The organism is Pseudomonas sp. D3, from assembly GCF_029320995.1.
Classification (GTDB): Bacteria; Pseudomonadota; Gammaproteobacteria; order Pseudomonadales; family Pseudomonadaceae; genus Aquipseudomonas; species Aquipseudomonas paraveronii.
The window spans coordinates 4,690,004-4,805,346 of the sequence record NZ_CP119772.1 but is presented as its reverse complement, the minus strand read 5'-3'; the positions used below and the strand labels follow the sequence as shown (position 1 = coordinate 4,805,346).

Sequence of the window (115,343 nt, the reverse complement as noted above, 5' to 3'; positions counted from 1 at the left end):
GCGCGATATTTGCCAACTGGCTGCGTACATCCGTGAGTTTCTCGGCATTCGCCGCACACACGATCAGCGCGCCGACACGGTCGCTATACAGGCCGAAGTTCTTCGAGCAGGAGCTGGTGATCAGCACTTCCGGCAGCTCGGCCGCGAACAGCCGCACCGCCCAGGCGTCCTGCTCCAGGCCGTCGCCAAAGCCCTGGTAGGCGAAGTCGATCAGCGGCAGCAGGTGGCGCTCGCGCACGATCTGCAAGACCTGGCGCCAGTCCTCTTGGGACAGGTCGAAACCGGTCGGGTTATGGCAGCAGGCGTGCAGCAGCACCACGTCGCGCTCGGGCACCGTGGACAAGGTCGCCAGCATTGCGCCCACATCCAGCCGATTGTCCGCGCCGACGTAAGGGTAGTGACTGACCTTGATCCCGGCCTTGGCGAAGATGCTTTCGTGGATCGGCCAGGTTGGGTTGCTCAGCCATACGCCGCGGCCGGGCAGGCTGTGGGCGATAAAGTCGGCGCTCAGGCGCAGGGCTCCGGTGCCGCCTGGGGTCTGGGTCGCGCCGGCGCGGTGTTCACGCAGCAGCGCGGACTCGGCGCCGAGCACCAGCTCGCTGATCAACCTGCCGAACGCGGCGTCGCCGTGGCCGCCAATGTAGGTCTTGGTGGTTTGCCGTTCCACCAGGCGCTGCTCGGCTCGCTTCACCGAAGGGGGAATCGGTGTCAGCCCTTGGTCGTCCTTATACACGCCCACGCCGAGGTCGAACTTGTTCGGGTTGGCATCCTGGGCATACAGGTCCATCAGCCCGAGGATCGGGTCGCCGGGCACGCGGCCAATCGCATCAAAATGCATTACTTGCGGCCCTCGGCACCCTTGGCCACTTCGTCGGTGCGCGCGGCCATGATGAAGTCGTTGCGGTGCAGGCCTTTGATGGAGTGGCTCCACCAGGTCACCGTGACCTTGCCCCACTCGGTGAGCAGGCCTGGGTGGTGGCCTTCAGCTTCGGAGATTGCACCCATGGCGTTGGTAAAGGCCAGGGCGAACCTGAAGTTCTTGAACAGGAAAACCTTCTCTAACTGCATGACGCCATCGCGCACTTCAATGTTCCAGTCGGGGATCTGTTTGAGCAGCACCGGTAGTTCTTCATCGTTGACTTGCGGGGCATCGGCGCGGCAGGCTTCACAGTGGGCTTGGTTCAAGGTCGTCATGGGGGGGTGTCCTGAATTCGAGTGTTTGGAAAACGGTCGTCAGTGGCGTCACCCTAAAGCAACGCGGGACCAGGGAACAGATTCACCTGGCGTCAAAACCTACGGTTCACGCGGCTTTGGGCTTGGGTGCGAAGAGCGGTGTGTGCAGACCCAGCTGCATCCCACGCTCGACCATGCCCATGATGTCTTCCTGCGCTACGTCGAACAGGCGCTTGAGCTCGGGCAAGACAAAATATAGCGGTTGCAGGATGTCGATGCGATACGGCGTGCGCATCGCCTCCAGCGGATCGAAGGCTTGATGTTTGGGCTCGGACGACAGGCTGTACACCGTCTCCTTGGGCGACGACAAAATACCGCCACCATAGATGCGCCGACCGGCGGGCGTGTCCACCAGGCCAAATTCGATGGTCATCCAATACAGGCGCGCCAGGTACACCCGCTGCTCCTTGGTGGCCGCGAGGCCGAGCTTGCCGTAGGTGTGGGTGAATTCGGCGAACCAGGGATTGGTCAGCAGCGGGCAGTGGCCGAAGATTTCGTGGAAAATATCTGGCTCTTGCAGGTAGTCCAATTCTTCGTGGGTGCGAATAAAAGTCGCCACCGGAAACTGCTTGTTGGCGAGTAATTCGAAGAACGTCTGGAAGGGAATCAGCGCTGGCACGCGGGTGACTTGCCAGCCGGTGGTCTCGGCCAGCACCGTGTTGATTTCGCTCAGTTGCGGGATGCGATCCAGGGGCAGGCCGAGCTTGTCGATGCCGTCCAGGTATTCCTGGCAGGCGCGGCCCTCGATCACTTTCAACTGGCGCGTGATCAGGGTGTTCCACACCGCATGTTCTTCCGGCGGGTAGTGGATAAAACCTTGCGCATCGGGCTCGCGGGCCACGTAGTGCGTCTGCTTCATACGGCTCTCCTGCTAGGCATTCGTTCTTGTTATGTCCTGCGATGTACGTATTGATAACCCGGCTGGAGCGAGATTCCATCCGCCTGCGCGAGGAGGTTGTAGGAAAATTTACTGCTATTCGTAAAGTATTCGTTACGGATGGGCCGCTAATCGATGTGTTGGGCTGTAAAAAGGTCGCCAGGTGTCACATAATCTTGACGATTATCTGCGCCCAGCGACAAAAAGACGCGGCGCCTACTCTTCTTCGGGCCTTTTCATGCGTATCAAAGTGCATTGCCAGAACCGCATCGGCATCCTGCGGGACATTCTCAACCTGTTGGTGGAGTACGGCGTCAACGTCGCCAAGGGCGAGGTCGGCGGTGAGCATGGCAACGCCATTTACCTGTTTTGCCCGAACCTGGTGAACATGCAATTCCAGGCGTTGCGCCCAAAGTTCGAGGCGATTGCCGGGGTGTTTGGTGTAAAGCGTGTAGGGCTGATGCCCAGCGAGCGTCGGCATATGGAGCTCAATGCGCTGCTCGGTGCCCTGGAGTTTCCAGTGCTGTCCATCGACATGGGCGGCTCGATCGTCGCCGCCAACCGTGCGGCCGCGCAGTTGCTCGGGGTGCGGGTGGACGAGGTGCCGGGCATTCCGCTGTCGCGCTACGCCGAGGATTTCGATTTGCCGGAGCTGGTGCGCGCGAGCAAATCGCGGATCAATGGCCTGCGGGTCAAGGTCAAGGGTGACGTGTTCCTGGCGGACATCGCGCCGCTGCAATCGGCCGAACACGACGACAGCGAAGCCATGGCCGGCGCGGTGTTGACCCTGCACCGTGCCGACCGCGTCGGTGAGCGTATTTATAATGTGCGCAAGCAGGAACTGCGTGGCTTCGACAGTATCTTCCAGAGTTCCAAGGTCATGGCTGCCGTGGTTCGTGAAGCGCGGCGCATGGCGCCATTGGATGCGCCGCTATTAATAGAGGGCGAAACCGGCACCGGCAAGGAGCTGCTTGCCCGCGCCTGTCACCTGGCCAGCCCCCGTGGCCAATCACCGTTGATGGCCCTCAATTGTGCCGGCCTGCCGGAGTCGATGGCCGAGACCGAACTGTTTGGCTACGGCCCCGGCGCTTTTGAAGGGGCGCGGGCCGAAGGCAAGCTGGGGCTGCTGGAGCTGACAGCGGGCGGTACGTTGTTTCTTGATGGCGTCGGGGAAATGAGCGCACGGTTGCAGGTGAAGTTGCTGCGCTTCCTGCAGGACGGTTGCTTTCGCCGAGTCGGCAGTGATGAAGAGGTGTACCTGGATGTGCGGGTGATTTGCGCAACCCAGGTGGACCTTTCGGAACTCTGCGCGCGGGGTGAATTCCGCCAGGACCTTTATCACCGCCTGAACGTGCTGTCGCTGCATATCCCGCCTCTGCGCGAATGCCTCGATGGTCTGGGGCCACTGGTGGAACACTTTCTCGACCAAGCCAGCCGACAGATCGGCTGCCCGTTGCCCAAACTGGCCCCGGCCGCTATGGATCGGCTCAGCCATTACCACTGGCCGGGCAATGTACGGCAGTTGGAAAACGTGTTGTTTCAGGCGGTGTCGTTGTGTGAGGGCGGGACGGTCAAGGCTGAACACATTCGCCTGCCGGACTACGGCGTGCGTCAGCCCCTTGGCGATTTTTCCCTGGAAGGCGGCCTGGAAGCCATCGTCGGTCGTTTTGAAAGGGCCGTGCTGGAAAGTCTGTATGCCGAACATCCCAGCAGTCGGCAGTTGGGTAAGCGCTTGGGCGTTTCCCATACAACGATTGCGAACAAGTTGCGGGACTATGGCATGAGCAAGGAAAGTGCTGGCAAGCGTCCTGAACACGGCACTTGAAAGGCGCTATGTTCAGGTTGTTCTGCGGTGGCAGGCAGCGTTAAAACACCAGGAAACCCCTGTCCGGGCCTATGACGATGGAGCTACCCGTCTCCTTCTCTATCCAGGCCAGATTGGCTTCTTGATCCGGATGGGTGGGGTAGAGTATGCCCAGGTTGTAGTTCTTGTCTTTCGGCAGTCCCTCAAGGCTCTTAGTAATGTCAGGGGACAGCGCTCCGTACTTTCCGGATCTCAGTGCGTCGGTTGATATCCCTTCATTGGTACTTTTGGGGTTGAGGATTGACAGGTCGATGTGTTCGAGCAACGCCGAGCCATGGGGTGGAAATAATCTACCCTCTTTGCGACTTTCGATTTCGATGGCGGCGCCACCTTTTTGCGGAACCCAAAATACGCCGCCACTCATCCTTTCATTCTCTTCTTTAGAGATTGAGACGATTCGGTAATCCTGGTTTTTATCCAGTTTTTCCAGTTCTTTGAGTGCGCTGCGCGACAAGGGGCCGAACTTACCGCTGCGCACATCGTTAGCGGACACGCCAAAGTCGGCTTCAAAGGTCCTGGTCGGGAGGCTCTGCAGCAGTTTTTGTAGTGCGAAGACCGTTGGATTGACGTCACAGCATGGCGTTTCCCAATCCCTGTTTTTCGCGTAATTGTTTGGGTTTAACTCTGGGCGTGTCTCCAGCGGACGTCGTTGTTTCGAAGGCCGGGTGTTTAACGACTCGACTATGTTGAGAAGGTTGTTATAAAGAAATTGTATTTGCCAGTTTGTTGCTGCTTGCATAGAAGGAGTGTTGCAAGTGCCAGACATTTAAATACCCTTAAGTGCGAATAAGTTGATAAGGCGCGAATGATCGTAAAGTAGTCGTGACTGCTTTGCGATGGAGCGAAGTTACGAGAGCTGTATTTAATCGCCAAGCGGGTTTTGATCAGTAAATGTAAAAGGCTATCGGAGTATTCTTGTTTGGGGTTGGGTTTGTCTGGTTGTTATAAAAAACAAGAGAACTACATATGTGCTCACTCATTTGCGGTGCCGTCAGGTAGGCGGCTTTTTTGGGGTTTGTAATGGGTGGACAATAAAACTTCGCGCCAGTCGTTTCGAGATGACCGGGGAGGAGGGCAAGTGCCCAGTGGCTTGCCAAGTGTTTCAGCGGTTCGGCTTCATCCGCGACCATCCAATGCCGTCGCGCTTGAGTGCTTGGAAAACACCCGTAGGACTCCAACCTTTGCCGTCAGCGGCATAACTCCGCCGTTTTTTCGACTCCTCCTGGGCCGGTCTTTTTCGACGCCTTGCCGCAAACCCTTGCCCCGCCTGGACTTTCTGCGCTTTTAGAAAGTTGGTTCGCAAATTGCTTAAGTCTTATCAGTACAGCGGTGGGCGGCAAGCGTCCGTCAGAAAGAGGATAAAGCGTGGACAAGTACCTTTACGTGGCAATGACCGGCGCCAGCCAGAATGCTCTGGCGCAGAAGGCCCATGCCAACAATCTGGCGAACATTTCCACCAACGGCTTCCAGCGCGATCTGGAGCAGGCGCGCTCGATACCGGTGTTCGGCGACAGCTTTCCGGCGCGGGCCTTTGCCCTGACCGAGCGGCCCGCCACCGATTTCTCTCCGGGCGCCATGATCGAAACGGGTCGTGACCTCGATGTGGCGGTCGGCGGCGACGGCTGGATGGCCGTGCAAACCCCAGATGGCAGCGAAGCCTACGTGCGCAGCGCCAGCATGAATGTTGATGCGCTCGGCGTGCTGCGGGCCGGCAATGGTATGCCGATCATGGGCAACGGTGGCCCGATCGCCGTGCCGCCGCAGCAGCAGATTGAAGTGGGCGCCGACGGCACCGTCAGCATTCGCGCGATGGGTGAAGGCCCACGGGTGATGGCTGAAGTGGATCGGATCAAGCTGGTCAAGCCCGACGTCAAGAACATGACCAAAGGCCTGGACGGCACCATCCACACCAAGGACGGCCAGCCGGCCCAGGTCGATGCGAGCGTCAAGCTGACCTCGGGTTTCCTGCAGGCGAGCAACGTCAATGCGGTGGAAGAAATGACTGCGGTGCTGGCGCTTTCCAAGCAGTTCGAGCTGCACATCAAGATGATGAACAGCGCTAAAGAAGACGACCAGGCCATGACGCGCGTTTTGGCAATGAGCTGATTGCGGTTTCACTGAATACTAATTTTGCGGCGCAGCGCCAACAAACAGGCGCACGAAGGAGAACAGCATGCTTCCGGCTCTATGGGTTGCCAAAACAGGTCTGTCTGCCCAGGACACCAACCTGACCACTATTTCCAACAACCTGGCGAACGTTTCGACCACGGGCTTCAAACGTGATCGCGCCGAGTTCCAGGACTTGCTCTATCAGATCAAGCGCCAGCCAGGTGCCCAGTCGACCCAGGACAGCGAACTGCCGTCGGGCCTGCAATTGGGTACCGGTGTGCAGATCGTCGGCACCCAGAAAAATTTCACGGCCGGTAACCTGCAGCAAACCGGTCAGCCTCTGGACATGGCGATCAACGGCAAAGGGTTCTTCCAGATCCTGCAACCAGACGGGACTACGTCCTACAGTCGAGATGGTACTTTCCACCTGGACTCCAACGGCCAAATCGTCACGGCCAACGGTTTTGCCTTGCAGCCGGCCATCGTCGTGCCTGCCAATGCCCAGACCTTCACCGTCGGCAACGATGGCACCGTGTCCATCACCGTGGCTGGCAACCCGGCGTCGCAAGTGATCGGCAACGTGCAAACCGCCGACTTCATCAACCCGGCCGGCCTGCAAGCCATAGGTGGCAACCTATTCCTGGAAACCGCCTCCAGTGGTGCACCGCAAATCGGCACCCCTGGCCTGAACGGCTTCGGCACCACGCTGCAAAGCACCCTGGAAACTTCCAACGTCAGCACCGTGGAAGAGATGGTCAACATGATCACCACTCAGCGCGCCTACGAGATGAATTCCAAGGTGATTTCCACCGCCGACCAGATGCTTTCGTTCGTTACGCAGAATCTGTAATCAAGTCTATGGGGCGCTCCTTAGGGCGCCTGCAACACCGTGAGGTTAGGGTCATGAATCGCTATGTTTCCGTTCTGGCATTAAGTGGGATTGCCGTGCTCGCGGGCTGTGTCGCCCCGACGCCAAAACCCAATGACCCGTACTACGCGCCGGTGTTGCCGCGCACGCCGTTGCCGGCGGCGGCCAATAACGGCTCGATCTACCAGGCCGGTTTCGAACAGAACCTGTACGGCGACCGCAAGGCGTTCCGGGTCGGTGACATCATCACCATCACCCTCAACGAGAAAACCACGGCCAGCAAGAACGCCAACTCCCAAGTGGACAAGACCAGCAAGAACAGTGTTGGCCTGACCTCGTTGTTCGGCGCCGTGCCGAACACCAACAACCCCTTGGGCAGTGGTGACTTGAGCTTGAGCGCAGGCTACAGCGGTGACCGTGCCACCAACGGCAAGAGCTCTGCTGGACAGAACAACAGCCTGACCGGTTCGATCACCGTGACGGTGGCCGATGTATTGCCCAACGGCATCATCGCCGTGCGCGGTGAGAAGTGGATGACCCTCAACAGCGGTGACGAACTGGTGCGCATCGCCGGCATGGTCCGTGCCGACGACATTGCCACCGACAACACCGTATCGTCGACGCGCATTGCCGATGCACGCATTACCTACTCGGGTACGGGTTCGTTTGCTGATGCGAGTCAGCCGGGCTGGTTCGACCGTTTCTTCCTTAGCCCGCTGTTCCCTTTCTAGGTGGCCACTTTGAAATTCAAACAGCTGATGGCGGCGGCACTGTTGCTGTCCCTGAGCGCAGTCGCCCAGGCCGAACGCCTGAAAGACATCGCCAGCATTTCCGGCGTGCGTTCCAACCAGTTGATCGGTTATGGCCTGGTGGTCGGGCTCAACGGTACGGGTGACCAGACCACCCAGACCCCGTTCACCCTACAGACCTTCAACAACATGCTCTCGCAGTTCGGCATCAAGGTGCCGGCGGGTTCAGGCACCGCGCAGCTGAAAAACGTCGCGGCCGTGTCGATCAGCGCCGACTTGCCGGCATTCTCCAAGCCGGGTCAGGTAGTGGACATCACTGTGTCGTCCATCGGTAACTCGAAAAGCCTGCGCGGCGGCACCCTGTTGATGACGCCGCTCAAAGGTATCGACGGCAACGTCTACGCCATCGCCCAGGGCAACCTGGTGGTGGGCGGGTTTGACGCCGAAGGCCGCGACGGCTCGAAGATTACGGTGAACGTGCCGTCGGCCGGTCGTATCCCCGGCGGCGCCACGGTTGAACGCACCGTGCCCAGCGGCTTCAACCAGGGCAACAGCCTGACCCTGAACCTCAACCGTTCCGACTTCACCACCGCCAAGCGTGTGGTCGACAAGATCAACGACATGCTCGGCCCTGGCGTCGCCCAGGCTATCGACGGCGGCTCGGTCCGGGTTACCGCGCCGCTGGACCCAAGCCAGCGCGTGGATTACCTGTCGATCCTGGAAAACCTTGAGGTCGACCCCGGCCAGGCGGTGGCCAAGGTCATTATCAACTCGCGCACCGGCACTATCGTCATCGGCCAGAACGTCAAGGTGTCGCCGGCCGCGGTGACCCACGGCAGCCTGACCGTGACCATTACCGAAGACCCGATCGTCAGCCAGCCTGGGCCGTTGTCCAATGGCCAGACCGCCGTGGTACCGCGCTCGCGGGTGAATGCCCAGCAAGAAGCCAAGCCGATGTTCAAGTTCGGCCCCGGCACCACCCTGGACGAGATTGTCCGCGCGGTGAACCAGGTGGGCGCAGCGCCCGGCGACTTGATGGCGATCCTCGAAGCATTGAAACAGGCCGGCGCCTTGCAAGCCGACCTGATCGTGATTTGAGGCCATGGCCATGGATATGCGCAAGAGCGGGATCAGCAGCACGGCGGACTCGGGGTCTTATTCCGACTTGAACCGGCTTAATCAGCTCAAGGTCGGCGCCGACAAGAACAGCGATGGCAACATGCGCAAAGTGGCGCAGGAGTTCGAGTCGCTGTTCCTGAGCGAGATGCTCAAGTCCATGCGCTCGGCCACCGAGGCCCTGGGCAAGGACAACCCGCTGAACACCCCGGCTGCCAAGCAGTACCAGGAAATGTACGACCAGCAACTGGCCGTCTCGATGTCCCGCGAGGGCGGTGGTATCGGCCTGGCCGACGTGCTGATGCGCCAGATGCAGAAGAACAAGCCGGTGGACGCCCAGGCGGCCACCTTGCAGGGGCCGGCGGCGGCTGAACCGGTGAAGAAAGTCGATGTGCCGACTGAAATCGCCGCCGGCACCCAGGCGACCGGGCCATTGGGCCGCTCCAATGGCCAGCGACCGCTGTGGGCCTACCGCGTGGCCGTCGCCGAAGGCGCCAGCGCTCACACCAACGACGTGGCGCTGATGAACCAGCGCCGTATCGCCTTGCCGAGCAAGCTGACCGATCGACTGCTCGCCGGCATCGTGCCAACTGCGCCGGTCGCTATCGATGCCAACCGCGCGCCACTGCGTAACAGCGCCTTCGATGACAACGTGATCAACAGCAGCGCACACAGTTCTGCCGTGCCCAGCGGCCGCATGCAGGTCTACGGCCGCGCCGTGGCCCAGCCGCCGTTGGCACCAGCGAAGAAAGCCTTCAGCTCCCAAGATGAATTTGTCGCCACCATGTTGCCGATGGCCAAGGCCGCAGCGGCGCGTATCGGTGTCGATCCGAAGTACCTGGTGGCCCAGGCCGCCCTGGAAACCGGTTGGGGTAAATCGGTGATGCGCGCCGAGGATGGCAGCAGCAGCCACAACCTGTTCGGTATCAAGGCCGGCCAGAGCTGGCAGGGCGGCCAGGCCCGCGCGATCACCAGCGAGTTTCGCGATGGGGCAATGGTCAAGGAAACGGCGCAGTTCCGTTCCTACGATTCCTACCAGGACAGCTTCCATGACCTGGTGACGTTGTTGCAAAGCAATGATCGCTATAAAGAAGTTGTGAAATCAGCCGACAACCCGGAACAGTTTGCGCGCGAGTTGCAAAAAGCCGGTTATGCAACCGATCCGGATTACGCCAGCAAGATTTCGCAGATTGCCAAAACGATGAACAGCTACCAGAACTACGCTGCCGCGGGCGCGACCACTCATTTATAAGGTCTGAATCATGAGTTTGCTCAATATCGGGATGTCGGGGTTAAACGCCGCTCAAGGATCGTTGTCAGTCCTGAGTAACAACATTGCCAACGTCAACACCCCGGGATACTCGCGCCAGCAGACCACGCAGAATGCCAGCGTCAGTAACCAGTACGGCGGCGTGTATATCGGCAGTGGCACCACCCTTGGTGATGTGCGCCGTATTTATAACGATTTTCTGGGGGCCGCCTACCAGAAGAGCACCTCGCTCAACAGCGATGCCACCGCTTACGCGGGCCAGGCCTCTGCGATCGACAAGACCCTGTCGGACAAGTCCACCGGCATGTCCTCGGCGCTCAGCTCGTTTTTTGCCTCCCTACAGACCGCTGCGGCAACGCCCAGCGATGTGTCCGCGCGCCAACTGCTGGTGACCAGCGCCCAGACCCTGAGTAACCGCTTCAACTCGATTTCCTCACAGCTGACCCAGCAGAGCGAAGGCATCAACAGTCAGTTGAGCACCATGAGTGACCAGGTCAACAAGCTGACCTCCTCGATTGCCTCGCTGAACAACCAGATATCACAGGTCCAGGGTTCGTCGAACAGTACGCCGAACAATCTGCTGGATGCGCGCGATGAAGCGGTTCGCTCGCTCAACGAGCTGATCGGTGTCACCGCGACTGAGAAGAACGGCCAGTACAGCATCAACACCGGAACGGGGCAGTCGCTGGTCGAGGGCAGTACCTCCAATACGATTTCCGCCGTGCCCAGCAGCACCGACAATAGCCAGTACACCATCCAGCTCAAAATGGGCAGCACGTCGATGGACATCGGTTCTGTGGTGACCGGCGGCAGCATCGGCGGCCTGTTGCGCTATCGCAGTGATGTGCTGACGCCGGCGATCAACGACCTGGGGCGCATCGCCCTTGCGACCGCCGACAGCGTGAACAGCCAGTTGGGCCAGGGCCTGGATCTCAACAGCGATTTCGGTTCTTCGCTGTTCAGCGATATCAACAGCGCAACGGCCATTGCCCAGCGTAGCCAGGGGGCTGCGGGTAACAGCGCAGGGTCGGGCAACTTGAACGTGACGATTGCCGACAGCAGCAAGCTGTCGACCTTCGACTACAAGGTCACCTTCACCAGCGGCAACCAGTACAACGTGGTGCGCTCCGACGGTAAAGCCATGGGCGCGTTCGACACCACCACCACGCCGCCGCCGGTGATTGACGGGTTCACACTGGCGTTGGATGGCAATGGGCCGGTTGCTGCTGGGGATAGCTTCAAAGTCCGCCCGACGGCGACGGGCGCCAGCAACATCGGCGTCGGCGTCACAGACCCCAACAAACTGGCTTTTGCAGGGCCATTGGCCGGTAATGCAAGCAAGACCAACACCGGCACTGGCACATTTACAGCACCGACTTTGACGGTGCCGATAGACATCAATGGCGGCGCCACTACTGCTCAGTTGCGCACCGGGATCGAGAATTCGATGCCGGTGAAGATGGTGTTCGGCAAGCCAGCGGCGGACGGCACCCAGCCCTACACGCTCAGCGATGCCCAGGGCAACTCGATCGGCACCGGCAGCATTATCCCGGGCCAGGACAATAAGATCACCGCCAATGTGCCGATGCGCGATGCCACTGGCGCGTTGATTCCAGGCAAGAGCTTTAGTTTCGATACCACCGTGGCGGGTGCGCCTGCCAACGGCGACAGCACCACCTTTTCGTTCAACAGTGGCGCGACCTCCGATGGTCGCAACGCGCAGCAGTTGCTGGGTTTGCAGACCAAGGCGACGGTCGGTGCGGTGGATGGCAATGCGGGCGTGAGCCTGGTCAGCGCCAACAGCCGTCTGGTGTCTCAGGTCGGTTCCAAGGCCGCCCAGGCCAACACCGACAGCACCGCCACTGGCGCCCTACTGACGGCAAATAAGGCGGCTAGCAACTCTGCGTCCCAGGTCAACCTGGACGAGGAGGCGAGCGACATGATCAAGTTTCAGCAGTACTACACCGCGTCGTCGCAAATCATCAAGGCCGCGCAAGAAACCTTCAGCACACTGATTAACGCCCTTTAAAGGAGTCTGGAACGATGCGTATCTCTACACAGCAGTATTTCGACACCAGCTCCAGCAAGTATCAGGACAACTATTCGGGTGTGGTGAAGGCCCAGGACCAGGCGAGTTCCGGTGTCCGCGTACAAACGGCCTCCGATGACCCGGTGGCCGCTGCGCAATTGCTGATGCTGCAACAGCAAAAAGACATGCTGGGGCAGTACAACGGCAATATCACCACTCTGCAGAACTCGTTGACCAACGAAGAGAGCGTCCTGTCGAGCATCAATACGGTGATGCAAACCGCCAGCGGCTTGGCGTTGCAGGCCGGTAACCTCAAACTGAATGATGATGATCGCAAGGCGATCTCCAGTCAGGTGGGGGCGTTGGAGGATCAGGTATTGGGCCTGCTCAACACCAAGGACTCCAGCGGCAACTACATGTTCTCCGGGGCCAAGACCGATACACCGCCCTACAGTCGCAATAACGATGGCACCTACACCTACCAGGGTGATGAGACGCCTCTGAGCCTGCAGGTTTCGAGCAACCTGACGGTTGCTGCAGGGGATACGGGCAAGACCTTGCTGGAGAGTTCGTCCAATACCGGTCGCACCCAGACCACACTGTTGCCGCCGTCGGTCAACGACGGCACGGTTGCGATTTCGGCAGGGCTGGTCACTTCCGGCGCGGCTTACACCAAGAGTTTTGCCGATGGTCAGCCTTATAAGCTGACTTTCGCCAGCAGCACCCAATACAGTGTGACCGACAATGCCGGTAACGATGTCACGTCCGAGATCACCGGTAACGGCACATTTGACGCGACCAAGGAGGGCGCTTCCAGTGTCAACCTGCGTGGGGTGAAGTTTGATATCAGCCTGAACCTTGGGTCGGATGTGGCGCCGGGGGCTGCCTCTGATGCGTTGGTGGTGGGCAAGGCGTTTACCCTGGAAAGCAAGCCGGATACATTCAGCCTTTCGCGGACCGCGAGCAATGCATCCACGGCGCAGCTGACCGGCGGTCAGGTTACGGATCAGGCGGCCTACGCCAGCACCTTCCCCAACTCGGGGGCGGTGGTCAAGTTCACCAGCGGCAACGCCTATGAGGTGTACGCCCAGCCGTACACGGCCAACAGCAAGACGATCGCCACAGGTACCATGGCCACGGGCGCGACGTCGATCACCGCTGCCGGTGTGACCTTTGGTGTGAGTGGTACGCCGGGGGCGGGGGATCAGTTCTCCGTCGGTGCCACCAGCAACAAGAATATGAATGCTCTGGATACCCTGGGCGCATTGCGCAAGGCCCTGCTAGTTCCTGTCGATGGCAACCAGGTCGCCAAGAACACGCTCAAGGATGTGTTGAATACCACTATCGGCAACTTGTCCAATGCCTCGGCGCAGATCGACCAGGTACGTGGCTCCATTGGCGCGCGCCAGAACGCCCTGGATATTCAGGGCCAGGAAAATACCAGCCTGGGTTTGGCCAACACCTCCACCATGTCGTCGCTGGCGAACGTCGATATGGGGCAGGCCGCCATTGACCTGACACTGCAGCAGACCATGCTGCAGGCCTCGCAGCAGGCCTTCGTGAGAATCTCTCAGTTGAGCCTGTTCAGCAAGATGTAATTTCAGCGGCTGCAAACCTGCGGTTCACCCTGGAAGCGAGGTGGGCCGTTGTCGTTTCTGGCGGCGGGAATGTTGCAGGGTTTTGCACAAAGCGCACAAAATTGAGTGACCTGTGAGTCATAAAGCGCATCTTCACTGTATCGTGTGAAAAGGATAAGTCGCCTGCGGGTCTTTGCGTGGCGGCTTTCAGCGAAATTTTTACGGGGTTATCCCCTTTATTTTCAGCGCTCCCGGCATAGTCCGAGGGGTGTTATCCAGCTATTTAGTATTGGGAAGCCACAATGATTGGCATAAAAAGTATCGCCAGTTACGTGCCGGCAGACGGGATCGATAACTACGCCCAGGGTGCCAAATTCGCCAAGGATGAAGAATTCATCATCGGCAAGATCGGTTCGGCGTTCCTGCCGCGTAAGGATGCCGCGCAGGAAACCTCCGACCTGTGCGTCGAGGCGGTCAATGCCTTGTTTGCTGCCAACCCTCAGTTGTCGCGCGAATCCATTGACGCACTGGTCGTCGTGACCCAGAACGGCGATGAGGAGGGTTTGCCTCACACGGCCGCTATCGTTCAGGACAAATTGGGCCTGCCGACCCATGTGGCTGCGTTTGATCTCTCCCTGGGCTGCTCCGGCTATGTCTACGGCATCTATGTGATGAAGGGCTTCATGGAAGCGACCGGCCTGAAAAACGGCCTGCTGATCACCGCCGACCCGTATTCGAAGATTGTCGACCCGGACGACCGCAACACCACCATGCTCTTCGGCGATGCCGCCACCGCCACCTGGATGGGGGAAGACCCCGAGTGGTTGCTGGGCAAGTCGAAGTTCGGTACCGACGGTTCCGGCGCGCCACACTTGAAGGTCAGTGATGGCGTGTTTTTCATGAATGGTCGCCAGGTGTTCAACTTCGCCTTGCTCAAGGTGCCGGCGCATTTGCACGAGCTGCTCAACGAATCGGGCCTCAAGGCCGACGACATCGACGCCTTCTGCATTCACCAGGGCAGTGCGGCGATTGTTGATGCCGTGGCCCGGCGTTTCGAAGATGCACCTGTGGAGAAGTTCATCAAGGACATGGTCGAAACCGGCAACACCGTGTCTTCGAGCATTCCGTTGCTGCTGGAAAAACGCATGAATGACCCCGACTGGAAGCGCGTTGCAATCAGTGGGTTTGGTGTGGGCCTGTCGTGGGGTTCGGCGATTCTCTATCGCCCGTGATCCTCTGATGGTGCGGCACAAAAAACGCCCAGGCTCAAAAAGCCTGGGCGTTTTTTATTTGGCGCCAGAAAGCCCAGTATTTACGGGGCGGCAGGCGATCGTAAATGCTTGAATTCCAAAGGGTGGCCCCGTGCTAGTAAAAAAAATCAAAAAAATCCTCAAGCAACCTGCATTCACGACGATAACTATTACGAAGGTTCTCTAGGCCACACCCGGCGGTTGCCAGGGCCGGAAGCCGCAGTACACCACCCACGAGGATTTCGTCATGGCATTAACAGTAAACACCAACATTGCTTCGCTGAACGTTCAGAAAAACCTGAACAATGCTTCCACTGCCCTGCAAACTTCCATGCAGCGCCTGTCCTCCGGCCTGCGTATCAACAGCGCCAAAGACGACGCCGCCGGCCTGCAAATCTCCAACCGTCTGACCAGCCAAATCAACGGCCTGGGCGTTGCGATCAAAAACGCCAACGACGGTAGCTCGATTGCTCAGACCGCTGAAGGCGCGATGCAGCAGTCCACCAACATTCTGCAAAGCATGCGTACCCTGGCTCTGCAATCCGCCAACGGCTCGCCAAGCCCTGAAGACCGTAAGTCGAACCAGGCTCAATACTCTGCTCTGACTGCTGAATTGACCCGTATCGCGACCACCACCACCTTCGGTGGCAAGAACCTGCTCGACGGTTCTTTCGGTACTACTTCGTTCCAGGTCGGCGCCAACGCCAACCAGACTATCGACATGTCCATCGGTAACGTTGCAGCCAACAACATTGGTTCGCAGCAACTGAAAACCCAGGCCCTGACGCCTTCCGCAACCGGTATCGCCGGTGGCGCGATCACCGTTACCGGTGGTGGCCAGTCTGCAACCGTTACCCTGGCAGCTGGCGCTTCCGCCAAGCAGATCGCTGCTCAAATGAACGGCGCTGTCGGCGGCCTGGCTGCTACCGCCAGCACCGAAGCTCAGTTCACCGTGAACGCGGCTACCATTGGTGCGGCTACTCCTCCGAACGCTAACTTCACCCTGCAAGTGGGCAGCGGTACAGCCGTTCAGTTCACTGGCGTGACCAAAACGTCCGACCTGGCTGACCAACTGAAGTCCAACGCTGCCAAGCTGGGCATCAGCGTTAACTACGATTCGTCGACCGACGCTCTGTCGGTCAAGTCCGACACCGGTGAGAACCTGACCTTCAACGCTGGTGACGGCGGTGCTGCTGGTATCTCGGTTGCAACCAAAGACGGCACCGGTACCTACGGTACTGCTACTGCACTGGCCGCCACCGCGATCATTGCTACCGGTGCTGTTTCGCTGAACTCCTCCAGCAGCTACGCGCTGAACGGCGCGGGTGTAGCCGGTGTGTTCGCTGCCGGTGTTGCTACCGCTGCCAACTCCACCAAAACCACCGTCAACAACACCGACGTTACTACCGCTGCCAACGCGCAAAACGCGATCGACGTGATCACCCAGGCGATCTCGGACATCGACTCCCAGCGTGCCGGTCTCGGTGCTGTACAAAACCGTTTCGACAACACCGTTGCCAACCTGACTAGCATCGCCGACAACTCCACTGCCGCTCGCGGCCAGATCCAGGACGTTGACTACGCTGCTGAAACTGCTCAGTTGACCAAGCAACAAACCCTGCAACAGGCGTCCACTGCGATCCTGTCCCAGGCCAACCAACTGCCTTCTGCTGTACTGAAGCTGCTTCAGTAATAGCCATCGGTAGATGACTGACGGAAGGGCGCGTTTACGTGCCCTTTTGTCTTTTGCGTGATGAGGAGATTGGACATGGACATGAGCGTCAAGTTGAACCTGTCTTATCCAGCAGCGGCGCCGCAGAGTGCTCCTGCCCCAAAGAGCAGCGGCTCGCAGCAAACCAAGGTTGATCCTACGGTTGCCACGGTCGAACCCAAGCAGGACTCGAAGCCGTCCGACCTTGAACAGGCGGTGACGGATATTCGCAAATTCGTCCAGGCTACCCAGCGTAACCTGGATTTTTCCATTGATGACTCCACCCATGAGGTGGTGGTCAAGGTCATTGCGACCGAAACCGGCGAGGTCATTCGTCAGATCCCTTCGGAAATGGCATTGAAACTCGCACAAAGCCTTCACGACCCCAGCAACGTGTTGTTTAACGCCAAAGTCTGAGCTGGCATGAATTTTGTTGCTGTAGCTGCTTGAGGCGTCGTCCGTCAAGAAAGCGCCAGCCCCGATCAGGAGATAGAGTCATGGGTGATATCACGGTAAGCGGCCCGGTTACGGGTATCAACACTGAGTCGATCGTGACAGCTTTGGTGAACGCGGAACAAGCACCCAAGCAGTCGCAGATCAACAAGCAATCGCAGACGTCGACCGCCCAGTTGTCCTCGATCGGCAAGATTCAAGCGGCGCTGGATGCTTTCCGCGGTGCCATGGACAACATGACCAAGGACGCCAGTATCGGCGGCATGACGGCTACCGCCTCGGATGCCAGCATTTCCACCGTCACCCTGGGGGCCGGCGCCTCCACCGGGACTTACTCGCTGATAGTCAGCCAGTTGGCGACGGCCTCTAAGGTCGCTAGCCAGACTTACGCGGGCGGTGCGTCGACGGTCATCAACTCGACCGCCTCAGCGACCAGCCTGACGCTCTCCCAATCGGGTAAGAATTATTCGGTCAATGTGCCCGCGGGCGCGACGTTGCAGCAAGTGCGCGACTCGATCAACTCGCAATACACGAGCGCAGGCTTGAGTGCCAACATCCTGACCGACTCCACGGGCTCTCGCCTGGTCATGACGTCGACCAATACCGGGGCCGGCACGGATATTACCATTGGCGGCGACTCCGGCCTGCAAGTTGGCACCTCGGTGTTGGGGGGTGCGCCGCAGAATGCGAAATACACCATTGACGGTACCGCGCAGGAATCCCAGAGCAACAACCTGACTGACGCGATCAGTGGCGTGAGTATCAAGTTGACGGGCGTATCGGCAATGCCTGCTAGCGGCAAAACCGACGCCGACCGGGTAGCGTCGACCATTTCGGTCACACGTAGTACCGACACGCTCAAGAGCTCGGTCAAGGGGTTTGTGGATACCTATAACGCCTTGGTAACCGCGATGAACACTGAGACGGCAGTCACCACCAACGCTAATGGCACTACCACGGGCTCTGCGCTGACGGGCGATGCCACCATGCGCAATCTGCAGTCGGCTTTGCGTAGTCAGTTGAACGCATTGTCGGGTTCGGGAACGTTGAAGTCCCTGGCTCAGTTTGGTGTGAATACTGACCAGGCAAGCGGCAAGCTGAGCATTGACGATAAAATGTTCAGTGCGGCGGTCTTGGCTAACCCTACCGACATCGGCGGCATCTTCAACGGCGATAATGGCCTGCTGGCGCGTATGAAATCGGCGACTGACAGCTATGCGCTAAGCAATACCGGTATCCTCGCCACGCGTTCAACTACGCTGTCGAGCAACCTCAAAGATCTGCAGACTCAGCAGGACACCCTGACGGCGCGCATGGCCGCGCTGAAGACGAGCCTTACCGCCAAATACACGACGATGAACAATCTGGTTGCGCAGCTCACCTCTCAACGAACAAGCGTCATGACCACGCTCGATTCGCTGAACAGTACGAAGAGCAGTTGATCCTCAATGAGGCCGCACGGCGAGGTGATGACCTTTGTCGGGCGTGGCCTGCGCCAGACCGCCGGCTTAAAGTTTTTTGCGATACCGTCGACATAATTACCAGAGCCATTCTTTTTAGTGTTGCCTGTCACGAGGTAGAAAAATGAATCCCATGAGAGCCCTTCGCCAATATCAGAAGGTCAATTCCCATGCCCAGGTCTCCGAGGCCAGCCCACACCGTTTGGTCCAGATGCTGATGGAAGGCGCTTTGGATCGCATGGCTCAGGCCAAGGGCGCCATGGCTCGTGGTGATATCGCGCAAAAAGGCCTGTTGCTGGGCAAGGCGATCGACATCTTGATCGGCTTGCGTGATGGCCTTAACCCGGAAAAAACTGACGACCCGGCGGCGTTGCAGCAACTGGATAACCTGTACGCCTATATGACCACGCGCCTGCTGGAAGCAAACAGCAAGAGCGATGTCGCCATGATCGACGAAGTAGCCGGCCTGATGATTACGCTCAAGGAAGGCTGGGACGGTATTGCAACACTGTAGGCCTTTGGGCCTGAGGAAGATGTCATGAGCCACGCCCTGCAACGGATTGACGAAACCCGCGAAGCTTTGGTCGACGCATTGGCTGAACGTAATTGGGACGCTATCGGCGAACTGGATATGGGCTGCCGTGCGGTGATTGATGAGGCGCTCAATAATGCGCCGGTGGACGAGGATGCCCTGCGGGAAAAGCTCGAGAGCTTGTTGGCGGTCTATCAGCAGTTGCTTGAGGTGACGACTGGCGAGCGCCAGGCGATTTTCGAAGAGATGTCGCAGATCAACCGAGCGGAAAATGCGTCAAAGGTTTACCATCTGTTCGGTTGACCGGGCGCAGTTAATCCGAACGGCGCGTCATATATTTGACTGTGCCAGCATTTTTGACTTAACTAGTGCTGTTTTCAGATTTCAGACGTCTAGTAAGGTAAGAAGTCTTACAGGCATCTAGATAGCCCACACTCTGGGCGGAGCGTTTTACTAGGGAAGTTGCTATTGCATGTGGCGTGAAACCAAAATTCTGCTGATTGATGACGATAGCGTCCGCCGCCGCGATTTAGCGGTGATTTTGAATTTTCTCGGCGAAGAAAATCTTCCCTGCGGTAGCCACGATTGGCAGCAGGCGGTCAGCTCGTTGTCGTCGAGCCGTGAAATCCTTTGTGTGCTGATTGGGACGGTAAACGCTCCTGGCGCAGTTCTGGGCTTGTTAAAGACACTGTCAACCTGGGATGAGTTCCTTCCGGTGTTGCTGATGGGCGATATTTCTTCGCTCGACCTGCCGGAAGACCAGCGCCGCCGCGTGTTGTCCACCCTGGAAATGCCGCCCAGCTACAGCAAATTGCTCGACTCCCTGCACCGCGCCCAGGTCTATCGCGAAATGTACGACCAGGCCCGTGAGCGTGGTCGCCACCGTGAGCCCAACCTGTTCCGCAGCCTCGTCGGCACCAGCCGGGCGATTCAGCACGTGCGCCAGATGATGCAGCAAGTGGCCGATACCGACGCCAGTGTGCTGATCCTCGGCGAGTCGGGCACCGGCAAGGAAGTGGTCGCGCGCAACCTGCACTATCACTCCAAGCGCCGCGACGGGCCGTTTGTGCCGGTCAACTGCGGGGCGATCCCGGCAGAGCTGCTGGAAAGCGAATTGTTCGGCCACGAGAAGGGCGCCTTTACCGGGGCGATCACCAGCCGTGCCGGGCGTTTCGAGCTGGCCAACGGCGGCACCCTGTTCCTCGACGAAATCGGCGACATGCCGCTGCCAATGCAGGTCAAGCTGCTGCGCGTGCTGCAGGAACGCACCTTTGAGCGCGTGGGCAGCAACAAAACCCAGAGCGTCGACGTGCGCATCATTGCGGCGACCCACAAGAACCTCGAAAGCATGATCGAGGTCGGCAGCTTCCGCGAAGACCTCTATTACCGCCTCAACGTGTTCCCGATCGAGATGGCTCCGCTGCGTGAGCGCGTAGAAGACATCCCGCTGCTGATGAACGAACTGATCTCACGCATGGAGCACGAAAAGCGCGGCTCGATTCGCTTCAATTCGGCGGCGATCATGTCCCTGTGCCGCCACGCCTGGCCGGGCAACGTCCGCGAGCTGGCCAACCTGGTGGAGCGCATGGCGATCATGCATCCCTACGGTGTGATCGGCGTGGTCGAGCTGCCGAAGAAATTCCGCTACGTCGACGAAGAAGACGAGCATCTGGTGGACAGCCTGCGCAGTGACATGGAAGAGCGGATCGCCATCAACGGCCATACCCCGGACTTCGGTGCCAACGCCATGCTGCCGCCGGAAGGGCTTGACCTCAAAGACTACCTCGGCAACCTCGAACAAGGGCTGATCCAGCAAGCCCTGGACGACGCCAACGGCATCGTCGCCCGTGCGGCCGAGCGCTTGCGCATCCGTCGAACCACCCTGGTGGAGAAGATGCGCAAGTACGGGATGAGTCGTCGAGACGGTGATGAACAGGCAGATGATTGACGCCTGTTTTTCAAGCCACTGTTTTATAGGTGGTTTTTTTTAGGCACGGGTATTGCTACAGCCCTCGCAACGTTCCGTTTAACTGACGGTCAGCCAAGCGAGAGAGCATGATGCCCCACGCCGCCCAACTATCTTCGGCCCCTGAGCTCCAGGGGCCGGTCCCGACCGCCGAACAGCTCAGCCGACATGGCCTTGAGCAGGCGTTCTCGCTGTTCAGCCAGATGTCCAGCCAACTGAATGACTCCTATAGCCTGTTGGAAGCGCGGGTCTCCGAGCTCAAGGGCGAACTGGCAGTGGTCAGTGCGCAGCGCATGGAAGAGCTGGCCGAGAAAGAGCGCCTGGCCAACCGTCTGCAGAACCTCCTCGACCTGTTGCCCGGCGGCGTGATCGTCATCGACGACCAGGGCCGCGTGCGCGAAGCCAACCCGGCCGCCTGCGACCTGCTCGGGCTGCCGTTGGAGGGCGAGCTATGGCGCCATGTCATCACCCGCTGCTTCGCACCGCGTGACGATGACGGCCATGAAATCTCCCTCAAGGATGGGCGCCGCCTGTCTATCGCCACGCGCTCCCTGGATGCCGAGCCCGGCCAACTGGTGCTGCTCAACGACCTGACTGAAACCCGTCACCTGCAAGACCAACTGGCGCGCCATGAACGCTTGTCGTCGTTGGGAAGGATGGTCGCTTCTTTGGCGCATCAGATCCGCACGCCGTTGTCGGCGGCGTTGATCTACGCCAGTCATTTGACTGATGAGCAATTGCCCGCCGAAACCCAGCAGCGTTTTGCCGGACGACTCAAGGAGCGTTTGCATGAGTTGGAGCACCAGGTGCGCGACATGCTGGTGTTTGCCCGCGGAGAATTGCCGCTGACCGACCGCCTCACCCCGTCCGGCCTGATGCAGGCCCTGCAAGCGGCGGCCGCCACCCACGTCCAGGGCGCCAATGTGCGCTGGCAGTGCGACAGCCACCAAGGCGAGTTGTTGTGCAACCGCGACACGCTGGTGGGCGCGCTGCTCAACCTGATCGAAAACGCGACCCAGGCCAGCGGCCCCGGCGCGCAGCTCAAGGTGCATGTGTACGCCCGCGCACAAACCCTGCGCCTGTGCATCAGCGACAGCGGTAGCGGCATCGAGCCGGGGGTGCTGCAACGCCTCGGCGAACCGTTTTTTACCACTAAGACCAACGGTACGGGCCTGGGCCTGACGGTGGTCAAGGCAGTGGCACGTGCCCATCAGGGAGAATTGCAACTGCGTTCCCGCTTGGGGCGTGGCACCTGTGCATTGATGACCTTGCCGCTGTTTTCATGCGCGGCAAGCGCGGAGTAAAAAGGCTATGGCTATCAAGGTTTTGTTGGTGGAAGACGATCGTGCCCTACGTGAGGCATTGGCTGACACGCTGTTGCTGGCGGGCCATGACTATCGTGCGGTCGGTTCCGCCGAGGAAGCCTTGGAGGCGGTGGAGCAAGAGCCCTTCAGCCTGGTGGTCAGCGACGTGAACATGCCAGGCATGGACGGTCACCAGTTGCTCGGCCTGCTGCGTGCGCGACAGCCGCAACTGCCGGTGTTGCTGATGACCGCTCATGGCGCCGTCGAGCGCGCGGTGGACGCCATGCGCCAGGGTGCGGCGGATTATCTGGTCAAGCCCTTCGAGCCCAAGGCGTTGATCGAACTGGTGGCGCGGCATGCCCTGGGAGTGATTCCGGCCGGTGAAGGCGACGGCCCGATTGCCTTCGAACCCTCCAGCGCACAATTGCTGGAACTCGCGGCCCGCGTGGCGCGCAGTGACTCAACCGTGTTGATTTCCGGCGAGTCGGGCACCGGCAAGGAAGTGTTGGCGCGCTATATCCACCAGCAATCGGGCCGCGCCCAGCAGCCCTTTATCGCGATCAATTGCGCGGCGATCCCCGACAACATGCTCGAAGCCACGCTGTTCGGCCACGAAAAGGGCTCGTTCACCGGCGCCATCGCGGCCCAGGCGGGCAAGTTCGAACAGGCCGACGGCGGCACCATCCTGCTTGACGAAATTTCGGAAATGCCCCTGGGCCTACAAGCCAAGCTGCTGCGGGTGCTGCAAGAGCGTGAAGTGGAGCGGGTCGGTGCGCGCAAGCCGATCCAGCTGGATATCCGCGTGGTCGCCACCACCAACCGCGACCTGGCCGGCGAAGTGGCGGCGGGGCGCTTTCGGGAAGACTTGTTCTACCGTCTCTCGGTATTCCCCCTGGCCTGGCGCCCACTGCGCGAGCGCCCGGCGGACATCATCCCGCTGGCCGAGCGTCTGCTGAACAACCACGTCAAAAAAATGAAGCACGCCCAGGCGCGGCTGTCGGTCGAAGCCCAGGCCTGCCTGATCAGCTACGCGTGGCCCGGCAACGTGCGGGAGCTGGACAACGCGATTCAGCGTGCATTGATTTTGCAACAGGGCGGCTTGATCCAGCCCCAGGACTTCTGCCTGGCCATGGGCAGTGGCGCCGCGCCGTTACCGAGCCTGGCGCCCGTGCCGCTGGTCGCTGAAGCCGAGTCTGCAGGGGCTCTGGGCGACGACCTGCGCCGCCGCGAATTCCAGATGATCATCGACACCCTGCGCGCCGAACGCGGCCGCCGCAAAGAAGCGGCCGAGCGCCTGGGCATCAGCCCGCGCACCTTGCGCTACAAGCTGGCGCAGATGCGCGACGCTGGGATGGACGTGGAAGGCTACCTTTTCGCCACCTGATCGGTAACAAGGTCGACAAGTTTTGTCGCCTTTTCTTACAAGTTGCTACAGAGCTGGCACCCTTGTTGCTACCACCCCTAGTAACTGCTGCGTAGTGTCAAAAAAATGCGGGTCGTCGGAGAGAGAAGGTCATGAGCCAGGGTATTGAGTTCAATCGGTTGATGTTGGATATGCGCTCCATGCAAATGGATGCCATGGCTCAACCGAAATCCGTCGCGCCAGCGCCGGAATTGGGCCAAAGCAGTTTCGCCGACATGCTCGGCCAGGCAGTCAACAAAGTCAGTGACACTCAGCAAGCCTCCAACCAGTTGGCGACCGCGTTCGAGATCGGCAAGAGCGGCGTGGACCTGACCGACGTGATGGTCGCTTCGCAGAAAGCCACTGTGTCCTTTCAAGCCTTGACCCAGGTGCGCAACAAACTGGTTCAGGCTTATCAAGACATCATGCAGATGCCGGTTTAAGGGCGAGATTTAAGTCATGGCAGAAGCAGTCGTGGACAACGTACCCGCCAAGGCAGACGGCAAGCCGCCGCTGTTTGGCCTGTCGTTCCTGGAAAACCTCTCGGAAATGACCATGCTGCGTCAGGTGGGCCTGATGGTCGGCCTGGCTGCCAGCGTGGCGATTGGTTTTGCCGTGGTGCTGTGGTCGCAGCAACCCGATTACCGGCCGCTGTACGGCAGCCTGGCCGGTATGGATTCCAAGCAGATCATGGAAACCCTGGCCGCCGCCGACATTGCCTACACCGTGGAGCCCAACTCCGGGGCGCTGCTGGTCAAGGCCGATGATGTCGCCCGTGCCCGCATGAAGCTGGCCGCCGCCGGCGTGACCCCGTCCGACAGCAATATCGGTTTTGAGATCCTCGACAAGGACCAGGGCCTGGGCACCAGCCAGTTCATGGAAGCGACCCGCTACCGTCGTGGCCTGGAAGGCGAACTGGCGCGGACCATCTCCAGCCTCAACAACGTCAAGGGCGCCCGTGTTCACCTGGCGATTCCGAAGAGCTCGGTGTTTGTGCGTGATGAGCGCAAGCCAAGTGCCTCGGTATTGGTCGAACTGTTTTCCGGCCGCTCCCTGGAGCCAGGCCAAGTGTTGGCGATCATCAACCTGGTGGCCACCAGCGTTCCCGAATTGAGCAAGTCGCAAATCACCGTAGTCGACCAGAAGGGCAACCTGCTGTCCGATATGGCGGAAAACTCTTCGCTGACCCAGGCCGGCAAGCAGTTCGACTACAGCCGCCGCATGGAAAGCATGCTCACCCAGCGTGTCCACAACATCCTGCAACCGGTGCTGGGTAACGATCGCTACAAGGCTGAAGTGTCCGCCGACGTGGATTTCAGCGCCGTCGAATCGACCTCCGAGCAGTTCAACCCGGACCAGCCGGCCCTGCGCAGCGAGCAATCGACCAGCGAACAACGCACCGCCAGCAGCGGCCCACAAGGTGTGCCGGGTGCCCTGAGCAATCAGCCGCCAGCCCCGGCTTCAGCCCCGCAGACCACCGGCGGTGCCGCCGCGACCGCTGGCGCCATTGCCGCTGGCCAGCCACTGCTGGACGCCAACGGTCAGCAGATCATGGACCCGGCCACCGGCCAGCCGATGCTCGCTCCCTACCCGGCGGACAAGCGTAACCAGTCGACCAAGAACTTCGAACTCGACCGTTCCATCAGCCACACCAAGCAGCAACAGGGCCGGATCAATCGCCTGTCGGTGTCGGTGGTGGTCGATGACCAGGTCAAGATCGCCGCCGCTGATGGCGCCGTCACCCGCGCGCCGTGGAGCGCCGACGAATTGGCACGCTTCACTCGCCTGGTGCAGGATGCCGTCGGTTTCGACGCCAGCCGTGGTGACAGCGTCAGCGTGATCAACATGCCGTTCTCCGCCGAGCGTGGCGAAGTCATCGCTGAAGCGGCGTTCTACACCCAGCCGTGGTTCTGGGACATCGTCAAGCAAGTGCTGGGCGTGTTGTTCATCGTAGTGCTGGTGTTCGGCGTGCTGCGTCCGGTGCTCAACAACATCACCGGCAATGGTAAGAAACAACTGGCAACCTTCGCTGGCAGCGATGTCGAGTTGGGTGGCATGGGCGGCCTGGATGGCGAACTGGCCAACGACCGCGTCAGCCTCGGCGGCCCGCAAAGCATCCTGTTGCCAAGCCCGAGCGAAGGCTATGACGCTCAGTTGAACGCAATCAAGAGTCTGGTGGCAGAAGACCCGGGCCGTGTGGCCCAGGTCGTGAAAGAGTGGATTAACGCAGATGAGTGATAGTCGAGCCGCTGTTGCCAAGCTCACCAAGGTCGACAAAGCCGCAGTCCTGCTGCTGTCCCTGGGTGAAACCGACGCCGCACAAGTGCTGCGCCACATGGGGCCCAAAGAGGTCCAGCGCGTGGGCGTGGCCATGGCGCAGATGCGCAACGTTCACCGAGAGCAGGTCGAACAGGTGATGAGCGAGTTCGTCGAGATCGTCGGCGACCAGACCAGCCTGGGCGTCGGCTCCGACAGCTACATCCGCAAGATGCTCACCTCGGCCCTCGGCGAAGACAAGGCCAACGGCCTGATCGACCGCATCCTGTTGGGCGGCAACACCAGCGGCCTCGACAGCCTGAAATGGATGGAGCCGCGCGCCGTCGCCGACGTGATCCGCTACGAGCACCCGCAGATCCAGGCGATCGTGGTGGCGTACCTCGACCCCGACCAGGCCGGCGAAGTGCTCGGCCACTTCGACCATAAAGTGCGCCTGGACATCATCCTGCGCGTGTCGTCGTTGAACACCGTGCAGCCGGCGGCCCTGAAAGAACTCAACACGATTCTCGAGAAGCAGTTCTCGGGCAACTCGAATGCTTCGCGTACCACCTTGGGCGGTATCAAGCGCGCAGCCGACATCATGAACTTCCTCGACAGCTCGGTCGAAGGCCAGTTGATGGACTCGATCCGCGAGATCGACGACACCCTGTCCGGCCAGATCGAAGACCTCATGTTCGTGTTCAACAACCTCTCCGATGTCGACGACCGTGGCATCCAGGCGCTGTTGCGCGAAGTCTCCTCTGACGTGCTGGTACTGGCCCTCAAGGGTTCGGACGAAGGCGTCAAGGAAAAGATCTTCAAGAACATGTCCAAGCGCGCCTCCGAACTGTTGCGCGACGACCTGGAAGCCAAAGGCCCGGTACGCGTCAGCGACGTGGAAACCGCGCAGAAGGAAATCCTCACGATTGCCCGCCGTATGGCCGAAGCCGGAGAAATCGTTCTCGGTGGGAAGGGCGGCGAAGAAATGATCTAAGGCGCCTCGCATGTCGAACAAAGATGAAGCGCCCAGCGACCTGATTCGCGCGCGGGACGTGGGCGGGTTCGACATCTGGTCGTTGCCCAGCTTCGATCCGCATGTGCCGGAGCCCGAACCTGAGCCTGTGGAAGAACTGCCGGCGGAAATGGAAGAAGTGCCGCTGGAAGAAGTCCAGCCGCTGACCCTGGAAGAGTTGGAAAGCATTCGCCAGGAGGCCTACAACGAAGGCTTCGCCGCTGGCGAAAAAGATGGTTTTCGCAGCACCACGCTCAAGGTTCGCCAGGAAGCCGAGGCTGCCTTGAACGTCAAGCTGGCCAGCCTGGAACGCCTGATGGGCAGCCTGTTCGAGCCCATCGCCGAGCAGGATTCGCAGATCGAAAAAGCCATGGTCGGGTTGGTCGAGCACATCGCCCGCCAGGTGATCCAGCGTGAGCTGGTGCTGGACTCCAGTCAGATCGAAAGCGTCATGCGTGAAGCCCTCAAGCTGCTGCCCCTGGGTGTCGGCAATGTGCGGCTGCACATCAACCCGCAGGATTTCGAACAGGTCAAAGCCCTGCGCGAGCGCCATGAAGAAACCTGGCGCATCGTCGAAGATGCCGCGCTGCAGCCCGGTGGTTGCCGCGTCGAGACCGAATACAGCCGCATCGACGCCACGGTGGAAACGCGCATCAGCCAGATCATGGCCCAGTTGCTGGACCAGGTGCACGAGCAGGTCCTGAACCCGGCCGAACCTGACATGAGCGTGGACCTGGACGCCCCCGATGCGCCTTGATCGCACCAGTTTCGCCAAGCGTCTGAGCGGGTATGCCGAGGCCACCAAGTTGCCCGGCCAGCCGATCCTCGAAGGGCGCTTGCTGCGCATGGTTGGCCTGACCCTCGAAGCCGAAGGCCTGCGCGCCGCCATGGGCAGCCGCTGCCTGGTGATCAACGACGACAGTTACCACCCGGTGCAGGTCGAAGCCGAGGTGATGGGCTTTTCCGGCAGCAAGATTTTCCTGATGCCGGTTGGCAGCCTGGCGGGCATCGCCCCCGGCGCCCGCGTGGTGCCGCTGGCCGATACCGGCCGCCTGCCCATGGGCATGAGCATGCTCGGTCGCGTGCTGGACGGTGCCGGTCGTGCGCTGGACGGCAAGGGCGGCATGAAAGCCGAAGACTGGGTGCCGATGGATGGCCCCACCATCAACCCGCTCAAGCGCAACCCCATCAGCCAGCCGCTTGACGTGGGCATTCGCAGCATCAACGGTTTATTGACGGTCGGTCGCGGCCAGCGCCTCGGCCTGTTTGCCGGTACCGGCGTGGGTAAGTCGGTGTTGCTGGGCATGATGACCCGTTTTACCGAGGCCGACATCATCGTGGTGGGGCTGATCGGCGAACGGGGCCGGGAAGTGAAGGAGTTCATCGAGCACAGCCTCGGTGAAGAAGGCCTCAAGCGTTCCGTCGTCGTTGCGTCCCCGGCCGACGATGCGCCGCTGATGCGTTTACGCGCCGCCATGTACTGCACGCGCATCGCCGAATATTTTCGCGACAAGGGCAAGAACGTCCTGTTGCTGATGGACTCCCTCACGCGTTTCGCCCAGGCCCAGCGGGAAATCGCCCTGGCCATCGGCGAGCCGCCGGCCACCAAGGGCTATCCGCCGTCGGTGTTCGCCAAGTTGCCCAAGCTGGTGGAGCGCGCCGGTAATGCCGAGGCGGGGGGTGGGTCGATCACCGCGTTTTACACTGTGTTGTCTGAAGGCGATGACCAGCAAGACCCGATCGCCGACTCGGCGCGGGGCGTGCTCGACGGTCACATCGTGCTGTCGCGGCGCCTGGCGGAGGAGGGGCACTACCCGGCCATCGACATCGAAGCGTCCATCAGCCGGGTGATGCCGTCGGTGGTCACCCCGGAGCACATGGCCCGTGCCCAGCAGTTCAAGCAGTTGTGGTCGCGCTACCAGCAAAGTCGCGACCTGATCAGCGTTGGCGCCTATGTGGCCGGCGGCGATCGTGAGACTGACCTGGCGATTGCCCTGCAACCGCAATTGGTCACCTACCTGCGCCAAGGCCTCAACGACAACATCAGCATGGGCGAAAGCGAAGCGCACCTGCAGTCCATCTTCGCCCCCGCGCCAGGCGGCTAAGCCATGGCCAGCAACCGCTCCTCACGCTTGGCCCCGGTGGTGGACATGGCCGAAAAGGCCGAAAAAACCGCCGTCCAGCGCCTGGGTTACTTCCAGGGCCAGGTGCGCCTGGCGGAAAGTAAGCTCGGCGACCTGGAGCGCTTTCGCGGCGAGTACCAGCAGCAGTGGATCGAGCGCGGCACGAAAGGCGTGTCCGGCCAGTGGCTGATGGGCTACCAGGGCTTTCTCAACCAGCTTGAAACCGCTGTCGGCCAGCAGCGCCAGAGCCTGGCCTGGCACCAGAACAACCTCGACAAGGCCCGCGAAAGCTGGCAGCAGGCGTATGCCCGGGTCGAAGGGTTGCGCAAGCTGGTGCAGCGCTATATCGATGAGGCGCGGGCGCTTGAGGATAAGCGCGAGCAAAAACTGCTCGATGAGTTGTCCCAGCGCCTGCCGCGCCAGAATCCCTACTAGCGCCAAGCTCCGGACTCAATGTGGGAGGGAGCAAGCCCCCTCCCACATTTGCTTCGCTGTGTTGCCCACATCCGGTTAGCCTGCTACACCTTGTATCTAGACCCATGACAAGGAAGCAGTCACATGTCAGTCGAGTCAGAAGTATCCCTGGATGGGAAGAAGTTGACGATCGCAATCAAGGGCCGGTTCGATTTCGGCAGCCACCAGCTCTTTCGTGACGCCTACGAGCGTTTCTACAAGGTGCCAGACGTATACATCGTCGACCTGAAAGAAACCACCTACATGGACAGCTCCGCCCTGGGCATGCTCCTGCTGCTGCGCGATCATGCCGGGGGAGATAACTCGGAAATCCAGGTGATCAACAGCAGTTCCGACGTGCGCAAGATCCTCGCGATTTCCAATTTCGACAAACTGTTCGACATCAATTGAGCGCGCTGGCTCCGGTCCTCGAACCGCTGACCATCCTGATCGCCGAAGACAGCGCCGCCGACCTGCTGTTGCTGTCGACCATCGTCCGGCGCCAGGGCCACCAGGTGCTCACCGCCAGCAACGGCGCACAAGCCGTCGAGCTGTTTGCCCGCGAACGTCCACAACTGGTGCTGATGGACGCCCTGATGCCGGTGATGGATGGCTTTGAGGCCGCGCGGCGGATCAAGCAACTGGCGGGTGAGGCCCTGGTGCCGATCATCTTCCTCACCTCCCTGCGCCAAAGCGAAGCCCTGGCCCAGTGCCTGGATGCCGGTGGCGATGACTTCTTGCCCAAGCCCTATAACCCGCTGATTCTCGCGGCCAAAATCAATGCGATGGATCGCCTGCGTCGCCTGCAGGCCACGGTGTTGCAGCAGCGTGACCTGATCGCCAAGCACCATGACTACCTGCTGCATGAGCAGCGCGTGGCCAAGGCGGTGTTCGACAAGGTCGCCCATTCGGGTTGCATCAACGCGGCGCCGAACATTCGCTACCTGCAATCGCCCTATGCGCTGTTCAACGGCGACTTGTTGTTGGCAGCCTACACGCCGGCGGGTGACATGCATGTGCTGCTCGGCGACTTCACCGGGCACGGCCTGCCAGCGGCGGTCGGCGCCATGCCGTTGGCCGAAGTGTTCTATGGCATGACGGCCAAGGGCTACGGGTTGACGCAGATCCTGCGGGAGATGAACGCCAAGCTCAAACGCATCCTGCCGGTGGACATGTTCTGCTGCGCGACGCTGTTGTGCCTGAGTGCGCAACGGCGTGCGGTGGAAGTCTGGAATGGCGGCATGCCCGAGGGCTATGTGCATGAAGTCGCCACGGGTAAGCGCACGCCGCTGATATCACGGCACTTGCCGTTGGGCGTGCTGTCGGCGCAGGCGTTCGATGATCGCACCGAAGTCTGGCCGATGGCCCTGGGCGACCGCGTATTTCTGCTCTCCGATGGCGTGCTGGATACCGCCGATGCCAACGAACAATTGTTCGGCGCCGAGCGCTTGCAGCAGGTGTTTGCCGCCAATCGTGAGCCCGACCGCTTGTTCGAGGATATCGAGCAGGCCCTGGCGGCGTTTCGCGGTGAGGCGCGGGATGACGTGAGCATGCTCGAAATTACCCTGCAGGCCGGCCAGTCGATGCGTGCGACGGGGCCGATGTATGCCGACAGTGGCCAGTCGTGCCCGTTGGATTGGTCGGTGAGTTTCGAGTTTCGCGCCGAGACCCTCAAACGCTACAACCCGTTGCCCTATCTGTTGCAACTGCTGCTGGAGATCCACGGCTTGCGCGAGCAGAGCGGGGCGCTCTACAGCGTGATGGCCGAACTGTATTCCAACGCCCTGGAGCATGGCGTGCTGGGCCTGGACTCGCGGCTCAAGCGCAATGCTGAAGGTTTTGCGCAGTATTACCGCCAGCGCAATGAGCGGTTGGTGCAACTCAACAGCGGTTATGTGCGCGTGCATGTGCAGGTAGAGCCCACCGCTACGGGCGGCAGGATGACCTTGCGCATCGAAGACAGCGGCCCCGGGTTCGATGTGGAACAGGTACTGGCTCGCCCGCTGGATCTCGACCGTCTGTCTGGTCGCGGCTTGGGCCTGGTGCGTCAACTGAGTAGCGATGTACGCTGGTCCGACGGCGGGCGCAGTGTCTGCGTGGAGTTTTGCTGGGAGGCTCTGGCATAATCCGCCGATTCTTGATCAAGGAGCGAACAAGTGGTTGAGGTTCATCTGGACCCGGACGTGTTATCGGGTTTGCAGGAAGTCATGGAAGGCGAGTACCCCAAATTGCTCGATACCTTTCTCGATGATTCGCAAAAGCGCGTCGAAGCGCTGCGCAAGGCTCGCGACGATGCCAAGGCGTTGGCGCGCATCGCCCATAGTTTCAAGGGCAGCAGTGGTAACCTCGGTGCAGTGCGGTTGGCGCACTTGTGCCAGCGCTTGGAGGTTGAGTCTGTCGAGGCTGCGGCGGACCTGGGGGCCTTGGTCGATCAGATCGACCATGAGTTTGCGCTGGTCAAGCCGCTGTATGAGTCGGAGCGCCAGCGCTTCCAGCTTTAATTTCAGGCCCCACACCGCTTTTCCGCAGAGCTGGCCCGACTCTTGCTCTATCTCCTGATACTGCATCCCCGATTCCCATGCAGTGGAGACCTTACCTATGCCAGTCGCCCCTAATTCGCTCCTTCAGGCTGCCCCTGCGGCCAAGCCTCAAGCGCCTGCAGCCAATCCACCGGCGGCGGCCGCGGAGCCGCGGGACAAGGGCCCTGGCTTTGCTCAGGTGTTCGCCAGCCAAGGTTCGAAGCCCTCGGCCAAGGCCGACGACAACTCGGCCAAGCCCGCGCGCGACAAGCCTGCTGACGCGAGTGCCAAGCCTGTTGCTGGCAACGATAAGCCTGTCGCGAACAACGATAAACCTGCCGCGAACAACGATAAGCCTGCCGCCGGTACGCCAGCGGTTGCCGATAGCGGCAAACCCTTGCCAGCCGACCCGCCGGCCAAACCCGCCGACAGCGCCAGCAGTGATCAAACCCCGCCAGCCGACCCAGCCCTGGCGCAGCAGCCGGCGGTAGACCCAGTGGTTGCCCCGGTGGTTGATCCGGCCCTGATTGTCACGGTCACGCCGGTTGCTGTGCCAGTGCCGGTGCCGGTGGAAACGCCAGCCCCGGCTGCCGCCGCCAAGGATGACAAGGCCCAGCCGGTGGTCACGGCACCGCTGGCAGCGACCGATGTGGCCAAGCCGGCCTTCGATCCCACGGCAGACCCTCTGGACGCGATGCCGGCGGTACGCCTGGCGATGGAGCAGGGCGGTCATGTGTCGGCCAGCAGTCAGGCCCCGCAGAGCGCCGCGCCGCCGTCCCAGGACCAGCCGACCGCTGCTCAGAACTTCGCCACGGGCCTGGCTAACATGGTGGACCAGCAAGCCAGCAAGGACAGCACCGACCAGGGCGGCGACAAAGCCTTTGGCGGGTTGATCGAAGGCGGCCTCAAGGATTTGAAGAGCGCCAGCAGCGACACGCGTGTCGATGACTTCGCCAACCGCCTGGCCGCACTGACCCAGGCCGCCACGCCGAAAACCGCCAACGCTTTGCCGCCGGTGACCAACGCACCGCTGGCCATGCATCAGAGCGGCTGGACCGAGGAAGTCGTCAACCGCGTGATGTACCTGTCCAGCGCCAACCTCAAGTCGGCAGAAATCCAGCTACAGCCGGCCGAACTCGGGCGCCTGGATATCAAGGTCAACATGACGGCCGACCAGCAGGCCCAAGTCACCTTCATGAGTGGTCACGCGGTGGTGCGTGAAGCACTGGAAACCCAGTCCGGCCGTTTGCGCGAGATGTTTGCCCAGCAGGGCATGGGGCAGGTCGACGTGAATGTGTCCGATCAGTCCCGTGGCTGGCAGGGCCAGGGCCAACAGCAACAGAACCAGAACCAGGCGAACGGTGTCAGTGGCCGTGGTGGTCGGGGTGACAGCGGCGACGTTGCCGATCATGCCGAAGTGGCCGCGGCCGTCGCGCCGGTGACGGCCACCGTGATTGGCTCCAGCGCCGTTGACTATTACGCCTGATCCTAAGCCTGGCACCGGCTCAAGTGTGGGAGGGGGCTTGCTCCCGATGGCGGTGTATCAGCCAATGAATCTATTGACTGACACACCGCTATCGGGAGCAAGCCCCCTCCTACATTCGATTCGCGGTGATCTCTCTTCCCCGATTGCCAGACAACTCTGGCATAACACTTGCTCTTGCCTTTCCGTAGATCTATGAATCCCCAAATAGTGACGGATTATTGGCATGGCGAAGAGCGAAGACGCAGCACAAGCACCCGCAGGTAAGGGCAAGGGCAAGCTCAAGCTTATCCTGTTGATTGTCCTGGGCCTGGTCCTGGCGATTGGCGCGTCCGTGGGCGGCACTTGGTACATCATGCACAGCAGTGCGAGCAAACCGGCGCCCGCCGCCGAAACTGCCAGTAACGTCAAGCAACCGGCAATCTTCGAGCCGATGCTTCCGGCCTTTGTCGCCAACTTCAATCAGAACGGTCGTCAACGCTACCTGCAGGTGAGCATCACCTTGCTGGCGCGCAACCAGGCGGACCTTGAGGCCCTCAAGGTGCATATGCCGGTGATCCGCAATAACCTGGTGATGTTGTTTTCCGCGCAAAGTTTCGACAGCCTGGCTACGCCGGTGGGCCAGGAAATGTTGCGCCAGAAGGTCACTGCCAGCGTGCAGGAAGTGGCCCAGAAAGAGCTCGGCAAAGTGGTGGTCGAGCAGGCGCTCTTCACTAATTTCGTATTGCAGTAGGATCACGACATGGCCGTGCAAGACCTGCTGTCCCAGGATGAAATCGATGCGCTGCTGCATGGCGTGGACGATGGTCTGGTACAGACCGAAATGGCTGCTGAGCCCGGCAGCGTCAAAAGTTATGACCTGACCAGCCAGGATCGCATCGTCCGTGGACGCATGCCGACCCTGGAAATGATCAATGAGCGTTTCGCCCGTTACACCCGCATCAGCATGTTCAACATGCTGCGCCGCTCGGCAGATGTGGCGGTGGGCGGCGTGCAGGTGATGAAGTTCGGCGAATATGTACACTCGCTGTACGTGCCTACCAGCCTCAATCTGGTCAAGATCAAGCCATTGCGCGGTACTGCGTTGTTCATCCTCGACGCCAAACTGGTGTTCAAACTGGTGGACAACTTCTTCGGTGGCGACGGCCGTCACGCCAAGATCGAAGGCCGCGAGTTCACCCCTACTGAACTGCGCGTGGTGCGTATGGTGCTGGAGCAGGCCTTCATCGACTTGAAGGAAGCCTGGCAGGCGATCATGGAGGTCAATTTCGAGTACATCAACTCGGAAGTGAACCCGGCCATGGCCAACATCGTTGGCCCCAGCGAAGCCGTTGTGGTGTCTACCTTCCACATCGAACTCGATGGCGGTGGCGGCGACCTGCACGTGACCATGCCGTACTCGATGATCGAGCCCGTGCGCGAAATGCTCGACGCCGGCTTCCAGTCCGACCTCGACGACCAGGACGAACGCTGGGTCAAGGCCCTGCGCGAAGACCTGCTGGACGTCGACGTGCCCCTGACCGCCACCGTGGCCCGTCGCCAACTGCGCCTGCGGGATATTTTGCACATGCAGCCGGGCGACGTGATTCCCGTCGAGTTGCCGGAAGAACTGATCATGCGCGCCAGCGGCGTACCGTCGTTCAAGGTCAAGCTTGGTTCGCACAAGGGCAAACTGGCACTGCAAGTGGTGGAGTCGATCAGCCGGCGCTGAGTCACCCGTATTGATGCACCCCTATTTATTTATGAATGTTTGCTCCGCCGAGGACATGTAATGGCTACCGAACACGAAAACACTTCCGCCGAAGACCAGGCCCTGGCCGACGAATGGGCTGCGGCCCTGGAAGAAACCGGCGATGTTGGCCAGGACGATATCGACGCGCTGCTGGCGGCCGATGCCTCCACCGCACCGGCCAGTAACCGCATGCCCATGGAAGAATTCGGCAGCGTGCCGAAGAATAACAACCCGGTGACCCTCGACGGCCCGAACCTGGACGTGATTCTCGACATCCCGGTGTCGATCTCCATGGAAGTCGGCAGCACCGACATCAACATCCGCAACCTGCTGCAGCTCAACCAGGGCTCGGTGATCGAGCTGGATCGCCTGGCCGGTGAGCCGTTGGACGTACTGGTCAACGGCACGCTGATCGCCCATGGCGAGGTAGTGGTGGTCAACGAAAAGTTCGGCATTCGCCTGACCGACGTGATCAGCCCGAGCGAACGCATCAAGAAGCTGCGCTGACATGAAGTATTCGATGGCGGGACTGTTTTTGGCGCTGCCATTGAGCGCCCTCGCGGCCGAGCCGGTCGCGCAAGCGGCCGCCGCCCCCGTGGTGAGCAGCGGCATCGGTGGCCAACTGACCCAGTTGGTGCTGGGCCTGTTGCTCGTGGTCGGGCTGATTTTTGTGCTGGCCTGGCTAATGCGTCGTGTGCAGAACATTGGTCCTGGCAACGCCCAGGTCATCGAGATGATCGGTTCGCGCGCCCTCGGCCCGCGTGATCGGCTGGTGCTGGTGCAGGTGGGCGAGGAACAGATCCTGCTGGGCCTCACCCCCGGCCGCATCACCCCGCTGCACGTGCTCAAGACGCCGGTCAACGTCGCCCCGACCCAGGCCGCCACGCCAGAATTCGCCCAGCGCCTGATGGAGTTGCTGGGCAAGGATCAGAAGGATAAGAAGTAATGCGCGTTTTATTGACGCTCATGCTGTGGCTGGCCGCGCCATTGGCGTTCGCCGCCGACCCGTTGTCGATCCCGGCGATTACCCTGGGCACCAACGCGGCCGGGGCCCAGGAGTATTCGGTCAGCCTGCAGATCCTGTTGATCATGACGGCGCTGAGTTTTATCCCGGCGTTTGTCATGCTGATGACCAGCTTCACCCGGATCATCATTGTGTTCTCGATCCTGCGTCAGGCCCTGGGCCTGCAACAGACGCCATCGAACCAGATCCTCACCGGCATGGCGCTGTTCTTGACGATGTTCATCATGGCGCCGGTATTCGACAAGGTGAACCAGCAAGCCCTGCAGCCTTACCTTGCGGAAAAGCTCACGGCGCAAGACGCCATCGACAAGGCCCAAGGCCCGATCAAGGACTTCATGCTGTCGCAGACCCGCTCCAGCGACCTTGAACTGTTTGTGCGTCTGTCCAAGCGCACCGACATCGCCACCCCGGATCAGGCGCCGCTGACGATCCTGGTGCCGGCGTTTGTTACCTCGGAATTGAAGACGGCGTTCCAGATCGGTTTCATGATCTTTATCCCGTTCCTGATCATCGACCTGGTGGTGGCGAGCGTGCTGATGGCCATGGGGATGATGATGCTGTCGCCGCTGATCATCTCGTTGCCGTTCAAGATCATGCTGTTTGTGCTGGTGGACGGCTGGGCGCTGATTATCGGCACGTTGGCCAGCAGTTTCGGCGGAGTGTAGGGCCATGACCCCAGAAGTTGCCGTCGACCTGTTCCGTGAAGCGTTGTGGCTGACCACCATGATGGTCGCCGTGCTGGTGGTGCCGAGCCTGTTGGTCGGCCTGCTGGTGGCGATGTTCCAGGCCGCGACCCAGATCAATGAACAAACCCTGAGCTTCCTGCCGCGCCTGCTGGTGATGCTGATCACCCTGATCGTCGCCGGCCCGTGGCTGGTGCAGACCTTCATGGAATACATCCTGCAGTTGTACGGCAGTATTCCGCAGTTGATCGGCTGACCGCATGCAATCGCTGCTGGCGTTGACCGACACCCAGATCAGTACCTGGGTGGCTTCGTTTATCTTGCCGCTGTTCCGGGTCACGGCGGTGCTGATGAGCATGCCGGTGTTCGGCACTACCCTGGTGCCGCGCCGCATCCGCCTGTATTTCGCGGTGGCGATCACCGTGGCCCTGATGCCGGGCTTGCCGCCGATGCCGCCCGTCAACGCGCTGGACCTCAGTGCGCTGATGCTGATTGCCGAGCAGATCCTCATCGGCTCGCTGCTGGGTTTCTCCCTGCAGCTATTCTTCCAGGCCTTCGTGATTGCCGGGCAAATCATCTCGATCCAGATGGGCATGGGCTTCGCGTCCATGGTCGACCCCACCAACGGCGTGTCGGCAGCGGTGATCGGGCAGTTCCTGACTATGCTGGTGACCTTGCTGTTCCTGGCCATGAACGGCCACCTGGTGGTGTTCGAGGTGCTGACCGAAAGTTTCACCACCTTGCCGGTCGGCTCGGGGCTGGTGGTCAATCACTTCTGGGAGCTGGTGGGGCGCCTCAGTTGGGTGTTGGGCGCTTCGCTGTTGCTGGTGCTGCCGGCGATCACTGCGCTGTTGGTGGTCAACATTGCCTTTGGCGTGATGACCCGCGCGGCGCCGCAACTGAATATCTTCTCTATCGGTTTCCCGTTGACCCTGGTGTTGGGCATGGGGATTTTCTGGATCGGCATGGCCGACATACTCAATCAGTATCAACCGCTGGCGACCGACGCCTTGCAGTTCTTACGTGATCTGGCACGGGCGCGCTGAGCCATGGCCGAGAGCGAGAGTGGTCAGGACAAAACAGAAGACCCCACGGATAAGCGTAAAAAGGACTCCAGGGAAAAGGGCGAGATTGCCCGCTCCAAAGAGCTCAACACCGTTGCGACAATGATGGCCGGTGCTGGCGCCTTGCTGATCTACGGCGGCGGCCTGGCGCTCGACCTGATGGAGTTGATGAAGCTCAACTTCACCTTGCCCCGTGAAGTGCTGCTCAGCCCCGGCGCCATGGGGCAGTACCTGCTGCATTCGGGGAAAATCGCGATCCTGGCGGTGCAGCCGATTTTGATCACTTTGTTGCTGGCGGCGCTGATCGGCCCCGTCGCCCTTGGCGGCTGGCTATTCGCTGCGAGCAGCATGGCGCCCAAATTCAGCCGCATGAACCCTGCCGCCGGGCTCAAGCGGATGTTTTCCACCAAGGCCCTGATGGAACTGCTCAAGGCCCTGGCCAAGTTCATCCTGATTTTGTTCGTGGCGCTGGTGGTATTGACCTCCGACATCGACGACTTGCTGCGCATCGCCCATGAACCGGTGGAGTCAGCGATCATCCACAGCGTGCAAGTGGTGGGCTGGAGCGCGTTGTGGATGGCCGCCGGGTTGATCCTGATCGCCGCCGTGGATGCGCCGATCCAGTTGTGGGAAAGCCACAAAAAACTGCTGATGACCAAGCAGGAAGTGCGCGACGAACACAAGGACCAGGAAGGCCGCCCCGAGGTCAAGCAACGCATTCGCCAACTGCAGCGCGAAATGTCTCAGCGCAAGATGATGGCTTCGGTGCCCGACGCCGACGTGGTGATCACCAACCCGACCCACTACGCCGTGGCCCTCAAGTACGACCCGGAGAAGGGCGGCGCGCCGATGCTGCTGGCCAAGGGCAGCGACTTCACCGCCCTGAAGATCCGCGAAATCGCCGTGGCCAATGGCATCCTGCTGCTGGAATCGCCGGAGCTGGCGCGGTCGATCTTCTACTCCACTGACCTCGACCAGGAAATCCCTGCCGGGCTGTACCTGGCGGTGGCGCAGGTGTTGGCGTATGTCTATCAGATTCGCCAGTACCGTGCGGGCAAAGGCAAGCGGCCTGATCCGCTTAAAGACCTGCCGATTCCGCCGGACTTGCGTCGCGATTCCTGACGGGTCGTTCAAATTGGCACCGTGCCATTCGTCGTAAAACCTTCCTGGCCTGTCAACTTTGACAGTAGCCAGCATCGCCTGCTCGCGGTTCTATTACCTCGCGTACTGCGCAACAAGATGCAGGGAGTGGGGCGATGCAGCTATTCACAGGCAGGGTCAAATCTTATGACCAACAGACCGGATTGGGTTCTATTGCGCTGGACAGTGGGGCAGAAGATGTATCGGTAGAACTATGCAGCTCGGATAGACCCCTGCTGTCGGAGGGGCAGAAAGTGGAGTTTTGGATGATCCATCGACCGACTGGCATCTATGCATGCGACATTCGACTGATCTGACGACACCTGTGTAAGTCCTTAATTGAAGTGTACGGAGAACGGCAATGGCAACAGGCACTGTGAAATGGTTTAACGCGGAGAAGGGGTTTGGGTTTATTAGCCAGGATGGCGGCGGCGATGTGTTCGTCCATTTTTCCGCCATCCAGGCCGAGGGTTTCAAGTCTCTTGAAGAGGGCCAGAAAGTGGAGTTTCTCGTCGAAAAAGGGCCTAAGGGCGATCAGGCTGCGAGCGTGAAAATCCTCTCTAAATAGAGCCGGCTGGTTGATCGTTCCCGCGCTGAATGTCGGAACGATCCGCCATCAGGTCGTTGAGTGTTCCCTTGCGCCCTTGCGTCGAACTCTTTCCAGCTCAAACGAAAAGTCATTGAGCAATGCATTGGCTGAGGTTGACCAGCAGGTCTTCGGTCATTTGAATCAGTTGATCCCCTACCTGCTCATTCGTCAGTCAGTCCTCGCCATAAGGGATCTGCGACCTCAAGCAAAAGTTGGAAGGCTTCTTGCAATACCGCCTTCAGGACGCCCTCTAGCGTCAAAACTTTGCTTCAAGGAACGCGAGGAATACCGGTGGTAGATCGCTCTCAAATGCTCAACACGGCCCGTGGCACCCTGACTGATTTGTCGCGGGGCAATCTGGGTGTGCCGTTGTTGTTGCTGGTGATGCTGGCAATGATGATGTTGCCAATACCGCCGTTCCTGCTCGACGTGTTCTTCACCTTCAACATTGCCTTGTCCGTCGTCGTGTTGCTGGTCTGCGTCTATGCCCTGCGGCCGCTCGACTTTGCGGTCTTTCCGACCATCCTGCTAATCGCCACGCTGCTGCGGTTGGCGCTGAACGTGGCGTCCACGCGGGTGGTGATGCTCAACGGCCAGGACGGTCACGCCGCCGCCGGTAAGGTGATCCAGGCCTTCGGTGAGGTGGTGATCGGCGGTAACTACGTGGTCGGTATCGTGGTGTTCGCGATCCTGATGATCATCAACTTCGTGGTGGTGACCAAGGGCGCCGGGCGGATTTCCGAGGTGAGCGCGCGCTTTACCCTCGACGCCATGCCCGGCAAACAGATGGCTATCGACGCCGACCTCAACGCCGGCCTGATCGACCAGAACCAGGCCAAGACGCGCCGCCTGGAAGTGGCTCAGGAAGCCGAGTTCTACGGTTCCATGGACGGTGCCAGCAAATTCGTGCGCGGTGATGCCATCGCCGGCCTGTTGATTCTGTTCATCAACCTGATTGGCGGCATGGCGGTCGGGATCTTCCAGCACGGCATGAGCTTTGGCGATGCGGGCAAGGTCTACGCCCTGCTGACTATCGGTGACGGTTTAGTGGCGCAATTGCCATCACTGTTGTTATCCACAGCAGCGGCGATCATGGTGACCCGTGCATCGGGCTCCGAAGACATGGGCAAGCAGATCAGCCGGCAGATGTTTGCCTCGCCCAAGGCCCTGGCCGTGGCGGCGGGCATCATGGCTATCATGGGGCTTGTGCCCGGCATGCCCCACGTCTCGTTCTTGAGCATGGCGGCCATGGCCGGCGGTGGCGCCTACCTGTTCTGGAAAAAGCAGAACGTGATCAAAGTGAAGGCCCAGCAAGAGATCGCGCGCCAGCAGGAGTTGCTGCCGTCGCCGGCCCGCGCCCAGGAAACCAAGGAGTTGGGCTGGGACGATGTGACCCCGATCGACATGATCGGCCTGGAAGTCGGCTACCGCCTGATTCCGTTGGTAGACCGCAACCAGGGCGGCCAATTGCTCGCGCGGATCAAGGGTGTGCGCAAGAAGTTGTCCCAGGACCTGGGCTTCCTGATGCCCACCGTGCATATCCGCGACAACCTCGACCTGGCCCCCAGCGCGTACCGCCTGACCCTGATGGGCGTGATCCTCGCCGAAGCGGAGATCTACCCCGACCGCGAGCTGGCGATCAACCCCGGCCAGGTGTTCGGCACACTGAACGGTATAACCGCCAAAGATCCGGCTTTTGGCCTGGAAGCGGTATGGATCGAAGTCAGCCAGCGTAGCCAGGCGCAGTCCCTCGGTTACACCGTGGTGGACGCCAGTACGGTTGTCGCCACGCACCTCAACCAGATTCTGTACAAGCACTCCCACGAGCTGATCGGCCACGAAGAAGTCCAGCAATTAATGGGTTTGCTGGCCAAGGCGTCGCCAAAACTCGCCGAAGAACTGGTGCCGGGCGTGCTGTCGCTGTCGCAATTGCTCAAAGTGCTGCAGGCGCTGCTGTCCGAACAAGTGCCGGTGCGCGACATTCGCAGCATCGCCGAGGCCATCGCCAACAATGCCGCCAAGAGTCAAGATACCGCCGCCCTGGTGGCTGCGGTGCGCGTCGGATTGTCCCGCGCTATCGTGCAAAGCATTGTAGGGGTTGAGTCTGAGCTACCTGTGATCACCTTGGAGCCAAGGTTGGAACAAATATTGCTCAATAGTATTCAGAAGGCAGGACAAGGCCAGGAAGAGGGCGTTCTGCTGGAGCCAAGCATGGCTGAAAAACTGCAGCGTTCGTTGATCGACGCCGCACAGCGCCAGGAAATGCAGGGCCAACCGGTGATTCTGTTGGTGGCAGGTCCGGTCCGAGCGATGTTGTCGCGGTTTGGACGCCTGGCAGTGCCGAATTTGCACGTTTTGGCTTATCAGGAAATCCCTGACAACAAGCAAGTGACTATCGTCGCGACAGTAGGGCCCAACGGCTGAGGTAGTGGGTTATGCAAGTAAAGCGTTTTTTCGCCGCCGATATGCGTCAGGCCATGAAACTGGTACGTGACGAGCTGGGCGCCGACGCTGCGATTATCGGTAACCGTCGTATTGCCGGCGGTGTCGAGCTGACGGCTGCCCTGGATTACACCCCTTCGGCGCTGGCCCCGCGCGTCCCGAACATGGAGCTTGAAGACGAGCTGCGCAAGACTGCCTCGCGCATTGTCTCGGCCCAGGCCGAACTGAGCATGCGTGGCGACAGCGATGCGACCACCAATCGCCAGTTGTTCGCCGGCCTGCCGCTGACCGCCGCCGAGCCGTTGATCGAGCCGACGTTCATCGAGCCGCCGCGTCCTGCCGCGCCAGCTCCGGCCGCCGCAGTCGACCAGCGTGTGTTCGATTCGATGCGCTTTGAACTCAACGGCCTGCGCGAACTGCTGGAAGTGCAGCTTGGTTCGCTGGCGTGGACCCAACTGCAAGGCAGCAAACCGCAACAGGCCAACCTGTGGCGTCGCCTGCAACGCATCGGTCTGTCCGGCCCGTTGTCCCGCGACCTGCTGGCGCTGACCACCGAAATCGAAGAACCTCGCCAGGCCTGGCGCATGTTGCTGGCCCACCTGGCGCGGATGATCGTGACCCCGGAACTCGAACCCCTGGAAGAGGGTGGCGTGATCGCCATGGTCGGCCCTGCCGGCATGGGCAAGACCACCACCCTGGCCAAGCTGGCCGCGCGTTACGTGCTCAAGTACGGCGCCCAGAATATCGCGCTGGTGAGCATGGACAGCTACCGCATCGGTGCCCAGGAGCAACTCAAGACCCTGGGCCGTATCCTCAATGTGTCGGTGACCCACGTTGACCCGGGCCAGTCCCTGGCCAACGCCCTCGATCCGTTGCTGCGCAAGCGTGTGGTGTTGATCGATACCGCCGGCCTGCAAGCCAGCGACCCGGCGTTGCGCATGCAACTGGAAAGCCTGGCCGGGCGTGGTATCAAGTCAAAAAATTACCTGGTGCTTGCAACCACCAGCCAAAAACAAGTTCTTACCGCTGCGTACCATAGCTACAAGCGCTGTGGCCTGGCCGGATGCATCCTCACCAAGCTCGATGAAACCGCGAGCCTGGGCGAGGTGTTGAGCCTGGCGATCAGTCATGAACTTCCGGTCGCCTACCTGACCGACGGGCCGCGGATTCCAGATGATTTGCATCTGCCGCGCCGTCATCAGTTGGTCAGCCGTGCCGTCAGCGTGCAAATGCAAGAAGAGCCTAGCGAGGAAGCGATGGCCGATATGTTCGCCGACCTTTACCACAACCCGGCAAAACGGGTGGGTTGAGGGCAGCATGAACACCCTGAATTGTATCTACATCGATGGTCTGCAGCGATTCACGCGGCCAACCCATGTAGCCTGCGTCTAAGCAAGACAAGGTAAAGAAATAAAATGGGCAGCATGCATCCCGTACAGGTGATCGCGGTGACCGGCGGCAAAGGTGGCGTCGGGAAAACTAACGTGTCAGTGAATTTGTCCCTGGCGCTGGCAGAGCTTGGCCGTCGTGTCATGCTGCTGGATGCTGACCTGGGATTGGCGAACGTTGACGTTTTGCTGGGGCTCACGCCCAAACATACCCTCGCCGATGTGATCGAGGGCCGCTGCGAGCTGCGCGATGTGCTGCTGCAGGGCCCTGGAGGCATCCGCATCGTGCCGGCCGCCTCGGGCACTCAGAGCATGGTCCACCTGAGCCCGGCGCAGCATGCCGGCCTGATTCAGGCGTTCAGCGATATCGGCGACAACCTCGACGTGCTGGTGATCGACACCGCCGCCGGGATCGGCGAGTCCGTGGTCAGCTTCGTGCGCGCCGCGCAAGAAGTCCTGCTGGTGGTCTGCGATGAACCCACCTCGATCACCGACGCCTACGCCCTGATCAAACTACTGAATCGTGACTACGGCATGAACCGCTTCCGCGTGCTGGCCAATATGGCCCAGAGCCCGCAGGAAGGGCGCAACCTGTTCGCCAAGTTGACCAAGGTCACAGATCGCTTTCTCGATGTCGCCTTACAATACGTCGGCGCAGTTCCCTATGACGAGTGTGTACGCAAGGCTGTGCAAAAGCAGCGTGCAGTCTACGAAGCGTTCCCTCGTTCGAAATGCGCCTTGGCGTTCAAGGCTATTGCTCAGAAGGTCGATACCTGGCCATTGCCCGCCAACCCACGGGGGCATCTGGAGTTTTTCGTCGAGCGATTGGTGCATCAGACGAGCGCAGGACCGGTGCTATGACAGCCAGCGGCTATAACCTTTACAAGAAATCGGCACGTGACAGCCAAGGTGAATTGATCGAGCGCTATGCGCCCCTGGTCAAGCGCATCGCTTATCACTTGCTGGCACGCCTGCCCGCCAGCGTCCAGGTCGAAGACTTGATCCAGGCCGGCATGATCGGCCTGCTCGAAGTGTCGACCAAATACGACGCGAGCAAAGGTGCGAGTTTCGAGACGTATGCGGGTATCCGTATCCGTGGCGCGATGCTCGATGAAGTGCGTAAAGGGGATTGGGCGCCGCGTTCGGTACACCGCAATACGCGCATGGTCAGTGACGCAATTCGCGCAATTGAAGCAAAAACCGGTCGCGACGCTAAAGATCACGAGGTTGCGGCCGAACTCCAATTGAGTCTCGACGATTATTACGGGATTTTGAACGATACCTTGGGCAGCCGCCTGTTCAGTTTCGACGACCTGTTGCAGGACGGCGAACACGAAGGGCTGCACGAGGATGGCGCGAGTACTCATCTCGAGCCGTCGCGTGACCTGGAAGATGAACGCTTTCAGGGTGCGCTGGCGGACGCGATTGCCAATTTGCCGGAGCGTGAGCGACTGGTGTTGGCGCTGTACTACGACGAAGAGCTGAACCTCAAGGAAATCGGTGAGGTCCTGGGGGTCAGCGAATCGCGTGTCAGCCAACTGCACAGCCAGTGCGCAGCCCGCTTGCGGGGACGCCTGGGAGAATGGCGCGCGCGCTGACAGGCAGTGTGGGGACACTGCAAACACTACCGTGAGGGCCCTGGTCTTCGCGGGTGAGTTTCGTGGTGCCCTGGGCAGTCCTTTTTGTGTAACGCCTGTTGATTGAAATGGCGCGTCCAGGTGCTGGGCGCGTTTAAGACTGCTTGGAGGTCGAATTGGACAAGAACATGAAAATCCTCATCGTTGATGACTTCTCAACGATGCGGCGGATCATAAAAAACCTGTTGCGTGACCTTGGGTTCACCAACACGGTCGAGGCGGATGACGGCCTTACGGCGATTCCGATCCTCAACAGCGGGAGCATCGACTTTCTGGTAACCGACTGGAACATGCCCGGCATGACCGGTATCGACTTGCTACGTCATGTGCGCGCCGATGAAAAACTGCGCAGTCTTCCCGTGTTGATGGTGACCGCCGAAGCCAAGCGAGAGCAGATCATCGAAGCCGCCCAAGCCGGGGTCAACGGCTACGTGGTCAAGCCATTCACTGCGCTGGCCTTGAAAGAGAAGATCGAAAAAATCTTCGAACGCATCGGTCATTGATGCTGCCACGGGGGAGCTATGGAGCATAAAGAAACGTCACAGGGGGACTTTGAGTCGACCCTGAAAAAGCATGCTCACCAGCTCGTCGAGAGCCTTGAAAAAGGCCATTTCGGCGACGCGGTGCAGTTAATCCATGAGCTTAACCAGACCCGTGACCGCGGCCTGTATCAGGAAGTGGGCAAGCTCACACGCGAGCTGCACAGTGCGATCGTCAACTTTCAGATTGACCCGCACATGCCCCAGGCCGAAGAGATTTCGCAAATTACCGATGCTACTGAACGCCTGTCCTATGTGGTCAGGCTGACTGAAGCGGCGGCCAACCGCACCATGGATCTGGTGGAAAACGCCACGCCTCTGGTCAACGGCATGGCCAATGAAGCCCAGGCGCTCAGCGTTGACTGGGGCCGTTTCATGCGTCGGGAAGTGGGGGCTGAGGAATTTCGTGAGTTGGCCCGTCGGGTTGAAGGTTTCCTGTCGCGCAGCGAACAGGACAACCACACGGTTTCCAGCAACCTCAATGACATTCTGCTCGCCCAGGATTACCAGGACCTCACCGGTCAGGTGATCAAGCGCGTGACCCAATTGGTCACCGAAGTGGAAAGCAACTTGCTCAAATTGGTGCTTATGGCAGGCCAAGTTGATCGTTTTGCCGGCATCGAACATGACCGCGAAGCGATCCTCTCGGAAAAAGATCCACAAAAACATCTCGCCAAGGGTGAAGGTCCGCAGATTCATGCCGATAAACGTGAAGACGTTATGTCAGGTCAGGATGACGTAGATGACCTGTTATCCAGTTTAGGCTTCTAAGGAGCACACCCATGAGCTTCGGCGCCGATGAAGAAATCCTTCAGGATTTCCTTGTAGAGGCCGGCGAAATTTTAGAGCAACTGTCCGAACAACTGGTCGAGCTGGAAAGCCGACCGGATGATGCGAACCTGCTCAATGCAATTTTTCGCGGTTTTCACACTGTAAAAGGGGGCGCCGGCTTCCTCCAGCTCCATGAGCTGGTGGAGTGCTGCCACATCGCCGAGAACGTGTTCGACATCCTGCGCAAGGGTGAGCGTCACGTTGATTCGGAGCTGATGGACGTGATTCTCGAAGCACTGGATGCGGTCAACGGCATGTTCAGCGAAGTCCGCGAACGTGCCCCGATCACCGCCGCCACTCCGGAACTGCTGGCCGCCCTGGCGCGCCTGGCGGAACCTGCCGACACCTCGGCCGCGCCGGTGGTGGAAGCGGCTCCGGAGCCTGTGGTCGAAGCCGAAGCGGATGTCACCGACAGCGAGTTCGAGCAACTGCTCGACTCCCTCAATGCGGTCAAGGCCGAAGCCGAAGCGCCGCAAGCGGTCGCCGCAGTCGCCGCGCCGACCAGCGAAGACATTACCGACGCAGAATTCGAATCCCTGCTCGATCAGTTGCACGGCAAAGGCCAGTTCGCCGCCGACGCCGTTGCACCCACGGCTGCGCCGCAAGCACCGGCTGCCACCGCCGGCACCGACATTACCGACGACGAATTCGAAGCCTTGCTCGACCAGTTGCATGGCAAGGGCGCCTTTGCTGCCGATGCCCTGCCGGAAGTCGCTGCGACTGCCGCCGCACCTGCTGCCAGTGCCGCACCTGCCGGCGACGGGCTGATTTCCGATCACGAATTCGAAGCGTTGCTCGACGAATTGCACGGCAAGGGCAAGTTCACCGAAGTGGCCCCGGCCGCAGCGGCGACGGCAGCTCCGGTAGCCGCCAAACCAGCGCCGGCCAAAGCCGCAGCACCTGCTGCTGCCGCCAAGCCAGCGCCGGCCCCAGCTGCTGCTCCCGCCCCCGCGCGAGCCCCGGCCGCCGCCGTGGCCGACAAGCCTGCCAGTGAAGCCGAAACCACCGTGCGCGTGGATACCGCGCGCCTGGACGACATCATGAACATGGTCGGCGAATTGGTGCTGGTGCGTAACCGCCTGGTACGCCTGGGCCTGAGCAGCGGCGACGAAGCCATGCAGAAGGCCGTGTCGAACCTCGATGTGGTCACCGCCGACCTGCAGACCGCAGTGATGAAGACGCGGATGCAGCCGATCAAGAAAGTCTTCGGCCGCTTCCCGCGCCTGGTTCGCGACCTGGCACGTCAGCTCAAGAAAGAGATCAACCTGGAACTGGTGGGTGAAGAAACCGACCTCGACAAAAACCTTGTCGAGGCCCTGGCCGACCCGCTGGTCCACTTGGTGCGCAACGCCGTCGACCACGGCGTAGAAACCCCGGAAGAACGCGAAGCCTCGGGCAAGTCCCGTGGCGGCAAGGTGATTCTGGCGGCGGAACAAGAGGGCGACCATATCCTGCTGTCGATCACCGATGACGGCAAAGGCATGGACCCGGCGATCCTGCGGGGTATCGCGGTCAAGCGTGGCGTGATGGACAAAGACGCCGCCGACCGCCTGACCGACACCGAGTGCTACAACCTGATCTTCGCCCCGGGCTTCTCGACCAAGACCGAGATTTCCGACGTGTCGGGCCGTGGCGTGGGCATGGATGTGGTGAAAACCAAGATCAGCCAGCTCAACGGTTCGATCAATATCTACTCGACCAAGGGCCTGGGCTCGAAGATCGTCATCAAGGTGCCGTTGACCCTGGCGATCATGCCGACCCTGATGGTGATGCTGGGCAACCAGGCCTTCGCCTTCCCGCTGGTCAACGTTAACGAAATCTTCCACCTCGACCTGTCGCGCACCAACGTGGTGGACGGCCAGGAAGTGGTGATCGTGCGCGACAAGGCGTTGCCACTGTTCTACCTCAAGCGCTGGCTGGTCGCCTCGGCTGCCCATGAAGAGCAGCGCGAAGGCCATGTGGTGATTCTCTCCGTGGGCACCCAGCGCATCGGCTTTGTCGTCGATCAACTGGTGGGCCAGGAAGAGGTCGTCATCAAGCCTTTGGGCAAAATGCTGCAGGGAACCCCGGGCATGTCGGGTGCGACCATCACCGGTGACGGTCGCATCGCATTGATTCTCGATGTTCCGAGCATGCTCAAGCGTTACGCCGCACGGCGTATTTGATTCTGGTGGGGCAGGGCGGTATTGCCCGCCCCGCCTAACGGAGTGTTTATGGTAGTCAAGGTCCTGGTGGTGGACGATTCGGGTTTCTTCCGCCGCCGCGTCTCGGAAATTCTTTCCGCCGATCCAACGATCCAGGTGGTCGGTACGGCCACCAACGGCAAAGAGGCGATTGATCAAGCCATAGCGTTGAAGCCGGACGTGATCACCATGGACTACGAGATGCCGATGATGGATGGCATCACCGCAGTCCGGCACATCATGCAGCGCTGCCCGACCCCGGTATTGATGTTCTCCTCGCTGACGCATGAAGGCGCCCGGGTCACCCTGGATGCGTTGGACGCCGGCGCAGTGGACTTCCTGCCGAAGAATTTCGAAGACATCTCGCGCAACCCCGAGAAGGTCAAGCAGATGCTGTGCGAGAAGGTCCACAGCATTTCGCGCAGCAACCGTCGCAGCCTGTTCAGCGCCCCGGCGCCCGCGCCGGTCGCCGCCCCGGCCGCACCCACCAGCACCGCGTTTGGTCGCCCGGCTCCGGCGCCTGTGGCCCGGCCTGCCGTAGCACCTGCGCGCACGCCTGCGCCGAGCGCCCATTCGCCGGCGCCGAAACGCAAGGCGTATAAACTGGTCGCCATCGGCACCTCGACCGGCGGCCCGGTCGCCCTGCAACGGGTATTGACCCAACTGCCGGCCAACTTCCCGGCGCCAATCGTGCTGATCCAGCACATGCCCGCCGCGTTCACCAAGGCCTTTGCCGAGCGCCTGGACAAGCTGTGCCGCATCAGCGTCAAGGAAGCCGAGGATGGCGACATTCTGCGTCCAGGCCTGGCGCTGCTGGCCCCTGGGGGCAAGCAGATGATGGTCGATGGCCGTGGTGCGATCAAAATCCTGCCAGGCGATGAGCGCCTCAACTACAAACCTTGCGTGGATATCACCTTCGGTTCGGCAGCCAAGTCCTACGGTGACAAAGTTCTGGCGGTGGTGCTCACCGGCATGGGCGCCGACGGTCGTGAAGGCGCGCGCCTGCTCAAACAGGGCGGCAGTGCGATCTGGGCCCAGGACGAAGCCAGTTGCGTGATCTATGGCATGCCGATGGCTATCGTCAAGGCTGACCTGGCCGACGCCGTCTACAGCCTGGACGATATCGGCAAGCATTTGGTGGAGGCCTGCCTCTGATGGATGTACTGAGCCTGATCGGCATCACCATGGCGTTTGTCGCGATCATCGGCGGCAACTACCTCGAAGGCGGGCACCTCGGTGCCTTGGCCAACGGCCCGGCGGCGCTGATCGTGATCGGCGGCACCGTGGGCGCGGCGTTGCTGCAATCGCCCATGAGTTCGTTCAAACGCGCCATGCAAATCCTGATCTGGATCATTTTCCCGCCGCGTGTCGACCTGGCCGGTGGCATCGACCGCGTGGTCAACTGGAGCCTCACCGCACGCAAGGAAGGCCTGCTGGGCCTGGAAGGCGTGGCCGACGCCGAGCCCGACAGCTACGCGCGCAAAGGCCTGCAATTGCTGGTGGACGGCGCCGAGCCGGAGGCGATTCGCAGCATCCTGGAAGTGGATTTCTATACCCAGGAAAGCCGCGATATTAATGCCGCCAAAGTGTTTGAAAGCATGGGCGGCTACGCGCCGACCATCGGCATCATCGGTGCAGTGATGGGCCTGATCCACGTGATGGGCAACCTGGCCGATCCGTCGCAACTGGGTAGCGGCATTGCGGTGGCGTTTGTCGCCACCATCTACGGTGTGGCGAGTGCCAACCTGGTGCTGTTGCCGGTCGCCAGCAAGCTCAAGTCGATTGCCACGCGCCAGTCGCGTTACCGTGAAATGCTGCTCGAAGGCATCCTGTCGATTGCCGAGGGCGAGAACCCGCGCTCCATCGAATTGAAGCTCCAGGGCTTCATGGACTGATGGGAGGTATTGGTTGTGAGCCGTCGCCGTCGCGAGCCTGAAGAACACGTCAACCATGAACGCTGGCTGGTGTCCTACGCGGACTTCATCACCTTGCTGTTCGCGTTTTTCGTGGTGATGTACTCCATCTCGTCGATCAACGAAGGCAAGTACAAAGTCATTTCCCAAGCCCTGATCGGTGTGTTCAACGACGCCGACCACTCGCTCAAGCCGATCCCTATCGGCGAAGAGCGGCCCAAGACCGTGACTCCGGCCAAGCCGCTGGTCGACGATAGCGATGAAACCTCCGCCGGCATGGGTGGCACCGGCGACCCGCTGAAAAGCATCGCCAACGATATCAGCGCCGCGTTTGGCGACCTGATCAGCTCCAACCAGATGACCGTGCGCGGCAATGAGTTGTGGGTGGAGATCGAGCTCAATTCGAGCCTGCTGTTTGCCAGCGCCGATGCCATGCCCAGCGACCAGGCGTTCACCATCATCGACAAGGTGGCGGCGATCCTCAAACCGTTTGAAAACCCGATCCACGTGGAAGGCTTTACCGACAATTTCCCGATCAATACCGCGCAGTACCCGACCAACTGGGAGCTGTCGTCGGCCCGGGCGGCCAGCATCGTGCGTATGCTCGCGATGCAGGGTGTGAACCCCAGTCGCCTGGCGTCGGTCGGCTACGGCGAGTTCCAGCCGGTGGCCAATAACGCTACGGTAGAAGGCCGCGCCCGCAACCGCCGGGTGGTGCTGGTGGTCTCGCGCAACCTGGATGTACGCCGCAGCCTGACCGGCACCGGCACGGCAAATGCGAGCCCGGACGCAGCATTGAAGCGGGCTGGCACACAAACTGCACCGGCCTCTGCAAAGCCGCCGGTACGGCAAAGCTCCGTCAATTCTCCGTCACCGGCTCAATAACTTATGCACTGTCTCGGTCGCGCCTGTGCCCACCGGGAGGAATCAACCGAATGAGAGTCTGGGCAGTTGCCAATCAAAAAGGTGGAGTCGGCAAGACCACCACCTCCATCGCCTTAGCCGGCTTGCTGGCTGATGCGGGCAAGCGCGTGGTCGTGGTCGACCTGGACCCCCACGGCTCGATGACCAGCTATTTCGGCTACGACCCGGACGCGCTGGAGCACAGCAGCTATGACCTGTTCCTGCACAAGGGCAACGTGCCGAGCGATCTGCCCGGGCAACTGCTGCTGCCCACCAGTAATGAAAGCATTTCCCTGCTGCCGTCGAGTACCGCCCTGGCCACCCTTGAGCGCCAGTCGCCGGGGCAGAGCGGCCTGGGCCTGGTGATCGCCAAGACCCTGGCGCAACTATGGCAGGACTTCGACTACGCCATCATCGACAGCCCGCCGTTGCTCGGTGTGCTGATGGTCAACGCCTTGGCGGCCAGCCAGCAATTGGTGATCCCGGTACAGACCGAGCACCTGGCGGTCAAAGGCCTGGAGCGTATGGTCAGCACCCTGGCGATGATCAATCGCTCACGCAAACAGGCGCTGCCGTTCAGCATCGTGCCGACGTTGTTCGACCGCCGCACCCAGGCGTCCCTCGGCACCTTGCGCGTACTGCGCGATGCCTACCCGGACACCATCTGGGAAGGCTACATTCCGGTGGACACGCGTCTGCGCGACGCCAGCCGTGCGGGCCTGACCCCTTCGCAGTTCGACGGTAAAAGTCGCGGCGTGCTGGCGTACCGCGCGCTGCTCAAGCACCTGCTGTCGCAACAACTTGTGGCGCAGGTGGCGTGATGAACCGTCCCGTCGAACTCAAGGTCAAGACCCGGCCGCAACTGGCACTGGAATCCTACCTGGATGCCTTGCTGCAGGAAGCGACCGCCGAAGACCTGCCGGAACCGATCCTGGCTCTTGAACCCGTCGTCGAAGCGCCAAGCACACTGGATGAATTCCAGTTGGCGGTGCTGGAAGAACAGGCGCGGGATGCGCAGGTTGTGGTACCGACGATTGCACCTGTTGTGGTTGCGCCTGTGGTGGTCGAACCGGTGGTTGAAATTCACATGCCGCCGAGTATCACACCGCCGCCGGTCACCGGTGACGGCCGTCCGGCGTGGGCCGCAGAGCCGTTCGAATGCCTGCTGTTTGACGTCGCCGGGTTGACCCTGGCAGTGCCGCTGGTGTGCCTGGGCTCGATCTACTCGCTGGAAGGTCAGGAGTTGACGCCGCTGTTCGGGCAACCGGAGTGGTTCCTCGGCATCCTGCCCAGCCAGGCCGGCAACCTCAAGGTGCTGGACACCGCGCGCTGGGTGATGCCCGATCGCTACCGCGATGACTTCCGTCAGGGCTTGCAATACGTGATCTCGGTGCAGGGCTACGAGTGGGGGCTGGCAGTGCATCAAGTCAGCCGCTCGTTGCGCCTGGACCCGAATGAAATCAAATGGCGCAGCCACCGGGGCCAGCGCCCCTGGTTGGCGGGCACCGTGATCGAACACATGTGCGCGTTGCTCGACGTCGCCGAACTGGCCGAGCTGATCGCCAGCGGCGCGGTCAAGTCGATGCCGGGCCAGCAACGCAGTTAATTGAACAAGATCGGCCGCACGGTTGTGCGGCCACAGCGAAGAAGCACACACGCCGTGTCCAACGGCATTTGAAGGGGTCAGGGGTATGAATAAGTCAGCGTCCGCACAAGGTTTGGATGATCCGATCCTGCAATGGGTTACCTTCAAACTGGACAACGAGTCCTACGGCATCAACGTCATGCGCGTGCAGGAAGTGCTGCGCTACACCGAAATCGCTCCGGTTCCGGGTGCGCCAAGCTACGTGCTGGGCATCATCAACCTGCGCGGCAACGTGGTGACGGTGATCGACACCCGCCAGCGTTTCGGCCTGATACCGACCGAAGTCAACGACAACACCCGTATCGTCATCATCGAGGCCGACAAGCAAGTGGTCGGGATCATGGTCGACAGCGTGGCCGAAGTGGTTTACCTGCGCCAATCGGAAGTGGAAACCGCGCCGAACGTGGGTAACGAAGAGTCGGCCAAGTTCATCCAGGGCGTCTGCAACAAGAACGGCGAACTGCTGATTCTGGTCGAGCTGGACAAGATGATGAGCGAAGAAGAATGGTCGGATCTGGAGAGCATCTGATTGTTCCTTGAAGCAGCGGTGATCGTCCTGGCCCTGTTATGGGCCGGGACATTGGCGTTTTTGCTGCGCTCAGTGCGCCAGCAACGCGAGTGGGTGGCGCAACAGGCCGAACGCGACGCCGTGCGTGATCGGCGCGTGGTCGAGTTGGCCAAGCGCGTTGATCACTTCCAGCAAAGTGCCGTGCGGGTCGGGGATGAGGTGCATGAATTGCGCGCGATCCTCGCACCCATGCCGGATAAGTTGGAGCAGTTGGAACAGCGTGATCCAGCGAACCTGTCTTTTGCCCAGGCGGCGAAGCTGGTGGGCATGGGCGCGACCGTGGATGAACTGACGCAGTCGTGTGGTTTGACCCAGGCTGAGGCGCAGTTGATGAGCAAGTTGCACAAAAGCTGATTGCGGTCTGGCAGGTTTATACCTATCCAACGGTAGGTGCTGGGTGTTGCCCGCTGCCAATTAAATTCCAAACCCGATGGCTTTTTTCATCTCCTCAAAGGTCAACATCCTTCAAGTACCTTTGACCCCAGGAGAGTTCCCCCATGACCGCCCACAAAGCCCTGTTGATCCTCCACGGCAAGCAAGCCCTCAACGAGGAGGTGCGCGCCGCCGTGCTGGCTCGGCGTGAGCAGGGCTGGGAGCTGGCGGTGCGGGTGACGTGGGAGGGCGGCGACGCACAGCGGTTGGTCAAAGAGGCCCTCGACGGCGGGTACACGCGCATCATTGCCGGCGGTGGTGACGGCACCTTGCGTGATGTGGCCGAGGCGATGGCCCAGGCCGAGACCGACGCCAGCCTGGTGCTGATGCCTTTGGGCACCGCCAATGATTTTGCGCGCGCCGCCGGTGTACCGCTGCAGCCCGACCAGGCCCTGGCGCTGCTGGACGTGCCGGCCAGGGCGATCGACCTCGGTCGCGTCGGTGGGCAAGTCTTCCTCAACATGGCGACCGGTGGCTTTGGCAGCCAGGTCACCGCCAACACCTCCGAAGAACTGAAGAAAGTGCTGGGTGGCGCGGCCTATTTGTTTACCGGTTTGTCGCGCTTCAGCGAGTTGAAGGCGGCGTATGGCGAGTTGGAAGGCCCGGGTTTCCATTGGAAAGGCGAGCTGCTCGCGCTGGGTATCGGCAACGGCCGCCAGGCAGGCGGTGGGCATGTGCTGTGCCCTGGCGCACTGGTGGACGATGGGTTGCTGGATATCAGCATTTTGCCGGCGCCCCAGGAAGTGGTCGGCACCCTGCGTGAACTGATGAACAATGGCTGGGGCCTGGACACCATGTTTGTCCGCGCGCGCCTGCCGTGGGTCAAGATCAAGGTCGCGCAAGGCTTGTACATCAACCTGGATGGCGAACCGCTGGAAGGCGATGATTTGCACTTCGAGATCGTGCCCAAGGCCCTGCGCGTGCACTTGCCGCCGGGCTCGCCCCTAGTCGTCCAGGCTGATGATCTGCTCGCGCACGGCAAATAACACCAGGCCCGCCACATCAAAAATTTGCAGGCGCTTCATGATTTGCGAGCGGTGGGCTTCTACGGTCTTGATGCTTAGCCCCAGGCCGTGGGCGATTTCCCGGGTGGATTTGCCGCGCACGATCAGGCGCAGGATTTCCAGCTGGCGAGCGGTGAGATTATGGTTGTGGGCGACCGGGGAGGCCGGGGCCTGGTTGCGTACCAGCGCCTGTTTGATCACGGTGTGGGCAATCGCCGGGCTCAGGTAGCGCTCGTCGTTGCTCAGCGCCAGCAGTGCTTGCTCCAGCTCGTTGGCGGTGGTGTCCTTGAGCAGGTAACCGTGGGCGCCGGACTCCAGCGCACGCATGATCAGCTCTGGGTCGGTGTGCATCGACAGGATCAGCACCTTGCTCTTGGGATAGGCCGTCTTGAGTTGACGCAACGCATCCAGGCCGCCAGTGTGTTTCATCGACAGGTCCAGCAGTACGATATCCGGCAATAGGGCGCTGAATGTTTCCAGCACCTGTGCGCCATCGCTGGCTTCGCCAATCACGGTGTAGCCGGGAATATCCTGGACCAGTGCGCGTACGCCGGCCCTGATCAGTGCGTGGTCATCCACCAGGAGTAAAGTGCGGGTCACTCGATAACCTTCGGGGAACTGGCCCGTTCGAGGGCGCGCGGCGCCCAGGGGAAAAGCGCGTCGATCCGTGTGCCTTTGCCTGGCTGGCTGCTGACGGACAACGAGCCCCCCAGTTGATCAATCCGCTCGGACATGCCGGCCATGCCCCGTTGGCCTTCCAGGCCTGGGTTGATGGCGGGCGAAAAACCCAGGCCGTCATCACTGATAAACAGCGACAGGCCCTGGGGTAGGCGCTGCAGGCGTACCAGCAGGTTTTGCGCCTGGGCATGGCGCAGCATGTTGGTCACCGCTTCCTGGGTGATGCGAAAAGCGGCCACGGCCATTTCTTCGGGGATGCCGGTCAGCCGTTGCTGGCATTCCAGGCTCCAGTGAATCGGGGTGTTTTCCAGGGTCTTGAGCAGGTGCGCGCGCAGGCTGGCTTCCAGGCCCAGGCTGGCCAACTGGCGAGGGTTGAGAATGGCGGATACGTCGCGCACCTTGGCCAGCGTCTCGTTCAGGGTGTTGCACAGCACCGTGCATTGGCCCTGCAGGTCTTCCGGCAGGCGGCGCTTGAGCCATTCGCTTTGTAGCTTGGCGGCGGTGAGCAATTGGCCGATATCGTCGTGCAGCTCACGGCTGAGGCGGTGCCGCTCGTTTTCCTGGACCTGCAACAGGCGGTCGGCCAGTTCCTGGGGCTGGAACTTGATCGATTTACGTGAATTCCAATGCAGCAGGCCCAACACCACCAGGGTGGCCAGGTTGAGTAGCAGCACCGTCAACGGCAAGGGTGCGGAGCGAGCGTAGGCCCACAGCCCCAGCAACAGCGAGCACAGGCACAACACGAGAACCAGTCGACGGGCATTGCTGCGGGAGGCGGATTTGGCGAGGAGTGACTTGAGGCTGGCGTACATAGCGGATGCTTTTCACGTTTTATGCATCATGAAGTTGGGTCACTTCGAGGGCGGCATGGTACCACTTTGCTTACCGTTGGTCGCCAGGCGTCATTCGTACAGTGTGGGGGCATGCCTATTTAGAAAAGTTGTCTATCGGCGGTTGTTTTGTATCGATTGTCTTTATAGCGCAGGCAACTTGGTTGCCTGCACTTATTGCAGGGCACATTAGTTATTCTTGTCGTTTTTGGGCAAGACGCTGGATAAAAGCGACACCTTAGCGGTTAACGGCGCAGCCTTTCATGAGCGATGGGGCAGGCGCTGCTGTGGCTTATTGGCGAAGTCCTTTTGCGGGATCTGGAGAGTGACCGTCGCAATCAGTGAGGTTTGTTCGCTTTCGTCCAAACGCAGCTCACCGGTGCGGGTGTCGATCAGCTCCAGTTGCCACGCCAGTAATGTCAGGCAGTTGTTCAAGGCATCGAGGGCCTGATCGTGCAGTTGCAAAGGGCTCTCTGCGTTGGCAATCAGGTACTGGATATGTCGCGAGAACTCGCTGATCGCCCGCAAGGCCAGGTCATCGGCTTTTTCGGCGAGCGACGTTAGGCTGAACTTCATGCAGTCGATGGCATCGCTGTCATTACGAATCAAATGCAGATGGCTCAGGCACTCTTCCGACTTGCTTAGCAGCTTTTCGGCCTCTAGCAGGAACTCGGGAAGTGCAGTTTGCCACTCGTTCGCGCTATTCATCATGCAAGTCTCCACAACGTAAGGTCGGGTGATGAGATGTCGCACCGCGTGAATGGCGTAAAACTACCGCTGAAAGATGACTGAAATCTGTAGGTCGCTTCTGAGATTTTAGTAGGACGTTTATTTGAATGATTGCGTGAGGCGCGAACCGTCCTCGTCATCCGGGTCGATTGCACAACTTCGATTGCCGACACGTGAGTGTCTGGAAGACCGGTGGGCCGTGGGCTTACGATGGCAAACAAAAGCCTGACTCCATTCATGCAATGAGAATGGCGTCACATTAATGGCTATTAGATATCGCGAATATCAGGTCGGGCCTGATTGCGCATAGGGGAATCCCTTACACGGCGGAACCTCGCGTCGATTTAAATGTCGCGCAATGTTGCCGTTTTGCCAAATAATAAGGCCTGCACAGTAAAGCATGATGTCAGTGTGACATCAATCGATTTACGTGGCACTTTACAGGGGTCAAGGTCTGGCGCTTGCCGCCGATAACAAGCTTAGTGAACCGCATAATCCCTTAGCGCGACCTGCGCGCATATCAGGAGCTTTTAATGGCCGGCATTCTCGACACGGTAGATCAACGCACGCAACTGGTGGGTGAGAATCGCCTGGAGATTCTCATGTTTCGCCTGGCCGGGCGGCAGCTGTTCGCGATCAACGTATTCAAGGTGCAGGAAGTCTTGCAACTGCCCAAGCTGACCTTGATGCCCCAGCGCCACCCGTTTGTGTGTGGCGTGGTCAACCTGCGAGGCCAGACCCTGCCGGTGATCGACCTGTCCCAGGCCATCGGCATGCGTCCATTGGTGCCGGGGCCCAACAGCACCATCATTGTCACTGAGTACAACCGCTCGGTGCAGGCGTTCCTGGTGGGCGGCGTCGACCGCATCGTCAACATGAACTGGGAAGCCATCCTGCCGCCGCCGACCAGCGCCGGGCGCCAGCACTACCTCACCGCCATCAGCAAGGTCGATGACCAGTTGGTGGAAATCATCGACGTGGAAAAAGTCCTGGCCGAGATCGTGCCGTACAACGCCAAGGTCTCCCGCGAAAAACTCGATGATCCGGTACTGGAACGCGCCCGTGGCCGTGAAGTACTGCTGGTGGACGACTCCAATGTTGCGCTGTCGCAGTTGCGCGACACCCTGGGTCAGTTGGGGGTGAAAATGCACATCGCCAGCGACGGCCTCAAGGCGCTGAACATGCTCAAGGCCTGGGCCGACACGGGCCAGGTGATGACCGACAAATTGCTGATGATCTTCACCGACGCCGAAATGCCCGAGATGGACGGCTATCGCCTGACCACCGAAATCCGCAGCGACGCGCGCTTGCGTGGGCTGTACGTGGTGTTGCACACCTCGCTGTCGGGCAGCTTTAACGAGTCGATGGTGAAGAAGGTCGGGTGCGACAATTTCCTGTCCAAATTCCAGCCGGACAAGCTGGTAGATGTGGTGCGCGAGCGACTGATGCTGGACGTTGTATCGGCTTGACCTTAGGGTGACGGTTTTGCCCCCTTAGGAATGCAGGCCCATGCTTCGTCTCAGCGCGCTGTACCGTTACCCCTTGAAATCCGGCAAGGCTGAAATCTTGCAGCAGATCGGCCTGGATAAACTCGGCTTGGACGGCGATCGACGCTGGATGTTGGTGGACGAGGCCAGCGGGCGCTTTTTGACGCAGCGGGCCGTGGCGAAGATGAGCCAGTTGTCGGCGCTGTGGAACCGCAGTGGTGGCCTGACCCTCAGTTCGCCTGGCTACGCGGCGCTGGACGTGGCGCTGCCCGGCAGCGCGGCCGAGTTGCGCGGTGTGACCATCTGGCGCGACACCTTGCGCGTGCCGGATGCGGGCGATGAAGCTGCCGCCTGGGTCAGCGACTTTATCGGCAAGCCGACGCGGCTGGTACACGTCCCGCTGGAGCGCGCCCGCACCACTCAAGCCGGTTATGGCAAGGACGATGATCAGGTCGCGTTTGCCGACGGTTACCCGTTGCTGTTGATCGGCCAGGCCTCCCTGGACGACCTGTCCCGGCACGTCGGCCGACCTATGGACATGCTGCGCTTTCGCCCCAACCTGGTGATTGACGGCGCCGATGCGTTCGCCGAAGACGGCTGGAAACGCCTGCGTATCGGCGATGTCGAGTTTCGCGTGGTCAAACCGTGCTCACGCTGCATTCTCACCACCATCGACCCGCACACCGGCGAGCGCAGTGCCGACCGCGAACCCTTCGTGACGCTGGAGGCCTATCGCAAGACCGAAGACGGCGCGATGTTTGGCCAGAACCTGGTCAACGATGGCGTGGGCCGCCTCGAAGTGGGCATGCCGGTGACTGTGCTCGAGTAATTCGTCTGCCAAAAAAATGCCCGTCTCGCAGGAGACGGGCATTTTTTTCGCGCTGCGAAACCGCTTAGCCGCGGTATTCGCACAGGTAAGCGGTGTCCACGGCGACCTTCAGCTGGAACTTGCTGTTGGCCGGAACGTGGAACAGGCTGCCGGCGGCGAAGGTTTCCCAGGTGCTGCTGTCGGGCAGTTTGACGCTCAGGGCGCCGGACACTACGTGCATGATTTCACGCTGGGCGGTGCCGAATTCGTATTCGCCCGGGGCCATGACGCCGATGGTCGCCGGACCTTCTGCGGTGCCGAAAGCGATCGACTTGACGGTGCCGTCGAAGTACTCGTTGACTTTAAACATGGGCGAATCCTCGGAAAAGGGTCTGGAAAGGTCAGCCAGTATGCCCAAGGGCAGGGGAGCTGCCTAGACCGGCAAAATCAGCGGCAACAGGCGTGCGGTGTTGCGCGCATCCTCTAGCGCCCGATGTTGCTGGCCTTGGAACTGCATTCCCGCCAATTGCAGGGCGCCATTGAGCCCCGGTGGCTTGTCCAGGCGCCGGGCCTTGGCGAAGCGTTGCTTAAGGTTGACATGGGGTGTTTGGGCCAGCGCGCTGCTCAGGCCATGGCGCTGCCACTCCAGTTCGAGCTGCTGGCGATCGTAGTCGCCCCAACTGGCCCAGCCTTCCAGGTGCGCCTGATGCTGGCCCAGCCAGCGCTCGAACAGCGCCCACACTTCGCTGAAGGGCGCGGCGCCGTTCATATTCGCCTGGGTGATATGGGTCAGCTTGCGGCAAAAGGGCGTCAGCAATGGCCGACGCTGCGGCCGCACAAAGCGCTGGAAATGATCCCGCTCGCGACCCTGGCGGTTCACCAGGCTCGCGCCGATCTCGATGACTTCCATCTCTGTCACGGGCCAGCCGCCTTCATCCGTTGTGGCTTCAAGGTCAATAATCAGCCAATGAGGCATCGTGCAGGTTCCCGTACTCTTCCCGTCCTGATGGGGATAGAGCGTAGCCCGGCCGTGTAGTTCCGCCCAGGCTTTATTCGATCTCCAGCAACACCTGGCGATTGCGCACCTGATCGCCGGTCATGACCAGCACGGCCTTGATCACACCGTCGATGCCGGCCTTCAGCGGATGCTCCATTTTCATCGCTTCGAGTACTAGCAGCAGTTGCCCCTGGGTGACGCGTTCACCGGCACGCACGCGCACCTCGACGATGGCGCCGTCCATCGGTGCCTTGACCATGCCGCCGCTGGCCGGGGGCTGGCGGCTGGCGACGTGTTGGGTGCGGTTGGTCACGCTCACGCCGGGTAGCCACAGCTGGGCGCCGTCGAGGTGGTAGGCGCTGCGGCGGCGGATGCCGTTGATCACCGCAGTGGCCCAACGGCCGTCGCTGCTGAGGTGGCGGATCTCGATGCCGTTGGCTTGCAGACGATGGTCGGCCAGGACGCTGACCGTGATGTCCTGGACCTCATCGTCGACGGCCAACTGATAGGTCCGTGGCACGTCAGCGCCGTTGCGCCACCCCGATAAGGCCGGGGCATGGGCCTGAGCGCTGTGTTGATAAAACAGCGCGGCCGCCAGGGCCAACTGTTCGGCGGTTGCGTTCGTGCGGCGAATGTCGCTGAAGTGCTCGGCGATCAACGCGGTGCTGAAATCGCCTTGGATAAACTGCGGGTGCTTGAGCAGGTCGGCCAATAGCTGCTGGTTGGTCGCCACGCCCAGCAGCACGCTGTCCTCCACGGCGCGCAGCAGCTTGCGCCGCGCCTCCTCGCGGGTGGCGCCATGGGCGATGATCTTGCCGAGCATCGGGTCATAGAACGGGCTGATGCGCTGACCTTCCAGAACACCATGTTCAATCCGCACACCCGCGGCCGGTTCCCAGCGCAACACCGCACCGGTCTGCGGTAAAAAGCCCTGGGCCGGGTCTTCGGCGTACAGGCGTACTTCCATGGCGTGGCCGCTGAGGCTGACCTCCGATTGCGTTAACGGCAGCGGTTGGCCGGCGGCAATTTGCAGTTGCCAGTCGACCAGGTCGAGGCCGCTGATCAGCTCGGTCACCGGGTGTTCGACTTGCAGGCGCGTGTTCATTTCCAGGAAGTAGAACTGGCCGTTGCGGTCGAGCAGGAACTCCACCGTGCCGGCGCCGACGTAATTCACCGCACGCCCGGCCTTGAGCGCCGCGTCGCCCATGGCCTGGCGCAGGGCCGGGGTCATCACCGGGCAGGGCGCTTCTTCAATGATTTTTTGATGGCGGCGCTGGACCGAGCAGTCGCGTTCGCCGAGGTAGATCAGGTTGCCGTGGCTGTCGCCGAACAGCTGGATTTCGACGTGGCGCGGCTCGATCAGCGCCTGTTCCAGGATCAGTTCGTCACTGCCGAACGCGTTCAGGGCTTCGGAGCGGGCGGTGCGCAGTTGCTCATGCAAATGTTCGCGCTGATGCACCAGGCGCATTCCGCGGCCGCCGCCACCGGCGCTGGCCTTGATCATCAGCGGGTAGCCAATGCGTTCGGCTTCTATGTGCAACGTGGCGTCGTCCTGGGCGCTGCCTTGATAGCCGGCGATGCACGGGACGCCGGCCTCGAGCATGGCGAGTTTGGACAGGCGTTTGCTGCCCATCAGCTCAATGGCCTCGACGCTGGGGCCGATAAAGGTCAGCCCGGCGTTTGTGCAGGCGCGGGCGAAATCGGGGTTTTCAGAGAGAAAGCCGTAGCCGGGGTGGACCGCGTCGGCGCCCGTGCGTTGGGCCGCGCTGAGGATCGCTGGAATATTCAGGTAGGACTGCTGCGCCGGCGGCGGGCCGATATTCACGGCTTCGTCGGCCATCTGCACGTGCGCGGCCTGGGCGTCGGCGTCGCTGTAGACCGCCACGGTTCGGTAGCCCAATGCCTGGGCGGTGCGCTGGATGCGGCAGGCGATTTCGCCGCGGTTGGCGATCAGGATCTTGTTCATTGGGCCCACCGTGGCTTGCGCTTTTGCACAAAGGCCTGGGTGCCTTCGACACCTTCTTCTCCGGTCACCGCCTCGGCGAACCACGCGGCGGCCTGATCCAGCAGCGCGTCCATCGGTTGCTCCATGCTGGCCAGCAGCAACGCCTTGGTCCGCCCATTGGCCCCCGGCGCGCAGCGCAATACCTGGCCCAGTACTTCATCCAGGCGTTCGGCCAACGCCTGCGGATCGCGCTCGACAAAATGCACGACCCCCAACCGTTCAGCTTCGACCCCATCAAACCGCGCCGCCGTCAGCGCCAGCCGGCGTGCGTGCGTCAAACCGATCCGCTTGACCACAAACGGCGCGATCTGCGCGGGCAGCAAGCCCAGGCTGGTCTCCGGCAAGCCGAACTGCGCCTGGTGATCGGCCAGCGCGATATCACTGACGCACGCCAAGCCAAAGCCGCCGCCCAGCACCGCGCCTTGCAGCACCACGATCACCACTTGGGGCACGGCTTCAACTTCCTGCAGCAAGGTGCCGAATGCGCGGTTCAACGCCTGCAATTGCGCCTTGTCGCCAGCGCTGAGCATGTCTTTGACGTCCGCCCCGGCACAGAAATGCCCGGCCGCGCCGCTGATCACCAGTGCGCGGACCTGGCTGTCCAGTTGCCCCAGCACGGCACGCAGTTCATTGACCATCTCCAGGCTCATCGCGTTGCGGCTTTGCGGACGGTTGAGGGTGATGTGCAGCACACCGTTATGGGGTTCGAGCAGCAGCGTGTTCATGGTTTTTTCCCCGGCAGGGTGCCCATCAGTTTGCAGATAATGCCCAGCATGATTTCGTCGGCGCCGCCGCCAATCGACACCAGGCGCACATCGCGATAGGCGCGGGCCACCGGGTTGTCCCACATAAAGCCCATGCCGCCCCAGTATTGCAGGCAACTGTCGCTGACTTCGCGGCCCAGCCGCCCGGCCTTGAGTTTGGCCATGGAGGCCAGGCGCGTCACGTCCTGGCCCTTGATGTATTGCTCGGTGGCCTGGTAGACCAAGGCGCGCAGGCATTCGATTTCGGTGGCCAGTTCGGCCAGGCGAAAGTGGATGACCTGATTATCGATCAGTGCTTTGCCGAAGGTCTGGCGCGCCTTGCAGTATTCGATCGTGCTGTCGATGCAGTACTCCAGGCCCTTGATCATATTGGCCGCGCCAAACAGGCGTTCTTCCTGGAATTGCAGCATCTGCATCATGAAACCGGCGCCTTCGTGGCCGATGCGGTTGCGTTGCGGCACGCGCACGTCGTCGAAGAACACCTGGGCGGTCTCGGAGCTGTGCATGCCGAGTTTTTCCAAGGGCGGGCTGACGCTGATCCCCGGCGTGTTCATCGGCACCATGATCAGCGACTTGTTGATGTGTGGCTTGTCGTCGGAGGTGTTGGCCAGCAGGCACATGAAGTCGGCGCTCGGCGAGTTGGTGATCCACATTTTGCTGCCGTTGATCACGTAGTCATCGCCGTCCTTGCGTGCCTGGGTTTTCAGCCCGGCCACATCGGACCCGGCGCCGGCTTCCGAGACGCCGATGCAACCGACTTGCTCACCGCTGATGGCCGGGCGCAGGAATTCTTCGCGCAGTGCGTCGGAGCCGAAGCGGGCGAGGGCGGGGGTGCACATGTCGGTCTGTACGCCGATGGACATGGGGATGCCGCCGCAGTGGATGCTGCCGAATTCTTCGGCGGCGACGATCGAGTAGCTGTAGTCCAGGCCCATGCCGCCGAATTGTTCGGGTTTGGAGATGCCCAGTAGGCCGAGGTCGCCGGCCTTGCGGAAGAGGTCGTGGATGGGGAAGCGGCCGGCTTTTTCCCATGCGTCGACGTGGGGGTTGATCTCGCGGTCGACGAAGGCGCGGACGGTGCGGCGCAGTGCCTGGTGTTCTTGGGTGAAGATCATTTTTATTGTTCTCCCTGTGGGCGTTCTTCGGGTGTGCATGGCTCCATCTGTGGGAGCGGGTTTGCCTGCGGTCTTACAGCGGGTAGATATCCAATGGGTCCACCTCGCTCCAAATGTGGGAGGGGGCTTGCCCCCGATGGCGGCCTCTGGGCCGACCATTTTTTTGGGTTGAGTTGAGTACATATCCATTGCTGCGGTAACGGCTGCTATGGGTTCCGCTCTTACAGCGGGTCACTTTTGGAAAAGAGCCCCAAAAGTAACCAAAAGGGCTCTTGCCCCACCACTCGGCACCTCGCCTAGGCTCGGTGTGCCCGAACGCAGGCTTGAATCCGTGGGCCGCCGTCATGGGCCATCCCTGGCCCAGGACGGCTAACCCGGCGTCCTGCCGGGTTGCCCACGGATTCAAGCCTGCGTTCGGCCAGCGTGGTTTTACGGGGCGCCTAAGATCAAAATCAAAATCAGAGCAAAAGCAGAGCAACAGCAGCGTTTCGTTGTCTTGTTTACTTTAGAACCGCGCTACGCCAAAGCTGTTCGGCTGCAACGCTCGCATGTCGGCTTCATGGCAAATATCCAGCAGGAACCCCAACAACGTGCGGGTATCCCGTGGGTCGATGAGGCCGTCATCCCATAGGTTCGCGCTGCCGTACAGCGCGGTGGATTGGCTGTCGAGTTTCTGTGCGGTGACTTGTTCCAGCATGTCCAGCATCTTGGGGTCGGGCACCAGGCCGTCTTTCAGTTGTTTGGCTTCGGTGACGATGCGCAGCACCTTGCCGGCCTGGGCGCCGCCCATCACGGCGGTGCGGCTGTTGGGCCAGGCGAAGATGAAGCGCGGGTCGAGGCCGCGGCCGCACATGGCGTAGTTGCCGGCGCCGTAGGAGCCGCCGACCACCACGGTGAGTTTAGGCACGCGGGCATTGGCCACCGCCTGGATCATCTTCGCGCCGTGCTTGATCACGCCTTGCTGTTCCGCCTCGGTGCCGACCATAAAGCCGGTGGTGTTGTGCAGGAACAGCAACGGCGTGCGGCTCTGGTCGCACAGTTGGATGAATTGCGCGGCCTTGCTGGCGCCCTTGGGCGTGATTGGGCCGTTATTGCCGATCACGCCGAGCGCCCGGCCCTGGATGTGCAGGTGGCCGCAGACGGTATGCGCGTCGAACTCGCCCTTGAACTCGAGGAAGTTCGAACCGTCGGCCAGGCGCGCGAGGATTTCGCGGACGTCGTAGGGCTTTTTCGGGTCGTCGGGGATCAGCCCGAGCAGTTCGTCGATGGGGTACAGCGGCTCGGCATACGTGCGTTTCGGGATGAGCGGCAGGCGCTCGTTCCACGGCAGCAGGCTGACGATCTCGCGCACGATGCGCACTCCGTCGGCATCGTTTTCCGCCAGGTATTCGGCGGTGCCGGCGGTTTGCGCGTGCATCTCGGCGCCGCCCAGTGCTTCATCGGTGGCGACTTCGCCGGTCGCGGCCTTGAGCAGCGGCGGGCCGGCCAGGAACAGCTTGGCTTTGCCGCGCACCACCACCACGTAATCCGACAGCCCCGGCTGATACGCGCCGCCCGCCGTGGCCGAACCGTGGACCACGGTGATCTGCGGCAAGCCCATGGCCGACATGCGCGCCTGGTTGGCAAAGCTGCGCGCGCCTTCGACGAAAATCTCCGCCGCGTAGTTGAGGTTGGCGCCGCCGCTTTCGGCGAGGGTCACCACCGGCAGGTGGTTTTCCATGGCGATCTGTTGCAGGCGCAAGGATTTCTTCAGGCCCGTGGGGGAGATCGTGCCGCCCTTGATCGCGCTGTTATTCGCCACCACCAGCACGCGCACGCCGCTGACGTAACCGATGCCGGCGATCAACCCGCCGCCGGCGGCGCTGCCGTCCTTGTCGTCATGCAGTTTGTAGCCGGCCAGGCTGGCCAGTTCCAGGAACGGCGCGCCAGGGTCCAGCAGCAGGTTGAGGCGCTCGCGCGGCAGCAATTGCCCGCGTTTGTCGAACTTGGGCTTGGCTTGCTGCGCCTTGCTCAACAGGTTCTGTTCCAACAGGCGCAGGTGCTGCAGGCTCGCCAGCATCGCGTCGCGGTTGCGGGCGAAGTCCGGGCTGTGAGCGTCGATCAGCGTTTCGATCAGCGGCATGGTTTATGGCTCTCCCTTGAGGACATCCGGCAGGTAGGCGCGGTGGAAACCGTTGAACGCTGCGCTCGGCGTGTGCGCCTTGGGCAGCGGCCAGGCGCGATTGCCCAGGCTGGCGGCACCGTCGATGCGCAGGGTGCTGCCGCTGACGAAGGCGGCGGCGGGGCTGAGCAGAAACACGATGGCCGCACTGACTTCCGATTCGGTGCCGATGCGCTTGAGCGGCACGTGCTCGCGCAGGGTCGGGATCACCGCCTTGAACGCGCCCTCATAGGTGTCCATGCCGCTGGACGCGATCCAGCCCGGCGCCACCGCGTTGACCCGCACCCCGGCGTACCCCCATTCGAAGGCAGCGGTCTTGGTGAAGTTGTCCATGCCCGACCGTGCCGCGCCCGAGTGGCCCATGCCGGGCATGCCGCCCCACATGTCGGCGAGCATGTTGACGATGGCGCCGCCGTGCTTGCTCATCGACTGGTTGAATACTTCCCGCGCCATCAGGAAGCCGCCGACCAGGTTGGTGCGCAACACGGTTTCGAAGCCTTTCTGGTTGATCGAGGCCAGTGGCGACGGGTATTGGCCGCCAGCGTTGTTGACCAGGCCGTGGACCGGGCCATGGTCGTGGATAATCTGCGCGACCAGCGCCTTCACCGCTTCCTCATCGCGGATATCGCAGGCCTGCCAATGGGCGCTGCCGCCATCTTCGGTGATTTCTTGCGCGACCTTCTGCAGCTTTTGTGGCGTGCGCCCCACCAGGATCACGTGGGCGCCGAGGGCCGCCAGTTCATGCGCGGTGCAGCGGCCAATCCCGCTACCGCCGCCGGTGACGATCACGGTTTGCCCCTGGAACAGGTCGGCTTTGAAGATCGAGTCGAAGGCCACGGCAACGCTCCTTTAGGTGAGTTGATCGGCGATGTGTTGCGGCACGGCGATAGGGATCTCCAGCAACTGCTGAGCGAAGGCCTTGCCTTGCGGGTCGATGCGCAGGCTGGCGATGCCGCCACCGCCCAGGGCGTTTTCCAGCAGCAAGTTGAGGCTGTGGCTACCGGGCAGGTACCAGCGCTCGACGCGACCGTGGATCGGATCGAGCACGTGGCGCATCCAGTCGACGACCACTTCAGGGGTCAGGGCTTCGGCGATCCACGGCAGGTATGCCGGGTCGCGGGCAATCACCCCGATATTGCTGTGGTTGCCCTTGTCGCCGGAGCGGGCCACCGCGAGTTTCGCCAGCGGCACGCTGGCGTCGGCGCGGCCTTGGGGTTTGGGCGGGTCGATGGCCGCCGCCAGCGTGCCCAGTGGCTGGGTGGCCGGGAGGGCGCAAGGGTGACGCTCACCCTGGAAATCAATCGCCAGCTCACAAGACGATTTATCGATCAGAAACGAAAACAGCCGAATTAGCGGGTACACCGTCGGCCGCCCGCCGACGATACCGGTCAGCCCCGGCGCCATGCCGGTCGCAGCTTGGGCGATTTCGCGGGCGAACAGCAGCAGCGCCTGCTTGCTCGGGTGGCGCACCGCCAGCTTCACCACCACCTCGCGGCAGTCCTGGCGTTGGGCATGGGCACCGTAGGTGGCTTCGCTGCCGAGCTGTTCGATATTCACTTCGGTATAGGGCGCCCAGCCGTGTAGGCTGAACAGTTCCGAGGTCTTGTTGATAATCGCCTGGCTGACCCGCTCGGCCTTGGCCACCGCATCGATCCCGGCAATCAGGCAACTGGCAGTGCAGCGAAAGCCATCCGGGTAGGTGGCACTGACCTTGTAGTGGTCGGTCGGCGGCAAACCCTTGGCACCGTGCAGACGCACACTGTGTTTGCCTTGCTGCTGCAATTTGACCTGGCTGAAATCGCAGATCACATCGGGCAGCAAGTAGGCACGCGGGTCGCCGATTTCGTAGAGCAGTTGTTCGGCCACGCTCAGCTCGCTGATCAACCCGCCGCTGCCCGCGACTTTATTCACGCTGAACTGGCCGTCGGCGCTGACGTCGACGATGGGAAACCCGATGTGCTCGTAGTCCGGCACGTCGCGCCAATCGGTGAAGTTGCCGCCGGTACACTGCGCGCCGCATTCGATGATATGCCCGGCCAGGGCCGCCTGGGCGAGCCGGTCGTAGTCCTGCCACGACCAGTTGAATTCATGCACCAACGCGGCGCTGACCACCGCGCTGTCGACCACCCGCCCGGTGATGACGATATCTGCGCCCAGCTCAAGGGCGCGGACAATGCCCGGCGCGCCGAGGTAGGCATTGGCGGATACGCACAGCGGCGGCAGCGGCGCGCCGTTGAACATGTCGACGCTGCCGCGCAGGTGTTTGAGTTGGGGTTGCAGGTCATCGCCCAGCAGCACGGCGATTTTCAGCGGCAGTTGCGCAGCATCGCAGGCCGCTTGCAGGGCAGCGGCGCAGGCCTGGGGGTGGATGCCCCCCGCGTTGCTGATCACGCGGATGCCTTGGCGTTGGATCTCGGCCAGCAGCGGTGTCAGCACATCGACAAAGTCTGTGGCGTAGCCGGCCTGAGGATCTTTCATCCGCGCGCCAGCGAGGATCGACATCGTGACTTCCGCCAGATAGTCGAATACCAGGTAATCCAGCTTGCCGCCGTGTACCAACTGGGCGGCGGCGGTGCAGGTGTCGCCCCAGAAGGCGCTGGCGCAGCCGATACGAACCGTCTTGCTCATGAGAAATCCTTCCTCGAATGGCTGCTGACGAGACTACCAAGCAAGCGCTTGGTTTGTAAACTCCGGACACAGTTTTCGGCCAAGCGCTTGCTTGGCTGGCAGGCACGGCCTAAATTGCCGCCCAAGACGTCAGTAGAAGTAGAGGAGAGCAGCATGGATGAGCAAAAAGCCCTGCGGGTGATGCGCACCATGGTCGACGGCGGCCAATTGACCGACCCCGAGAGTGCCCGGGGCAAGTTGCTGCAAACCGCGGCTCACCTGTTTCGCAACAAGGGCTTCGAACGCACCACCGTGCGCGACTTGGCCGGCGCCGTAGGTATCCAGTCCGGCAGCATCTTTCATCACTTCAAGAGCAAGGACGAGATCCTGCGTGCGGTCATGGAAGAAACCATCCACTACAACACCGCGCTGATGCGCGCTTCGCTGGAAGAAGCGAACACCGTGCGCGAACGGGTGCTGGCGCTGATTCGCTGCGAATTGCAGTCGATCATGGGCGGCAGCGGCGAAGCCATGGCGGTGCTGGTGTACGAGTGGCGTTCGCTGTCGGCCGAAGGCCAGGCCCAGGTGCTCGCCTTGCGTGATGTGTATGAGACGATCTGGCTGCAGGTGCTGGGCGAGGCCAAGGTCGCCGGCTACATCAAGGGGGACGTGTTTATCACCCGGCGCTTCCTCACCGGCGCCTTGTCCTGGACCACCACCTGGTTCCGCGCCGAGGGCAGTCTGACTCTCGAACAGTTAGCCGAAGAGGCGTTGTTGATGGTTTTGAAGGCTGATTGAGGTGCAAGCTGTTAATTCGGCGGTGGAAAGTTGTCTCGCCAGACAAAAACGCCTAGCTTACTGCCATCAGCATGTTAAACGGTGTGTGCCTTAATGTTTTCGCCATTGCGATTGGCTGTAGGACTTACTTTATGGGCACTGGGCACGGCGGCGTGGATGCCGGCTTCGGCTGCGCAATTGGTGAGGATCGGCGCTGCGCATTTTCCGCCCTACACCGTGCGCCCCGAGCAAGGCGCCGACACCGGATTGCTGCCGCAGTTGGTCGTAGCCCTGAACGCCTCGCAAACCGACTATCAGTTCGTGCTGGTGCCGACCTCGATCCCGCGGCGCTTTCGCGATTTTGAGCAGGGCCGGGTCGACGTGGCGATTTTCGAAAACCCTGACTGGGGCTGGCAGAAAATTCCCCACACCACGGTCGACATGGGCCTGGAAGATGCCGAAATCTTCGTCGCCCAGCGTGAGCCCGGTCGCGACCAGAACTATTTCGCCAGCCTTGGCGGCAAGCGCCTGGCGGTATTCAGCGGTTATCACTACGCCTTCGCCAACTTCAATCCCGACCCCAAGTTCATGGCCGAGCACTTCAACGCGACGTTGACCTACTCCCATGACAGCAACCTGTTGATGGTCGCTCGCGGCCGCGCCGATATCGCCCTGGTGACCCGCTCGTACCTGAGTGATTTTCTGGCGCGCAACGCCGATATGGCTGCACAGTTCCTGATCTCGCAGCGCGTCGACCAGGTGTACCACCATTACGCCTTGCTACGGCCCAATGCACCGATCAGCGGGCCTGCGTTTGCCGAACTGATCAAACGTTTGCGCGACGACGGCGAGCTGCTGAAAATATTCGAGCCCTACCGCATCGATGTGACGGCCGTGCCCTGAGGTTGCAGGCGATCAACATGGGCGAGGGCGCGCTTCAGATCCGCCGCGCAAACGTATCGCTGTGACTGCCCGACACCTTGCGGCAATGCACCAGCGCATCGCGAATCATGAAGTTGACCAGGGTCGGTGAAACGCCGAGTTCCTTGGCGATGTCCTTTTGCGGCACGCCGTGCAGGCGGTACATCTCGAACGCATAGCGGGTGCGCTGGGGCAGCTCCGTCAGGGCGTCGGCGATGTTATCCAGGGTGTTGAAATTGATGTGCGAGGCTTCCGGTGAAGCGCCGTGAATAACCACATTCAAGCCTTCCTCTTCGGTCCCCGAATATCTGAGCTCCAGAGCCTGCTTGCGATAGTGATCGATCGCCAGGTTGCGCACGATCTGAAACAGATAACTCAATTGGGCCTTGAACGATGAGGTGATCGTCGGCGCCGCTTGCAGCCGGAAGTAGGCGTCCTGCACGACGTCTTCGGCCCGGGAGCGGCATCCGGTAATGCGTGCCGCGATCTTCACCAGAATCAGCCGATTATCGACGAATGCCTGGAGAAGCGGTGAGTCGCACCTGCCTGTGGATACTTGTTCCGTCATGGAAATCACCTTGTCGCAAAGAGGTTGGGGGAGGGCGTCCTTGCTGAGGCCTCCTACACATCGGGCAACAAATTATGATGAATGATAATGATTGTCAAATGAGAAGACGAACTAATCATATATTGACGCGAAAGGTGTGACCGACGTCTCGCTCGTCCTCTGCGACTAATTATTTGCCAGTGCCGTGCGTTCTTCTGGGTGACAGGTCCGTTAGTAAAACGGCCAAGGATCAGCACCTGCAGGAGGGCGAGATGGGTTTCTATCGTGCGTACAGCGCGTTTCAGGTTGGGGTTGCCGAGCGATGAGCGCGCCCACTCGACTGCGCCTGTTCTGCCTGCCTTATTCGGGGGCCAGCGCCATGGTGTACGTGCGTTGGCGCCGCGTTCTGCCGGACTGGTTGCAGGTGTGCCCACTGGAGTTGCCGGGGCGCGGCATGCGCATGGATGAGCCCTTGCAGCGTGACATCGGCGCCTTGGCTGCGCAGTTGGCGGATGAAATCAGCCGTGACCTGGACGGCCCTTACGCGCTGTTCGGCCACAGCCTTGGCGGCCTCCTGGCGTTCGAGCTGGCGCATGCGCTGAAAGCGCGCAACGTGCCCGCGCCGCTGGCACTGTTTGCCTCCGGCACTGCCGGCCCGGCGCGGCGCGATGTCAGCGAATACGCCCTCGAAAAGACCGATGAGCAACTGATCGCCCGCCTGCGCGAACTGCAAGGCACCGCCGAAGAGGCCCTGGCCAACCGCGAATTGATGCAACTGATGCTGCCGATCCTGCGCGCCGATTTCCTCCTGTGCGGCAGCTTCACCTACGGCCGACGCGAGCCGCTGGGCATGCCGATCCATGTGTTCGGCGGCAAACAGGACAGCGTGCGCGCCGACCAGTTACTCGACTGGCAGGCAGACGCCGCCAGCGGCTTTTCCCTGGACCTGTTCGACGGCCACCACTTCTTCCTCGTGCAGCACGAAAGCGCGGTGCTGCGCTGCATGCGGCGCTACGCCGAGGAACACCTGGCGCGCTGGCGCAATGGCGCGGCGCGGCAACTGGCCGCTGGCTGAACGCTCCCCGATTTCCCGTAAGCCGAATTTCCCGCAAGCCGATTTCAGGCAGGAACCCCCATGATCGATGCCTTCGAACTTCCCCGCACCCTGGCCCAGTCCCTTCAACGTCGCGCCGCGCAGACCCCGGACCAGATCGCTCTGCGTTTCCTGGCCGAGTCCGCCGAACACAGCGAGGTACTCAGCTACCGCGACCTCGACCTGCGCGCCCGTACCGTCGCCGCCGCCCTGCAGGCCAACGCCGACCTGGGCGACCGTGCGGTGCTGTTGTTCCCCAGCGGGGCGGACTATGTGGCGGCGTTCTTCGGTTGCCTGTACGCCGGGGTGATCGCGGTGCCGGCCTACCCGCCGGAGTCCAGTCGGCGTCATCACCAGGCGCGCTTGCTGTCGATCATTGCCGACGCCGAACCGCGCCTGTTACTGACCATCGCCAGCCTCGGCGATGGCTTGGCGCAGATCGAAAATGCGCCGCCGGTGTTGACGGTCGATACCCTCGACAGCGCGCTTGCCGAGCGCTGGGTTGCCGCAGATGTGCAGCCCGACGACATCGCTTTCCTGCAATACACCTCGGGCTCCACCGCCTTGCCCAAGGGCGTGCAGGTCAGCCACGGCAATCTGGTCGCCAACGAAGTGCTGATCCGGCGCGGTTTCGGCATCGACCTGAACCCGGATGACGTGATCGTCAGTTGGCTGCCGCTGTACCACGACATGGGCCTGATCGGCGGCCTGCTGCAACCGATCTTCAGCGGCGTGCCCTGCGTGTTGATGGCGCCGGCGTACTTCCTCGGCCGGCCGCTGCGCTGGCTGGAAGCGATCAGCGAATACGGCGGCACCATCAGCGGCGGCCCGGATTTCGCCTACCGTTTGTGCAGCGAACGGGTCAGCGAGGCGGCCTTGGCACGCCTGGATTTGAGGCGCTGGCGCGTGGCCTATTCCGGCTCCGAGCCAATCCGCCTCGACACCCTGGAACGCTTCGCCGAGCAGTTCGCCCCGTGCGGTTTCACCCCGAACAGTTTCTTCGCCTCCTACGGCCTGGCCGAAGCGACCCTGTTTGTCGCCGGCGGCAGACGTGGCCACGGCATCCCGGCCCTGCGCCTGGATGCGCAGGCACTGGCCGCCAACCGCGCCGAGCCGGGGCAGGGCGCGGCGATCATGAGTTGCGGCACGTCTCAGCCGGACCATGCGGTGCTGATTGCCGACCCACACACGTTGTCCGAACTGCCTGACAACCACGTCGGCGAACTCTGGGCCAGCGGCCCGAGCATCGCCCACGGCTACTGGCGCAACCCCGAAGCCAGCGCCAAGACCTTCGTCCAGCACGCCGGCCGCACCTGGCTGCGCAGCGGCGACCTGGGTTTTATCTGCGAGGGCGAGGTGTACATCACCGGGCGCTTGAAAGACCTGCTGATCGTGCGCGGCCACAACCTCTACCCGCAGGACATCGAGCAGACCCTCGAGCGCGACGTGGAGGGGGTGCGCAAAGGCAGGGTCGCGGCGTTTGCGGTGAATGACCAGGGCCTGGAAGGCATCGGTATCGCCGCTGAGATCAGCCGCAGCGTGCAGAAAATCCTCGCGCCAGACGTGCTGATCAAAGCGCTCCGCCAAGCCGTGGCCGACGCCTATCAACAGGCGCCGTGCGTGGTGGTGTTGCTCAACCCCGGCGCACTGCCGAAGACCTCCAGCGGCAAGCTGCAGCGCTCGGCGTGCGCGTTGCGTCACGCCGAGGGCAGCCTCGACAGCTATGCGCAGTTCCCCGGTCTGCAAGCGCCGGCGAGTGATGTCGCGCTGGAGTCTGCCTTGCAAACCCAGATCGCGGCGATCTGGTGCGAGCAGTTGCAGGTGCCGGTGGTGGCGGCGGACGACCACTTCTTCCTGCTCGGCGGCAACTCCATTACCGCGACCCAGGTGGTTGCGCGCCTGCGCGAAAGCCTGGGCCTGGAACTGAACCTGCGCCTGTTGTTCGAAGCGCCGACCTTGGCGAACTTCGCCGCCAACGTGGCACAGTTGCAACAGGCGGGTGGCGTCGCCCAAGGTGCGATCCAGCGCTTGTCGCGCCAGGCCGAGTTGCCGCAATCCCTCGCGCAAAACCGTCTGTGGATCACCTGGCAACTCGACCCACGGAGCAGCGCGTACACCATCCCCGGTGCTCTGCGCTTGCGCGGTGAGCTGGATGAAGACGCGGTGCGCGCCAGCTTCGAGCAGCTGATCCAGCGCCACGAAGCCCTGCGCACGCGCTTCTACGAACGGGATGGGCAAGCCTTCCAGCGGGTGCTGGCCAGCAGCGAATTCAACCTGCGTGTCATCGACCTCAGCGACCTGCCCGCCGCCGAACGCGAAGCCCGTGCGCAACAGATCCGCGAGGACCAGGCGCGCAGCGCGTTCGACCTGGAAAACGGCCCGCTGCTGTGGGTGAGCCTGGTGCGTCTGGACGACGAAGATCATCAGTTGTTGGTGACGCTGCATCACATCATCGCCGACGGTTGGTCGCTGAACATCCTCATCGATGAGTTCTCGCGCCTGTACGCTGCGGCATCTCAGGGCCAGCCCCTGCTGCAACTGCCGCCACTGGCGGTGCAATACGCCGACTACGGCAACTGGCAGCGCCAGTGGTTGGCCGAGGGCGAAGGCCAGCGGCAACTGGCGTACTGGAAGGCTCAGTTGGGGGATGAACACCCGGCGTTGAGCCTGGCCACCGATCACCCGCGTGCGGCGCAGCAACGCCACACTGCTTCGCGCCACAGCGTGCGCCTGGGCGCCAGCCTCGGCGCGGCGATTCGCCAGACCGCCCAGGCCAATGAATCGACGCCGTTCATGCTGTTGCTCGCGGCGTTCCAGACCTTGCTCTATCGCTACAGCGGCCAGCGCGACATCCGCATCGGCGTGCCCAACGCCAACCGCCCGCGCCAGGAAACCCAGGGCCTGATCGGTTTCTTTATCAACACCGTGGTGCTGCGCGCCGAACTGGATGGGCGTTTGCCGTTCAATCAGTTGTTGGCGGCTACTCGCCAGGCAGCATTGGGCGCCCAGGCCCATCAAGATTTGCCCTTCGAACAACTGCTCGAAGCATTCCCCCGCGCCCGCGAACAGGGCCTGTTCCAAGTGATGTTCAACCATCAGCAACGCGACCTCAGCGCCTTGCATCGCCTGCCGGGCCTGCTCGCCGAGGAGCTGCCTTGGCACAGCCGCGAAGCCAAGTTCGACCTGCAACTGCACAGCGAAGAAGACCGCAACGGGCGCCTGAGTCTGTCGTTCGACTACGCCGATGAATTGTTCGAAACCACCACTATCCAACGTCTGGCCGAGCACTTCATCCACCTGCTGCACGCCGTGTGCGAGCAACCGCAGCTCGCCCTCGGCGACCTCAAGCTGATGCACCACGACGAGCAGCGGCCCTGGAGCGAAGCGCCTTGCGCGGCGGCCCAGCAATGGTTACCCGAACGGCTCAACAGGCAAACTTCGGACAGCACTGCGCTGGTCTGGCAGGGCGGCAGCCTGAGCTTCGCCCAACTGCACACGCAGGCCAACCGCCTGGCCCATTACCTGCGCGACAAAGGCGTCGGCCCTGACGTGTGCGTGGCCATCGCCGCCGAGCGTTCGCCGCAGTTGCTGATCGGCCTGCTGGCGATCATCAAGGCCGGTGGCGCCTACGTGCCGCTGGACCCGGATTACCCTGCCGAGCGCCTGGCCTACATGCTCAAGGACAGCGGCGTACACCTGCTGCTGACCCAGACCGCGTTGCTGGAGCAATTACCCACGGCCGAAGGTGTCTGCGTCATCGCCATGGACAGCCTGCACCTCGACAGTTGGCCGACCCAGCCGCCGGGGCTGTATCTGGAAGGCGACCACCTTGCCTATGTGATCTACACCTCCGGCTCCACCGGCCAACCCAAGGGCGTGGCTAACACCCATGCGGCCCTGGCCGAGCGCTTGCAGTGGATGCAGGCTACCTACGCGCTGAATGAAACCGACGTGCTGCTGCAAAAAGCGCCGATCAGTTTTGACGTGTCGGTGTGGGAATGCTTCTGGCCGCTGATCACCGGCTGCCGCCTGGTGCTGGCGGGGCCGGGCGAGCAGCGCGATCCGCAGCGCATTGCCCAATTGGTGCAGGCACATGGCGTGACCACGCTGCACTTTGTGCCGCCGCTGTTGCAGTTGTTTATCGACGAGCCGTTGGCGGCCGAATGCACCAGCCTGCGCCGTCTGTTCTGCGGCGGCGAAGCCTTGTCTGCAGAGTTGCGCAATCGCGTGCTTGCGCGGTTGCCGGTGGTGCAATTGCACAACCGTTATGGTCCGACCGAAACCGCGATCAACGTCACCCACTGGCATTGCCAGGCCGAGGATGGCGAGCGCTCGCCGATTGGCCGGCCGCTGGGCAATGTGATCTGCCGCGTGCTCGACGAGCAGCTCAACCCGTTGCCGGCCGGTGTGCCGGGCGAACTGTGCATCGGCGGCATCGGCCTGGCACGCGGTTATCTCGGCCGTGCCGGGCTCACCGCCGAACGCTTTGTCGCCGACCCGCTGGGCGCGCCGGGCACGCGCCTGTATCGCAGCGGTGACCGTGCACGCTGGAGCGTAGACGGCGTGCTCGACTACCTCGGGCGTCTCGATCAGCAGGTCAAGTTGCGCGGCTTTCGCGTGGAACCGCAAGAAATCGAAGCGCGCCTGCTGGCCCTCGACGGTATCGCCCAGGCCGCGGTGCTGGTACGTGATGATCAACTGATCGGCTACTACACCGCGACTGCGGCGCTGGACGCACAGGCCGTCAAAGCCGCCCTGGCCGCCGAGTTGCCGGAGTACATGGTGCCCGCGCACCTGATGTGCCTGGTCGCTATGCCCCTGAGCCCGAGCGGCAAGCTGGACCGTCGTGCGCTGCCGGAACCGGTGTGGCAAACCCGCGAACACGTTGAACCGCAAACCCCGTTGCAGCAGCAGATTGCGGCGATCTGGCGCGAAGTGCTGGGCCTGCCACGGATCGGCCTGTGCGACGACTTCTTCGCCCTCGGCGGCCATTCATTGCTGGCCACGCAAATCATCTCGCGCACCCGCCAGGCGTGTGACGTCGAGCTGCCGTTGCGCACCCTGTTCGAAGCCAGCGAGCTGGGCGCGTTTGCCGAGCGAGTCGGGCTGATCCAGGCCGCAGGCCAACGTAATCAACAGACGGCAATCACCAAGGTCGACCGCAGCCGGCCGGTGCCGCTGTCCTATTCCCAGCAGCGCATGTGGTTCCTCTGGCAGTTGGAACCGCACAGCCCGGCGTACAACGTCGGGGGCATGGCGCGTTTGCGCGGGGTGCTCGACGTGGGGCGTTTCGAGGCGGCGTTGCAGGCCTTGATCCTGCGTCACGAAACCCTGCGCACCACCTTCCCGAGCGTCGATGGCGTGGCCCATCAACAGGTGTCGGCGCAGACCGGCCTGCGCATGGGCTGGCAGGATTTCTCGGCGCTGAACCCCATCGAGCGTGAGCAACGCTTGCAGCAGTTGGCCGATGTCGAGGCGCACACGCCGTTCAACCTGGAAACCGGGCCGCTGTTGCGTGCGTGCCTGGTCAAGGCCGGCGCGCAGGAACATTACCTGGTGCTGACCTTGCACCATATCGTCACCGAAGGCTGGGCGATGGACATCTTTGCCCGTGAACTCAGCGTGCTGTACGAGGCGTTTATCGACGAGCGCGACTCGCCGCTGGCGCCGCTGCCGGTGCAGTACCTCGACTACAGCGTGTGGCAGCGCCAGTGGCTGGAGTCCGGCGAGCGCCAGCGCCAGCTCGATTATTGGATCGCGCAGTTGGGCCATGAGCACCCGCTGCTGGAACTGCCCGGCGACCGCCCGCGTCCGCCGGTGCAAAGCCACCGGGGCGAGCTGTACCGTTTTGACTTGAGCGACGAACTGGCGGCACGTGTTCGGGCTTTCAATGCCGAGCGCGGTCTCACCCTGTTCATGACCATGACCGCTACCCTGGCGGTGGTGCTCTACCGCTACAGCGGCCAGACCGACTTGCGCATCGGCGCCCCGGTGGCCAACCGGATTCGCCCGGAGAGTGAAGGGTTGATCGGTGCCTTCCTCAACACTCAGGTGCTGCGGTGCCAGCTCAATGGGCAGATGAACGTCGCTGAGTTGTTCGAGCATGTGCGCCACACCGTGATCGAGGGTCAGTCCCATCAGGACCTGCCGTTCGACCATCTGGTGGACGCGCTGCAACCGCCGCGCAGCGCGGCGTACAACCCGCTGTTCCAAGTGATGTGCAACGTGCAGCGCTGGGAATTCCAGCAACGCCGCCAACTGGCCGGCATGACCGTCGAGTACCTGGCCAACGATGCGCGTGCGACCAAGTTTGACCTCAACCTGGAAGTCACCGACCTCGACCATCGCCTGGGATGCTGCCTGACCTACAGCACCGATTTGTTCGACGAGCCGCGCATTGCGCGCATGGCCGAGCATTGGCGCAACCTGCTCGAAGCGCTGATCGCCGATCCGCAGCAGCGCCTCAGCGAATTGCCGATGCTCAGTGCCGACGAGCAGCACGCGTTGCAGCGCAGCCTGGGGACCGACGCGGCTGAGCAGCGCCTCGACCAGTGCCTTCACTCACTGTTCAGCCAGCAGGCGCTGGCCCGTGCCGACGCGCCGGCGCTGACGTTTGCCGGCGAGACCCTCAGCTACCGTGAACTGAACGCCCGCGCCAACCGCCTGGCCTGGATGCTGCGCGAGCGTGGCGTCGGCCCGCAGGTGCTTGTCGGCCTGGCGTTGCCGCGCTCCCTGGAAATGGTCATCGGCCTGCTGGCGATTCTCAAGGCCGGCGGCGCCTATGTGCCGTTGGACCCGGAGTACCCGCTGGACCGCCTGCATTACATGATCGAAGACAGCGGCATCGGCCTGCTGCTCAGTGATGCGGCGATGTTCGCCGCCCTCGGTGAACTGCCGGCGACGCTGGCGTGCTGGTGCCTGGAAGACGACCTGCCGGTGCTGGCGAACTACCCGGCCAGCGAGCTGCCGTTGCTCAGCCTGGCGCAACACCCGGCGTACCTGATCTACACCTCCGGGTCCACCGGTAAGCCGAAAGGCGTGGTGGTGTGCCACGGCGAAATCGCCATGCACTGCCAGGCGGTGATCGAGCGCTTCGGCATGCGCCCGGACGACTGCGAACTGCACTTTTACTCAATCAACTTCGACGCCGCCACCGAACGTTTGCTGGTGCCGTTGCTCAGCGGTGCGCAGGTGGTATTGCGCGCCCAGGGCCAGTGGGATGCCGAGGAAATCTGTGGGCTGATTCGCACCCATCGCATCAACATCCTCGGCTTCACCCCGAGCTACGGCAGCCAGTTGGCGCAATGGCTGGCGACCCAGCAGCAGACCTTGCCGGTGCGCATGTGCATCACCGGCGGCGAGGCGCTGACCGGCGAACACTTGCCGCGCATCCGCGCCGCGTTCCAGCCGCAGGTGTTTTTCAACGCCTACGGCCCGACTGAAACCGTGGTGATGCCGCTGGCCGGCCTCGCGCCGCAGCACCCGGAAGAGGGCGCCGGCAGCGTGCCGATCGGCAGCCTCATCGGCGCCCGCGTGGCCTACATTCTCGACGCCGACCTGGCCTTGGTGCCGCAAGGCGCGAGCGGCGAGTTGTACGTCGGCGGGGCAGGTCTGGCACAGGGTTATCACCAGCAGCCGGGGATGACGGCGGAGCGTTTTGTCGCGGACCCGTTCGCGGCCCATGGCGGCCGCCTGTACCGTACCGGCGACCTGGTGCGCCAACGTGCAGACGGGCAGGTGGAGTACCTGGGGCGGATCGACCATCAGGTGAAGATTCGCGGTTTCCGCATCGAACTCGGCGAGATCGAAACGCGCCTGCTCGAACATCCCGCCGTGCGTGAAGCGGTGGTGCTGGCGCTGGATTCGCCGAGCGGCAAACAGTTGGTGGCGTATCTGGTCAGCGACGCCGAGCACGGCCCGTTGCGCGATGCCTTGAAGACCCACCTCAAGGCGCAACTGCCGGAATACATGGTGCCCGCCCATGTGCTCGTGTTGGACAGCATGCCGCTGACCGCCAACGGCAAGCTCGACCGCCGCGCCTTACCCGCGCCCGATCCCGAGGCGAATCGCCAACACTACGTGGCGCCGCGCAACGCGCTGGAGCAGACGTTGGCGGCGATCTGGTGTGCGGTGTTGAACGTGCAGCAGGTCGGCCTCGACGATAACTTCTTTGAACTGGGCGGTGATTCGATCCTGTCGATCCAGGTGGTCAGCCGTGCGCGCCAGGCCGGGATTCACTTCAGCCCCCGCGATGTGTTCCAGCACCAGACCGTCCAGAGCCTGGCTGCCGTCGCCACGCGCGCCGAGCAGGTCACTGCTGAGCAAGGTGTGCTGACCGGCCGTTCAGGGCTCACGCCGATCCAGCAGTGGTTCTTCGACAGCGAGATCCCGGCGCGTCAGCACTGGAACCAGGCCTTGGTGCTCAAACCGCTGCTACTGCTCGATCCCCATCGCCTGGAGCAAGCCCTGCTGGCGGTGCTGGAACACCATGACGCGCTGCGCCTGAGTTTCACCCGACGCGACGCGCAATGGCACGCCGAGCACCTGGCCGTGCCGCAGGGCGGCGTGCTGATGCAGGCGCACGTGCGCGATTTGCAGCAATGCTCGGCGTTGTTCAGCGACACCCAACGCAGCCTCGACCTGGCGCACGGCCCACTGTTGCGCGCATTGCTGGTGGACGGCCCGCACGGCCAGCAGCGCCTGCTGATCGTGATCCATCACTTGGTGGTGGATGGTGTGTCGTGGCGTGTGTTGCTCGAGGACCTGCAAAACGTCTATCGCCAATTGAGCGATGGCCACTCTGTCAGCCTGCCGGCCAAGACCAGTGCCTTGCGCGATTGGGCGGCCCGTTTGCAGGCTTATGCCGGCAGCGAATCCCTGCGCGAAGAGTTGACGCTGTGGCAGGACCAGTTGGCCGGCGCGGTGCCGGCCTTGCCGGTAGCGCGCCCGCACGGTGGGTTGCGCCATCGCGATGCCGAGACGCTCAGCGTGCGCCTGGATGCCGAACACACCCGGCAGTTGCTGCAACAGGCCCCCAGCGCTTACCGCACCCAGGTCAACGACCTGCTGCTGACCGCCCTGGCCCGCGTGCTGTGCCGCTGCAGCGGTCACGCTTCGGCGCTGATCCAGTTGGAAGGCCACGGCCGCGAAACCCTGTTCGATGAGATCGACCTGACCCGTAGCGTCGGCTGGTTCACCAGCGCCTATCCGGTGCGCCTGACGCCGCTGGCGGAGCAGGGCGCATCGATAAAAGCCATCAAGGAGCAATTGCGCGGCGTGCCGCACAAGGGCCTGGGCTATGGCGTGCTGCGCTACCTGGCGGACGACCTGTGCCAGCAGACCCTGGCCGCACTGCCGAGTGCCGACGTCAGCTTCAACTACCTCGGCCAGTTCGACCAGAGCTTTGGCGCCGATGCACTGTTCCACCCGCTGGACGAATCCGCCGGCCTCGCCCACGACCCGGATGCGCCGCTGCCCAGCGAACTGAGTGTCGACAGCCAGGTGTACGGCGGCGAACTGGTGCTGCGCTGGACCTTCAGCCGCGCACGTCACGATCACCAGACGATTGGCGACTTGGCCGCCGCCTACCTGGCCGAACTGCACAGCCTGATCGACCATTGTCTCGAGGCCGATGCCGGCGGCCTGACGCCCTCCGACTTCCCCCTGGCGCGCCTGACCCAGACGCAGTTGGACGCCTTGCCGGTGCCCGCCAGCGCCATCGAAGACGTGTACCCGCTGACCCCGATGCAGGAAGGCCTGCTGCTGCATACCCTGCTTGAACCGGGCACCGGCCTCTACTACATGCAGGACCGCTACCGCATCAACAGTGCCCTGGACCCCGAGCGTTTCGCCCAGGCCTGGCAAGCGGTGATCGCCCGTCACGAAGCCTTGCGCGCCTCGTTCTGCTGGAACGTCGGCGAGGACATGCTGCAAGTGATCCACAAACCCGGCAGTACGCCGATCGAGTACCTGGACTGGAGCGCCGTTGCAGAGGCCGAACAGGAACCGCGTCTGCAAGCCCTGCTCAAGGCCGAACGCGAAGCCGGTTTCGATCTGCTCAACCAGGCGCCGTTCCACCTGCGCCTGATTTGCGTCGGTGAAGCGCGCTACTGGTTCATGATGAGCAACCACCACATCCTGATCGATGCCTGGTGCCGTTCGTTGTTGATGAATGACTTCTTCGACCTCTACACGGCCCTCGGCGCAGGCCGCGATGCGCAACTGGCCACGCCGCCGCGTTATCGCGACTACATTGCCTGGCTGCAACGCCAAAACCTGAGTCAGGCGCGCCAGTGGTGGCAGCACAACCTGCTGGGCTTCGAGCGCACCACGCCGATCCCCAACGACCGGCCGTTCCTGCGTGAACACGCCGGTGGCAGCGGCGGCATGGTGGTGGGCGATTGCTACACCCGCCTCGATGCCCGCGAGGGTGTGCAACTGCGCGAACTGGCCCAGGCCCATCAACTGACCGTCAACACCTTCGCCCAGGCCGCCTGGGCCCTGGTGCTGCGGCGCTTGAGCGGCGAGCGTGACGTGCTGTTCGGCGTCACCGTGGCCGGGCGTCCGGTGGACATGCCGGACATGCAACGTACCGTCGGCTTGTTCATCAACAGCATCGCGCTGCGCGTGAAGCTGCCCGAGGATGGCCAGCGTTGCAGCGTGCGCCAATGGTTGAGTGGCCTGCTCGACAGCAATATGCAACTGCGCGAGTACGAATACTTGCCGCTGGTGACGATCCAGGAACTCAGCGAACTGCCCAAGGGCCAGCCGCTGTTCGACAGCCTGTTCGTGTTCGAAAACGCTCCGGTGGAAGTCTCGGTGCTCGACCGTGCGCAAAGCCTGAATGCCACCTCGGACTCCGGTCGCACCCACACGAACTTCCCGCTGACGGCGGTGTGCTATCCGGGCGATGAGCTCGGTTTGCACCTGTCCTATGACCAGCGCTATTTCGATGAAAGCACCGTGCAAGGCATGCTGGGCGAGTTCAAACGCCTGCTGCTGGCGCTGGTGCAGGGTTTTCATGGCGACATGGCCGACCTGCCGCTGATAAGCGCGCAGGAGCGTGAATTGCTGGTACACGGCTGCAACCAGAGTGCGCACGCCTATCCACTGGAGCGCAGCTATATCGAGCTGTTCGAAACACAGGTGGCGCAGCATCCGGAGCGCATCGCCGCCACCTACCTCGACCAACACTGGACTTACGCCGAGTTGAACCGGCGCAGTAACGGCCTCGGCCATGCGTTGATCGCGGCGGGTGTCGGCCTGGATCAGCCGGTGGCATTGCTGGCGGAGCGTAATCTCGATGTGCTCGGCATGATCATCGGTAGCTTCAAAGCCGGGGCCGGTTACCTGCCGCTCGACCCGGGGCTGCCGAGTCAGCGTCTGAGGCGGATCATCGAGCTGAGCCGCACCCCGTTGTTGGTGTGTACCGAGGCGTGTCGCGAGCAGGCCATCGAGTTGCTGCAAGGTGTCGAATGCCAGTTGCTGGTGTGGGAGGACGTGCCTGGCAGTGGGGCAAACCCCGGGATCTACAGTGGCCCGGACAACCTTGCGTATGTGATCTATACCTCGGGCTCCACCGGCCTGCCCAAAGGCGTGATGGTCGAACAGCGCGGCATGCTCAACAACCAGTTGAGCAAGGTGCCGTACCTGGACCTGAGCCCGGTGGACGTGATTGCGCAAACCGCCTCGCAAAGTTTCGATATCTCCGTGTGGCAGTTCCTCGCCGCGCCGCTGTTCGGCGCGCGGGTGGATATTGTGCCGAACGCAGTCGCCCACGATCCGCAAGGCTTGCTGGCGCATGTGCAGGCCCAGGGCATCACCGTATTGGAAAGCGTGCCGTCGCTGATCCAGGGCATGCTGGCCGAGGAACGCATCGGCCTGGACGGCCTGCGCTGGATGTTGCCGACGGGTGAAGCGCTGCCGCCGGAACTCGCGCAGCAGTGGTTGCTGCGCTACCCCGAGATCGGCTTGGTTAACGCTTATGGTCCGGCGGAATGTTCGGATGACGTGGCGTTCTTCCGTGTCGACCTGGCCTCGACCCGTGGCACTTACCTACCGATTGGTACGCCGACCGACAACAACCGCTTGTACGTGCTGGACGCTGCGCTGGCGTTGGTGCCGCAGGGCGCGGTGGGCGAGTTGTGCGTGGCCGGCACCGGCGTTGGTCGCGGTTACGTCAGCGACCCGCTGCGCACCGCCCAGGTGTTCGTGCCCAACCCGTTTGGCGCTGCGGGCGAGCGTCTGTACCGCAGCGGCGACCTCGCACGGCGGCGCAGCGATGGCGTGCTGGAGTACGTCGGGCGTATCGACCATCAGGTGAAAATCCGCGGCTACCGCATCGAACTGGGTGAAATCGAAGCGCGCCTGCATGAACAAGCGGAAGTGCGCGACGCGGCGGTTGGCGTGCAAGACGGCGTCAACGGCAAACACCTGGTCGGTTACCTGGTAGCTGACGACGCCAGTCTCAACCCCAGCGAGCGCCTCGATCGCATCAAACAACGCCTGCGCGCCGAACTGCCGGAATACATGGTGCCGCTGCACTGGCTCTGGCTCGAGCGCCTGCCGCTCAATGCCAACGGCAAACTCGACCGTAACGCCTTGCCGGCCCTGGAGATCGGCCAGTTGCACGACCAGGCCTACCTGGCGCCGCGCAATGCACTGGAAGGTACGTTGGCCGCGATCTGGGCCGAGGTGCTCAACGTCGACCGGGTGGGGGTGCAGGACAACTTCTTCGAACTGGGCGGGCACTCGTTGCTGGCCACGCAGATCGCCTCGCGCGTGCAGAAAACCTTGCAAAGGGATGTGCCGTTGCGGGCGATGTTCGAGTGCAGCACGGTGGCGCAGTTGGCCGAGTACATCGATGGGCTGGCGGCGACTGCGATCAGTGCCGAGAAGGTGGATCGGTTGAGTGATTTGATGGCGGAGTTGGAAGGCTTGTAGTTTTCGTTGCCTGGACTGACGCTATCGGGGGCAAGCCCCCTCCCACATTTGAACGCATGAACCCGGTCGAGTGTGGGAGGGGGCTTGCCCCCGATAGCATCAGCCCAGGCGCCGCCTATTTCGGCCCAAGGATCTTCACCAACTTATCCGGCGACGGCGCCCCTTGCTGTTGCTGCAACCCGCCCTTGTCATCCAGATAGAAAATCGCCGGCGTCGCCGACAACTCCAACTCTTCCATCAACTTCATATTGGCATCGAGCTTGGCTTCAATATTGGCAGGGATTTTGTCCAGCGCCTGTAACTTGCTGCCCTTGCCAGCGGCTTCGTGTTCTTGCAGGGCTTTTTGCGGGTCTTGGCTGGCCAGCAGGGCGGCGGATTTGCCTGGGCTGTCTTCGCGGATGATACCGACCATGATGTGGCGCAACTGCACCTTGCCGGCCTTCACCCATGGCCGGGCCTGTTCCCAGAACATGTTGCAGTACGGGCAGTTGGGGTCGCTGAACAGGTAGACCGTGCGCGGCGCGTTGGTGTCGCCGTCCTGGATCCAGCTGCTTTTTTCCATCTTGGCCCAGACTTCCTTGGCCATCGGTGCGTACACCAGTTTTTCCAGGGGCGCGCTGCTCAGGTCATTGCCCTGGGCGTCGTACAGGTTGCCGGCGAGCACGCTTTTGCCGTCGGCGGTCAGGTACAGCGCCATGCCCCGGTTCTGGTACTGCGCGGCGTAGCCGGTGAGGCCGCTGGGGGCGTCGAACTTGCCGAGGATCTTGGCGCCCTTGGCTTCGATCTGTTTGATCGGTGCCGGCCAGTCTTCGGCCTGGGCCAGGGTGGCGGCCAGCGTGAGTGGCAGCAGGGTCAGCAAGTGGCGGAGGCGAGGCATGTCGGTTTCCTTTCAGTGGCGATGTCGAAGGGTTCCATGGCACGGGCCAGGCTGGCCTGGGACAGTTCACCGAGGTGGCTGTTGATCAGGCGTCCATCGGCTTGGTAGAACAGCGTGGTCGGCAAGGCCATGGAGCCCACGGCCTGGCCGAGGCGGCCGCTGGCGTCGAACAATACGTTGTCCAGGGTCAGGCCCTGGGTGGCCAGGTAGGTGCTGACGCTTTGCATGCTTTCGGCCTGGTTGACGAACAGGAAGGTCACGTCGGGGCGTTGGCGTTGGGCGCGTTCCAGGACCGGCATTTCCCGGCGGCACGGCGGGCACCAGGTGGCCCACAGGTTGATCACCAGCGGGCCGCCTTGGTAGTCCGCCAGTTGCACCACTTCGCCATTCGCGTTGCGCAGGGTGATGTCCGGCACGCGCGAGCCTTTGTCATACAGGCTCAGCGACAGGCTGGTCATGCCCCAGAACAGCAGGCCGGTGATCACCCCGGCACTCAACGGTTTGCGCAGGGCCGGGCGGCGCCAGCCGTACAGCAGCGCGCCGAGGATCAGTGCAATGACGCCGGGCCAGGCGAGAAAGCCGCCGTCGCGCAGGTCGACGATCTGCAACGGGTCGTTGCGGTAATAACTCCAGTACATCAGCACAAAGCTGATGCGGGCTGCCAACATGCCCAGCAGGAACAGGTAGAACAGCACCGACTCCGGGTTTTCCCCGCCACGCTTGGCCACGCGCCACCCCACCAGGGTGGCGAGAATCAGCGCGCTGATCAGCAGGATGTGATTCAGGGCGATGGCGAAGGTGCCGATGGTCAGGGTCAGCATCAGCGGGCGTCCCGCGTCTGGGTCCAGCGTTGCAGGAACGTATCGGCATCGACTTCGCCGGTGATGCGCCGGGCGCGGCGTTCTTCACCGTCCGGGCCGATCCATACGAAGCTCGGAGGCCCCGGCACTTTGTAGCGGCCGAGCAGGGCGCGGCTGGCGGCGTTGTCGGCGGTGACGTCGAGGCGCAGCAGGCGCACGTCTTTCAGGGCGTCCATCACGTGGGGTTTGCCGAACACCTGTTTTTCCATGATCTTGCACGACACGCACCAGTCGGCGTAGTAATCGACCAGTACCCATTGGCCCTGGGCCTTGGCGCTGTCGAGCTGGCTTTGCAGCACGGCCGGGTCGTTGATGGTCATGAACGCGTCGTGGGCGGTCGGCGCGCTGGTGATCCGCGAGCCGCTGTAGACCTTCAATGGTTGCCACACATCATCGCTGCCACCCGCCGCGCCGACCATCAGCAGGCCGCCCCACAACCCGAGTACCACGGAAACCGCGCCGGACAGCATGGCGACACGCCCGAAATCCTGGGCCAGGCGCCAGCCGCAATAGGCCATGGCGATGGCCAGCGCGCCCCACAGGCCGAGCCACAGGTTTTCCCCGACCACCGGGCGAATCATCAGCACGGCGGTGGCCAGGAACAGGAAGCCGAACACGCCCTTGAGCACATTCATCCAGGTGCCTGGCTTGGGCAGGAAGCGGTTGCCCACGGTCACCAGCAGCAACAGTGGAATGCCGATGCCGATGCCCATGGCGAACAGGATCAGCCCGCCGTGCAGGGCGTTACCGCTCTGGGCGATATAGAGCAGGGCACCGGCCAGGGGCGCGGTCATGCAGGGGCCGACCAACAGGCCGGACAGCGCGCCGAGCACCCCGGCGCCGATCAGGCTGCCGCCACGCTGGTTGCGGCTGACGTTGTCCAGACGATCACGCACGGCCACCGGCAGTTGCAGTTCAAAGAAGCCGAACATCGGCAGGGCCAGGATTACAAACAAGGCGGCGAAGCTGCCGAGTATCCACGGGGTTTGCAGCAGTGCGGCAAGGTTGCTGCCGAGCGACGCGGCCACTACGCCCAGCGCGGCATACACCAGCGCCATGCACATCACGTAGCTGCCGGCCAACGCAAAACCGCGACGCGGGCTGGCGCCGCTGCCGACCACCAGGCCGGCGAGGATGGGCAACATCGGCAACGAACACGGGGCAAACGCCAGCAACAGGCCCAAGCCGAAGAACACCAGCAGGCTCCACCCCAGGCTGCGCTGTTGCAGGCCGCTGGCCAGGCTCTGGTCCTGGGCTTGTGCGGTGGCGGCGACGGCCGGATTGCCGCCCAGGTCCACGCTGATCGACTGCGGCGGGTAGCACAGGCCGGCATCGGCACAGCCCTGCCAGCCCAGTTTGACCTGGCCGGTCACCCCCGCAGGAATCTTCACTTCCAGGCCTTGGCGGTACACTTGCTGCTCGCCGAAGAACTCATCGCTATGGGCTTCACCCTCGGGCAGCGCCGGCTTTTCGGCGAGGCCGTCGAACTTCATGCGCTGCTGGTACAGGTAATAACCATCGGCAATCTGCCAATACAGCTGGGTTTCGCCGGACTCCAGGCGTTCGGAGGTAAAGGTGAAGGCCTTGGCTACCGGGAGAAAATCGGGTTTGGTCTCGAACGGGTTACCCGGCGCGGCCTGGGCGAATCCCGCGAACAACATCAGCAGTAAGGTAAATAGATGCCGCATGGTCAAGCCTTAGTTCGATGCAAGTGAGGCACACAATGTGTGGCGTTGATTAACCGATGATTAACCGGACGCTATTCTAGAGTGTAGGGAATATCTGATGTTGCGAACTTTGGCGGCATAATGCGCGCTTAATCGATCTGTCTTCTAATTCCCCCATCTTTCATGAAGGGTTCAGCATGCACGTACTGGTCTGTGAAGACGACGAACTGATCGCCAGCGGCATCGTGGCCGGCCTCGGCGCCCAGGGCTTTACCGTCGAGCGCGTCGCCACCGCTGCTGCCGCGCGGGCAATGCTCAAGGCTGCCGAATTCGACATCATGGTGCTCGACCTCGGGCTGCCCGACGAAGACGGCCTCAAGTTGCTGCAACAGCAGCGCAGCCAGGGCCTGGAAATTCCGGTGCTGATCCTCACCGCGCGGGATTCGGTGACCAACCGCGTCGACGGCCTGCAAGCCGGTGCCGACGATTACCTGCTCAAGCCCTTCGACCTGCGCGAGCTCGCCGCGCGCCTGCAAACCTTGCTGCGCCGCGTGGCGGGGCGCAGCGTCAACCTGATCGAGCACGGCCGTCTCACTTACGACCCGAGCAGCCGCGAAACCCTGCTGGCCGGGCAATCCGTGGACCTTTCCCGCCGCGAACAAGCGCTGTTGCAGGCGCTGCTGCACAACAAGGGCCGCGTGCTCTCCAGCGAACAGCTCAAAGACAGCGTCTACGGCTTCAACGACGAACTGGAAAGCAACGCCCTCAACGTGCATATCCACCATTTGCGGCGCAAATTGGGCAACGGCATCGTCGAAACAGTACGTGGCCTGGGTTACCGCCTGGGCCCGGCGGATGGTGGAGATAGCCCCCCGTGATGAGCCTGCGTCTGCGCCTGACCTTCAAGCTCGGCGCCGCTTTTGTGTTGATCTGGGCGCTGGCGGCTGCCTGGATGCTCAACGATCTGCGCAACCAGATGATGTTCTCCCTCGACCAGCGCCTGGTCGCGTCGGCGCGCATGGTCGCCGGTTTGACGGAGCAGATGCCGGGCCTGGCAAGCAGCGCCGAGGGCAAGCACTTCAGCGCCGAGCAACTGAATGTGCCGGGCGGCATGGCCTGTCAGGTCAGTTCCTTGCGCGGCGAAGTGTTGGCGCGCAGCCACACCACTCCGGACCAGGGGCTGGAATCCCATCGCAGCGGTTTTCGCGACCAGATCATCGACGGCGCGGCGTGGCGCAGCTTTACCCTGAGCCGTGGCGATCTGTTCATTACCACCGCCGACCGCCAGGTCGAGCGCGAGGCGTTGAACCTGTCGATTCTGCTGGCGGCCTCGGTGCCGGTCGGTGTGGCGTTGTTGGGCTGCCTGTGCCTGCTGTGGCTGGGGATCGGGCAAAGCCTGCTGCCGCTCAATCGCATGCGTGACGCATTGATGCGGCGCAGTGCCGATTCCCTCGAACCGCTGCAGATCCACCCGCTGCCCAGCGAGTTGAAACCGCTGCTCGACACCCAGAACCAACTGTTGCAGCGCATCGCCAAGACCATCGAACGCGAACGGCGCCTCACCGGCGACGCCGCCCACGAACTGCGCAGCCCGCTGACTGCGATCAAGACCCACCTGCAAGTGGCGCGCATGACCGAAGGCGCGGCCCGCGATCAGTCCCTGGCCCATGCCGAGGAGGGCGCCGACCGCCTGCATCGCACCCTCGAGCAATTGCTCTTGCTGGCGCGGGTGGAGGGCAGCCTGTCGTTCGACGACGGCTTGCAGTCCAGTGCCGAGCAAGTCGCGCGGTTGGCGATCCAGGACGCCAACGCCGGCGACAACCAGCGTATCGACCTGATCCTGCCGGACGACCTCAGCGACACCCCGGTGGACATGCCGGTGGGCCTGGCCGTCGCCGCCCTGCGCAACCTGCTGGACAACGCCCTGCGCCATACTCCGGGCGATACCCGGGTGGAACTCAGTGTGTTGATGGCCGGCGATCAGGTGGTGTTCCGCGTGCGTGACCATGGCAAACAGATCGCCAGCGAAGACCTGCAATACCTGACCCAGCGCTTCTGGCGCAACGGCAACAGCGAGGGCTGTGGCCTGGGCCTGGCGATTGTGCAGGCGATTGTCCAGCGCTGCTCCTGCTCGTTGACGTTCGATAGCCAGCCAGATGGCCTGCGGGTCGATTTGGGCATGCCGCTGCGTCGCTGATCACCGTTCTTTCGCGTGCCAAATAGTTACCGCCCGCCTGACGTTCAACCCTTCAGGATGGCGGTCATTGTTTTGCGCTTGAACGGGCCGAATGACTCGGCCTGTACCGAAAAGGACGATTCTTATGTTGGTCATCGATACCAGTTTCCCCGCCAAGGACTTCAACGAACGCAACGGCGAGCCCGTGGGGCAAGTGGTCCTGCATTACACCGCCGCGCCCTTTATGTCATCCCTGCAGACCCTGACGCGGCACGGTGTCAGTGCGCACTATCTGCTGCCTGATCCGGCCGAGCCCGGCTACCGCGCCGCCGGTTATGACGAGTTGCGCGTGTTCCGCCTGGTGGATGAGGCGCAGCGTGCCTGGCATGCCGGGGTGAGCCACTGGGGCGGGCGGGATAACCTCAATAGCCGCGCGATCGGCATCGAGATCGTCAACCAGGCGCGCGATGAGGACGGCGTGTTTACCTTTCCTGCGTACCCTCGGGAGCAGGTGGATGTATTGATCGAATTGCTGCGCGACATCCTTGCGCGTTACCCGCACATCGGTCCGACCGAGATCCTCGGGCATTCGGATGTGGCGTATTGGCGCAAGAGTGATCCGGGGCCGCACTTGCCTTGGCGTTGCCTGTTCGAGGCCGGCGTGGGGGCCTGGTTCGATGAGGCGACGCGGGCGATGTACCAGCGCCGATTTTGTGTCGGGTTACCGCCCGAGGTGGAAGTGGAGCGTGCCTTTCAGCGCTACGGGTATAAACCGGCGCAGAATCGCCAGGCGTTCGAGCTGCGAACCCGCGCGTTTCAAATGCACTTTCGGGCCAGGGATTATTGTGGGTGCCTGGATGCTGAGACGTGTGCGATTTTGTATGCGCTGAACGACAAGTACCGGGGGCTTTGACGTCAAGCGCTGTCTCATTTGGCGCTTCATCCATCCGTAACTACCACAGCCCCTAAATCCTTTCGACGCTGGTGCGTTTCCACAACAGGAAATCCGTGCGCATGCCCTTGGGCCAGACGCCAACGGATCGGCAGTTGGGTCACCATCATCAGCGTATTGAGGGATCGAGAGATGTCAGTCGCTAGCAGCCGTATCGCAGACGCTCAGGTGCCGGTCAGCCCTGCACCCGTGGAAACGCTCTACCAGTTCGACGAAAGCCCGCTGCTGGCGCGCCAACGCCAGCAGGAGTCCAACGCCCGCAGCTACCCACGGCGCATCCCTCTGGCACTCAAACGCGCGAAGGGCATCTACGTGGAAGACGTGGAAGGCCGCAGCTTCATCGACTGCCTGGCCGGCGCGGGCACCTTGGCGCTGGGGCATAACCACCCGGTGGTGATCGACGCGATCCAGCAAGTGCTGAGCGACGAACTGCCGTTGCACACCCTCGACCTGACCACACCGGTCAAGGATCAGTTCGTGCAGGATCTGTTCGGCCTGTTGCCGGCCGCGTTGGCGCAGGAAGCCAAAATCCAGTTCTGCGGCCCCACCGGCACTGACGCAGTGGAAGCTGCGTTGAAGCTGGTACGCACCGCCACGGGGCGCAGCACGGTGTTGTCGTTCCAGGGTGGTTATCACGGCATGAGCCAGGGCGCGTTAAGCCTGATGGGCAGCCTGGGGCCGAAGAAACCGTTGGGCGCCCTGCTCGGCAATGGTGTGCAATTCCTGCCGTTCCCTTATGACTACCGTTGCCCGTTCGGCCTGGGCGGCGCGCAAGGTGTGCGGGTCAATCTGCATTACCTGGAAAACCTGCTCAACGACCCGGAAGCCGGGGTGTTGTTGCCGGCGGCGGTGATTGTCGAAGTGGTGCAGGGCGAGGGCGGCGTGATCCCGGCGGACCTTGACTGGCTGCGCGGCCTGCGGCGGATTACCGAGCAGGCGGGCGTGGCGTTGATCATCGATGAAATCCAGAGCGGTTTCGGGCGTACCGGCAAGATGTTTGCCTTCGAACACGCAGGCATCATTCCGGATGTGGTGGTGATGTCCAAGGCCATCGGCGGCAGCCTGCCGTTGGCGGTGGTGGTGTACCGCGACTGGCTCGACACTTGGTTGCCGGGCGCCCATGCCGGGACCTTCCGTGGCAATCAGATGGCAATGGCGGCCGGGTCGGCGGTGATGCGCTACCTCAAGGATCACGACCTGGCCGGCCATGCGGCGGCGATGGGCGAGCGCCTGGCGGAGCACCTGCACCTCCTGCAGCGCGATTTCCCGCAATTGGGCGATATTCGCGGTCGCGGGCTGATGCTCGGCGTGGAACTGGTGGACCCGAACGGCGCGCTCGATATCCAGGGCCACCCGCCGGTCCACCGGCACCTGGCACCGCTGGTGCAGCGTGAATGCCTCAAGCGCGGCCTGATTCTGGAGCTGGGTGGGCGTCATGGCGGCGTGGTGCGCTTCCTGCCACCGTTGGTGATCAGCGCCGCCCAGATCGATCAGGTCGCCGAGATCTTCGGGCGTGCCTTGGCTGCAGCGGTCGCCAGCCTCTAATTTTTCGGCCGCCTGGTACGTTCCTACAGATATCAGCGCTGCGCGTGGTGCGCAGCCAGCCTTTGAGTGATGGAGAACAGCAATGACCTCAGTATTTGACCGCGACGACATCCTGTTTCAGGTAGTGGTCAACCATGAAGAACAGTATTCAATCTGGCCCGACTACAAGGCCGTGCCGGAAGGCTGGCGTACCGTGGGCAAGAGCGGCCTGAAGAAAGAGTGCCTGGACTATATCGAAGAGGTCTGGACCGATATGCGTCCGTTGAGCCTGCGCCAGAAGATGGACGGCGCGGCGCTGACCTGAGCCCACCACACTGAAATCAGCGAAGCTCCAATGTGGGGCTCGGCAGCGCCCACATTGCGCCTGAAGGCTCAGGCGTTCTTCTCTTTCTCCAGCCCGCCCGACGCGCCGGTCACCACCTGCACACTCAGGCGCGGTGTAGCCAGGTCCAGCCCGGCCTCGTCCAGATGGCGTTTGAGTGACAGGTTGAACGCCCGCGACACTTCCCATTGCTTGATCGGCGCAGTCTTGAAGCGCGCGCGCAGAATCGCGCTGCCCGACTCGAAACTTTCCACGCCCTGAATCTCCAGCGGTGACCAGATATTGCGGCGTTGTAGCGGATCGTTGCGCATCTGCTGGCCGACGTCGCGTATCAACTTGATTGCATCGTCGATGTCCATGTTGTACGGGATCGCCACCCGAAAGATCGCGTAGCCGAACTCTCGGGAGTAGTTCTTGATGCTCTTGATCTCGCTGAACGGGATGGTATGCACGATGCCATCGATGTCGCGCAGGCGCACGGTACGGATGGTCAGGCCTTCGACTGTGCCGAGGTGGCCGCCGACGTCCACGTAGTCATCGATGGCCAGGGAGTCTTCGATGATGATGAACAGGCCGGTGATCAAGTCCGCCACCAGCGACTGCGCGCCAAAGCCGATGGCCAGGCCGATTACACCGGCACCGGCCAGCAACGGCGTGACGTTCATGCCCATGTTGGCCAGGGCGACGATGGCCGCGATGATGAAGATGGTCACGAACAGCACGTTGCGGATCAGCGGCATCATGGTCTGCGCGCGCGCGTTGGCTAGGCCTTTGCGCGAGCGGGTGAGGGCGTGATGGATCGCGGTGTCGCTGAGAATCCAGATCAGCCAGGCAAACAGCAGCGTGCCGCCGAGGCCGAACAGCTTGACGCTGATTTCATGACCGTCGCCTTCGGTGAAACGGATCAATGACAGGCCCCAGACCCGCAGCCCCAGCTCGATAAACGTCAGCCACACCACCAGGTGGGCGAGGGTGTAGACGAAGCTCTTCAGGCGTTCGGAGTACAGCGCATGGCGTTTGTGCCCGCGGTGCGGCTTGAGGGCATGGCGGCGTACCAGGCCGTTGATTACCATGCACAGCACCAGCAACACCGTGCATAGCAATGACTGACGCAAGGCGGTGCTGGTGTCGCCGGCGGAAACGAAGGTGGCGAACAGCGAGATGCAGACCAGCAGCAGGGCCGGGATGTACCAGAAGGTGCCGATGATTTCGATCGTATCGCTGAGGGCGCGGCGGGTCAGGCGACGGGACAGCGGCTGGTTGCGGATCAGGTGCGCAATCGGCCGGCGGAAGCGCAGGATAAACACACCGGTGGACAGCGCGGCCATTACATTGGCGACGGTTGCCGCCGTGTGCGCCAGGTGCTGGCCAAGCGCAACGACCAGCCTGGGGTCGCCCAAGGCTTCGCCAAAGGCGGCAAAACTGCCGATCAACCACAAGGGCCGGAACGCCTTTCGCCGCAGGATATACAACGCGTGACGGCGATGCGGGCCGTCCAGCACGGAGAATGCGATCACGCAGATTGCCGAGAAGCAGGTGCCGACCACCAGCGCATACGCCAGCACCATCGCCAGGGATTTGCCCAGGGACGAGGGCAGCGCGTAACTCAGGTACACGGTGATCACCAGCGCGATCAGCCACGGCCCCAGTTTGCGTAGGGCGAAGCGCAGCATGTCCCAGGTGCGCGGGTGTTGCGGCAGTTCTTCGGGCAGGCCGAAGCGCTCGCGCACGCGGTGGCTGAGCCAGATCAGCGCGGCGGCCAGCAGGCTCCACACGGCGAGGATCAGGGCAAAACCGAAGATGATCGGCAGCCATTCGCTGGCCGGCAGCATCAAGGCCTTGAGTTCATCCTTGGCCATGTCCACTTCATCGGACCAGCGTCCCAGCGGGCTGTCGACACCGGAGAATTGCTGCTCAAGGCCAGACAGCGTGCTGCCGATCAGCCCGAGCACGCCTTGTTCGGCGGCCGGCTGGGCCTTTTGCGTGGCCTGGCGCAGCTTTTTCAGGTCGCTCAGCAACTGGGTACGTTGCTGGTCGTTTTCCAGGGTCTTGATCACCTCGTCCAGCGATTGCCCCAGCGGCAGGTCGGCCTGGGGTTGAGGCTTGCTGGTGCCACCCAGCAGCCCAGGCAAGCCAACGGCCTGGGCCGGAGCGAGCGGGAGCAGGGTGAGCAGGGCGATCAGCAAGTAGCAGGGCAGGGCAAACAGACGGGAAAGCACGAGGCGGTCAACCTTGAAAACGACGAATTGACCGAGTGTACGAGGCCCCTATGCCCAATGCGAGTGCATTTGTTATTCAGCGAGTTTGGCGAGGATCTTGTAAACCACGGTGCCCAGGATCAACAGCATGCCGATCCACATGCCAAACACACCGAGAGGCTTGTCACGAAAATTGAAGCCGACCGCGAGCATGATCATGCCGATGAGGATAGGAATGAGCATGGTGTGGAATGAGGACATGGTGATCATGAGGCGACGGCCCTGTCAGAGTGGGAATAATGACAAGTCTAGGTGGGATTGCGGGAAATGTAGGTGATATAGATCAGGTGTACGCGAAGCCAAATGTGGGAGGGGCGGTGCGACGATTCGACTTGCCCCTCCCACCTGTTTAGCTGCATTCAGCCTTTGGCTCAGGGCAGATCGCGGCTTGCGTAGAACGCACCGAGGACTTTCACCAGATGCGCCAGGTCATGGCTGCCGCACAGCTCGCGAATGGAGTGCATGGCGAACGTCGGCAAGCCGATGTCGACGGTGCGCACACCCAGGTGGCTGGCGGTGATCGGGCCGATGGTCGAGCCGCAGCCCATGTCGCTGCGCACCACAAAGCTCTGCACTGGCACTTCCTCGGCCATGCACAGGTGGCGGAAGAAGCCGGCGGTTTCGCTGTTGGTGGCGTAGCGCTGGTTGCTGTTGACCTTGATCACTGGGCCGGCGTTGAGTTTCGGGCCGTGGTTGGCGTCATGCTTGTCGGCATAGTTCGGGTGGATGCCGTGGGCATTGTCGGCCGAGACCAGCAGTGATTTCTGAATGGTGCGTACAAATTCGTCACCTTCGGGCAACAGGCGCCGCAGGGTCTGTTCCAGCATCGGGCCGTCGGCACCGCAGGCCGAGCAGGAGCCGACTTCTTCGTGGTCGTTGCACACCAGCACGCAGGTTTCATCGGTCTCGCTGGTGAGCAAGGCTTGCAGGCCGGCGTAGCACGACAGCAGGTTGTCCAGACGGGCACCGGCGATGAAGTCGCCATTGAGGCCGATCACGGCGGCGCTTTGGGTGTCGTAGAAGCTCAGCTCGTAGTCGAGCACCACGTCGGCGTTCAGCCCGTGTTCGCGGGCCAACTGCTCGGTGAGCACGGCGCGGAAGTCCACGCGCTCGTCACCGGCAAACTGCGCGAGGATCGGCGGCAGTTCGGTCTGGGCATTGATCGCCCAGCCCTGGTTGGCTTCACGGTTCAGGTGGATGGCCAGGTTGGGGATGATGGCAATCGGCAGTTTGAAGTCGATCAGTTGGCTTTCGACCTTGCCGTCGCGACGGAAGGTCACGCGGCCGGCCAGGGACAGGTCGCGGTCGAACCACGGTGCCAGCAATGCGCCGCCATAGACTTCGACGCCCAACTGCCAGAAGCCCTGGCGTTGCAGCTCGGGCTGGGGCTTGACCCGCAGGCACGGGCTGTCGGTGTGGGCGCCGACCAGGCGGATGCCGCCCTGCAGCGGCGAGTGGCGACCGAGCTTGAAGGCGATGATCGCGGAGTCGTTGCGGGTCACGTAATAGCGACCGTTGGCCTCGGTGGTCCAGGTGTCGCGCTCGTCGAGACGCTGGTAACCGGCCGCTTCGAGACGCTGGGCCAGGGCAGCAGTGGCATGAAAGGGAGTAGGGGAGGCCTTGAGGAAGTCGATCAGGCCTTGATTCAACGCTTCGCGCATAAATAGCTCCAGACAGCAATGCGCGGAGTTTACCGTTCGATGGCGAGAAGTGCACAGCACAAATGTGGGAGGGGGCTTGCCCCCGATGGCGGAGTGTCAGTCACTGTATTTGTTCACTGACCCACTGCAATCCCCTCCCACATTTGACAGTGTTTACAGCTTTAGAAGGGGGCAGGACACTCGAAGCGCAAGCGCTCGCCGCTTTGCGGGTGGGTGAAGCTCAGCATGCTCGCGTGCAGGCACAGGCGCGGCCAGGCGGCCAGGGCGTGTTCATGGGCATACAAGCCATCACCGAGCAGCGGGTGGCCGATCGACAACATATGCACGCGCAACTGGTGCGAGCGCCCGGTGATTGGCGTCAGCTCGACGCGGCACCAGTCACCGCAACGTTCCAGCACCTTCCAGAAGGTTAGCGCGTGCTTGCCGAACTCGTGGTCGACCACATGGCGTGGCTTGGTCGGCGGATCGTAGCGCAGGGGCAGGTCGATGCTACCGCTGTCCAGTTCCGGTTGGCCCCAAGCCAGGGCGGTGTAGGCCTTTTCGGTTTCGCGGTCATGAAACTGACGGGACAGTTCGCGGTGGGTATCGGCGTCCCGCGCGAGCAGGATGATCCCCGAGGTTTCCCAATCCAGTCGATGGACGATTCTGGCCTCTGGGTAGCCGTTTTCCTGCAGGCGAGTGATCAGGCAGTCCTTGTTGTCGTCGGCGCGGCCAGGCACCGAGAGCAGCAAAGTCGGCTTGTTCACCACCAGGACAGCGTCGTCCTGGTAGAGGATATGGATGTTGGACAACGGCATTAAACAGCCTCGTAACAAACGCCAACGGCGGCTCGACCACCTGGCTCCCGCAAAGGGATCAAGGTGACGGAGCCGCCGTGGCGACCGCCCTTTCGATCAACGATCAGGCAGGGTGATATTGAGTTCCAGAATCGAGCAACTGCCGTCGTTTTCCAGGGCGACATGCACGTCGTCGTTGCCGATATTGACGTACTTGCGGATCACCTCGACCAGCTCCTTCTGCAAGGCTGGCAGGTAGTCTGGCGTGCTGCGTTGGCCGCGTTCGTGCGCCACGATGATCTGTAGACGCTCTTTCGCTACCGACGCGGTACTTGGCTTTTTGTTGGCGCGAAAGAAGTCGAGAAATTTCATTGTTTAGTTGCCTCCAAAGATACGCTCGAAGAATCCCTTCTTCTTTACATCGAGGAAGCGATGTTCCACGGTCTTGCCCAGTAAGCGATCAACTGCATCGCTGTACGCCTGGCCGGCGTCGCTCTGGTCGTCCAGAATTACCGGGACGCCCTGGTTGGAGGCCTTCAGTACGGCCTGGGACTCGGGAATAACACCCAGCAGGGTCACTGCGAGGATTTCCTTGACGTCTTCAACACCGAGCATCTCGCCATTGCTGACGCGCTCGGGGTTGTAACGGGTGAGCAGCAAGTGCTCCTTGATCGGTTCTTCGCCTTTTTCGGCGCGCTGGGACTTGCTGGCCAACAGACCCAGCATGCGGTCCGAGTCACGTACCGAGGAGACCTCCGGGTTGGTCACCACGATGGCTTCATCGGCGAAGTACATCGCCAGGTGAGCACCGGTTTCGATACCGGCCGGGGAGTCGCACACCACGTATTCGAAGTTTTCCTTCAATTCAGCGAGGACTTTGCCTACGCCTTCCTTGGTGAGCGCGTCTTTGTCGCGGGTCTGGCTGGCGGCCAGTACGTACAGGTTCTCAAGGCGCTTGTCCTTGATCAGGGCCTGTTGCAGGTTGGCTTCGCCGTTGACCACGTTGACGAAGTCGTACACCACTCGGCGTTCGCAGCCCATGATCAGGTCGAGGTTACGCAAACCGACGTCGAAGTCGACGATGACTGTCTTGTGGCCGCGCAGAGCGAGGCCGGTACCGATAGCGGCGCTGGTGGTGGTCTTACCCACACCACCCTTGCCGGATGTAACCACGAGAATCTTGGCCAAGGTGTTTCACCCCTAAGGAAAAAGGACTTTCAGTCCCTGAAAAACATCTCTTGGAACTCGCTGCAGGCGGACAGCCTTTGTAGGGAAAAGATGTGGTTTCCGCAGGGAAACGCCAACTTCAAATGAGTCCTACGCAAGTCTTGCCGGTTTCGCTGTGCTATCAGAGTCTAGAGATGCTTGGAAAATGCGGCAGTATCCGTTAAAGACGGATGATGTTCAACACATCACCCGACAGGCTGACTTGTACCGCAGCGCCCCACAGCGGATCACGGCGCAAGTCTTCTGAAACCTTGTACTGGCCCGCGATCGACACCAGCTCAGCGGTCAACTGCTGACAAAAAATACGCGCCTTGGTATCACCCTTGATGCCGGCGAGGGCACGCCCGCGCATGGGGCCGTATACATGGATGTTGCCATCGGCCAGAAGTTCCGCGCCCGGGCTGACCGACGCGATCACCACCAGGTCGCCGCCCTGGGCGTAAATCTGCTGCCCGCCGCGCACGGGGGAGGTGATGATCCTGGTCGGTTTGACCGTAGGCTCCGGTGGTTTTTCCGGTGTTTTCTTCACTTCACCGGGCAATGGGTCGAGCGGACGCTCGCGGGCACCCGACGGTGGCAGTACTGGCAATTCAATTGCGATGGCTGCGGCAATGTCTTCGATACGGCTGGCACGAATCGCCAGGGTGCGCAGGCCATGGGAGCGGCAAACGCGCATCAGGCCTGGCAGGTCGATCGTGCCTTGGCCGGCCGGGAGTTTGTCCAGGGCCAGCACCAGTGGGGCGTTGTTGAAGAAATTCGGCGCCAGGGCGACCTTGGCGGCGAGCTGGCGGTCCAGCGCGTCGAGGTCATTGCGGGCCAATTCCAGCACGGTAATGGCGAGCATGCTGCCTTTTAGCTGGAACACGGGATCTTGGTCTAGCGGTTCGGTTTGGCTCATGGTCGGCAAAAGCGGCTTGTCACGAAAAGTGTCGAGACTTATAACGAGAACAACCACTGGCCGCAAGCCGAGTCGAACCGTTGTAGAATGCGCGGCCCATGTCTTTACCGGAATCTGTAATGGATCGCCCGCGTTTTCGAGCTGTATTTTTTCATCCACGATTTTGGCTGTTATGGCTGGGACTCGGCCTGCTGTGGCTGGTCACTCAATTGCCGTACCGTGCGCTGCTGACCATTGGTCGCCTGCTGGGTGCCGGCATGTACCGCGTGGCCGGCGAACGGCGCCGCATCGCCGCGCGCAACCTGGAGCTGTGCTTCCCGGAAAAGTCCGCGCAAGCGCGTAAACACTTGCTCAAGGAAAACTTCGCCTCCACCGGCATCGCCTTCTTTGAAATGGCCATGAGCTGGTGGTGGTCGCGCCAGCGCCTGGCGCGGCTGGCCCATGTTGAAGGCCTGGAGCACCTCAAGCAGGCCCAGTTGGACGGCAAGGGCGTGATCCTCATGGCCCTGCATTTCACCACCCTGGAAATCGGCGCGGCGCTGCTCGGGCAAAAGCACACCATCGACGGCATGTACCGCGAGCACGGCAACCCGCTGTTCGACTTTATCCAGCGCCGTGGCCGCGAGCGCCACAACCTTGACTCCCTGGCCGTGGAGCGTGAAGACGTGCGCGGCATGCTCAAGCTGCTGCGCGCCGGCCGGGCCATCTGGTACGCACCGGATCAGGACTACGGCGCCAAGCAAAGTATCTTCGTGCCGCTGTTCGGTATCCAGGCCGCCACGGTGACCGCCACCAGTAAGTTCGCCCGCCTGGGCAAGGCGCTGGTGGTGCCGTTTACCCAGGAACGCCTGGCCGACGGCAGCGGTTACCGCCTGGTGGTCCACCCGCCGTTGACTGATTTTCCCGGCGAGAGCGATGAGATCGATTGCCTGCGGATCAACCAGTGGGTCGAAACCTCGGTGCGCGAATGCCCCGAGCAATACCTTTGGACCCATCGCCGCTTCAAGAGCCGGCCGCCGGGCGAGCCCAAATTGTACGAAAAACGCCGTCGATAAGACCTGCTTTTCCCCCCATGGAGTAATGCGATGCGCCAAGCTGAACCGGTCACAGGCTTGATTCTTTCCGGCGGCGGGGCGCGAGCGGCGTATCAGGTGGGGGTATTGGCGGCGATTGCCGAGTTGCTGCCGCCGGGCGCGGCCAATCCGTTTCCGGTGATCGTCGGTACATCGGCCGGCGCAATTAACGCGGTGAGCTTGGCCAGCGGCGCCATGGACTTCACTGCGGCGATCGAGCGTCTGACGGCGTTCTGGCAGGGGTTTCGCAGCCACCTGGTGCTACGCAGCGACTGGCCGGGGGTGATTCACCAGGCCGGTCGCTTCTGTTTCCACAGCCTGCTCGGCCTGGGCGCCCAGGTGCCGGTGGCGCTGCTCAACAGCTCGCCGCTGCGCGATTTGCTGCACGACAAACTTGACCTGGACGGCATTGACGAAGCCATCCGCGACAAACACCTGAAGGCGGTGGCGGTCACGGCCTTCGGTTACGAATCCGGGCAAGCGGTGACGTTCTACCAGGGCGGCGGCACCATCGATGCCTGGTTGCGCCACCGGCGTATCGGTGTGCCCACCCAACTCACGGTTGAACACCTGTTGGCCAGTTCGGCGATTCCCTTGCTGTTTGCCCCGGTCAAACTCGAGCATGAGTATTTCGGCGATGGCGCCGTGCGGCAATCGGCGCCTATCAGCCCGGCCTTGCACCTGGGCGCCAACCGCGTGCTGGTGGTGGGCGTCAGCGGCAACCCGCGCGGCGTCGAGCATGAACACCCGTTGCAGCGCGCCTACACCGGCCAGCAGCCGACCCTGGCGCAGATCGGCGGGCACATGCTCAACAGCACGTTCATTGACAGCCTGGAAAGTGATATCGAATTGCTGGAGCGCTTGAACCAGTTCAGCCATTTCCAGCCGGTCGACAGCGCGGCCCAGGGCCTGGCGCCGGTGGACGTGCTGGTGATTGCGCCGAGTCAGCCGATCGATGAAATTGCGGCGCGGCATCGGCAGGAATTGCCGGCGGCGTTGCGTCTGTTCCTGCGGGGGCCGGGTGCGACCAAGACCAGCGGGGCGGGGGTGCTCAGTTATTTGCTGTTCGAGGCGGGGTATTGCAGCGAATTGATCGAGTTGGGGCGCAGTGATGCCCTGGCCAAGCGCGAGGAAATAACGCGGTTCCTGGGCCTGTTACCGATCTGACGGTGGGAGGGGGCAAGCCCCCTCCCACATGAATCCGCGGTGTTCAATCAGAAGTGGTACTTGACCAGGAAGCTCGCCGTATCCTGAGTGGTCTTGAACGCGCCGGAATCTTCGATCCCGTACTTGTTCTTCCAGTAGTCGTATTCAAAACCGACATACAGCTGTTTCTCGCCCCAGTTCATCGCCTTGCCCAGGTCATATTTGACCTGTGGGTTGAAGTGCAGGTTGGCGTGATACGTGCCATGGGCGTTCTTGTCGTTGTCCACCACCCAATCCATATAGCCGTCGATGAGGATGTTGGAGTTGCCCATGGGAAGCGTGTACGACCACACCGGAGTGATCTGCCATACGCCGTCGCCTGCGCGACTGCCTTCGGTCTGGCGCTGATAGAAGTTCAACTGGAAGTAGTCGAAACCGGGGATGTTCAGGTCGAAGCCCGGGCCCAACAGGTACGATTCGTTATCGCCTTCGCCGAACTCGTAAGTGAACGCCAGCAATACATCTTTGATCGGGCCGAAGGACAAGTCTTTGTCGAAAATCTTGCCGAACGACAGGCGTGGACTGAACTCGCCGTAGTAAGTACTGGGGCCGACGTTGCCGTCTTCCTTGCCGTTGTAAAAGATGCGGTCGAGGAAGAAGAAGTTGTCGCCGTACTTCCACGCATCGGCGTGTTCAAACGTGACGGTCTGTTGGATCTGCGGGTTGACGGTAAAGTTTTTGCCCCACAGGTACGTCAGGCTGTTGTTCTGCCATTGCAACAGGTCACCGGCCACAGCTTGGCCACCAGCCAGCAGGGTTCCTGCCAGCATCAGGCCTTTGAACATAGGTTTCATTCGGTTGCTCCCGAGTTAAAGTTTTATGGTTTTTCTTCTACGTCGGCGCTCTGGTGTGGCGCCTTTTGGCTCGCTGAAAAAATCGTCTGTTCGGTCAGCTTTTATGCTTTAGCAAGAGCTGCGCCAAGGTGCTAAAAAACCCAAAAAATTGTCGTCGGCGGCAACGGATGCAGTCGAACTCAGGGGACTTTTGCGCACTTGGGCCGCAGACCGCAGGCCGGGATAAGTTGGCCTTATAGTCAGCTTTTATATTCGCTGTTTTTTTTTGAGTCGATTCGAGCGGGCGCGGAGAATACTGGCTCCAAAGCCTTGGCTCAAGTGCGCTGTTAGAGCGCGTATGGGGCGAGAATGGGGCACGGCTCGTAGCCGTCCCCAGGTCAATGGTGTACATGTGGGCGTTCCCTGTTTGTTATTGTTTTTGTTGTAACGAAGGAATCAATGCGTGTGGGCGATGGCGTGTCGTTCAGAACCCCGAGGATGTTGAACAGTACATTCAGCGACAACGCACGCCGGTCATAACACCTCGGATCTTTTTGGTGTGTTGTTAGGCATTCAACGGCTGGGTGTCACTCAGTGTTCAAAACATCGCAGGCCCGATGTGGGAGGGGGCTTGCTCCCGATTGCGGTGTGTCATTCAAAGTATCAGTGACTGAATCGCCGCCATCGGGAGCAAGCCCCCTCCCACAGGTTAGTCATGCGCTCATCCGTTAATTCGTGCGCGCCCCCTGATTGATCCAGGTGCCGATCAGATCGCGTTCCTGCTGGGTCATCTGGGTGATGTTGCCCAATGGCATGATCTGGCTCGCCACGGCCTGCGCCTGAATACGCGCCGCCTGTTGCTGGATCTGCGTCGGTGTGTCGAACATCACGCCCGCCGGTGCAGTGCTGAACAACGGGCTGCTGGGCTTGGCCGAATGGCAGACGGCGCAACGTGCCTGGATCACCCCATGCACCTTGTCGAAATCAATCGTCGCCTGGGCAGGTGCGGCTGCAGCAGCGGGTGCGGCGGGCGCAGCGGATTTCACGCCACCGCCCAGCGCGGTTTCCGGCAACGGTTGGTACTCGATGGCTGCCGGTGCCTTGGCTACGTCCGTGACTGGCTTGGGCCCGGTGACATACGCCAGGCAAATCATCGCCAACGCGCCCACCGGCAAGGTCCAGGCATATTTCTGGCTGTTATGCCGGGTGTTGAAGTAATGCCGCACCAACACCGCTGCCACGGCAATCCCCGCCAGGATCAGCCAGTTGTACTGGCTGCCGTAAGTGCTCGGGAAGTGGTTGCTGATCATGATGAACAGCACCGGCAAGGTGAAGTAGTTGTTGTGCCGTGAACGCAGCAAGCCCTTGGCCGGCAGGGCCGGGTCCGGCGTGCGGTTCTGCGCGATTGCCGCCACCAGCGCGCGTTGCGCCGGCATGATGATGCGGAACACGTTGCCTACCATGATGGTGCCGATGATCGCCCCCACATGCAGGTACGCGCCCCGGCCGCTGAACACTTTGCTGAAGCCATACGCCGCCGCGATCAATAGCACGAACAATGTCAGGCCGAGCAGGGCCGGGCGTTTGCCCAGGGCCGAGTCGCAGAGAAAGGAGTAGATGAACCAGCCGGCGAACAGTGAGCCGATGCCCAGCAACACGCCTTCGGTGCCGCTCAGGCTGCTGCCGGGGGCGAGCAGGTACAGCGTCGGGTTGAGGTAGAACACCACGCACAGCAGCGCGACGCCCGACATCCAGGTGAAATAGGCTTCCCATTTGAACCAGTGCAGGTTGTCCGGCATGGTCGGCGGGGCCAGTTTGTATTTTTCCAGGTGGTAGATACCGCCACCGTGAATCGCCCACAAGTCACCGGCCAGGCCGTCCTTGGGGTTGACGCGATTGAGGTTGTTTTCCAGCCAGACAAAGTAAAACGACGCGCCAATCCAGGCGACGCCAGTGATCATGTGAACCCAGCGCACGCTAAGGTTCAGCCATTCCAACAGGTGTGCTTCCACAGTCTTTACCTCTCGCTTGTCGCCCTTGTTGTCGGGTGATCAGGCCTTCTCTTATTGGTGGGGGGCGAGGATCAACCGCTCATCCTCTTTGAAAAAATGCTCATCGCAGTTATTGCCGGTGCCACTGCGATCAACCACCAGGAAGTCATCCCGCTTTTCGATCGTCAGCACCGGGTGGTGCCAGACGCCGCGATGGTAATTAATGCCCTGCCTGCCGTTGGTGACGAAGGCGCGGACCAAGCCTGATACCGGTGCATCGCCAAGTGGCGCGACCACGATCAGAAAGGGGTTGCCGAGCAGCGGTATGAACGCCTGGCTGCCCAGCGGGTGTCGCTCCAGCATGCACACGGTCAGCGGCATGTCCTGCGCGTCGGCGCGGAAGATGCTGATGATGGCGTGGTCTTCAGGCGTAGCGGTTTCGACCGTCGCCAGTTTGTGGAAGCGCATGGTCGAACCGTTGTTGATCATGAAGTGATCGCTGCCGTCGGTTTCGATAACGTCTCCGAAAGGGGCGAAGGCTTCTTTGGTCAGGGGTTCGATCATCAGTGTGCGCATGGCTGTCTTCTTAAGTTTTCGAATGTGATGTTGTCTGATCTACCGCAATCGCGGGCAAGCCCGGCTCCCACATTTGTCCGCGTACCCCTGTGGGAGCCGGGCTTGCCCGCGATTGGGCTCACGCCTATTTAGCGACCTTGCCCAATACGCGCAGGCGGCTCACACCACCATCCGGGAACACATTCAGGCGGATGTGGGTAATCGGCCCCAGCGCCTTGATCTGCTCGGCGAAGGTGTGTTCGGCGTGCATTTCCAGCTTCTGCGCCGGCAGCAGTTCGCGCCAGAACAGCGATTGGGTTTCGATCTGGCTGTCGGTGCCGCCCTTGACGAAGGCGCCCTGGATCGAGCAAGTGTCCGGGTAGTTGCCCTTGAAGTGCAGGGTGTCGACGATGATCTTTTCGATCTCGCCCGCATGGCCCAGCGCGACGATCACCCAGTCATTGCCTGGCGTGCGACGGCGGGCGGTTTCCCAGCCATCGCCCATGTTGACGCCACGGCCCGGATTGAGGAGGTTGCCCATGCGGCCGAAGTGTTCGTCGGAGCAGGCCAGGGCCCGGCCGCCGTTCAGCGCGGCAGCCAGGTCGACCTGTTCGTTGTCGCCCACCGCCGACCAGTCGCGGAACGGTACACCGTACACGCGCAGACGGGCCACGCCGCCATCCGGGTAGATGTTGAAGCGCAGGTGGCTGAACGCCTGGTCGTGGTTGATTGCGTGGTAGTGGTGGCTGTTGCCTTGCAGTTCGACGGCCGACAGCACTTCCACCCACTCGGTGCTGTCGTCCGGCTCGCCCGAGGTCAGGAAGCAGGCTTCCAGGGAGGCCGACGGCGGGAAGTTACCGGTGAAGAATGAAGTGTCGATGTCCACGCCCTTGATCGAGCCGGCTGCACCCAGGCGGATCACTGCGCTGTCGTAGCCTTCGAAGCGTTTGCGGCGTGACTCCCAGCCGTCCATCCACTTGCCGTTATCATCGAAAACGCCCTCCTTCCACACGGCCGGGGTCGGCTGGAACAGGCGGTTGGCGTCGGCGAACCAGTCATCGGTCACCGAGATGATCTTGGTGCCGAGGCGGGCGTCGGCGAGGTTGACGAACTTCTCGAACGGTAAGGGTTGCGCTTTCATTCTTCTTGTCTGCCTTGGATAGGGTGGCTGGGGATGGTCGTTTAGAGGGTCAGTAAGCGGAACAGCGCGATCTTGTTGATCTCGTCCAGCGCGCACTTGAACTCGGTGTCCACCGGGTTATGGATGCGCGATTCGAACGCGTTGATGATCTGATGCCGGTTGCTGCCTTTTACCGCCATGATGAAGGGAAACTTGAACTTGGCTTTGTAGGCCTCGTTCAGCTCGGTGAAGCGTGAGAACTCTTCGGCCGTGCATTGGTGAATACCGGCGCCCGCTTGTTCCTGGGTGCTGGCTTCGGTCAGTTGGCCCTGGATGGCCGCACGGCCGGCCAGGTCCGGGTGAGCGTTGATCAGCGCCAGTTGCCGGGTGTGATCGGCGCTCAAGAGGATGTCGCTCATGCGTTGGTGCAGGGTTTCGACCGTGTCGAGCGAAGCGTCCTGGCCCAGGTCGAAGGCCTTTTCAGCCACCCATGGCGAATGTTCGTAGATGTCGGCAAAGGCGCTGATGAATGCATCGCGGCTCAGGCTCGACGGTTTCAAGGTCTGGAACGCGGTCATTGCGCCGCTCCCTTGTAAGGGTGCGTGGCGTGCCAGTGACGGGCAATGTCGACACGGCGGGTGAACCACACCTGTTCATGGCCCTTGGCGTATTCGATAAAGCGTTTCAACGACGCAAGGCGCGCCGGGCGGCCGATCAGGCGGCAGTGCAGGCCGATGGAAAGCATCTTCGGCGCGTCGGCCCCTTCGGCGTAGAGCACGTCGAACGCGTCTTTGAGGTATTCGAAAAAGTCATCGCCCTTGTTGAATCCCTGCACCTGGGTGAAACGCATGTCGTTGGTGTCCAGGGTGTAAGGGATCACCAGGTGCGGCTTGCCGGTGGGGTTGTTGGGTTCCCAGTAGGGCAGGTCGTCGTCATAGGTGTCGCAGTCATAGAGAAAGCCGCCTTCCTCCATCACCAGGCGCCGCGTGTTCGGGCCGGTGCGGCCGGTGTACCAGCCCAGCGGGCGTTCGCCGGTCAGTTCGGTGAGGATGCGGATGGCTTCGAGCATATGCTCGCGTTCCTGGGCCTCGTCCATGTACTGGTAGTCGATCCAGCGATAGCCGTGGCTGCAGATCTCATGGCCGGCGGCGACCATTGCACGGATCACGTCCGGATGGCGCTGGGCGGCCATGGCCACGGCGAAGACGGTCAGCGGGATATCGAATGCTTTAAACAATTTGAGGACGCGCCACACGCCGGCACGGCTGCCGTATTCGTACAGCGACTCCATGCTCATGTTGCGCTCGCCCTGCAGCGGCTGGGCCGAGACCATTTCCGACAGGAAGGCTTCGGACTCTTTGTCACCGTGCAAAATATTGCGCTCGCCGCCTTCTTCGTAGTTGAGTACAAAAGACAACGCGATGCGTGCCTTGCCCGGCCAGTGGGGGTGAGGAGGGTTACTGCCGTAACCGATCAGGTCGCGTGGGTAGTCAGCGCTCACTGCAGTCTTCCTTCTTGTGCGTGGTAGCGGTGTGTGTGGCGGCCGGGCAGTGGAAAGACTGAGTGGCGTCACAGTGATGAGTGATTGTATACAACTTATTGCCCACTTTGTAAGCCTGGATTTCTGCCTTTTTTCCGCCACGCTCACCTTCAAGGGTGTAGCAAGAAACTTGCCTGACTGGTCAGCTAATGGACAAAAGGTTGTTTAAAAGCAAGGATTACTCGTGAATCGGCCGGTCGAGCAAGGTCGGCTGGAGGATCGTAGGGTTTGTAATTTTTATTGTGTACAATTTTTTTAAAAAGTGTCTTAATCGACCAGCGCCGGCTTTTTCGCTGCCCTGAAAAAGTGCGGCATTCACTTCTACTGACCTCGGGAGGCGCGTACACGCCATGGGACGTTTGACCACACACGTTTTGGACGCCGCTCACGGCTGTCCCGGCAGCACCATCAAGGTTGAACTGTACCGCGTCGACGGCGCGCAACTGGAACGGGTCGCCAGCGCCGTGACCAACAGCGACGGCCGCTGCGACGCACCGTTGCTCCAAGGCGACGACTACCGCAGCGGTGTCTACCAGCTGCAATTCAGCGCCGGCGACTATTACCGTGCCCGTGGCGTGCAATTGCCAGAGCCGGCCTTCCTCGACGTGGTGGTGCTGCGCTTTGGCATCAGCGCTGAACAGGATCACTACCATGTGCCCCTGCTGATTTCGCCCTACAGTTACTCCACCTACCGCGGTAGCTGAGCGCGCCCCCACAGCTCTTCGTTGGTTTTCCGCCCGCCCACACGGCGGGCTTTTTTCATGCCGCTTGCGCGTGCAACTATCTAGCGCCTTTTGCACAGAGGCGCTGTCTAGGCTGGGTGTTTTCCTCATACAGAAGAAAACACCATGACCTCGTCCCCCGATCACGCGAGCGTTTCAGCCGATACCGTTACTGCCGACGACCCGGACCTCGCTGCCCAAGCGCAAGCGCAGGCGATTCGCGAACAGTTGAAACGGCGAATCAACGCCCATACCCATCCCAGTCGCCTGATCAATCAGATCGGTCTTGCCGACGCGCGCTGCATCACCGCGACGCGGACACTGGCACGCCTGATAGGACGCTCGCCCAAAGTTTTGACGGTCATTCGCGCCGAGCTGCGCAACGCGTTCGAGATGGACCCGGACCACCTGTTGTTCACCGAGCCCAAGCCGCCAGCCGTGCCGCGCAAAGTCGACAGCCTGACCGATCGGGCGCTGGCGTTGCTGGTCCTGCCGACGGTGGTGATCAACGTCAATCAATTCACCACCCTGAGCGTTAAAGACGAGCCGAACCGGCGCTTGCCTTATACGCCGCTGGAAGCACTGCGCCGTGTGATCGCGCTGAGGCTGTTTGAGCGGCTGGCCCATGCGGTCAGCGTCTATTGGGACGCCCTGGCGCAGGGTTCCTGGCTCACTCGCCGGGAGCGCTGGGTCGAGTTGTACAAGGCGCTTTTCGCCGACCGGGCGTTTATGGCGCGGCAACTGGAGCCGTTATCGAGTGCGGCATTGGACATGGTTCAGGCCCTGATCGAGGCTCCCACCGCCGAGGCTCGCCAGCGCGCGGGCGGGGCTTGGGCCACGCTGCAAGTGGGCCAGTTGCTGTGGCCGGGTACGCCTGCGGTAGCGATTCCCGGTGCCTTGCATCTTTATCGAGAAGGCGACCCCAGCGAGGCACCGCATGTGGTTTATCTGCCGGGAGAGGGCTGCAACTTCTACGAGTACCCGTCCTACACGGCCCTGCAGGACGGCCTGCTGGTGTTGGACCGGTCCCGGTTCCACGCGCTCTGGCAGTGCTTGCCGCTGAGTCGGCGCAATGACTTATGCCGGCCAACCGCCTTGTCCGCGGCGCACCGCTTTGTTCGCGGCTTGCCGCTGATGGACGACGCGCTGACGCTGTGCGCTCAGGCGATGCTGACAGGGCAATGGAGCAACGAGCTGGCTTGTGCGGTGAAGATCAATGACGCGCACGTGTTTTCTGAACAACGGCCTCGGCCTCAGCCGCTGGACGCCGCACCTTTTCTGGCACAGGTGGAGGGGGCGAGGCGGCAACTGGTCGGTGGCGCTCGGCTCGGCGTTATTGGCGATCAATTGCTCAAATGGGACCGACAACGACGCGGCGCAGAAATCATCTTCGCCAGCACGGCGTCCGGCCTGGCTCTGCGCACCGCTGAGCATCAGGTCAAACGCTACGAAAAAGCCCTGGTTGCGCTGCTGGTCCCGGACGATCCCAGCGCGGACACGCTTGCGTACCAGGTCATCGTGGCGCTGGTGAGCCAACTCAAGGCGTATGCCGAGGTGTTGAAGACACTGATGCGGGATGGGCAGCCTCGGTTGCTCGATTTGGCTTTTTGGGCCGAGCGTCCCGACGGCGCGGGGACGCCCAGGCGCGTGTCGCTGTTCATGCGCACCCAAACCGAGGCCCTGCGCTGTGAGGTTGAGTTGCAACACCGGCTCAAGCTGATCAGTACGGCGCATCGCGACCTGATGATCGACGTGGTGGAGCACCCGTCGCCCACCCAACGCCTTGGCAGTCAGACCCAAGTCCTGTCGATCGCGGTGGGCAGCGAACCGGACGCGTTTTACGCCCTCCATAACGTGTGGGTGGTGACCACGGCAGCGGCGGTAAGGCGCCCGGCGCGCCAGCTTCCGGTGGTGGTATACGCTTTTGGAAGCGAAGGCGGGGTCAAGGCGTTTGCCGGACTGGACGCCTTGACCCAAAGCCTCCAGGCGAGCCTGAGCAGCCTTGACGACTCGGTGCTCTGGGGCTGCGTCGAGCACGATAAGCGGCGTGACTTACGCGCACATGCGGCCCGTGGAACCCTCGGCGTGCGCTACGTTGAGATCCAGGGCAAGCCTGCGCTGGTGGCTCTCAAGAAACTGCTGGGCTGCTACGACCGCTTGAAACGAAGCCGCGAAGACATCACGCGTATTTTCAGTGAAGTGACGGATGCCGAGCTGAGCCGCTCGCTGCTAATGGTCGCGCTGGAAGAACAGCTGAATATTCCGCTCAATACTGCCCTGAGCCAGGCTCTGGCCAACATCGAGCTGCTGCGCGCGGCGGCGTCTGAAGCGAGGAAACTGCCCACTTGGTTGGCGCACGCAACCCGGGCCCAGCGTAGAACCTTCAAGCGTTTGCTGCGGCTGTACCTGGGCAGCGCTTTTGCGTTTAAAGGCCGACTTGGGCAACGCCTGCCTGACCTGGATACATTCGCCCGGCGCGCGTTGATCGCCCGTTTGCGCCAGGATGGTTTCTTCCCGCTGTTGGACATCGACCAACCGTTGATTGATATGCCGGATGATGTCCACGGTGCGTTTTGTGGATGGACCAGCGGCTGTACGGTGGGTGATCGCAACATCGTGCTGACCCCAACCGCAGCGCGCACGACCTTCAGCCTGCTGCAACTGACGCTGCATAACCTCGACCCACTGGCGCCCTGGACCGCTTGGCGATTCAATCGTGCGCGCTATCTGCAACCTGAGTGGAAGCAACGCCTGAATGCCTACTACTTGACCCGTATGGTGTCTTCGCTGGATATCGGCGGTCAGTACGACACCGCGATCAACCGGGTTTTTTATCCGCGTATTGAAGCCGACCGCGCGCTCAGCAACGGGCGGATTCGCGAACTGTTGAATCGCGCCTTGCGCGCGGGCGTTGAGTATCACCTGTTCTGCGCGACTCAGCAGGGGCTGACGGCGACGGCACAAAGCGTATTCAAGACCGCGATGGCGGCGCGCACACCGCAAGACCTGTCGAACAACCAGCACCAGTTGCAGCTGTACGTGGTTCATCTGGTGGGCCACACGATGCAGCATGATCGCTATGTCGCAGGGATCGTGGTGGTGCATGACCGGCGCTCCGAACTGTGCCTGGTTTACTGGCCCGATGCGCCGTCGTCCCTGGTCCTGACCGAGTACGGCAGCCTGCAACGGGCCCATGCTGAATTGAACCGCATCGGCGCGTTACCGGATAACGTCAAGGCGCTGGCGCGGCAGGTCGCACCGGGCTGGGCATTCGAGGCGATCCCCCAGCCTGCGGAGGGCGGCGGTGCACACGTCCAGGCTGGCAAAACGCTTAAAGCCATACCGGCTTTTTTCATGGCGAAAGGGATTTGGCGGGGGATCGAGTTTGTTCGTTCATTCAGCATCAAGCACCTGGAGCCTGCGGCGGTGCTTGAGGAGATCGAAGCCCAAACCCTTGAGCAGATCGCCAGTGAACCGCAGGACTGGCTGGCGCTTGTGGCTACGCCCCACAGCAACGCCGAGGCGTTGCTCTACCACGCCAGCGTGCTGGATTTGCAACGGAGGACTCAAGCTGCCAGCCATTCCGGCAAGGCGTTGGCGAGCTATCGAACCCGCCGTCTGGGTGAGCAGGGCGACACCCGCGCGCGGGCGGTGGTGGGGGTTTTCTCGCCGTTGTACGGGATGTTCAATGACTTCTATGAGTTGCTGCGCGTATCGCGCAGTTATCACCGTTTCGGCGACCCCTACGATGCGGTTGATGTGGGTTTTATGAGCGCCTTTATGGCGATCGACCTGCTGCTGAACTTAATCCCCGGCCCGAAGAAGGTGGGCCGTGCCGGCGCAGGTATTGCGCGGCCGGTGCTGAGAGGGTTGCTGGGGCGCATACAGCGGTTGCGGATGGCGGTACGCAGCGGGGTTTCTCGCACGGCACCGTCCCCCGTGACCCAGTTGAAGGCCTTGGAACGGTTCAAAATCAAGGGGGTGCCGGAGGGCGCCGTTGCATTGAAAGGGCCGGACGAGTCGGGCGTCTATGTGAAAAATGGTGAGCCCTTTGTGGCGGATGATACGCACCATTACCCCCTTTACCGGCGTGGGAACGAACCGGTATTTCGCCTGAAAAACACGCAGGTGCCGGGGCAAGACGAATTGATTTTGCACCTCCATCAGCCCAAGGAATGGTCACTCGGCGCGGACGCCCCGCAACCGGTGGCGGGCACGAGTTCCGGCGTGCTCAACCCATGGCGCGCGCCAGCGCCGCCACCGCCGCCCGACTGGTGGCCCGCGACTGCACGCGTTGCTACCGAAGACGCCATTCGCCAGTCATCCGCGACGTCTAGCCACTGGTCGAATTGGCGGACTTCACTGCAGAGCCCGGATGCGACGTCTCCGGTTCCCGAGGTGTTTCATATTACGTCGGACACCCGAGGGTTTCCCCACAATGTCCTTCGGGTGGCCCCGCCGAATACCGGCGTGATGGACCCTATGAGCGGCTATTACAGGATGCTCCCTCAGGGTGATCAGGCGCCGTTGGACGGCATCGTGTTTATCCACAGGAATGAGCCAATGGTGTCATTGGCCAGTTTTGACATTGAGCGCTGGACCAGCGTGGATATTCTGGAGCAGCCTTTCCCGGTGACACGTAGCCCTGCGGGTGAATGGCTGGTCCATGCGCCCCTGTTCGATAAGCCTTTGCCGGAGTCTGTGGGCGCGGTGTTCCCCAGCATGACGCTCTCAAGTCGACAGTTTACCGCCGCAAGGTTGATTGAGTTGGCAGGCCCATCCCGCCCGGCAACGGCCACGCATCTGCTCAATATCCGCGCGACGTTGGACAAATGGTCGCCTCCAGCCCCCGCGAGGGCGGGTCAGACGGATGATTTGCTGAGAATGCTGCGGTCCACCGAAAGGGGCAAAAGAACCTTTCACGTCGGTTTTGACGGCAAGGCACCGGGCTTCACTCGCGTCGATTTCAAGGTGACCGACTTGGACCCGGCGCTGCGATCCGGCGGCCGCGAGATGGGCCCTCAGCGAGACATTGCACAGTGCGCGGCGATCAAGCGTGTGCTGGAACAGCAGGGGTTCAGCGTCGAGGCGCTTCTGGTAAGGCACGGCAACAAGACCACCCGTGAATTATTCGTGACTCATCCTCTTTCCGGCTCAAACCGGGTGTACTACGTGTCAGTTCATTGGCTTGAGCTGGGGTCTATCAAGTTGGAACGTCGGCTGACGGATCGTTGGTTCAATATTGCGATCACCAATAATCCGACGTCGGTGGCGTTTGCTGCCGTCAAGAGTGCGATGCGTGACAAGCGCCTGTTTCGAATCGTAGCGGGCGTCCAATGGCCTACTGCAG

The 115,343-nt window shown here is 61.8% G+C and carries 98 protein-coding genes (2 of these 98 running past the window's edge); 66 read left to right on the top strand and 32 right to left on the bottom strand.

Annotated elements, in window-relative coordinates:
• The 3 genes from P3S72_RS22090 to phhA all read right to left on the bottom strand — a co-directional run.
• Nucleotides 1-838, bottom strand: the 5' portion of a protein-coding gene (locus P3S72_RS22090; protein ID WP_276194227.1) for an amino acid aminotransferase. It extends 359 nt beyond the left edge of the window; only the first 838 of its 1,197 coding nucleotides appear in the window; its start codon is at nucleotides 836-838; its stop codon lies off the left edge, out of view.
• The gene (locus P3S72_RS22085; RefSeq protein ID WP_276194226.1) at nucleotides 838-1,194 is read right to left on the bottom strand and encodes a 4a-hydroxytetrahydrobiopterin dehydratase; all 357 of its coding nucleotides are present in this window, start codon (nucleotides 1,192-1,194) and stop codon (nucleotides 838-840) included. The genes P3S72_RS22090 and P3S72_RS22085 overlap by 1 nt, the downstream gene beginning before the upstream one ends.
• Before the next feature lie 106 nt (nucleotides 1,195-1,300).
• The gene (gene phhA / locus P3S72_RS22080) at nucleotides 1,301-2,092 is read right to left on the bottom strand and encodes a phenylalanine 4-monooxygenase (protein ID WP_276194225.1); all 792 of its coding nucleotides are present in this window, start codon (nucleotides 2,090-2,092) and stop codon (nucleotides 1,301-1,303) included.
• A 256-nt stretch (nucleotides 2,093-2,348) separates the two neighbouring features.
• Here phhA and P3S72_RS22075 point away from each other — a divergent pair, with 256 nt between their 5' ends.
• Nucleotides 2,349-3,935 (top strand): sigma-54-dependent transcriptional regulator, encoded by a 1,587-nt coding sequence (locus P3S72_RS22075; RefSeq protein WP_276194224.1) that lies wholly within the window; start codon nucleotides 2,349-2,351, stop codon nucleotides 3,933-3,935.
• A gap of 40 nt (nucleotides 3,936-3,975) precedes the next feature.
• On the opposite strand, the gene P3S72_RS22070 is transcribed toward P3S72_RS22075, so the two are convergent.
• Nucleotides 3,976-4,740 (bottom strand): hypothetical protein, encoded by a 765-nt coding sequence (locus tag P3S72_RS22070; RefSeq protein WP_276194223.1) that lies wholly within the window; start codon nucleotides 4,738-4,740, stop codon nucleotides 3,976-3,978.
• 599 nt (nucleotides 4,741-5,339) lie between these two features.
• On the opposite strand from P3S72_RS22070, the gene P3S72_RS22065 reads away from it, so the two are divergent.
• The 50 genes from P3S72_RS22065 (at nucleotide 5,340) to yegS (ending at nucleotide 55,315) form a co-directional block, all read left to right on the top strand.
• Nucleotides 5,340-6,080: a flagellar basal body rod protein FlgF gene (locus P3S72_RS22065; RefSeq protein ID WP_276194222.1), complete on the top strand. Its 741-nt coding sequence runs from the start codon at nucleotides 5,340-5,342 to the stop codon at nucleotides 6,078-6,080.
• Between the two features lie 67 nt (nucleotides 6,081-6,147).
• Entirely contained in the window at nucleotides 6,148-6,933 is a 786-nt protein-coding gene (gene flgG / locus P3S72_RS22060) for a flagellar basal-body rod protein FlgG (protein ID WP_276194221.1), read from the top strand.
• Nucleotides 6,934-6,986: 53 nt separating this feature from the next.
• The gene (flgH, locus tag P3S72_RS22055; protein WP_276194220.1) at nucleotides 6,987-7,682 is read left to right on the top strand and encodes a flagellar basal body L-ring protein FlgH; all 696 of its coding nucleotides are present in this window, start codon (nucleotides 6,987-6,989) and stop codon (nucleotides 7,680-7,682) included.
• A 27-nt stretch (nucleotides 7,683-7,709) separates the two neighbouring features.
• Nucleotides 7,710-8,798, top strand: a complete 1,089-nt coding sequence (locus P3S72_RS22050) for a flagellar basal body P-ring protein FlgI (protein ID WP_276197975.1) — start codon at nucleotides 7,710-7,712, stop codon at nucleotides 8,796-8,798.
• A 4-nt stretch (nucleotides 8,799-8,802) separates the two neighbouring features.
• Nucleotides 8,803-10,068, top strand: coding sequence for a flagellar assembly peptidoglycan hydrolase FlgJ (flgJ, locus tag P3S72_RS22045; RefSeq protein WP_276194219.1), 1,266 nt, complete (start codon nucleotides 8,803-8,805; stop codon nucleotides 10,066-10,068).
• 10 nt (nucleotides 10,069-10,078) lie between these two features.
• Complete coding sequence (flgK, locus tag P3S72_RS22040) at nucleotides 10,079-12,115, top strand: flagellar hook-associated protein FlgK (RefSeq protein ID WP_276194218.1); 2,037 nt, start codon at nucleotides 10,079-10,081, stop codon at nucleotides 12,113-12,115.
• Nucleotides 12,116-12,129: 14 nt separating this feature from the next.
• A complete protein-coding gene (locus tag P3S72_RS22035) occupies nucleotides 12,130-13,713 on the top strand; it encodes a flagellar hook-associated protein 3 (protein WP_276194217.1) in 1,584 nt (527 codons plus the stop codon).
• 281 nt (nucleotides 13,714-13,994) lie between these two features.
• Nucleotides 13,995-14,924, top strand: coding sequence for a ketoacyl-ACP synthase III (locus P3S72_RS22030; RefSeq protein ID WP_276194216.1), 930 nt, complete (start codon nucleotides 13,995-13,997; stop codon nucleotides 14,922-14,924).
• Nucleotides 14,925-15,189: 265 nt separating this feature from the next.
• Complete coding sequence (locus P3S72_RS22025) at nucleotides 15,190-16,635, top strand: flagellin (protein WP_276194215.1); 1,446 nt, start codon at nucleotides 15,190-15,192, stop codon at nucleotides 16,633-16,635.
• A 75-nt stretch (nucleotides 16,636-16,710) separates the two neighbouring features.
• Nucleotides 16,711-17,070 (top strand): flagellar protein FlaG, encoded by a 360-nt coding sequence (locus P3S72_RS22020; RefSeq protein ID WP_276194214.1) that lies wholly within the window; start codon nucleotides 16,711-16,713, stop codon nucleotides 17,068-17,070.
• A gap of 80 nt (nucleotides 17,071-17,150) precedes the next feature.
• Complete coding sequence (fliD, locus tag P3S72_RS22015) at nucleotides 17,151-18,548, top strand: flagellar filament capping protein FliD (RefSeq protein ID WP_276194213.1); 1,398 nt, start codon at nucleotides 17,151-17,153, stop codon at nucleotides 18,546-18,548.
• A 142-nt stretch (nucleotides 18,549-18,690) separates the two neighbouring features.
• The gene (gene fliS / locus P3S72_RS22010) at nucleotides 18,691-19,080 is read left to right on the top strand and encodes a flagellar export chaperone FliS (protein WP_053257313.1); all 390 of its coding nucleotides are present in this window, start codon (nucleotides 18,691-18,693) and stop codon (nucleotides 19,078-19,080) included.
• A 24-nt stretch (nucleotides 19,081-19,104) separates the two neighbouring features.
• A complete protein-coding gene (locus tag P3S72_RS22005) occupies nucleotides 19,105-19,401 on the top strand; it encodes a flagellar protein FliT (protein ID WP_276194212.1) in 297 nt (98 codons plus the stop codon).
• Between the two features lie 169 nt (nucleotides 19,402-19,570).
• Nucleotides 19,571-21,046 carry a sigma-54 dependent transcriptional regulator gene (locus P3S72_RS22000; RefSeq protein WP_276194211.1) on the top strand — a complete coding sequence of 492 codons (1,476 nt, stop codon included), beginning with the start codon at nucleotides 19,571-19,573 and terminating at the stop codon, nucleotides 21,044-21,046.
• A 110-nt stretch (nucleotides 21,047-21,156) separates the two neighbouring features.
• Nucleotides 21,157-22,368, top strand: a complete 1,212-nt coding sequence (locus P3S72_RS21995; RefSeq protein WP_276197974.1) for an ATP-binding protein — start codon at nucleotides 21,157-21,159, stop codon at nucleotides 22,366-22,368.
• Nucleotides 22,369-22,375: 7 nt separating this feature from the next.
• The gene (locus P3S72_RS21990; protein ID WP_276194210.1) at nucleotides 22,376-23,752 is read left to right on the top strand and encodes a sigma-54 dependent transcriptional regulator; all 1,377 of its coding nucleotides are present in this window, start codon (nucleotides 22,376-22,378) and stop codon (nucleotides 23,750-23,752) included.
• Nucleotides 23,753-23,883: 131 nt separating this feature from the next.
• A complete protein-coding gene (fliE, locus tag P3S72_RS21985) occupies nucleotides 23,884-24,213 on the top strand; it encodes a flagellar hook-basal body complex protein FliE (RefSeq protein WP_276194209.1) in 330 nt (109 codons plus the stop codon).
• Nucleotides 24,214-24,229: 16 nt separating this feature from the next.
• Nucleotides 24,230-26,008, top strand: coding sequence for a flagellar basal-body MS-ring/collar protein FliF (fliF, locus tag P3S72_RS21980; RefSeq protein ID WP_276194208.1), 1,779 nt, complete (start codon nucleotides 24,230-24,232; stop codon nucleotides 26,006-26,008).
• A complete protein-coding gene (gene fliG / locus P3S72_RS21975; protein ID WP_048720872.1) occupies nucleotides 26,001-27,020 on the top strand; it encodes a flagellar motor switch protein FliG in 1,020 nt (339 codons plus the stop codon). Before fliF ends, fliG begins: the two co-directional genes overlap by 8 nt.
• Before the next feature lie 10 nt (nucleotides 27,021-27,030).
• A complete protein-coding gene (gene fliH, locus P3S72_RS21970) occupies nucleotides 27,031-27,795 on the top strand; it encodes a flagellar assembly protein FliH (protein WP_276194207.1) in 765 nt (254 codons plus the stop codon).
• Nucleotides 27,785-29,143, top strand: coding sequence for a flagellar protein export ATPase FliI (gene fliI, locus P3S72_RS21965; protein WP_253397705.1), 1,359 nt, complete (start codon nucleotides 27,785-27,787; stop codon nucleotides 29,141-29,143). Before fliH ends, fliI begins: the two co-directional genes overlap by 11 nt.
• 3 nt (nucleotides 29,144-29,146) lie before the next feature.
• Nucleotides 29,147-29,596, top strand: a complete 450-nt coding sequence (fliJ, locus tag P3S72_RS21960; RefSeq protein WP_276194206.1) for a flagellar export protein FliJ — start codon at nucleotides 29,147-29,149, stop codon at nucleotides 29,594-29,596.
• 123 nt (nucleotides 29,597-29,719) lie between these two features.
• Complete coding sequence (locus tag P3S72_RS21955; RefSeq protein ID WP_276194205.1) at nucleotides 29,720-30,025, top strand: STAS domain-containing protein; 306 nt, start codon at nucleotides 29,720-29,722, stop codon at nucleotides 30,023-30,025.
• Nucleotides 30,022-31,740: a fused response regulator/phosphatase gene (locus P3S72_RS21950; protein WP_276194204.1), complete on the top strand. Its 1,719-nt coding sequence runs from the start codon at nucleotides 30,022-30,024 to the stop codon at nucleotides 31,738-31,740. Before P3S72_RS21955 ends, P3S72_RS21950 begins: the two co-directional genes overlap by 4 nt.
• A 30-nt stretch (nucleotides 31,741-31,770) precedes the next feature.
• Nucleotides 31,771-32,115 (top strand): Hpt domain-containing protein, encoded by a 345-nt coding sequence (locus tag P3S72_RS21945; protein ID WP_247407287.1) that lies wholly within the window; start codon nucleotides 31,771-31,773, stop codon nucleotides 32,113-32,115.
• A 97-nt stretch (nucleotides 32,116-32,212) separates the two neighbouring features.
• Nucleotides 32,213-33,619: a flagellar hook-length control protein FliK gene (locus tag P3S72_RS21940; protein WP_276194203.1), complete on the top strand. Its 1,407-nt coding sequence runs from the start codon at nucleotides 32,213-32,215 to the stop codon at nucleotides 33,617-33,619.
• A 223-nt stretch (nucleotides 33,620-33,842) separates the two neighbouring features.
• Entirely contained in the window at nucleotides 33,843-34,349 is a 507-nt protein-coding gene (gene fliL, locus P3S72_RS21935; protein WP_247408027.1) for a flagellar basal body-associated protein FliL, read from the top strand.
• A 9-nt stretch (nucleotides 34,350-34,358) separates the two neighbouring features.
• Nucleotides 34,359-35,327: a flagellar motor switch protein FliM gene (fliM, locus tag P3S72_RS21930; RefSeq protein ID WP_247408025.1), complete on the top strand. Its 969-nt coding sequence runs from the start codon at nucleotides 34,359-34,361 to the stop codon at nucleotides 35,325-35,327.
• A gap of 60 nt (nucleotides 35,328-35,387) precedes the next feature.
• Complete coding sequence (gene fliN / locus P3S72_RS21925; protein ID WP_276194202.1) at nucleotides 35,388-35,855, top strand: flagellar motor switch protein FliN; 468 nt, start codon at nucleotides 35,388-35,390, stop codon at nucleotides 35,853-35,855.
• 1 nt (nucleotide 35,856) lies between these two features.
• Nucleotides 35,857-36,294, top strand: a complete 438-nt coding sequence (gene fliO / locus P3S72_RS21920) for a flagellar biosynthetic protein FliO (RefSeq protein ID WP_276194201.1) — start codon at nucleotides 35,857-35,859, stop codon at nucleotides 36,292-36,294.
• A complete protein-coding gene (gene fliP, locus P3S72_RS21915; protein ID WP_198717140.1) occupies nucleotides 36,294-37,037 on the top strand; it encodes a flagellar type III secretion system pore protein FliP in 744 nt (247 codons plus the stop codon). The genes fliO and fliP overlap by 1 nt, the downstream gene beginning before the upstream one ends.
• Nucleotides 37,038-37,041: 4 nt before the next feature.
• Nucleotides 37,042-37,311, top strand: coding sequence for a flagellar biosynthesis protein FliQ (gene fliQ, locus P3S72_RS21910; RefSeq protein WP_003214552.1), 270 nt, complete (start codon nucleotides 37,042-37,044; stop codon nucleotides 37,309-37,311).
• A gap of 4 nt (nucleotides 37,312-37,315) precedes the next feature.
• Nucleotides 37,316-38,101 carry a flagellar biosynthetic protein FliR gene (gene fliR, locus P3S72_RS21905; RefSeq protein ID WP_276194200.1) on the top strand — a complete coding sequence of 262 codons (786 nt, stop codon included), beginning with the start codon at nucleotides 37,316-37,318 and terminating at the stop codon, nucleotides 38,099-38,101.
• 3 nt (nucleotides 38,102-38,104) lie between these two features.
• Nucleotides 38,105-39,241 (top strand): flagellar biosynthesis protein FlhB, encoded by a 1,137-nt coding sequence (gene flhB, locus P3S72_RS21900; protein WP_276194199.1) that lies wholly within the window; start codon nucleotides 38,105-38,107, stop codon nucleotides 39,239-39,241.
• Nucleotides 39,242-39,620: 379 nt separating this feature from the next.
• Nucleotides 39,621-39,827: a cold-shock protein gene (locus P3S72_RS21890; protein ID WP_276194197.1), complete on the top strand. Its 207-nt coding sequence runs from the start codon at nucleotides 39,621-39,623 to the stop codon at nucleotides 39,825-39,827.
• A 330-nt stretch (nucleotides 39,828-40,157) separates the two neighbouring features.
• Complete coding sequence (gene flhA / locus P3S72_RS21885; RefSeq protein WP_276197973.1) at nucleotides 40,158-42,272, top strand: flagellar biosynthesis protein FlhA; 2,115 nt, start codon at nucleotides 40,158-40,160, stop codon at nucleotides 42,270-42,272.
• An 11-nt stretch (nucleotides 42,273-42,283) separates the two neighbouring features.
• Nucleotides 42,284-43,600 carry a flagellar biosynthesis protein FlhF gene (gene flhF, locus P3S72_RS21880; RefSeq protein ID WP_276194196.1) on the top strand — a complete coding sequence of 439 codons (1,317 nt, stop codon included), beginning with the start codon at nucleotides 42,284-42,286 and terminating at the stop codon, nucleotides 43,598-43,600.
• A gap of 105 nt (nucleotides 43,601-43,705) precedes the next feature.
• Complete coding sequence (gene fleN, locus P3S72_RS21875; protein ID WP_003192912.1) at nucleotides 43,706-44,539, top strand: flagellar synthesis regulator FleN; 834 nt, start codon at nucleotides 43,706-43,708, stop codon at nucleotides 44,537-44,539.
• Nucleotides 44,536-45,276, top strand: a complete 741-nt coding sequence (gene fliA / locus P3S72_RS21870; RefSeq protein ID WP_247407275.1) for an RNA polymerase sigma factor FliA — start codon at nucleotides 44,536-44,538, stop codon at nucleotides 45,274-45,276. Before fleN ends, fliA begins: the two co-directional genes overlap by 4 nt.
• Before the next feature lie 167 nt (nucleotides 45,277-45,443).
• On the top strand, nucleotides 45,444-45,818 hold the full coding sequence (locus tag P3S72_RS21865; protein WP_247407279.1) for a chemotaxis response regulator CheY: 375 nt from the start codon (nucleotides 45,444-45,446) through the stop codon (nucleotides 45,816-45,818).
• An 18-nt stretch (nucleotides 45,819-45,836) separates the two neighbouring features.
• Nucleotides 45,837-46,625: a protein phosphatase CheZ gene (locus P3S72_RS21860; protein WP_102618843.1), complete on the top strand. Its 789-nt coding sequence runs from the start codon at nucleotides 45,837-45,839 to the stop codon at nucleotides 46,623-46,625.
• An 11-nt stretch (nucleotides 46,626-46,636) separates the two neighbouring features.
• Nucleotides 46,637-48,850 carry a chemotaxis protein CheA gene (locus tag P3S72_RS21855; protein WP_276194193.1) on the top strand — a complete coding sequence of 738 codons (2,214 nt, stop codon included), beginning with the start codon at nucleotides 46,637-46,639 and terminating at the stop codon, nucleotides 48,848-48,850.
• 48 nt (nucleotides 48,851-48,898) lie between these two features.
• Nucleotides 48,899-50,023: a chemotaxis response regulator protein-glutamate methylesterase gene (locus P3S72_RS21850; protein ID WP_253397691.1), complete on the top strand. Its 1,125-nt coding sequence runs from the start codon at nucleotides 48,899-48,901 to the stop codon at nucleotides 50,021-50,023.
• Nucleotides 50,023-50,763: a flagellar motor protein gene (locus P3S72_RS21845; RefSeq protein WP_247405923.1), complete on the top strand. Its 741-nt coding sequence runs from the start codon at nucleotides 50,023-50,025 to the stop codon at nucleotides 50,761-50,763. Before P3S72_RS21850 ends, P3S72_RS21845 begins: the two co-directional genes overlap by 1 nt.
• Nucleotides 50,764-50,778: 15 nt before the next feature.
• Nucleotides 50,779-51,666 carry a flagellar motor protein MotD gene (gene motD, locus P3S72_RS21840; protein ID WP_276194192.1) on the top strand — a complete coding sequence of 296 codons (888 nt, stop codon included), beginning with the start codon at nucleotides 50,779-50,781 and terminating at the stop codon, nucleotides 51,664-51,666.
• Between the two features lie 50 nt (nucleotides 51,667-51,716).
• The gene (locus P3S72_RS21835; RefSeq protein ID WP_198717128.1) at nucleotides 51,717-52,505 is read left to right on the top strand and encodes a ParA family protein; all 789 of its coding nucleotides are present in this window, start codon (nucleotides 51,717-51,719) and stop codon (nucleotides 52,503-52,505) included.
• A complete protein-coding gene (locus P3S72_RS21830; RefSeq protein WP_247405931.1) occupies nucleotides 52,505-53,290 on the top strand; it encodes a CheW domain-containing protein in 786 nt (261 codons plus the stop codon). Before P3S72_RS21835 ends, P3S72_RS21830 begins: the two co-directional genes overlap by 1 nt.
• Before the next feature lie 85 nt (nucleotides 53,291-53,375).
• Nucleotides 53,376-53,858 (top strand): chemotaxis protein CheW, encoded by a 483-nt coding sequence (locus tag P3S72_RS21825; RefSeq protein WP_198717126.1) that lies wholly within the window; start codon nucleotides 53,376-53,378, stop codon nucleotides 53,856-53,858.
• Nucleotides 53,859-54,251 carry a DUF2802 domain-containing protein gene (locus P3S72_RS21820; protein WP_198717125.1) on the top strand — a complete coding sequence of 131 codons (393 nt, stop codon included), beginning with the start codon at nucleotides 53,859-53,861 and terminating at the stop codon, nucleotides 54,249-54,251. It abuts the gene before it with no gap.
• Nucleotides 54,252-54,394: 143 nt separating this feature from the next.
• Entirely contained in the window at nucleotides 54,395-55,315 is a 921-nt protein-coding gene (gene yegS, locus P3S72_RS21815; RefSeq protein ID WP_276194191.1) for a lipid kinase YegS, read from the top strand.
• On the opposite strand, the gene P3S72_RS21810 is transcribed toward yegS, so the two are convergent.
• The 3 genes from P3S72_RS21810 to P3S72_RS21800 form a co-directional block, all read right to left on the bottom strand.
• Entirely contained in the window at nucleotides 55,274-55,933 is a 660-nt protein-coding gene (locus tag P3S72_RS21810) for a response regulator transcription factor (RefSeq protein ID WP_247406288.1), read from the bottom strand. The genes yegS and P3S72_RS21810 overlap by 42 nt on opposite strands.
• On the bottom strand, nucleotides 55,930-56,823 hold the full coding sequence (locus P3S72_RS21805; RefSeq protein WP_276194190.1) for a sensor histidine kinase: 894 nt from the start codon (nucleotides 56,821-56,823) through the stop codon (nucleotides 55,930-55,932). Before P3S72_RS21805 ends, P3S72_RS21810 begins: the two co-directional genes overlap by 4 nt.
• Before the next feature lie 279 nt (nucleotides 56,824-57,102).
• A complete protein-coding gene (locus P3S72_RS21800) occupies nucleotides 57,103-57,552 on the bottom strand; it encodes a hypothetical protein (RefSeq protein ID WP_276194189.1) in 450 nt (149 codons plus the stop codon).
• A gap of 551 nt (nucleotides 57,553-58,103) precedes the next feature.
• Here P3S72_RS21800 and P3S72_RS21795 point away from each other — a divergent pair.
• Both P3S72_RS21795 and P3S72_RS21790 read left to right on the top strand, forming a co-directional pair.
• The gene (locus P3S72_RS21795; RefSeq protein WP_276194188.1) at nucleotides 58,104-59,039 is read left to right on the top strand and encodes a chemotaxis protein CheV; all 936 of its coding nucleotides are present in this window, start codon (nucleotides 58,104-58,106) and stop codon (nucleotides 59,037-59,039) included.
• A 40-nt stretch (nucleotides 59,040-59,079) separates the two neighbouring features.
• Nucleotides 59,080-59,886, top strand: coding sequence for an MOSC domain-containing protein (locus tag P3S72_RS21790; RefSeq protein WP_276194187.1), 807 nt, complete (start codon nucleotides 59,080-59,082; stop codon nucleotides 59,884-59,886).
• Between the two features lie 64 nt (nucleotides 59,887-59,950).
• Here the strand turns inward: P3S72_RS21790 and P3S72_RS21785 are convergent, their stop codons facing one another.
• From P3S72_RS21785 to P3S72_RS21750, 8 genes are all read right to left on the bottom strand, one after another.
• Entirely contained in the window at nucleotides 59,951-60,235 is a 285-nt protein-coding gene (locus P3S72_RS21785; RefSeq protein WP_198717118.1) for a pyrimidine/purine nucleoside phosphorylase, read from the bottom strand.
• 63 nt (nucleotides 60,236-60,298) lie between these two features.
• A complete protein-coding gene (locus P3S72_RS21780) occupies nucleotides 60,299-60,841 on the bottom strand; it encodes an exonuclease domain-containing protein (RefSeq protein WP_276194186.1) in 543 nt (180 codons plus the stop codon).
• A 73-nt stretch (nucleotides 60,842-60,914) separates the two neighbouring features.
• Nucleotides 60,915-62,828 (bottom strand): acetyl/propionyl/methylcrotonyl-CoA carboxylase subunit alpha, encoded by a 1,914-nt coding sequence (locus tag P3S72_RS21775; RefSeq protein WP_276194185.1) that lies wholly within the window; start codon nucleotides 62,826-62,828, stop codon nucleotides 60,915-60,917.
• Nucleotides 62,825-63,592, bottom strand: coding sequence for an enoyl-CoA hydratase-related protein (locus tag P3S72_RS21770; RefSeq protein WP_276194184.1), 768 nt, complete (start codon nucleotides 63,590-63,592; stop codon nucleotides 62,825-62,827). Before P3S72_RS21770 ends, P3S72_RS21775 begins: the two co-directional genes overlap by 4 nt.
• Entirely contained in the window at nucleotides 63,589-64,746 is a 1,158-nt protein-coding gene (atuD, locus tag P3S72_RS21765) for a citronellyl-CoA dehydrogenase (RefSeq protein WP_276194183.1), read from the bottom strand. The genes P3S72_RS21770 and atuD overlap by 4 nt, the downstream gene beginning before the upstream one ends.
• Nucleotides 64,747-65,251: 505 nt before the next feature.
• Nucleotides 65,252-66,868, bottom strand: coding sequence for a geranyl-CoA carboxylase subunit beta (gene atuC / locus P3S72_RS21760; RefSeq protein ID WP_276194182.1), 1,617 nt, complete (start codon nucleotides 66,866-66,868; stop codon nucleotides 65,252-65,254).
• Between the two features lie 3 nt (nucleotides 66,869-66,871).
• Nucleotides 66,872-67,744 carry an SDR family oxidoreductase gene (locus P3S72_RS21755; RefSeq protein WP_276194181.1) on the bottom strand — a complete coding sequence of 291 codons (873 nt, stop codon included), beginning with the start codon at nucleotides 67,742-67,744 and terminating at the stop codon, nucleotides 66,872-66,874.
• Between the two features lie 12 nt (nucleotides 67,745-67,756).
• Nucleotides 67,757-69,535, bottom strand: coding sequence for an acyclic terpene utilization AtuA family protein (locus tag P3S72_RS21750; RefSeq protein WP_276194180.1), 1,779 nt, complete (start codon nucleotides 69,533-69,535; stop codon nucleotides 67,757-67,759).
• A 153-nt stretch (nucleotides 69,536-69,688) separates the two neighbouring features.
• Here P3S72_RS21750 and P3S72_RS21745 point away from each other — a divergent pair, with 153 nt between their 5' ends.
• Both P3S72_RS21745 and P3S72_RS21740 read left to right on the top strand, forming a co-directional pair.
• Entirely contained in the window at nucleotides 69,689-70,312 is a 624-nt protein-coding gene (locus tag P3S72_RS21745) for a TetR/AcrR family transcriptional regulator (protein WP_276194179.1), read from the top strand.
• Between the two features lie 93 nt (nucleotides 70,313-70,405).
• Nucleotides 70,406-71,194: a transporter substrate-binding domain-containing protein gene (locus tag P3S72_RS21740; RefSeq protein WP_276194178.1), complete on the top strand. Its 789-nt coding sequence runs from the start codon at nucleotides 70,406-70,408 to the stop codon at nucleotides 71,192-71,194.
• Between the two features lie 34 nt (nucleotides 71,195-71,228).
• Here P3S72_RS21740 and P3S72_RS21735 read toward each other — a convergent pair whose 3' ends face one another.
• On the bottom strand, nucleotides 71,229-71,780 hold the full coding sequence (locus tag P3S72_RS21735) for an RNA polymerase factor sigma-70 (RefSeq protein ID WP_276194177.1): 552 nt from the start codon (nucleotides 71,778-71,780) through the stop codon (nucleotides 71,229-71,231).
• Between the two features lie 301 nt (nucleotides 71,781-72,081).
• Between P3S72_RS21735 and P3S72_RS21730 the strand changes: the two genes are divergently transcribed.
• Together P3S72_RS21730 and P3S72_RS21725 are read left to right on the top strand one after the other, a co-directional pair.
• Nucleotides 72,082-72,834 carry an alpha/beta fold hydrolase gene (locus P3S72_RS21730; protein WP_276194176.1) on the top strand — a complete coding sequence of 251 codons (753 nt, stop codon included), beginning with the start codon at nucleotides 72,082-72,084 and terminating at the stop codon, nucleotides 72,832-72,834.
• Nucleotides 72,835-72,894: 60 nt separating this feature from the next.
• Nucleotides 72,895-85,794 carry a non-ribosomal peptide synthetase gene (locus P3S72_RS21725; protein WP_276194175.1) on the top strand — a complete coding sequence of 4,300 codons (12,900 nt, stop codon included), beginning with the start codon at nucleotides 72,895-72,897 and terminating at the stop codon, nucleotides 85,792-85,794.
• Nucleotides 85,795-85,909: 115 nt separating this feature from the next.
• Here the strand turns inward: P3S72_RS21725 and dsbG are convergent, their stop codons facing one another.
• From dsbG to dsbD, 3 genes are read right to left on the bottom strand one after another with little or no spacing between them, the layout of a single operon-like run.
• Nucleotides 85,910-86,671, bottom strand: coding sequence for a thiol:disulfide interchange protein DsbG (gene dsbG, locus P3S72_RS21720; protein ID WP_276194174.1), 762 nt, complete (start codon nucleotides 86,669-86,671; stop codon nucleotides 85,910-85,912).
• Nucleotides 86,647-87,492, bottom strand: a complete 846-nt coding sequence (locus P3S72_RS21715) for a TlpA disulfide reductase family protein (protein ID WP_276194173.1) — start codon at nucleotides 87,490-87,492, stop codon at nucleotides 86,647-86,649. Before P3S72_RS21715 ends, dsbG begins: the two co-directional genes overlap by 25 nt.
• Nucleotides 87,492-89,219: a protein-disulfide reductase DsbD gene (gene dsbD, locus P3S72_RS21710; protein WP_276194172.1), complete on the bottom strand. Its 1,728-nt coding sequence runs from the start codon at nucleotides 89,217-89,219 to the stop codon at nucleotides 87,492-87,494. The genes P3S72_RS21715 and dsbD overlap by 1 nt, the downstream gene beginning before the upstream one ends.
• Before the next feature lie 176 nt (nucleotides 89,220-89,395).
• Here dsbD and P3S72_RS21705 point away from each other — a divergent pair, with 176 nt between their 5' ends.
• From P3S72_RS21705 to P3S72_RS21685, 5 genes are all read left to right on the top strand, one after another.
• Nucleotides 89,396-90,076, top strand: coding sequence for a response regulator transcription factor (locus P3S72_RS21705; protein WP_276194171.1), 681 nt, complete (start codon nucleotides 89,396-89,398; stop codon nucleotides 90,074-90,076).
• Nucleotides 90,076-91,395 (top strand): ATP-binding protein, encoded by a 1,320-nt coding sequence (locus tag P3S72_RS21700; protein WP_276194170.1) that lies wholly within the window; start codon nucleotides 90,076-90,078, stop codon nucleotides 91,393-91,395. The genes P3S72_RS21705 and P3S72_RS21700 overlap by 1 nt, the downstream gene beginning before the upstream one ends.
• A gap of 124 nt (nucleotides 91,396-91,519) precedes the next feature.
• Nucleotides 91,520-92,287 (top strand): N-acetylmuramoyl-L-alanine amidase, encoded by a 768-nt coding sequence (locus tag P3S72_RS21695; RefSeq protein WP_276194169.1) that lies wholly within the window; start codon nucleotides 91,520-91,522, stop codon nucleotides 92,285-92,287.
• 171 nt (nucleotides 92,288-92,458) lie between these two features.
• The gene (locus P3S72_RS21690; RefSeq protein WP_276194168.1) at nucleotides 92,459-93,871 is read left to right on the top strand and encodes an aspartate aminotransferase family protein; all 1,413 of its coding nucleotides are present in this window, start codon (nucleotides 92,459-92,461) and stop codon (nucleotides 93,869-93,871) included.
• A gap of 82 nt (nucleotides 93,872-93,953) precedes the next feature.
• Entirely contained in the window at nucleotides 93,954-94,175 is a 222-nt protein-coding gene (locus P3S72_RS21685) for an MbtH family protein (protein WP_276194167.1), read from the top strand.
• Nucleotides 94,176-94,243: 68 nt separating this feature from the next.
• Here the strand turns inward: P3S72_RS21685 and P3S72_RS21680 are convergent, their stop codons facing one another.
• From P3S72_RS21680 to minC, 7 genes are all read right to left on the bottom strand, one after another.
• Nucleotides 94,244-96,412, bottom strand: a complete 2,169-nt coding sequence (locus P3S72_RS21680; protein ID WP_276194166.1) for a mechanosensitive ion channel family protein — start codon at nucleotides 96,410-96,412, stop codon at nucleotides 94,244-94,246.
• Nucleotides 96,413-96,484: 72 nt separating this feature from the next.
• On the bottom strand, nucleotides 96,485-96,661 hold the full coding sequence (locus P3S72_RS21675; RefSeq protein WP_276194165.1) for a hypothetical protein: 177 nt from the start codon (nucleotides 96,659-96,661) through the stop codon (nucleotides 96,485-96,487).
• A 161-nt stretch (nucleotides 96,662-96,822) separates the two neighbouring features.
• Nucleotides 96,823-98,112, bottom strand: a complete 1,290-nt coding sequence (locus tag P3S72_RS21670; protein WP_198717262.1) for a M18 family aminopeptidase — start codon at nucleotides 98,110-98,112, stop codon at nucleotides 96,823-96,825.
• Nucleotides 98,113-98,273: 161 nt separating this feature from the next.
• Nucleotides 98,274-98,909, bottom strand: coding sequence for an RluA family pseudouridine synthase (locus P3S72_RS21665; protein ID WP_276194164.1), 636 nt, complete (start codon nucleotides 98,907-98,909; stop codon nucleotides 98,274-98,276).
• A 96-nt stretch (nucleotides 98,910-99,005) separates the two neighbouring features.
• Entirely contained in the window at nucleotides 99,006-99,260 is a 255-nt protein-coding gene (gene minE, locus P3S72_RS21660; RefSeq protein ID WP_003175252.1) for a cell division topological specificity factor MinE, read from the bottom strand.
• A gap of 3 nt (nucleotides 99,261-99,263) precedes the next feature.
• The gene (minD, locus tag P3S72_RS21655) at nucleotides 99,264-100,076 is read right to left on the bottom strand and encodes a septum site-determining protein MinD (RefSeq protein ID WP_276194163.1); all 813 of its coding nucleotides are present in this window, start codon (nucleotides 100,074-100,076) and stop codon (nucleotides 99,264-99,266) included.
• Nucleotides 100,077-100,275: 199 nt separating this feature from the next.
• On the bottom strand, nucleotides 100,276-101,013 hold the full coding sequence (minC, locus tag P3S72_RS21650) for a septum site-determining protein MinC (RefSeq protein WP_276194162.1): 738 nt from the start codon (nucleotides 101,011-101,013) through the stop codon (nucleotides 100,276-100,278).
• 119 nt (nucleotides 101,014-101,132) lie between these two features.
• Between minC and P3S72_RS21645 the strand changes: the two genes are divergently transcribed.
• Nucleotides 101,133-102,068: a lipid A biosynthesis lauroyl acyltransferase gene (locus P3S72_RS21645; protein ID WP_276194161.1), complete on the top strand. Its 936-nt coding sequence runs from the start codon at nucleotides 101,133-101,135 to the stop codon at nucleotides 102,066-102,068.
• A 30-nt stretch (nucleotides 102,069-102,098) separates the two neighbouring features.
• Complete coding sequence (locus tag P3S72_RS21640) at nucleotides 102,099-103,253, top strand: patatin-like phospholipase family protein (protein ID WP_276194160.1); 1,155 nt, start codon at nucleotides 102,099-102,101, stop codon at nucleotides 103,251-103,253.
• Nucleotides 103,254-103,300: 47 nt separating this feature from the next.
• Here P3S72_RS21640 and P3S72_RS21635 read toward each other — a convergent pair whose 3' ends face one another.
• The 6 genes from P3S72_RS21635 to puuE all read right to left on the bottom strand — a co-directional run bounded on the left by P3S72_RS21635 (nucleotide 103,301) and on the right by puuE (nucleotide 109,232).
• Nucleotides 103,301-104,086, bottom strand: coding sequence for an outer membrane protein OmpK (locus tag P3S72_RS21635; protein ID WP_276194159.1), 786 nt, complete (start codon nucleotides 104,084-104,086; stop codon nucleotides 103,301-103,303).
• Between the two features lie 707 nt (nucleotides 104,087-104,793).
• On the bottom strand, nucleotides 104,794-106,077 hold the full coding sequence (locus P3S72_RS21630; protein WP_276194158.1) for a urate hydroxylase PuuD: 1,284 nt from the start codon (nucleotides 106,075-106,077) through the stop codon (nucleotides 104,794-104,796).
• A 51-nt stretch (nucleotides 106,078-106,128) separates the two neighbouring features.
• Nucleotides 106,129-106,632 (bottom strand): ureidoglycolate lyase, encoded by a 504-nt coding sequence (locus tag P3S72_RS21625; RefSeq protein WP_084381579.1) that lies wholly within the window; start codon nucleotides 106,630-106,632, stop codon nucleotides 106,129-106,131.
• 124 nt (nucleotides 106,633-106,756) lie between these two features.
• Nucleotides 106,757-107,752, bottom strand: coding sequence for an allantoicase (gene alc / locus P3S72_RS21620; protein ID WP_276194157.1), 996 nt, complete (start codon nucleotides 107,750-107,752; stop codon nucleotides 106,757-106,759).
• Nucleotides 107,753-107,793: 41 nt separating this feature from the next.
• The gene (uraD, locus tag P3S72_RS21615) at nucleotides 107,794-108,309 is read right to left on the bottom strand and encodes a 2-oxo-4-hydroxy-4-carboxy-5-ureidoimidazoline decarboxylase (protein WP_276194156.1); all 516 of its coding nucleotides are present in this window, start codon (nucleotides 108,307-108,309) and stop codon (nucleotides 107,794-107,796) included.
• Nucleotides 108,306-109,232 carry an allantoinase PuuE gene (gene puuE, locus P3S72_RS21610; protein WP_247403387.1) on the bottom strand — a complete coding sequence of 309 codons (927 nt, stop codon included), beginning with the start codon at nucleotides 109,230-109,232 and terminating at the stop codon, nucleotides 108,306-108,308. The genes uraD and puuE overlap by 4 nt, the downstream gene beginning before the upstream one ends.
• A gap of 389 nt (nucleotides 109,233-109,621) precedes the next feature.
• On the opposite strand from puuE, the gene uraH reads away from it, so the two are divergent.
• Nucleotides 109,622-109,975 carry a hydroxyisourate hydrolase gene (uraH, locus tag P3S72_RS21605; RefSeq protein WP_276194155.1) on the top strand — a complete coding sequence of 118 codons (354 nt, stop codon included), beginning with the start codon at nucleotides 109,622-109,624 and terminating at the stop codon, nucleotides 109,973-109,975.
• 144 nt (nucleotides 109,976-110,119) lie between these two features.
• Nucleotides 110,120-115,343 carry the 5' portion of a DUF6543 domain-containing protein gene (locus P3S72_RS21600; RefSeq protein WP_276194154.1) on the top strand. Its footprint extends 47 nt past the window's final position, so 5,224 of the gene's 5,271 nt are visible here — the first part of the coding sequence; its start codon is at nucleotides 110,120-110,122; its stop codon lies beyond the right edge, outside the window.

Coding starts and splice junctions, on each gene's coding strand:
- P3S72_RS22085 (WP_276194226.1), bottom strand. CDS start 1,194: ATGACGACCTTGAACCAAGCCCACTGTGAAGCCTGCCGCGCCGATGCC.
- phhA (WP_276194225.1), bottom strand. CDS start 2,092: ATGAAGCAGACGCACTACGTGGCCCGCGAGCCCGATGCGCAAGGTTTT.
- P3S72_RS22075 (WP_276194224.1), top strand. CDS start 2,349: ATGCGTATCAAAGTGCATTGCCAGAACCGCATCGGCATCCTGCGGGAC.
- P3S72_RS22070 (WP_276194223.1), bottom strand. CDS start 4,740: ATGTCTGGCACTTGCAACACTCCTTCTATGCAAGCAGCAACAAACTGG.
- flgG (WP_276194221.1), top strand. CDS start 6,148: ATGCTTCCGGCTCTATGGGTTGCCAAAACAGGTCTGTCTGCCCAGGAC.
- flgH (WP_276194220.1), top strand. CDS start 6,987: ATGAATCGCTATGTTTCCGTTCTGGCATTAAGTGGGATTGCCGTGCTC.
- P3S72_RS22050 (WP_276197975.1), top strand. CDS start 7,710: ATGGCGGCGGCACTGTTGCTGTCCCTGAGCGCAGTCGCCCAGGCCGAA.
- flgJ (WP_276194219.1), top strand. CDS start 8,803: ATGGCCATGGATATGCGCAAGAGCGGGATCAGCAGCACGGCGGACTCG.
- flgK (WP_276194218.1), top strand. CDS start 10,079: ATGAGTTTGCTCAATATCGGGATGTCGGGGTTAAACGCCGCTCAAGGA.
- P3S72_RS22035 (WP_276194217.1), top strand. CDS start 12,130: ATGCGTATCTCTACACAGCAGTATTTCGACACCAGCTCCAGCAAGTAT.
- P3S72_RS22030 (WP_276194216.1), top strand. CDS start 13,995: ATGATTGGCATAAAAAGTATCGCCAGTTACGTGCCGGCAGACGGGATC.
- P3S72_RS22025 (WP_276194215.1), top strand. CDS start 15,190: ATGGCATTAACAGTAAACACCAACATTGCTTCGCTGAACGTTCAGAAA.
- P3S72_RS22020 (WP_276194214.1), top strand. CDS start 16,711: ATGGACATGAGCGTCAAGTTGAACCTGTCTTATCCAGCAGCGGCGCCG.
- fliD (WP_276194213.1), top strand. CDS start 17,151: ATGGGTGATATCACGGTAAGCGGCCCGGTTACGGGTATCAACACTGAG.
- fliS (WP_053257313.1), top strand. CDS start 18,691: ATGAATCCCATGAGAGCCCTTCGCCAATATCAGAAGGTCAATTCCCAT.
- P3S72_RS22005 (WP_276194212.1), top strand. CDS start 19,105: ATGAGCCACGCCCTGCAACGGATTGACGAAACCCGCGAAGCTTTGGTC.
- P3S72_RS22000 (WP_276194211.1), top strand. CDS start 19,571: ATGTGGCGTGAAACCAAAATTCTGCTGATTGATGACGATAGCGTCCGC.
- P3S72_RS21995 (WP_276197974.1), top strand. CDS start 21,157: ATGCCCCACGCCGCCCAACTATCTTCGGCCCCTGAGCTCCAGGGGCCG.
- P3S72_RS21990 (WP_276194210.1), top strand. CDS start 22,376: ATGGCTATCAAGGTTTTGTTGGTGGAAGACGATCGTGCCCTACGTGAG.
- fliE (WP_276194209.1), top strand. CDS start 23,884: ATGAGCCAGGGTATTGAGTTCAATCGGTTGATGTTGGATATGCGCTCC.
- fliF (WP_276194208.1), top strand. CDS start 24,230: ATGGCAGAAGCAGTCGTGGACAACGTACCCGCCAAGGCAGACGGCAAG.
- fliG (WP_048720872.1), top strand. CDS start 26,001: ATGAGTGATAGTCGAGCCGCTGTTGCCAAGCTCACCAAGGTCGACAAA.
- fliH (WP_276194207.1), top strand. CDS start 27,031: ATGTCGAACAAAGATGAAGCGCCCAGCGACCTGATTCGCGCGCGGGAC.
- fliI (WP_253397705.1), top strand. CDS start 27,785: ATGCGCCTTGATCGCACCAGTTTCGCCAAGCGTCTGAGCGGGTATGCC.
- fliJ (WP_276194206.1), top strand. CDS start 29,147: ATGGCCAGCAACCGCTCCTCACGCTTGGCCCCGGTGGTGGACATGGCC.
- P3S72_RS21955 (WP_276194205.1), top strand. CDS start 29,720: ATGTCAGTCGAGTCAGAAGTATCCCTGGATGGGAAGAAGTTGACGATC.
- P3S72_RS21940 (WP_276194203.1), top strand. CDS start 32,213: ATGCCAGTCGCCCCTAATTCGCTCCTTCAGGCTGCCCCTGCGGCCAAG.
- fliL (WP_247408027.1), top strand. CDS start 33,843: ATGGCGAAGAGCGAAGACGCAGCACAAGCACCCGCAGGTAAGGGCAAG.
- fliM (WP_247408025.1), top strand. CDS start 34,359: ATGGCCGTGCAAGACCTGCTGTCCCAGGATGAAATCGATGCGCTGCTG.
- fliN (WP_276194202.1), top strand. CDS start 35,388: ATGGCTACCGAACACGAAAACACTTCCGCCGAAGACCAGGCCCTGGCC.
- fliO (WP_276194201.1), top strand. CDS start 35,857: ATGAAGTATTCGATGGCGGGACTGTTTTTGGCGCTGCCATTGAGCGCC.
- fliP (WP_198717140.1), top strand. CDS start 36,294: ATGCGCGTTTTATTGACGCTCATGCTGTGGCTGGCCGCGCCATTGGCG.
- fliQ (WP_003214552.1), top strand. CDS start 37,042: ATGACCCCAGAAGTTGCCGTCGACCTGTTCCGTGAAGCGTTGTGGCTG.
- fliR (WP_276194200.1), top strand. CDS start 37,316: ATGCAATCGCTGCTGGCGTTGACCGACACCCAGATCAGTACCTGGGTG.
- flhB (WP_276194199.1), top strand. CDS start 38,105: ATGGCCGAGAGCGAGAGTGGTCAGGACAAAACAGAAGACCCCACGGAT.
- P3S72_RS21890 (WP_276194197.1), top strand. CDS start 39,621: ATGGCAACAGGCACTGTGAAATGGTTTAACGCGGAGAAGGGGTTTGGG.
- flhA (WP_276197973.1), top strand. CDS start 40,158: ATGCTCAACACGGCCCGTGGCACCCTGACTGATTTGTCGCGGGGCAAT.
- flhF (WP_276194196.1), top strand. CDS start 42,284: ATGCAAGTAAAGCGTTTTTTCGCCGCCGATATGCGTCAGGCCATGAAA.
- fleN (WP_003192912.1), top strand. CDS start 43,706: ATGGGCAGCATGCATCCCGTACAGGTGATCGCGGTGACCGGCGGCAAA.
- fliA (WP_247407275.1), top strand. CDS start 44,536: ATGACAGCCAGCGGCTATAACCTTTACAAGAAATCGGCACGTGACAGC.
- P3S72_RS21865 (WP_247407279.1), top strand. CDS start 45,444: ATGAAAATCCTCATCGTTGATGACTTCTCAACGATGCGGCGGATCATA.
- P3S72_RS21860 (WP_102618843.1), top strand. CDS start 45,837: ATGGAGCATAAAGAAACGTCACAGGGGGACTTTGAGTCGACCCTGAAA.
- P3S72_RS21855 (WP_276194193.1), top strand. CDS start 46,637: ATGAGCTTCGGCGCCGATGAAGAAATCCTTCAGGATTTCCTTGTAGAG.
- P3S72_RS21850 (WP_253397691.1), top strand. CDS start 48,899: ATGGTAGTCAAGGTCCTGGTGGTGGACGATTCGGGTTTCTTCCGCCGC.
- P3S72_RS21845 (WP_247405923.1), top strand. CDS start 50,023: ATGGATGTACTGAGCCTGATCGGCATCACCATGGCGTTTGTCGCGATC.
- P3S72_RS21835 (WP_198717128.1), top strand. CDS start 51,717: ATGAGAGTCTGGGCAGTTGCCAATCAAAAAGGTGGAGTCGGCAAGACC.
- P3S72_RS21830 (WP_247405931.1), top strand. CDS start 52,505: ATGAACCGTCCCGTCGAACTCAAGGTCAAGACCCGGCCGCAACTGGCA.
- P3S72_RS21825 (WP_198717126.1), top strand. CDS start 53,376: ATGAATAAGTCAGCGTCCGCACAAGGTTTGGATGATCCGATCCTGCAA.
- yegS (WP_276194191.1), top strand. CDS start 54,395: ATGACCGCCCACAAAGCCCTGTTGATCCTCCACGGCAAGCAAGCCCTC.
- P3S72_RS21805 (WP_276194190.1), bottom strand. CDS start 56,823: ATGTACGCCAGCCTCAAGTCACTCCTCGCCAAATCCGCCTCCCGCAGC.
- P3S72_RS21800 (WP_276194189.1), bottom strand. CDS start 57,552: ATGATGAATAGCGCGAACGAGTGGCAAACTGCACTTCCCGAGTTCCTG.
- P3S72_RS21795 (WP_276194188.1), top strand. CDS start 58,104: ATGGCCGGCATTCTCGACACGGTAGATCAACGCACGCAACTGGTGGGT.
- P3S72_RS21790 (WP_276194187.1), top strand. CDS start 59,080: ATGCTTCGTCTCAGCGCGCTGTACCGTTACCCCTTGAAATCCGGCAAG.
- P3S72_RS21785 (WP_198717118.1), bottom strand. CDS start 60,235: ATGTTTAAAGTCAACGAGTACTTCGACGGCACCGTCAAGTCGATCGCT.
- P3S72_RS21780 (WP_276194186.1), bottom strand. CDS start 60,841: ATGCCTCATTGGCTGATTATTGACCTTGAAGCCACAACGGATGAAGGC.
- P3S72_RS21775 (WP_276194185.1), bottom strand. CDS start 62,828: ATGAACAAGATCCTGATCGCCAACCGCGGCGAAATCGCCTGCCGCATC.
- P3S72_RS21770 (WP_276194184.1), bottom strand. CDS start 63,592: ATGAACACGCTGCTGCTCGAACCCCATAACGGTGTGCTGCACATCACC.
- atuD (WP_276194183.1), bottom strand. CDS start 64,746: ATGATCTTCACCCAAGAACACCAGGCACTGCGCCGCACCGTCCGCGCC.
- atuC (WP_276194182.1), bottom strand. CDS start 66,868: ATGCCGCTGATCGAAACGCTGATCGACGCTCACAGCCCGGACTTCGCC.
- P3S72_RS21750 (WP_276194180.1), bottom strand. CDS start 69,535: ATGAGCAAGACGGTTCGTATCGGCTGCGCCAGCGCCTTCTGGGGCGAC.
- P3S72_RS21745 (WP_276194179.1), top strand. CDS start 69,689: ATGGATGAGCAAAAAGCCCTGCGGGTGATGCGCACCATGGTCGACGGC.
- P3S72_RS21740 (WP_276194178.1), top strand. CDS start 70,406: ATGTTTTCGCCATTGCGATTGGCTGTAGGACTTACTTTATGGGCACTG.
- P3S72_RS21735 (WP_276194177.1), bottom strand. CDS start 71,780: ATGACGGAACAAGTATCCACAGGCAGGTGCGACTCACCGCTTCTCCAG.
- P3S72_RS21730 (WP_276194176.1), top strand. CDS start 72,082: ATGAGCGCGCCCACTCGACTGCGCCTGTTCTGCCTGCCTTATTCGGGG.
- P3S72_RS21725 (WP_276194175.1), top strand. CDS start 72,895: ATGATCGATGCCTTCGAACTTCCCCGCACCCTGGCCCAGTCCCTTCAA.
- dsbG (WP_276194174.1), bottom strand. CDS start 86,671: ATGCCTCGCCTCCGCCACTTGCTGACCCTGCTGCCACTCACGCTGGCC.
- P3S72_RS21715 (WP_276194173.1), bottom strand. CDS start 87,492: ATGCTGACCCTGACCATCGGCACCTTCGCCATCGCCCTGAATCACATC.
- dsbD (WP_276194172.1), bottom strand. CDS start 89,219: ATGCGGCATCTATTTACCTTACTGCTGATGTTGTTCGCGGGATTCGCC.
- P3S72_RS21705 (WP_276194171.1), top strand. CDS start 89,396: ATGCACGTACTGGTCTGTGAAGACGACGAACTGATCGCCAGCGGCATC.
- P3S72_RS21700 (WP_276194170.1), top strand. CDS start 90,076: ATGAGCCTGCGTCTGCGCCTGACCTTCAAGCTCGGCGCCGCTTTTGTG.
- P3S72_RS21695 (WP_276194169.1), top strand. CDS start 91,520: ATGTTGGTCATCGATACCAGTTTCCCCGCCAAGGACTTCAACGAACGC.
- P3S72_RS21690 (WP_276194168.1), top strand. CDS start 92,459: ATGTCAGTCGCTAGCAGCCGTATCGCAGACGCTCAGGTGCCGGTCAGC.
- P3S72_RS21685 (WP_276194167.1), top strand. CDS start 93,954: ATGACCTCAGTATTTGACCGCGACGACATCCTGTTTCAGGTAGTGGTC.
- P3S72_RS21675 (WP_276194165.1), bottom strand. CDS start 96,661: ATGATCACCATGTCCTCATTCCACACCATGCTCATTCCTATCCTCATC.
- P3S72_RS21670 (WP_198717262.1), bottom strand. CDS start 98,112: ATGCGCGAAGCGTTGAATCAAGGCCTGATCGACTTCCTCAAGGCCTCC.
- P3S72_RS21665 (WP_276194164.1), bottom strand. CDS start 98,909: ATGCCGTTGTCCAACATCCATATCCTCTACCAGGACGACGCTGTCCTG.
- minE (WP_003175252.1), bottom strand. CDS start 99,260: ATGAAATTTCTCGACTTCTTTCGCGCCAACAAAAAGCCAAGTACCGCG.
- minC (WP_276194162.1), bottom strand. CDS start 101,013: ATGAGCCAAACCGAACCGCTAGACCAAGATCCCGTGTTCCAGCTAAAA.
- P3S72_RS21645 (WP_276194161.1), top strand. CDS start 101,133: ATGGATCGCCCGCGTTTTCGAGCTGTATTTTTTCATCCACGATTTTGG.
- P3S72_RS21640 (WP_276194160.1), top strand. CDS start 102,099: ATGCGCCAAGCTGAACCGGTCACAGGCTTGATTCTTTCCGGCGGCGGG.
- P3S72_RS21635 (WP_276194159.1), bottom strand. CDS start 104,086: ATGAAACCTATGTTCAAAGGCCTGATGCTGGCAGGAACCCTGCTGGCT.
- P3S72_RS21625 (WP_084381579.1), bottom strand. CDS start 106,632: ATGCGCACACTGATGATCGAACCCCTGACCAAAGAAGCCTTCGCCCCT.
- alc (WP_276194157.1), bottom strand. CDS start 107,752: ATGAAAGCGCAACCCTTACCGTTCGAGAAGTTCGTCAACCTCGCCGAC.
- uraD (WP_276194156.1), bottom strand. CDS start 108,309: ATGACCGCGTTCCAGACCTTGAAACCGTCGAGCCTGAGCCGCGATGCA.
- uraH (WP_276194155.1), top strand. CDS start 109,622: ATGGGACGTTTGACCACACACGTTTTGGACGCCGCTCACGGCTGTCCC.